A 113,034-nucleotide genomic window follows, 5' to 3' on the forward strand; every position below is an offset into this window, starting at 1 on the left:
CGGCCGTACCGTGAGTTCCCCTATTTGTCGAGGACAGAGCCTTTTTTTATCCCCGCGCCGGCCGTGCCGTTTTCCATTCATCGCGCCTATCTGTCGTTCAATCCGTCATTCCGGCAATTTGTCGCATGCCGCTGGAGGCCTGGATGGCGCGGCGCTACAGTCAAACCTCGCCGTACCACGGCGGTTTTTGCGGGGGACTCCGACCCCCGCATTTTTTTGCCCGGCGTTTCCGTCCATCGTGCCAGCCTGCCGTCCAGGCGCCCTTTTTTGCAGCCTGTCGCACGGCGCTGGAAGGGTCCGCGGGGCCACGCTACCGTACATGCTCCAACAATATCGATAACGAGGCAGCCATGTCCATTTCCCACCGTTTGATCCTCAGCCTGGCCGGTATCCTGATAGGCGGCAGCGCGCTGGCCGTGCAGCCGCCCGAGCCGCCCGTGCCCCCTGCGCCGCCCGCGCCGCCGAGCAAGCAGATCAACATTTCCATGGGCAGCGGCGACGGCTATGCCCTCGTCGATAGCGACCGGGACAGCGTGACCATGAGCGGCAGCGCCATCGATGGCCAGCAGATCAAGCAGTTGAAGGCATCGATCAAGGGACAATTCCTGTGGTTCCGCGACGATGGCAAGAGCTACGTCACGCAGGACCCGGCGCTGCTGGCCCGGGTCAGCGCGGCCTGGAAACCGTCGCAGCAACTGGGCGAGCAGATGGGCAGCCTGGGCAAGCAGATGGGCGCCCACGGCAGGGCGATGGGCGAGCTGGGCAGTAAGATGGGCAGCCACGGCCTGGCGCAGGCGCGGGTCGGCACGCGTGACGCGGAGCAGCTGCAGGCGCTGGGCCGCCAGCAGCGGGAACTGGGCCGCAAGCTGGGCGAGGCGTCGCGCCGCCAGGCACAGGCTGGCTCGGACAGCGCGCGCCGCGCCGCCGAGCGCGATGTGGAACGCCTGCAGCAGCAGATGGAAGATGCGCAGGACGCCATGGAAGAGATCAACGACCGCATCGCCAGCGCGACCGAGCGCGAGATGGCCAAGTCGGACGCGCTGTCGCGCCAGATGGATGAGCGGGGCAAGCCGATGGAAACGCTGGGCAAGCAGATGGGCGAACTGGGCCGTCAGCAGGAACAGGCGTCGAAGGCGGCCGACCGGACCACGCGCCAGGTCATTGCCCAGGCGCTCAGCGAAGGCAAGGCCAGGCTGGTGCGCTGAAACGGCGCTCAGGTGGCATGCCAGGAGGCGGCCACGGCGCGGTATTGCGCCGGCAGCTGCGCCCTGGCCTCGTCCACGCTGGCGTAGCGTTCATCCTGCACGCAGTCCCACTGCGCATCGCAGCTGAAGCGGTAGACGCTGTTTTCGTCCGCATACTGGCACAGGGCCAGGCCATGGATGGCGACGGGGGCCGCGCCCGCGTCGCCGGCAACATGGCCGAAGGGCAGGGCGGACCAGGCCCACGCGAGGACGCGGGCGCCGTCGATATGGCCGGGAGGTGTCATGGATGCCGCTTTCCTCAACAATACGGGAAGGCCGATTGTAGCGTGCGCGCGGCGGATGCGGCGCGACCGCTGGACAAATGCACAGTATTTTTAGCCATGCCGGTATAATCACGGCATGCAAAATCTTCTTCACAACCTCAATCCCGAACAACTGGCCGCCGTCACCCTGCCGGCGCAGAACGCGCTGATCCTGGCGGGCGCCGGCTCGGGCAAGACCCGCGTGCTGACTACCCGCATCGCGTGGCTGATCCAGACCCAGCAGGTATCGCCGGCCGGCATCCTGGCCGTGACCTTTACCAACAAGGCCGCCAAGGAAATGCTCACGCGCCTGTCGGCCATGCTGCCGATCAACACGCGCGGCATGTGGATCGGCACCTTCCACGGCCTGTGCAACCGCCTGCTGCGCACGCATTACCGCGACGCCGCCTTGCCGCAGACCTTCCAGATCCTCGATTCGCAGGACCAGTTGTCGGTGATCAAGCGCTTGTTGAAGGCCAACAACATCGATGATGAAAAATTCCCGCCGAAGACGGTGATGTACTTCATCAACAACGCCAAGGACCAGGGCTTGCGCGCCACGGACGTGGAAGCCTACGACGCGCACGAGCGCAAGATGGTCGAGCTGTACCAGTTGTACGATGACCAGTGCCAGCGCGAAGGCGTCGTCGATTTTGCGGAATTGCTGCTGCGCACGTATGAATTGCTCAGCCGCAACCAACCCTTGCGCGAGCATTACCAGGCCCGTTTCCGTCACATCCTCGTCGACGAGTTCCAGGATACGAACAACCTGCAATACAACTGGCTCAAGTTGCTGGCCGGCCATGGCAGCCGCGCTGGCGGTGCCCTGTTTGCCGTCGGCGACGACGACCAGAGCATCTACGCCTTCCGCGGCGCCAACGTGGGCAACATGAGCGCCTTCGAGCACGAATTCCAGGTGCAGAACTTGATCAAGCTGGAGCAGAACTACCGTTCGCACGGCCACATCCTCGACAGCGCCAACGTCTTGATCGCCAACAACAGCAAGCGCCTGGGCAAGAATTTGCGCACGGACGCGGGCCATGGCGAGCAGGTGCGCGTGTACGAAGCCAGTTCCGACTTGCAGGAAGCGCAATGGATCATCGAGGAGGCGAAAAGCCTCATCGCCGATGGCGCCTCGCGCAGTGAAATTGCGATTCTGTACCGCTCGAACGCGCAGTCGCGCGTGATCGAACACGCGCTGTTCTCGGCCGGCATGCCCTACCACGTGTACGGCGGCCAGCGCTACTTCCAGCGCGCCGAGGTCAAGCACGCAATTGCCTATTTGCAATTGATGGACAATCCGCACAACGATTCGGCCTTCCTGCGCGTGGTCAATTTCCCCACGCGGGGCATCGGCATGCGCTCGATCGAGCAATTGCAGGCCGCGTCGGAGCAGTACGGCATCTCGCTGTACGCGGCCGTGCCCTACGTGGCGGGCAAGGCGGGCAGCGTGCTGGCCGGCTTCGTCAAGCTGGTCGAGGGCGTGCGCTTTGAAACGCAGCAGCTGTCGCTGCCGGAAATGGTGCGCGTGGTGCTGGAAGCGAGTACCTTGCTGCAGCATTATCAGAATGAAAAGGAAGGCGCCGACCGCATCGAGAACCTGGAGCAGATGGTCAGCGCGGCCAGCCAGTTCATTTCCGAGGAAGGATTCGGCCAGGGCGCACCCGCGCATCTGGGGCCAGCCGCCCAGGCGCAGTCGGGCGCACCCGTCGTCAACCAGGATGGCATCGAGATCCTGGACGCGGACGCGCCGCTGCCGGCCGTGATGTCGCCCCTCTCCGCCTTCCTGTCGCACGCGTCGCTGGAAGCGGGCGATAACCAGGCGCAGGCGGGCCAGGATGCGCTGCAGATGATGACGGTGCACTCGGCCAAGGGCCTGGAATTCGACAATGTGTTCATCACGGGCCTGGAAGAGGGCCTGTTCCCGCACGAAAGCAGCTCGAAGGAAGACAACGGCGTGGAAGAGGAACGCCGCCTGATGTACGTGGCCATCACGCGCGCGCGCAAGCGGTTATACATGAGCTTTTCGCAGACGCGCATGCTGCACGGCCAGACGCGCTACAACATGAAGTCGCGCTTCTTCGACGAATTGCCGGAAGAATCGCTGAAATGGCTGTCGCCGAAGGTGCAGGCGAACTGGTTCGGCAACCGCAAGTCGGCCTGGGACGAGGCGCCCAAGGTGGCCAGCCTGGGCTCGGACAATGCGATTGCGCAAAAGATCGCGCAAAAAGCCACGGGCGGCGGCTGGCGCATCGGCGAATCCGTGGCGCATGCCAAGTTCGGCGAAGGCGTGATCGTCAATATCGAAGGCGGCGGCGGCAATGCGCGCGCGCAGATCAACTTCGGCCAGCACGGCATGAAGGTGCTGGACCTGGGCATCGCCAAGCTGGAGCGATTAGGGCGTTGAGACACGAGCGGTCATAAAAAAAGGGCAGCCTGTGCAGGCTGCCCTTTGTTCATGCGGCGTGAAAATCAGTCGTTCGGCTTGTCCAGCGACACGGTCTTGCTGGCATCGGCGGGCACGCCGAAGATCTGGCGGTAGGCGGCGTAGAACGAGCAATGCATGATGATGGTCAGTATCATCGACAGCGGCATCATCAGCTGCATCATCAGGGGGCTGCGGCCAAAGATGATGGCGAGCAACTGGCTGCTGACGACGCTGATGGCGAACCACGTGGCGGCGAAGACGATGAAGGCCGACAGCGAGCGCCAGACGGCGAAAAAGCTGAAGAACAGCGCCTTGCCCAGGCTGATTTGCTGCCAGTAGATCAGCGGCGCGGCAAAGCAGAAGGCCATGGCGGCCGGCACGTACAGGGCGATGGCCGTCAGGATGGCCAGGCCGATGTTGGAATTGAGGATGGCTTCCTTGGCCGCTTCCTGGTCCAGCTGGCCCGTGACCATTTGCCACAGCACGCCGCCGTCGACGAGGGTGGAGGCGCCGATGGCCACGATGGCCATCAGGATGTACAGCACGCCCAGTCCCAGCAGCACGGGGAAGGCGGGCTTGCGGAAGCCCGAGATCAGCAGGCTGGGCAGGACGCGCTTGCCCTGGTCGATGTTCAGGCAGCCTTGCACGAAGGCAACTGAAAAGACGGGAACGAGGATGACAGGGAGCAATTGTCCCAGCAGGGGCACGATGCTGACGGCCAGCATGCAGAACATATAGCCGAGAAACAGCATCGACATGCCGCCGGGTTGCTTGCGAAACAGGCCGAAGCCTTGTTTCACCCAGAGCCAGCCTGTACTTGCAGGTAATTTTTCCATGTTTAAAACAGTTCCGGAGCAGGTGTGGCAATCCGTTCGCGCAAAATGCGTTCGAAATGCGATGGATCGTGCGGCGTCAGCATTTCGGCGGCGCGCGGCTGGTAGTAGTCGTACAGGCGCGACAGCCAGAAGCGCAGGGCGGCGGCGCGCAGCATCGGCTGCCAGGCCGTTTTTTCTTCCGGCGTGAACGGGCGCACGGCCTGGTAGGCGTCGAGCAGGGCGCGCACTCTGGCCGTGTCGAGCACGCCCGTGTCCAGGTCCACGCACCAGTCGTTGACGGTGACGGCCACGTCGAACAGCCAGGTGTCGCAGCCGGCAAAGTAAAAGTCGAAAAAGCCCGTCAGGCGTTCGCCGTCAAACATGACATTGTTGCGGAACAAGTCGGCGTGCACGGGACCGCGCGGGATGGCTTTATATGTCGCGCAGGCAGCAAAGGCGTCCTGGAAATGGATTTCCGCGCGCAGCAGGTGGGCGCGGGCGTCGTCCAGGTGGGGCAGGACGAGCGGCGTGGTGGCGTTCCACCAGTCGAGGCCGCGCAAGTTCGGCTGCTGCAGGGGGAAATCCTGCGCCGCCAGGTGCATCTTCGCCAGCATGGCGCCGACGGCCGCGCAATGCACTGCTTGCGGCGCCATCTGCGAACTGCCGTCGAGTTTGCTGACGATGGCGGCCGGCTTGCCTTGCAGGGCCGTCACCAGTTCGCCGTCGGCATTGGCGATCGGGGCGGGCACGAGCACGCCGCGGTCGGCCAGGTGGCGCATCAGCTGCAGATAGAACGGCAATTGCTCGAAGCTGAGGTTTTCAAAGATCGTCAGCACATACTCGCCGCGCTCCGTGCTCAGGAAGAAATTGCTGTTTTCGATGCCGGACGCGATGCCCTTGAGGGCCAGAGGCTTGCCAAGTGGAAATTGCGTGATCCATTGGCCGATATCGTCCAGGTGTAGCGCGGTAAAAACTGCCATGGGGAAAAAGAATGAAGTCTAAGAGGGTAAAAAGCCGGCTGCCCCGCGTGTGGCCGGGGCAGGGCAGGTGAGGAGCGCTGCTTATTTCGTCGGTGCGGGCGGGGCCGGCACGTCAGCGGCCTCTTCGTCGTGCTGTTTCTGTTTCTTCTTGCCCAGGTCAAATTCCAGCACCTTCCATTGCGGGCCGCGCAAGGTGGCGCTGTTGGCCGGGTCGGCGCCGGCAGCAGGCTTCATGTAATACGTGCTGCCGCCGCTGGTGACTTTCACTTCGGACGTCACGCCCGCTTCGCGTTTCTCGGTAATCTGCTGTCTGGGTGCCGCCGGTGCCACGGTGATGGGCGCTTCGCCCATTTCCTCGATACGCTCCAGCTGCGGCGGCGCGTCGCTGGGCTTGGCCGGCGTCTGGGCGCTGGCAATGGCTGAGCATGCCAGCAACGGCAGGGCGAGGAATGTCCAGAGTGTCGATGTACGCATCATGATGGGTTCGCTTCCATGTGGTGGACTGCAGAAAATGCAGTGGTCATGCCGTCAATTTATCTATAAGGCATTGTAACAAACTGGTAGGCAATGCTGTTTACTATGCGCGGAAATCGGCCGGGGCGCGCGCCTGCGCGGCCACACGGGGCCGCCAGGGTGGTAAAAAAGGCAAGGGCGGCATGCGTCGCGGCCGGTGGCGCGGCCCCAAACTCTGCGATAATTGGACGATATTCCACCCGCCCGCCGCACTCTTCCCAGGCAGGCGCGGTCCACCTTATTTTATTGGCATTATGCAAAACACCCTGCTGTTAGTCGACGGTTCCAGTTACCTTTATCGCGCCTTCCATGCGCTGCCCGACCTGCGCAGCCCGGATGGGTATCCCACGGGCGCCATGCACGGCATGGTCAACATGCTGCGCCGCCTGCGCGCCGATTACCCGGCCGCCTACATCGCCTGCGTCTTCGATGCCAAGGGTAAAACTTTCCGCGATGACATGTATCCCGAATACAAGGCCACGCGCGCCTCGATGCCGGACGACCTGCGCCTGCAGATCGAACCCATCCACGAAGCCGTGCGCGCCATGGGCTGGCCCATCCTCATGGTCGACGGCGTGGAAGCGGACGACGTCATCGGCACCCTGGCCGTGCAGGCGGCCGCCGCCGGCATGAACGTGGTGGTATCGACGGGCGACAAGGACCTGGCGCAGCTGGTCAACAGCCAGGTGACCCTGATCAATACCATGAGCAATGAAAAGCTCGACGAAGCGGCCGTGCTGGCCAAGTTCGGCGTGCCGCCGAACCGCATCATCGATTACCTGTCGCTGATCGGCGATACGGTCGACAACGTGCCGGGCGTGTCGAAATGCGGCCCGAAAACGGCCGTCAAGTGGCTGACGCAGTACGACAGCCTGGAAGGCATCATGGAAAACGCGGCCAATGTGGGCGGCGCCGTGGGCGAAAACCTGCGCACGGCCCTGCCGTGGCTGCCGCAAGCGCGCGCCTTGATCACCGTCAAGACCGACTGCGACCTGTCGGAACACATGGGCAGCATCGCCGATTCGCTGGCGGCGAAACAGGAAGACAAGGAAGCACTGCTGGCCTTCTTCCAGCGCTACGGCTTCAAGGCCCTGCTGCGCGAGCTGGGCGCGGCGCCGCCGCCCATGTCGCCGGTCGGCGCACCCGCCGCCGGTGCTTCCGCCGCCCATACCACGGGCGACATGTTCGCCGATGCGACGCCGGCGCCTGCCGCCGACTATGAAACCGTGCTGACGGACGCGCAGCTGGACAAATGGATCGCCCTCATCGACGCGGCGCCCCTGACGGCCGTCGACACGGAAACCACGTCGCTCGAACCGATGACGGCGCAGATGGTGGGCATTTCCCTGTCCGTTGCCGAACACAGCGCCTGCTACATCCCGCTGGCCCACGACTACGCGGGCGCGCCGGAACAGTTGTCGCGCGAGCACGTGCTGGCGAAGCTGCGCCCATGGCTGGAAGATGAAAACAAGCCCAAGCTGGGGCAGAACCTGAAATACGACAGCCATATCTTCGCCAACCACGGCGTGACCCTGCGCGGCATCGCCCACGATACCCTGCTCGAATCGTATGTGTTCGAATCGCACAAGAAGCACGACATGGACAGCCTGGCCCTGCGCCACCTGAACTACACGACCATCCCCTTCGAGGACGTGTGCGGCAAGGGCGCCAAGCAGATCACCTTCAACCAGGTGGAAGTGGAGCAGGCGGCCAAGTATGCGGCCGAGGATGCGGACGTCACCTTGCGCTTGCACAATGCCATGTGGGGCAACGTGGCCAATGATGAAAAACTCACCTTCATCTATGAAAAGATCGAGATGCCGACGGCCGTCGTGCTGCAAAAGATCGAGCGCAACGGCGTGCTGATCGACGACGAGCTGCTCAACATCCAGTCGGCCGAGCTGGCCGTGAAGATTCTGGAACTGGAAACGAAGGCGTATGAACTGGCCGAGCAGCCGTTCAACCTGGGCTCGCCCAAGCAGATCGGCGAAATCTTCTTTGAGAAGCTGAAATTGCCGGTGGTCAAGAAGACGCCGACGGGCGCGCCTTCGACGGACGAGGAAGTGCTGCAAAAGCTGGCCGAGGATTATCCGCTGCCCAAGGTGCTGCTGGAATACCGCGGCATGGCCAAGCTGAAGTCGACCTACACGGACAAGTTGCCGAAGATGATCAACGTCACGACGGGCCGCGTGCATACGAACTATGCGCAAGCCGTGGCCGTCACGGGCCGCCTGGCGTCGAACGACCCGAACCTGCAGAATATCCCCATCCGCAGCGCGGAAGGGCGCCGCATCCGCGAAGCGTTCATCGCGCCGCCGGGCAGCCACATCGTCTCGGCCGACTATTCGCAGATCGAATTGCGCATCATGGCGCATATCTCGGGCGACGAAGCCATGCTGCGCGCCTTTGCCGACGGCATCGACATTCACCGCGCCACGGCGGCCGAGATCTTCGGCGTGCCGGCCGCGGAAGTGCAGAGCGAGCAGCGCCGTTACGCCAAGGTCATCAACTTCGGTTTGATCTACGGCATGAGCGCCTTCGGCCTGGCGGGTAACCTGGGCGTGGACCGCACGGCCGCGCAAAGCTATATCGACCGTTATTTCGCCCGTTTTTCCGGCGTGAAACAGTACATGGAAGACACGCGCCAGCAGGCGAAGGCGCGCGGCTACGTGGAAACCGTGTTCGGCCGCCGCTTGTGGTTGCCGGAAATCAATTCGCCGAACGGCCCCCGCCGCCAGGGCGCGGAACGGGCGGCGATCAATGCGCCCATGCAGGGCACGGCCGCCGACCTGATCAAGCTGGCCATGATCGCCGTGCAGGGCTGGCTGGAATCGGACAAGCTGCAGACGAAGATGATCATGCAGGTGCACGATGAACTGGTGCTGGAAGTGCCGGATGCCGAGCTGGAGCTGGTCAAGCGCAAGCTGCCGGAACTGATGGCGGGCGTGGCCGCGCTGAAAGTACCGCTGACGGCCGAGGTGGGCGTGGGCAAAAATTGGGACGAAGCGCACTGATGCGGTGTCGGCTTGCGCGGGGCATGCCCCGCCAGGCCGGCCTACGTGCCAATCAGGAGTGACGAGCAATGACAGTAGGTCGGCTTAGCGCAGCGTACGCCGACATTTCCAAACGCAATACCTTCAGGAGAAACGCATGAGCGACATGATCACCGATTGTGAAAGTTTGCTGGGCCAGAGCAGCTTGTCCGGGCCGGATGGCCGGCGTGGCTTCCTGAAGGTGGCGCTGGGAACGGGCTTTGCCGTGGCCGTGCTGCCCGTGGCGGCGCAAAACGTCGTCAAGACGGACACGGCGGGCTTGCTGACGGGCACCATGTCCGTGATGGTCGATGGCCAGGCCGTGCCCGTGTATGCGGCCCAGCCGGAAGGCAAGACGGGCTTGCCCGTGGTGCTGGTCATTTCCGAAATTTTTGGCGTGCACGAGCACATTGCCGACATGGCGCGCCGTTTCGCCAAGCAGGGCTACCTGGCGCTGGCGCCCGATCTGTTCGTGCGCCAGGGCGACCCGACCAAGGTCAGCAGCATTCCCGAGTTAATGAAAGGCATCATCTCCAAGACGCCGGACGCCCAGGTGATGGCGGACCTCGATGCCGTTGTCGCGTGGGCGAAACAGAATGGGGGCGACACGAGCCGCCTGGGCATCACGGGTTTTTGCTGGGGCGGGCGCATCACCTGGCTGTATGCGGCGCACAATCCGGCCGTCAAGGCGGGCGTGGCCTGGTATGGCCGCCTCGTGGGCGAGCCGACTGCCTTGCAGCCTAGCAACCCCATCGATATCGCCGCCACCCTGACGGTGCCCGTGCTGGGCTTGTACGGCGGCAAGGATACGGGCATCACGCAGGAATCGATCGCGAAGATGAAGGCGGCGCTGGCCAAGGGCGGCAACAAATCGGAGTTCGTCGTGTATCCCGATGCGGGCCACGCCTTCAATGCCGATTACCGCCCCAGCTACGTGGCGGCCGATGCGAAGGATGGTTATGCGCGCTGCCTGGCCTGGTTCAAGCAGCATGGCGTGGCGTGAACGCGGGCGTTAAAGGGTGCCAAACAGCGCTAAAAGCATTTATTTTCAGTAATTTTATCCAACAGTAACGCGAAAGGCGCACCGGGCTGTAAAATGCCCGGTTCGCGTCAATGCAGTACAATTGCATCTTCCCTGCGCTACGCCGTCGCCAAGCGCGCAAAAAATTGAATAATAAGCAATACTATAGTCATCAGGCCAGACGCCAGCATAGCGGGCGCCAGTGGGCAGGCGCCATTTTGAGGTAAGAAAATCATCGATCCCGTCCTTATATCCATTTTGCTCGCGACCACGATCGCGGGCGTGTTCAGCATTACCGCGGCGGCGATCTTTTCGTTTGCATTCCTGTCCAAGGTGGTGGAGCGCATGGTCAGCTTGTCCGTCGGCATCATGCTGTCGACGTCCTTGCTGCACGCCTTGCCGGAAGCGTTCGAGTCGCAGGCCGACCCGCGCAGCCTGTTTGCCACCCTGCTGGCGGGCTTGCTGGCCTTTTTCATGCTGGAAAAATTCGCCATCCTGCGCCATTCGCACCACCACGAAGGCGACGGCCACCACCATGCGCACGGCCACGACAAGCACGAGGCGGGCAAGGCCGGCTGGATGATTTTAGTGGGCGACGGCATGCACAATTTTACGGACGGCATTTTGATCGCCGCCGCCTTCCTGGCCGATCCGAAACTGGGCCTGGTCACGGGCCTGGCCATCATCGCGCATGAAATTCCGCAGGAAATCGGCGATTTCATCGTGCTGCTCAACGCCGGTTTCTCGCGCCTGCGCGCCTACATCTTCAATCTGCTGTGCAGCCTGATGGCGGTGGCGGGCGGCCTGCTCGGCTACTTCACCCTGGACCGCGCCAGCAACCTGATTCCTTACGTGCTCGTGTTCGCCTCGTCCGGCTTCATCTATATCGCCTTGAGCGACCTGATGCCGCAGATGCAGCGCCGCTCCACCTTGCGCGAAACCATCCCGCAGGTGCTCCTGATCGCGCTGGGCGTGTGCATCGTGCTGTTCCTGACGCACAAGCGCCACGGCGGTTGATGCACTGATTCGGTGCCGCAGTACCGCCTATGCTATATTGCCTTTCTGACTAACTTGCACAGAAAGGAGGAAAATATCATGGAAGAAAACTTGTTGCTCGCCTTGTGGCGCGCACGCTCTTTAAGCGCCTTTGTCCGCTCTTGCCCACGTTCTATCGCGCTGCGATAACCTGGCCAGAGCAAAGTTACCCTCCTCTACGAGTCCTTTCCTGGTACTCCGTTGTCGTTAGCGCTCCTGTTAACGCGGATGCTTGCATCCCGAACAAAGACAAGAGCCATGACTACCCTGATCTCGACACAAGCATTACAGCTGGATACCCACGACGGTTTCCTGTTCCATGAACTCGCCTTTACCTTGCGCCAGGGCGACCGCATCGGCTTGACCGGCCACAATGGCTGCGGCAAATCCACCTTGCTGGGCCTGCTCGCCGGCACGCGGGAAGCCACCGCCAGCACCATCCACTATGCCCGCGCCTGCCGCCTGCAGCACGTGGAACAGCACTTGCCGGCGGACCTTGCCAGCCTGAGCCTGTACGACGCCTTGCTGGCCCCCGTGCTGGAGCAGCCCGAGCTGCATTGGCGGGTCGACAGCCTGCTGGCCGAACTGGGCTTCGACCTGGAGACGGCGCAAGTGCCCGTGCACTCCCTGTCCGGCGGCCAGCACACGCGGCTGCTGCTGGGGCGTGCCCTGCTGCAGGAGCCGAACGTGCTGCTGCTGGACGAACCGAGCAATCACCTGGATTTGCCATCCTTGCTGTGGCTGGAGCAATTTCTGTTGCGCTGGCGCGGCGCCTTCATCCTCGTCTCGCACGACCAACGCCTGCTCGACAACGTGGCCACGCGCAGCTGGATCCTGCGCGATGGCCGCCTCTACGATTTCGACTTGCCGTGCGGCCCCGCGCTGGCGGCGCTGGCCGAAGCCGATCTTGCCGCCGCCGCCAGGCATGCGGCCGAACAGAAGGAAATCGACCGCCTGTCGGCCAGCAGCGCCCGCCTGGCCCTGTGGGGCCGCACCTACGACAATGAGGACCTGGCGCGCAAGGCCAAGACCATGCAGCGGCGCATCGATAAATTGAAGGATGCGCAAGCATTCGTCAGCGATGGCGCGCCGTGGCGCTTGAGTCTGAGCGGCAAGGCGCTGGCGGCGGACCAGTTGCTGGCGCTGGACGGGCTGGATGTGCGCGCCGTGCCCGCCTCTCCCGTGCTGTTCCAGGTCGGCCAGCTGTGGCTGAAACCGGGCGACCGGGTCGCCTTGCTGGGCGCCAACGGCAGCGGCAAGTCCTCCTTGCTGCGCTTGTGCTGGCAAGCCATCCAGGCGGGGGAAGAACGGGCGGACTTGCGCTACCACAAGGCGGCAAGCATCGGCTATTACGACCAGTCGCTGCGGCAGCTGGCCGACGACGCGGACTTGTCCGACGCCCTGTACCCGTTTGCCGCGCAGAACGAGGCTGCCCGCAGCCAGGTGGTGCGCAGGCAGGCGCTGATCGGGGCCGGTTTCCCGTATGCGCGCCATGGCCAGACGGTGGCCACCCTGAGCGGCGGCGAGCGGGCGCGGCTGCTGTTCCTGGGCCTGTCCCTGGCCAGCTACCACTTGCTGCTGCTCGATGAACCCAGCAACCACCTGGACATGCAGGGCAAGGCGGAGCTGGGGTTGGCCCTGCGCGGCTTCGAAGGGGGCTGCCTGCTGGTGTCGCACGACCGCGACCTGATCGAAACGGCTTGCAACCGTTTCTGGGTGGTGGCCGATGGCCGGCTGGAAGAGTGGCTTGACGCGGCCAGTGCGTATGCGCGGCTGAGTCTTGAGGATGGGCAGGCACCAGCGTGCGCGCCGCGCGTGGAAACGGCTGCGCTTGCGCTGGCGCAAACCGGCGTCGATGTGCAATTGGAGCGTTTGTGCGAGCTGGAGCAATTGCTGGCGCAAGACCTGGCGAGAAAACCGCGCCACCAGAAGCGGGCCAGCCAGCAGGCGTGGCAGGACGAGATCGCGTATTTGAACCGCGCTTTGGGCATCATGCCCTAGTACGGTGCCGGCGCCCGTGGCAGCTTGCCGATGATGGCGTCCACGGGCGGCGGTGGCGCGTTGCAACTGGTGCAGGCCTGCATCAGGACCGCGTTTGCGCCAGGCGCCGCAGTTCAAGCAGTGCGTTGCCGTATTCGGCGTACATCACCATGCCGGTGGCAACCGTCTTTTCAAAAAACTCCCTGGCTTTGAGGCGGTCCTGCTTCAACAGATAGTATTGGCCGACATTAAAATACGCTTCGCACAAGGACAGCAGGCGCTCATCCCCCGTCATTGTGTCGGCTGCCGCCAGCACTTGTTCCGGCGTCGAGATGCCGGTGAACAGGCCGTAGGCGGGGCGCGGCCAAGCGCCTTTGGCGTCGGCGTTCAATTCCTGCCTGAGCGCGTCCGGCAAGGCGAGTCCGGCAGAAGCCAGCGTCCACAGATACCACAGCCTGGCATACGGCTGTGCCTCCATGTTTGCCGCCGAGATGGCCAGCGGTTCCAGGTCGTCGAGCGCGCGCCGGTATTGGCCCATCTGGTAATAAGTCTGGCCGCGCTGGTAAGCGACTTCGTAGGCATCGTAGCCCAGCAGCCGCGCCTGTTCCAGCTGTTCGATGGCAGACTGGAATTGTCCGCGCTGCACCTGGATCGATGCCAGCGTCATATGGTAGACAGCCGTTGACGGTCGCAGCGCCAGCGCCTGCGTCACGTCCGCCCATGCCAGTTCGGTTTGCTGCAGATCCGCATGGGACGAGCCGCGCAACCAATACGCTTCGGCCAGTTGCTGCTTGTCTTCCGGCTTGCGCGCGATGGTCGCGCTGTGATCAGCGATCTCTTTTTCCACGCTGCTGCGCATGCGCTGGCCCGGCGTATTGGCCTCGGTGCCCGGTTTGTTGCTGTTGATCCACATTTCCGGAACACTGAAGGAACCGCCCATCATCTTGCTGATGTGTTGCAGTTGCGCAAGAAATTGGTCCAGGTCGCGCGCCGGCACCGAATCGCCGAGGAAAGTGAGTTCCAGCGCGATGCGCGCCACATTGCCGCGAAATTGCTGGGACTGTTTGTAAGTGAAGAAATCGCCGTCGTAGCGCGTGGTGGTGGGGTCGAGCAAACCGCTGACATTGTCAGGCAGGTTGATCTGAAAGGTGTAGGTCAGCGTCTTGCCCGCGCCTGGCAAGACAAACGGGACGCCGCGCGCGGCTTCGTCCTTGATATGCATTGCTTGAACGAAATTCACCGGCATGAATGCGAAGATCCAGCCTTTTCCCAAGGCGGTCGCGGCATGCTCGATCGTGTAGCGGTCGACCATCGTGATGTGCGCGCCAGGCCGGTAGTCGGCCAATTCTGCGGTCCCAAGGCGTTGCGCGCCCGGATAGCGCGCCTGGGTCATTGCCTGGTCCGCCTGCGCATAGCCGGCCATGCGCGTCGCTGCGCCTTCCTGCACCTTGTCCGCCAGCATGCCATCGTAGCTGTTGCGTTTTTCAAGCAGCACTGGCTGGTCGAATGCCCTGACGGTCATGGTTTCCTTCAGTTCATACGCGGCCAATGGTTTTTGCGCGGCGGCAGGCAGGCTGAATGCCAGGCATAAGCTGGCCAGTACGCTCAAGGCGGATCGTTGCATGAATCATTCCTGATGATGATAGAGTTCAGCGATATGGCGCCGTACGGCGCCGCGTCACCGGCTTATGCCAGGCCAGTCGCCACGGGCCTGGCCGGATCGGCGCACCATTCGCTCCACGAGCCCGGATACAGGGCCGCGCCGGGCAAGCCGGCCACTTCCAGGGCCAGCAGGTTGTGGCATGCCGTCACGCCGGAGCCGCATTGCAGGATGGCCGTTTCCGGCTTGCTGATCAGGCCGGCGAATTCCTTTTCCAGTTCAGCCGCGTGCTTGAAGCGCCCGTCAAGTTGCAGGTTATCCTTGAAGAAACGGTTTTTCGCGCCGGGAATATGGCCGCCGACAGGGTCGATGGTTTCATTTTCGCCGCGGTAACGGTCGGGTGCGCGCGCGTCGAGCACCTGCAGTGCCTGCGTATCCAGGTTGGCGATGACGTCCTGCACGGTGACGGTGCGCGTCAGGCTGGCTTGTTCCGTGAGGTTGCCGGCAGGGCGGGGCGCCACGGGCGTGACCAGGGGCAAGCCTTGCGCCTGCCAGGCGGCCAGGCCGCCGTCGAGCACGGCGACGGCCCCGTGGCCCACCCAGCGCAGCAGCCACCACAGGCGGGCGGCGAACATGCCGCCCTGGCCATCGTAGGCCACCACTTGCGTGTCGTCGCTGATGCCCCAGCCGCGCAAGGTGGCCAGCAGGGCATTGCGCTCGGGCAGGGGGTGGCGTCCCGTGAAGGCGGGGCCGCGCACCGTCTTGGGGCCGGACAGGGCCGTGTCGATATCGGCGAACTGCGCGTTCTGGATATGCCCGGCGGCAAAGGCGTCGCTGCCGGCCGTGGGATTGAGCAAGTCGTGGCGGCAATCGAGGATGACCCAGTTGCTGTCATTCAGGTGGCTGGCCAGTTCGCTGGCCTGGATCAAGGTGGTGTACATCAGGAACGCTCCTTTACACTTCGCTGGCAATCGGATCCGTGCGCGCGATGGCGGCGCCGCGGGCCGTGTTGCGGGTATTGTAATAGGTTGCCGCGATGCCGGAAGCGAGAATGATGCCGATGCCGGCCCAGCCATGCCAGTCGAACAAATCGCCAAAGATCACCACGCCCCAGAAGCTGGAAAAGACGATGCCCGTGTATTGCAAATTCGCAACCACGAGGGTCTTGCCCAGGCGATAGGCGCGCGTCATGGCCATCTGCGCCATGGTGGCGCACAGGCCGATGGCGGCCAGCAAGCCGATGCCGTAGCCGCTCGTGTGCGCATGCCAGACGACGGGACCGCCGCCGGCGCTGGCCACGTGGCCGATCACGCCGGCCAGGAAGTTGACGATGGAAAAATAAAACACGACCCGGTATTCGGGTTCGCCCAGCAAGCCCAGCTTGCGCACCTGCAGGTAGGCGAGGGCGGAGAGCATGCCGGAAATCAAGGCCGTGATGGCGCCGCCCACCTGGTCCGTCTCGAACACGGGCTGCAGCAGCAGGGTCACGCCGACAAAGCTCATGGCGATGGCCGCCACCAGCGGCCATTCCACCTGTTTCATGCCTTTCCACCAGCCGCCGGCCAGCAAAATCACGGCGATCCAGATGGGCGCCATGTAATTGAGCGTCATGGCCGTGGCCAGCGGCAGGATGGCGATGGCGTAAAACCACAGCCACAGGGCGATGACGCCCACCACGCCGCGCCACAGGTGCTGGCCCGGCATGGTCGTCCTGAAACTGCCGCCCTGGTAGAGGATGGTGCAGGTCATGACGGTCATGCCGATGATGCCGCGGTACATGACGATTTCGGACGTCGAATACATGTCCGACGCCAGCTTGACGCACACGCCCATGATGGCGAACATAAAACTTGCAAACAGCATCCAAAGAGATTGCATCTGATTCCTGAAAAACGCGGGGATAAAAAAAGGCCGCACGAGGCGGCCCTTGGGACTACAGTTCGATATTGCTGCGGTACCATTCGTGGAAATGCTGCATGCCGTCTTCCATGGGCGATTGGTAAGGACCCACTTCGTTCACGCCGCGGGCCATCAGGACCTTGCGGCCCGCATCCATGCGCTGGGCGATTTCATCGTCCTCGACGCAGGTTTCCATGTAGGCGGCCCGTTCGGCATCGACGAGTTCGCGCTCGAACAGCACGATTTCTTCCGGGTAATAGAACTCCACCACGTTGCGCGTCTTTTGCGGGCCATCGGGCCACAGGGTCGAGACGACGAGCACGTGCGGATACCATTCCACCATGATGTTCGGATACAGGGTCAGCCAGATGGCGCCGTACGGCGGCGGCTCGCCGCCGCGGAATTGCAGCACCTGTTCCTGCCATTTCTTGTAGGCAGGCGAACCGGCCTGCTGCAGGCCCCGGTGCACGCCTACCGTCTGCACGCTGTAATCCTTGCCGAATTCCCAACGCAGGTCGTCGCAGCTGACGAAGCTGCCCAGGCCCGGGTGGAACGGTTCCACGTGATAGTCCTCGAGGTAGACTTCGATGAAGGTCTTCCAGTTATAGTCGCACTCGTGGATTTCCACGTGGTCGAACATGTAGCCGGAAAAGTCGAGGTCTTTCGAGACGGACAAACTTTTCAGTTTTTCCATCACGTTGTAGCCATTCTGTTCGAACAGCAAGCCATTCCAGCTTTGCAGCGGGGTTTTCGACAGGTTCAGGCATGGCGTCTCGGGGAAATGCGGCGCGCCGATCAGTTCACCCTTGAGGTCGTAGGTCCAGCGGTGCAGCGGGCAGACGATATTGTTCGCATTGCCGCGGCCATTGAACATCAGCGCCTGCCGGTGGCGGCACACGTTGGACAGCACTTCGATGCCATTGGCGTTGCGCACGAGCATGCGCCCTTCGTTCTCAGACGCCAGGGTCGCAAAATCGCCGGTTTCCGGCACCATCAGCTCATGCCCGACATAGCGCGGGCCGGCCTGGAATAATTGCTGCATTTCACGCTGCAACAGCGTTTCGTCAAAATAGACGTGGACCGGAAGTTGCGCGTTTGAACGCGCCAGCTTGGCGTGAGTAGCCAGATCGGACATCCCAACCCCCCATAAATGTACAACGGTCAGCAGTGCCCCAGGCCATTCCCTGGGCAACCGCTACAGAGAGAAAGAATCCGCAAAGACCTGAATTCAAATTTGTTGAAACGGTATTTCGGACAGAACCGGCGATTATAGCGCGGATCGGCCTCGGCATTGCCAAAACCCCCAGCAATTCCGGCACTTTAATGAGAAACGTTGTCATTTACCGTGCAATTTCCGGCAGATGGGGGCGATTCGGCTAAAATCCACTGAGCAACTGGCAACATCACTTTCTTTGAGCGCGCCGATTGCGCTTTAGTTTTCACTTAATAGTGTGGTTTGTTCTAAAATAACGCTTCTATGCTGGCCGGGAGTCCCCGGCGTCTCCCACCAAGCCCCTCGTGCCACGAAGAGATCTGAGTCTATGTCGAAGAAATTAACTGCCGCTGCCGCAGTGCCGGCCTCGTTTGAAGAGGCCATGGCGGAACTGGCGCAGCTGGTAACGCAAATGGAAGCGGGCCAGTTGCCGCTGGAAGCATCGGTCGCGGCCTACCAGCGCGGCTCGGAACTGGTCAAATATTGCGCCACCCAGCTCGATAGCGTGGAAGCGCAGGTGAAAGTACTGGAAGGCGACATGCTCAAACCGTTCACGGATGCCGGCGAGGCCGCCCAATGATGGCCAGCATGCAACAAGACGGCGTGACCTTCGGCGACTGGATGCAAGCCACCCAGTCCGGCGTGGAAGGCCGCCTCGACCAGTTACTGCCCGCCGCCGACGTGGTGCCGCACAAGCTGCACGCCGCCATGCGCTATGCCCTCCTGGGCGGCGGCAAGCGCGTGCGCCCGCTGCTGGTGATGGCGGCCGGCGAATTGTTTGATGCCGATCAAGACACCCTCGCGCGCGCTGCGTGCGCACTGGAAATGATCCACGTGTATTCGCTCGTGCATGACGACATGCCGTGCATGGATGACGATGCCTTGCGTCGTGGCAAGCCTACCGTGCACGTCGCCTACGACGAAGCGACGGCCCTGCTGGTGGGCGACGCGCTGCAGTCGCAAGCCTTCATGCTGCTGGCCGACGGCGCGGCCATTCCCCCCGCGCGGCAGATGGCCATGATCAAGCTGCTGGCGCACGCTTCTGGTTCGGCCGGCATGTGCGGCGGCCAGGCGATCGACCTCGACAGCGTCGGCCTGGCCCTGACCCTGCCGCAGCTGGAACAGATGCATCAGCTCAAAACGGGCGCCTTGCTGCGCGCGGCCGTGATCCTCGGCGCGCTGGCCGGCAAGGACCTGGCGGCCGACGAGATGACGGCGCTGAACGCCTATGCGCGCGCCGTCGGGCTGGCCTTCCAGGTGGTCGACGACGTGCTTGACGCGACGGCCGATTCGGCCACCCTGGGCAAGACGGCCGGCAAGGATGCGGCCGCCAACAAACCCACTTACGTATCGATACTGGGGCTGGAACCATCGAAAGCCCTGGCAGAACAATTGCGGTGCGACGCCCATGCGGCGCTGGCGCCATTCGGGGACAAGGCACGCCGTTTGCGCGAGCTGGCAGACCTGGTCGTGCAGCGGAAGGCTTAAATGAAACTGTTAGAAACCATCAATGAACCAGCGCAAGTGCGCAAGCTGGCCCGCTCGCAGCTGGTGCCGCTGGCGCAGGAACTGCGCAGCTTCCTGCTCGACTCCGTCTCCAAGACGGGCGGCCACCTGTCGTCCAACCTGGGCACGGTCGAGCTGACCGTCGCGCTGCACTACGTGTTCAACACGCCGCACGACCGCATCGTGTGGGACGTGGGCCACCAGACCTACACGCATAAAATTCTCACGGGCCGCCGCGAGCGCATGCATACCCTGCGCCAGAAGGATGGCATTTCCGGCTTCCCCAAGCGCGACGAAAGCGAATACGACACCTTCGGCACGGCCCACTCGTCGACGTCGATCTCGGCCGCCCTGGGCATGGCGCAGGCCGCCAAGATCAAGGGCGACCCGCTGCACGCCATCGCCGTGATCGGCGACGGCTCGATGACGGCCGGCATGGCGTTCGAGGCGATGAACAATGCGGGCGTGCAGGAAGACGTCAACCTGCTGGTCATCCTGAACGACAACGACATGTCGATCTCGCCGCCCGTGGGCGCGCTGAACCGCCACCTGGCGCGGCTGATGTCGGGCCAGTTCTATGCGGCCGCCAAGAATGTGGGCAAGTCCGTCCTGCCCGGCCCCGTGCTGGAACTGGCGAAGCGCTTCGAGGAGCACGCCAAGGGCATGGTCGTGCCCGCCACCATGTTCGAGGAATTCGGTTTCAATTACATCGGTCCCATCGACGGCCACGACCTCGATTCGCTGATCCCGACCTTGCAAAATATCAAGCAATTGAAGGGCCCGCAATTCCTGCATGTGGTGACAAAAAAAGGCCAGGGCTACAAGCTGGCCGAGGCGGAACCGATTTTGTACCACGGCACGGGCAAGTTCAATCCGGCCGAGGGCATCAAGCCGGCCACGGCGCCGGCCAAGATGACGTACACGGAAGTGTTCGGCAACTGGCTGTGCGACATGGCCGCCCACGACAAGCGCCTGGTGGGCATCACGCCGGCCATGCGCGAAGGCTCGGGCATGGTCAAGTTCGAACAGCAATTTCCTGCCCGCTACTTTGACGTGGGCATCGCCGAGCAGCATTCCGTCACGTTCGGCGCCGGTCTCGCCTGCGAAGGCTTGAAACCCGTCGTGGCCATCTATTCCACTTTCCTGCAGCGCGCCTACGATCAATTGATCCACGACGTGGCCCTGCAAAACCTGGACGTGACCTTCGCCCTGGACCGCGCCGGCCTGGTGGGCGCCGATGGCGCCACGCACGCGGGCAATTACGACATGGCGTTTTTGCGCTGCATCCCGAACATGGTCATCATGGCCGCGTCGGACGAAAACGAATGCCGGCAGATGCTTACCACGGGCTACCACTATCCGGGTCCGGCCGCCATCCGCTATCCGCGCGGCGCCGGTGCCGGTGCGGCCATCGTGCCGGAACTGACCAGCATCGAGATCGGCAAGGGCGAGCTCAAGCGCCAAGGCCAGCGCATCGCCATCCTCGCCTTCGGCTCGATGGTGGCACCGAGCGTGGCAGCCGGTACGCAGCTGGACGCGACGGTGGCCAATATGCGCTTCGTCAAGCCGCTCGACGTGGCGCTGGTGAAACAGCTGGCTGCCGAGCACGATTACCTGGTGACGGTGGAAGAGGGCTGCATCATGGGCGGCGCCGGCTCGGCCGTGGCCGAAGCGCTGGCCGCCGAGGGTATCGTCAAGCCCATCCTGATGCTGGGCTTGCCGGACACCTTCATCGACCATGGCGACCCCGTGCAGCTGCTGAAAAGCGTGGGCCTGGACGCCGCCGGCATCGCCGCATCGATCGAGCAGCGTTTCCCGGCAGCCGGCCCGCGCCTGGCGATGGTCAGCTAGGATAGGCTGTGCCCATGAAAGCGACACTGCGGTGTCGCTTTTTTTTCGGCCGCAGCCCATTTACATTGCACTGCAACATTTTTCGCCCGGGAATGCTACGATGACGCTTTGATACCTCTTCAAAGTCGATCTTGTATTTCAGGAAACTTCACCGCCGGGTGCGCGCACTGGCCAGCCGCTGGCTGACGGGCTTGCACGCCTACACGGATACCCTGGCGCAGCGCCGTCCCCTGTGGATGGTCAGCCTGGCCATCGACGAAACGAATCTGTCCGAAGGCTTGCGGGCGGCCTGCGCGTCCAGCGCCATGCTGCTGCTGGGCCTGCTGTTCGACCACCCCGATTTTTCCTGGGCCGCCATCGGCGCCTTCTGGACTTGCCTGGCCGACGCGGCCGGCACGCGGCGCATGCGCTTCGTTTCGATGGTGGGCTTCGGCCTGCTGTCCACCGTGGCCGGCGGCCTGGCCGCGCTGGCGGCCGGCCATGGCCTGGCGACGGCGGCCCTCGCCGTGCTGCTGTTTTCCTGGGCCGGCGCGCTGGCGCGCATCTGGGGCGCGGCCACGGCGCAGGTGGCCATCCTCGCGGCCACGGCCTGCGTCGTCATGGTCACGCATCCGCTGGAGTCGATGACGCAGAGTGCGCCTTTCCTGGGCCTGTACATGTTCGGCTGCCTGTTTGCCACCGTGCTCAGTTTTACCGTGTGGCGCATCCACCCGTTCGGCCCCAGCCGGCGTGCCGTCCGCGCCGCGTATTCGCGCCTGGCCGGCATCGCGCGCGACAATGCGCGCTTCCTGCGGGACGACCCGGCCCAGCCGGCCGGCGGCGCGCATGGCGCCAGCTACCGCTCGCAGGCGCGCGCCGCGCTGGAGGCGGCCCGCGTGGCGCTGGCCGCCGTGCCGCCCGCGCGCGCGGGCCGCAGCGCCCTGTACGACAACCTGCTGCTGGCGCTCAGCGACGCCGAGCGCATCTTCGCCTATTTGATCGCCGTCACGCATACCTGCGAGCGCGAGCAGCAGCGCCTGCGCCAGGACCCGCGCGCGCGGCGCAGCCTGGAAGTGATGGCCGTGCTGCTGCGCCGCCTGGGTCAGGCCGTGCAGCGTCAGCCGGAAACGCCGCCTCTGGCCTTGCAGCGCCGCCTGGCCGCCTGCGGCCGCCGCCTGGAAGCGGCGCTGGGCGCCTTGCTGCCGCTGCGCCTGAACGTGGAATTCATGGAACTGGGCATGCCGCGCGCGACGCAGCTGCCGTGGCGCGAGGCGGCCTTCCTGGCGCTGGGCCAGGCGTGGCAGACCTTGAAAGTCAACGCCACGCCGCAGTCGCTGAGCTGGCGCCACGCGGCGCGCGTGTCGCTGGCAACGACGGCCGGCTTCCTGCTGGTCGAGGCGCTGCACATTCCGTTCGGCTACTGGGCCACCATGGCCACCTTGCTGATCTTGCAGCCGTCCGTGTCGACCACCTGGCCGCGCGGCATCGAACGGGTGGCGGGCAGCGTGCTGGGCGCCGTGCTGGCCGTGCTGATCGGCCTCGTCATCCACACGCCCCTGGGCATCTCGCTGGTGGTGTTTCCCCTGATCGTCGCCACCATGGCCTTGCGCCGCGTCAGCTACAGCCTGCATGTGCTGTTCATGACGCCCGCCTTCGTGCTGGTGGCCGACTATGCGGCGCCGGCCAGCGAAATGGTGTATGCCATGAGCCGGCTGGGCAACAATGTGCTGGGCTGCCTGCTGGCCCTGCTGGCCACCTTCTTCCTGTGGCCCGACCGCGAAGCGGATGACCTGGACCAGCGCCTGGCGAAGGCCGTCTCGGCCAACCTGAAATACCTGCTGGCCGTGCTGGCGGCAGGGGGGCGGTGGGACAGCGCCATCGCCGGCCTGCGCCGCGAGGCGGGGCTGGCCAGCAACAACGCGGAGCAAGTCCTGCAGCGCCTGCGCATCGAGCGGCGCCTGGACCGCAGCAGCGGCGTGGGCCTGGCGGCGCTGCGCACCTTGCCGCTGCTGCGCCGCGTGGCGGGCAGCACGGCGCGTATCAGCCTCAGCCCCCAGGCCGAGCCGGCCACGCCCGAGCTGCAGCAGTGGATCGCCGCCGTCAGCGCGGAGATCGATGCGCTGCTGCGCGGCGGCTCCGGCGTCCCCGCGCCCGGCCCGTGCGCCAGCGACGGCCTGACGCCCCTGCAAGCCGATGCCGTGGCGCAGGTGCAGCTGCTGCGCGGCTTGCTGCGCGACCATCTGCATGCGCAGCCGCAGCCAGCGGGCACGCCGGCGCCGTCCTGAGCGCCAGGCCGTGGTGCCGAAGCAACAGGCTGCCGCGAAATTTTTACGCACGTCAAAAAAACAGCGCCGTCTTGATTTTCAAGCATTGTAACTGCAAATGGTAATCGTTATCATTTGCAATTGGCAGCATGAGAAGGCGACACTGGCAGCATGGGTGAAGGACGGCATCATGAGACTGCCCCTTTCCCATCCGCAGTTGCAAGGTGTCCATGTCTTCCATTCTTACCCTGCGCCAGTCCGTGCTGGCCATCAGCCTGGCCTTTGGCGCCAGCGCCGCCACCCCGTTTGCCTGCGCCGCCGAAGCCGACTCCGAAGAACCCGCGCCGCAGGTGCTGCCCGAAGTGCGCCTGCAGGCCGAGCGCGAGTCCGTGGGCGAGCAGCGCCTGGACAAGCGCCAGATCGAAGCGATGAATGGCATCGACGGCAATATCACCAGTTTGTTGCGCATCAATCCCAGCGTGCAATTTGATAACAAGCAGCAAGCCTCCGCCACCCAGGGCGAGCTGGCGCCGGCCGACATCAGCATCAACGGCGCCAAGTTCTACGACAATCTGTACCAGATGGACGGCATGTCGTTCAACAACGATATCGGCCCCGCCAGCAGCGGTACCAACGTCAACGCCACGCCGCCGTCGGCCAGCCAGGGCTTTGCCGTCGACACCAGCCTGCTGTGCGACGTGACGGTGCTCGATGCAAACATCGGCGCCGAATATGGCCGCTTCATGGGCGGCGTGGTCAAGGCCAATACCTGCGCGCCCACGCGCAAGCTGGCCGGCCAGGTGTCCGTCGAAAGCACGCGCTCGTCGTGGATGCAATACAAGCTCAGCGACAGCCAGAAGGACAGCGCCGCCCAGTCGGCGTCGGCCGCCTTGCAGCCCGAGTTTGAAAAGTGGACCTACCGCGCCGCGCTGCAGGGCAAGGTGACGGAGAATTTCAGCCTGATCGGCAGCTTCATCCGCAAGACGTCGGAAATTCCCCTGAAAGGCTATGCCAACGGTTTGATCAGTGAAGGCGATGCCAACCGCAAGGTGCAACGACGGGGCAACGATAACGTCTTCGTGCGCGCTTTCTGGACCATCAGCCCCGGCGTGCTGGCCGACTTTTCCGTCATGCATGCACCGTCCGATGGCGAATATTTCATCGCCAGCGCCAGGGACAGCAACTTCCATCTGAAGAGCGGCGGCGACGCCTACAACCTGGGCCTGAGCCATCCGCTGGCGCTGCTGGGCAATGCGACGGTGGAACACCGCCTGAGCTGGAAGAAAATGGCCAGCTCGCGCAGCGCGGACGAGAGTAACTGGAAACTGTGGCGCTATTCGAGCGACAAGAACTGGGGCGTCAAGACGGGCACCGGCGCCTCCGGCTGGAACAGCAGCGAAGGCGGCTGGGGCGACGTGGACCAGGAACAGAAAAACGTCGACTATCAAGGCAAGCTGAAGTGGGAACCGGTCGCCTGGCTGGGGGCGACGCATACCGTCCAGGCAGGCCTGGAGCTGGGCACGCAGACGTCCAGCTACCGCCGCAACACCCAGTACGAGCAGTACACGGGGTCGGTCAATACCAACACCTGCAATATGCTGGGCGGCGGGGTGGACACCCAGTTCTGCTCGCTGGCAACGCCATGGAATGCGGCCGCGAACGTGCGCGGCCAGTACCTGGCGTCGCGCATCATTTATTACGCGGGCAGCTACGAGCTGAGCAACAAGACGCGCGGCGCCTTCCTGCAGGACGATATGCGGGCGGGCGACGTGCGCGTGCGCCTGGGCGTGCGCTACGATGCAGACGACCTGGCGCCGAAGTCGAGCATCGCGCCGCGCCTGTCCGCCTTCTGGGACGTGGCCGGCAAGGGCACGACGCAGGTCGAGGTGGGCGCCAACCGCTACTATGGCCGCAATTTCTTCGACTTCTACGCGCAGTCGAAACGCCTGGCGCTGCAGACGAAGGCGCAGACGCGCACCCTGTCGGGCGGGCTGCTGAAGGACTGGGCGGCGCCCGAGATGGCCGCCAACTGGGCCTGGTACCAGCTGGGCGACATGAAGACCCCGTACACGGATGAAAAAATGCTGGGCATCAGCCATCAATGGGGCGGCGTGAAGTGGAGCGCCAAGCGCGTGCTGCGCGCGGGCCGCGACGAAATGGTGCAGCACCTGGCATCGGCAGCCAATTACTATTGGGATAATATCGGCCGCACGGACAGCAAGGTGTGGACGCTGGCAGCCGAAACGGCCCGTCCGCTGCGCTGGGGCGGCAGCAGCACGCAGGTGCAGTTCGGCTATGACCACACGCGCACCAGTTCGTCGCACGCCAGCTACGATGACACCCTGAGCAATCTGGCGGGCGACCTGGACGAGTACATCTATTACCAGGGCAAGTTCGTGCGCTGGATCGACCGCCCGGCGAATAACTACAACCGTCCCTGGACGGCGCGCCTGCTGCTGTCGACCGACGTGCCCGCGTACCGCCTGAAGCTGGATAACTTCTTCCGCATGCGGGGACCGGAAACGGGCATGGTGTTCACGGGCGATGCGCGGCCGTTCGAGGGCGGCGTGGCGAATGTCTATGAGGATGTGTCGGTAGGCAAGTCCTTCACCTGGGACATGCGCGTGCAGTACGCGCTGCCGAAGACGGGGCCGGGCGAAGGGTTTGTGAACCTGGGCATCGAAAATGTCACCAACCGCAGCAATCCGCTGTTCCAGGCCAGCGAGACGGTGTACGAAAAAGGCCGCCAGTTCACGCTGGAACTCGGCTACCGCTTCTAATGAACGTATCGGCAGGCGCATGAATATCGCATCCCACCTGAAAAACACCACCTTCGCCGTGGCCGCCCTGCTGGCGGGCGGCGCGGGCCTGATGATGAGCATGGATGGCCGCGCCAGCGATGCCGTTCCCGCCAGCCTTGCCTGCGCGGCGGACAAGGGCTGGGACATGGCCTGCCTGCGCCAGACGTATGCGGCGCCCCTGGCCAGCTGGCCCCGCCCGCAGGTGGCCGAGGGCGTCACGCCGCAGGAAATGGCGCCCGTGTCGGCGATGCCGCTGCCGTCCGTGGCACCGCAGGTGGCGGCGCTGGGCCAGCGCCTGTTCAACGATCCCCGCTTGTCGCGCTCGAATGCGGTGGCCTGCATCAGCTGCCACAGTCCCGCCCACAGCTTTGCCGACAGCAAGCGCACTTCCACCGGCCACGCAGGACGGCTGGGCCAGCGCAACGCGCCGGGCCTGCTGGGCGTGGGCCAGATCAAGCCGCTGTTCTGGGATGGCCGCGCGGCCACGCTGGAAGAGCAGGCCATGGGACCCTTGCAGCATCCGGACGAGATGGCCATGGACGTGCCGGCCCTGGCGGCCAAGCTGGCGGGCCTCGATGACTACCCGGCGCAGTTCGACGCCGCCTTCGGCCCGGGCGCGGGCGTCACCCTGCCGCGCATCCTGACGGCGCTGGCCGACTACCAGCGCACCCTGCTGCCGCCCGTCACGCGCTTCGACACCTTCCTGGAAGGCCAGCGCACGGCCCTGAACGACCGTGAGCTGCTGGGCCTGCACCTGTTCCGCACCAAGGCGCGCTGCATGACCTGCCACAGCGGCGCCCTGCTGACGGACCAGCAGTTCCACAACCTGGGGCTGACGTATTACGGGCGCAAGAAATACGAAGACCTGGGGCGCTACCTGGTGACGGGCAAGGACGAGGACGTGGGCAAGTTCCGCACGCCGGGCCTGCGCGGCGTGGCGCAGTCGGGGCCGTGGATGCACAACGGCCTGTTCCCGCAGATGGTGGGCTTGCTGAACATGTACAACGCGGGCATGTCGCGCCCCGTGCCGCAGAACGCGCAGCAGGCGGCCGATCCGAAGTTTCCCGTCACGTCGCCCCTGCTGCAGCGATTGCAGCTGACGTCCGAGGAAATCATCGCGCTGAAGAGTTTCCTGGAAGTTCTGTAGCCGCTTGGCCGGTTGCGCCCGCAACCGGCCTTTTTCCTGCATGCGGCGCCATATTGTATAGACGTTTGGCGCCTGTCAATCTCACCAAATTCCACATTCCACGGGCTTTCCATATATATTTTCCAAAATGGAAATATATAAGAAGGAAACGTTGACTCTAAAATAATCGCGCTCTATATTCGATTTTGTAGCAAGCAAATAACGAAATTGCTATGAATTTTTTACGACTGGTCTAACGCGATTGCCTCGGATAATCGCCAACATGGAGAGTAGTAAATGAAAAAGATTGCAGCATTTATTTTTACCCTGGGATTGAGTGCTTCCTATGCCATCGCTTCCGATACCAGCTGCTATAGCTGTGAGGAAGAACTGCGGGAATGCCAGATGATGTATGGCGACCGTCACCCATTCTGCACCAGCAGCTATAAAGGTTGCCTGAGAGCCTGCCTGGCCGACAACTGATTTCCGTTTTTTGCATTGCGAGGCGGCGCTGCAAGCGCATATTGCGCGGGCCGCCTTCGTTCATCGACGCCTCTGATAATACTTATGATGCAGAAAAAACTTAAAACCATCGCCATGTATGGCGTGATCCTGGCCGCCGGCCTGGGCAGCGGTTATGGCCTGTCCATGTTGCCTGGTTTATTCAAATCGAATTACACGGAAGGCAATTACGCGGCGTATTACCCGAATGCCCAGGCGAAAGTCGTGCTGTATGGCACGGACTGGTGCAGTTATTGCGCCAAGACGCGCGCCTATTTCAAGGAAAACAAGATCGAATTCGTCGATCTGGATATCGAAAAATCGCCGGAAGCGAAAAAAGCCCATGCGGAACTGGGTGGCGGCGGCGTGCCGGTGGTGCTGATCGGCAATCGCAAGATCCAGGGTTTCAATACGGGCGCGCTGGAAGCGGCGCTGAAGAAAATCTGACGTTTCCACTTCGTAAGTGGAAAGGCTGACCAGGATCAAAAAGCCTTGCCGCATTCCTGTTCGGCGCCGGCACGGCGCTGTCCTTCCGTGTCCATGCGGGTGGCCCCGACCGCACCTTCGTCTGGGGGCGCAAGCTGCGCGATTGCGTGGAATGCGGGCAGCGGGCCTGCATGGAAAATTACCAGGCTTGCCAGAAGGAATGTTTGCGCCCGCCGCGTAACTGAAGCGCGGATGCTTTAGCTTGTGGATGGCGCGTAAGAGACGGCGCGCCATGGATGTTGTGCATCGTCTGTCAACTCAACGGGAGTGCTTATGTTTAAAAAGCTGGGTTTCTTTTTGTTTGTCATGGGCGTCAGTGCCTCGTATGCGATCGCTGGCGGCGGCGAGCCGGAATGCTATGCGCAGTGCAGCGTGGAATATGACCAATGCGTGGAAAACCGGCCCCAGTCGTCCGCTGTGTGCACGAGGATCATGAGCATTTGCAATAAATCCTGCGAACAAAGCAATATTTAACGGAACAGGGCGACCGTGAATAAGAAATTTGCCTTGTTTGTCTTTGCCCTCGGCCCGGCTTCGGCCGCCGCGGCCGCAGGACGGCTGGAGTGCAAGCGGCTGTGCAGTTCCGGTATGACCGAATGCCTCGACACCGGTGGCGGCTTGACGGAGGTCTGCCACAGAAATTTTGACATTTGCGTCAATGAGTGCATGAGCGCAAAGTAAGCGCATCTCAGCCAGCGCGGCCCTTCCCGCCCTGTGCGGTGGGCCGCGCAGCGGCTGCCATCATCCCCGCGTGCGGTCATGCCGCCACAGCACGTCGCTGCCGCCGGCAAAGCGGTTCAGCACGCGCGACAGGACGAACAGCAGGTCCGACAGCCGGTTCACGTACTGGCGCGGATGTTCATGGATGGGCTCTGCATTGGCCAGCGCGACGATGCTGCGCTCGGCACGGCGGCAGACGGTGCGGCACACATGGGCCAGCGAGGCGGCGCGCGAGCCGGCCGGCAGGATGAATTCGGAGAGGGCCGGCAAGTCAGCATTGTATTTCGTCAATAGTTCGTCGAGGCGCAGCACGTGCTCTTCGTTGATCAGCTGGTAGCCGGGGATGCAGATCTCGCCGCCCAGGTCGAACAAATCGTGCTGGATGGCCACCAGCTCGCCGCGCAAGGCGTCGGGCATGGCTTCGCACAGCAGCAATCCCAGGTTGGAATTGAGTTCGTCGACGTCGCCCATGGCGTGGATGCGCACGCTGTCCTTGCTGGTGCGGCTGCCGTCGCCCAGGCCGGTGCTGCCATTGTCGCCCGTGCGCGTGGCGATTTTCGAAAGTCGGTTGCCCATGATGCTGGTCCTGTGAAAGAAGAATGGGGGCAGCATACGACACCGCGCGCGCCCTGGCAGCGGATTTGCCTGCAAATCGGACAAAAAATGCGGTGCGCGCCACTTTTGTGCTTACAATCGTTGCACGACCAAGCACTTCTGTCCCCATCTTATGCTCAATGCCGCCCCCGAACCCGGATTGACCGCCGCGCGCCAGCAAGCCGTCGTCGCGGCCCTGCTGGCCGTGCTGCCGGCCCGCTGCGTGCTGTCCGACGCGGAAGATACGCGCCCGTATGAATGCGACGGCCTGGCCGCCTACCGCCAGCTGCCGATGGTGGTGACCCTGCCGGACACGGAAGAACAGGTGATCGCCATCCTCCGCGTCTGCCGTGAAATGCAGGTGCCGATCGTGCCGCGCGGCGCCGGCACGGGCTTGTCGGGCGGCGCCTTGCCCATCGCCGACGGCGTGGTGCTGTCGACGGCGCGCCTGAACCGCATCGTGCGCCTCGATGCCTACGCGCGCACGGCCGTGGTGCAGCCGGGCGTGCGCAACCTGGCCATTTCGGAGGCGGCGGCGCCGCACGCCCTGTATTACGCGCCCGACCCGTCCTCGCAGATCGCCTGCAGCATCGGCGGCAACGTGGCGGAAAACTCGGGCGGCGTGCATTGCCTCAAATACGGCTTGACCGTGCACAATGTGCTGCGCGTGCGCGTCGTTACCATCGATGGTGACGTGCTCGAACTGGGCGGCGAATGCCTGGACTCGCCCGGCCTCGACCTGCTGGCCGTCTTCATCGGTTCCGAAGGCATGCTGGGCATCGTCACGGAAGTGACGGTGAAACTGGTGCCGAAACCGGCCACGGCGCGTGTCATCATGGCCTCGTTCGGCGACGTCGTCACGGGCGGCAACGCGGTGGCCAACGTGATTGCCGCCGGCATCATCCCGGCCGGGCTGGAAATGATGGACCAGACGTCCTCGCGCATGGTCGAACCGTTCGTCAAGGCGGGCTACGACACGGACGCGGCGGCCATCCTGCTGTGCGAGGCCGACGGCACGCACGAGGAGGTGGAGGAAGAAATCGCCCGCATGACGGCCGTGCTGGAAGGGGCGGGCGCCATCGCCATCGCCGTCTCGCAGTCGGAAGCGGAGCGCATGAAATTCTGGTCCGGCCGCAAGAACGCGTTTCCCGCCGCGGGCCGCATTTCGCCCGACTATTACTGCATGGACGGCACCATCCCGCGCAAGCGCCTGGCCGAAGTCCTGACGGGCATCGCCGCCATGGAAACGACGCATGGCCTGCGCTGCGCCAACGTGTTCCACGCGGGCGACGGCAATTTGCACCCGCTGATCCTGTTCGACGCCAACATGCCCGGCGAGTTCGAGCGCGCCGAGGCGTTCGGCGCCGACATCCTGGCCCTGTGCGTGGCCGTCGGCGGCACAATCACGGGCGAACATGGCGTGGGCATGGAAAAGATCAACTCCATGTGCGTGCAATTTACGCGCGCCGAACTCGATGCCTTCTTTGCCGTCAAGCGCGCCTTCGATCCCCATGCCTTGCTGAACCCGGACAAGGCGATCCCCACCTTGAACCGCTGCGCCGAATTCGGCAAGATGCACGTGACGGCGGGGCGCCTGCCGTTCGCCAACCTGCCCCGTTTTTAATTTTCCGGAGACCCTTTTGCAAGCGATAGCGGAACAATTCAGGCAGCAGATCCGGGCCGCCAGCGCGGCGGGCAAGCCTTTGCGCCTGCGCGGCGGCGGCACGAAAGACTGGTATGGCCAGCAGCTGGCAGGCGAGGTGCTCGATACGCGCGCGTACGCGGGCATCATCGACTATGAACCGACGGAACTGGTGATCACGGCCCGCTGCGGCACGCCGCTGGCCGAGATCGAGGCGGCGCTGGCCGCGCGCAACCAGATGCTGGCCTTCGAGCCGCCCCATTTCGGTCCTGGCGCCACCGTGGGCGGCGTCGTCGCCTGCGCCCTGTCCGGGCCGCGCCGCGCCAGCGCGGGCGCCGTGCGTGACTTCGTGCTGGGCGCCGTGCTGATGGACGGCCACGGCGAACGGCTGGCCTTTGGCGGGCAAGTCATGAAGAACGTGGCTGGCTATGACGTGTCGCGCCTGCTGGCCGGCTCCCTGGGGACGCTGGGCCTGATCCTGGAAGTGTCGCTGAAGGTGCTGCCTTTGCCGCTGCGCGAAGCGACCTTGCGCCTGGACTGCGCGGAAATCGCCGCCTTGCGCCTGCTCAATGAATGGGCGGGCAAGCCGCTGCCCATTTCCGCCAGTTGCTGGCACGACGGCGTCCTGAGCGTGCGCCTGTCCGGCGCCGAGGCAGCCGTGTCGGCCGCCTTGCAGTCGCTGGGCGGCGCCGTGCTGGCGCCCGACGACGCGGCCGCCTTCTGGCAATCCCTGCGCGAGCAGACGCACGCTTTCTTTGCGGGCGCGGGCAGCCTGTGGCGGCTGTCGCTGCCGCCGCATGCCAGCGCCATGATACTCAAGGGGCGCCAGCTGATCGAGTGGGGCGGGGCGCAGCGCTGGCTCAAGCTCGATGGCGACGCCGACGCGGCAGGCAGCGCGCGCATCCGCCAGGCCGTGGCGGCCGCCGGCGGCCACGCCACCCTGTTCCGCGGCGGCGACAAGGCCGTGGGCGTGTTCCACCCGCTGGCGCCCGCCGTCGCCACCATCCACCAGCGCCTGCGGCAGGCTTTCGACCCGGCCGGCATCTTCAACCCGCACAGAATGACTTGAGCGCATGCAAACCAATCTCGCCGATTTTATCAAGAACACGCCGGCAGGCGACGAAGCGGAAGCCATCCTGCGCGCCTGCGTGCATTGCGGCTTCTGCACGGCCACCTGTCCCACCTACCAGCTGCTGGGCGATGAACTCGATGGCCCCCGTGGCCGCATCTACCTGATCAAGCAGGTACTGGAAGGCGCGCCTGTCACGGCCAGGACGCAGACGCATCTGGACCGCTGCCTGACCTGCCGCAACTGCGAATCGACCTGTCCCTCGGGCGTGCAGTACGGGCGCCTGGTTGACATCGGCCGCAGCGTCGTCGAGCAGCGCGTGCAGCGCCCCTTGCGCGAACGGGCCCTGCGCTTCGTCCTGAAGGAAGCCTTGCCGCGCCGCTGGCTGTTTACACCCGCGTACAAGGCGGGGCAGGCGCTGCGGCCCTTGCTGTCGCAAGGCTTGCAGGACAAATTGCGCCCCGGCGCCAAGGCCGGTGCATGGCCCGCGCGCCGGCATGCGCGCACCATGCTGCTGCTCGACGGCTGCGTGCAGCCGGCCATGTCGCCCAACATCAACGCGGCCACGGCGCGCGTGCTCGATGCGCTGGGCGTGCAGCTGATCGTCGCGCCCAAGGCGGGCTGCTGCGGCGCGCTGCGCCACCACCTGAACGACCAGGACGCGGCGCTGGACGACATGCGCCGCAATATCGACGCCTGGTGGCCTTACGTAGACTGCGTGGACAGCGCCGAAGCCATCGTCATGACGGCCTCCGGCTGCGGCGCCACCGTCAAGGAATACGGCCACCTGCTGGCGCACGACGTGCAGTATGCGGAGAAAGCGCGGCGCATCGCGGCATTGACGCGCGATCTGTCCGAAATCATGCCGGCGTTCGAGGCGGAACTGGTGACGCTGCTGCAAGGGCGCATCGGCAAGAAGGTGGCGTATCACCCGCCGTGCACCCTGCAGCACGGCCAGCAGATCCGCGGCAAGGTGGAGCAGGTGCTGCGCGCCGTCGGCGTCGACGTGCGCCTGTGCGCGGACAGCCATTTGTGCTGCGGTTCGGCCGGCACGTATTCGATCCTGCAGCCGGACCTGTCGCGTCAGCTGCGCGACAACAAGGTGGCGCACCTGGAAGCGTGCGCGCCGGACATGATCGTCTCGGCGAATATCGGCTGCCTCACGCATTTGCAGTCGGGGACGGAAACGCCCGTGCGGCACTGGATCGAGCTGATCGACGCGGCCTTGACGCCCGTCAAATAGGCACTTCGCTGAATTGTGCGATGCGCCACTGCGGCGCCGGCACGAAATGGTCCGCCCATTCCAGCACGGCGTCGGCCGGCATGGGGCGGGCGATGCCGTAGCCTTGCGCCAGGTCGCAGCCCAGCTGGATCAGGCGGGCGCCGTGTTCGATGCTTTCCACGCCTTCGGCGATCACTGTCAGGCTGAAGGAACGTGCCAGGCCGATGACGGCGCGCACCAGGTGCAGGTCGTCGCGGTCGTTGAGCATGTTGCGCACGAAGCTCTGGTCGATCTTGACGATGTTCGCGGGCAGGCGTTTCAGGTACGACATCGAGGAATAGCCCGTGCCGAAATCGTCGAGGGCGAAGGTGATGCCCAGCGCCTGGCAGGCGCGGATGATGCGGCGCACGTGCTCGATGTCGTGCAGGGCCGACGATTCGAGGATTTCCAGTTCCAGCATGCTGGCGCGCACGCCGGGGAACTCGCCGAGGATGGTTTTCAGGCGCGGCACGAAATCGGGCTGCTGGAAGTGGCGCGCCGCGATGTTCACGCTGACGACCCAGTGCTTGCCGGCCGCGCTCCAGCGCTGCATCTGCCACAGGGCCTGGCGCAGCACCCATTCGCCGATGTCGATGATCAGGTCCGTCTGCTCCACCAGGGGCAGGAACTGGGCCGGCGCCAGCACGCCGCGGCGCGGGTGCTGCCAGCGCAGCAACGCTTCCATGCCCACCACCGTGCCGGCGCGCATGTTCACCTTGGGCTGGTAATACAGCCGCAGTTCGCCGTTGATCAGCGCCTGGCGCACTTCCGTGCGCTGGTTGTGGTGCGTGCGCACCTCCTCGTCGAGATTGGTGTCGAAGAAGTGGTATTGGTTGCGCCCCGTCAATTTCGCCTGGTAGACGGCGTGGTCGGCGTGGCGCAGCAGGCTTTCCGTGTTCAGGTCCTTGCCCGCATACACGGCGATGCCGGCGCTGGCCGTCATGTGCAGCGCCTGCTGGTCGCACTGGTAGGGACGGCTCAGTTCGCTCATCAGCTGGGTGACGTTCTGTTCGATGCTGGCGATGCTGGCCTGGCCGCACAGCAGCATGACGAATTCGTCGCCGCCCAGGCGCGCCGCGTAGTGCACCTGGCCCGTAAAGCCGTGCAGGCGGCCCGCCACCTGCTTGAGGATTTCATCGCCCGCCTCGGCGCCGTAGCGGTCGTTGATGGCCTGGAAGTGGTCGAGGTCGAACAGGCACACGGCCAGCAGGCGCTGGCGTTCGCGCGCGAGAAACAGTTCCTGCTCGAAGCGGGCGGCCAGCGCGGCCCGGTTCGGCAAGCCCGTCAGTACGTCGTTGTAATTTTGCCACGACAGTTTTTGCAGGGCCTGCTGCATGTGCACGGTTTCATTGAGCTGTTCGCCCAGCTGGCGCTGGCTGGTCTTCAGCGACGTCAGCAATTCCTCGATGTCGCCGGCCATGCCGTTGAACGAGCGCGATAGGGCTTGCGCCTCGGGCGTGGCGCCGGCCGCCAGGCGCACGGCGAAGTCGCCGCCACGGAAGCGGTCGCTCGCTTGCACCAGCCGCAGCAGCAGCTTGCGGTGCGAGGCGAGGATCAGGCCCAGCAGCAAAAAGATGAGGACGATATTGATGGCGCTCAGCACAGCCTGGTGGCGCACGCTGTGCCACACCTGCGTCAGGGGCAGGCCGGGCGCGTAATGCAGGTCGAGTGTGCCGTCGCCGCCGCCGGGCAGCGCCACCGTCAGGCGGCTGCTGATGGCCGTGATGCCGGACAGGCGCGCAAACCACGCCGGCACGCCCGATGCCAGCTGGTCGGCCAGCTGCCGGTCGGCCAGCACTTCGATATGCTCCGACGCGCTGTCCCAGCGGATGGCGGCCAGGCTGCGGTTCAGCGGCAGGGCGCTGCGCAGCGCCTGTCCCACGCTGTCGCGCATGGGCTGCACGCCCGTGCGCACGGCCAGCGGCAGCACGGTATTGGCCAGGTAGAGGTCGAGCTGGCGCGCATCGCTCTGGTAGCGCGAATTGGCCAGCGCCGTTTCCGTATCGAGCAGGGCGTGATAGCGGACGGCGGAAACGGCAAGTATCAGGAGGAAAATAGGAATGAAGAGGCGGGAATAACTGCCCATCCGCATCCACGAAGATAATATTTTCCCAAAGACTGGCATCGTTTTTTGATCGATATCTGCGAATAATTATGTAAACATTATCACCGAAATTTGCTATTGGAAACACAATATTGATATCAGGCATGAAATAAATCTGCATGGCTTGATTTCAACGCATCTTGTTATAAATCAAAATGTTTTCTGCTTATTCCTGTAGTAATTGCCGTATGTCGTCCGCCAGCGAAGCCGGTTTGCTGGCCGTCGCATAGCGGCGGAACACGCTGCCGTCCTTGCGCACCAGGAATTTGGTGAAATTCCATTTGATCGCCTGCGTGCCCAGAATGCCGGGCGCCGCCCGTTTTAATTGCGCAAATAATGGGTGGGCGTGCGGGCCATTCACGTCGATCTTGGCGAAGAGGGGAAAGGTGACGCCAAAGTTTTTTTCGCAAAAGGCGCCGATGTCGGCATTCGATCCCGGTTCCTGCTGGCGGAATTGATTGCAGGGAAAACCCAGCACGACCAGGCCCTGGTCGTGGAATTCGCGGTACAGCGCTTCGAGGCCCTGGTACTGGGGTGTGAAGCCGCAGGCGCTGGCCGTGTTGACGATGAGCAGTACCTTGCCCTTGTAGCGGGCCAGGTCGACGGGCGTGCCGTCCAGGGCTTCAGCCTGGAAATCGTGGATGCTGGTCATGTCAGAGGAGTCCCAGTTTGGTGGCGCCTGCCTGCGGCACCGCCGCCGGCGCCGTTGTGCCGTTGAGCTTGATCGCCAGGCGCAGGTCGTTGACGGAGTCCGCATTGCGCAGCGCGTCTTCATGGCTGATGGCGCCCGCCTCGTGCAGGTCGAACAGGGCCTGGTCGAAGGTCTGCATGCCCAGTTCGCGCGATTTTTTCATCAATTCCTTGATCTCGTGCACCTGGCCCTTGAAGATCAGGTCGCTCATCAGGGGCGAATTGAGCAGGATTTCCAGCGCCGCCTTGCGCCCGCCGCCCTCCTTGCTGGGGATCAGGCGCTGCGAAATCATGCCCTTCAGGTTCAGCGACAGGTCCATCAGCAGCTGCTGGCGCCGCTCTTCGGGGAAGAAGTTGATGATGCGGTCCAGCGCCTGGTTGGCATTGTTCGCGTGCAGGGTGGCCAGGCACAGGTGGCCCGTCTCGGCAAACGCGATGGCGTGGTCCATCGTCTCGCGGTCGCGGATTTCGCCGATCTGGATCACGTCCGGCGCCTGGCGCAGGGTGTTTTTCAGGGCCGTGGCCCAGTCGTCCGTGTCGACGCCCACTTCGCGCTGGGTGACGATGCAGTTGCCGTGCGGATGGATGAATTCCACGGGGTCTTCGATGGTGATGATGTGGCCATGGCTGTGCGCGTTGCGGTGGCCCACCATGGCCGCCAGCGTCGTCGACTTGCCGCAGCCCGTGGCGCCCACCATGATGACGAGGCCGCGCTTGCTCATCACCACGTCTTGCAGGATGGCGGGCAAGCCCAGCCCATCCAGGGTGGGGATGGCGGTATTGATCGTGCGCAAGACCATGCCCGCCTGGCCCATCTGCACGAAGGCGGAGACGCGGAAGCGTCCCAGGCCGTCCGGGCTGATGGCGAAATTGGCTTCGCGGCTGGACTCGAACTCGGCTGCCTGGCGCGCGTTCATGACGGCGCGCACGTAGCCGGCCGCCTGCTGCGCGGCGAGCGGACCGCCCGCCAGCGGCGTCAGCTTGCCGTCGAGCTTGATGGCGGGCGCAAAGCCGGCCGTGATGAACAGGTCGGAGCCGCCCCGTTCGCGCATCTGCGCCAGCAGCGCGTGCATGGCGCTGTAGGATTCATGGGTGGTCTGCATGGCTTATCCGGGGAAGTTTTCAGGCGACTTGGCGGCCGAGCGGGCCGTTTCCGCCGAGATCGTGCCGCGCCGCACGAGGTCGGAGAGGCACTGGTCCAGGGTCTGCATGCCCACGTTGGCGCCCGTCTGGATGGCCGAATACATCTGCGCCACCTTCGCTTCGCGGATCAGGTTGCGCACGGCCGGCGTGGCCAGCATGATTTCATGCGCGGCCACGCGGCCCATGCCGTCCTTGGTTTTCAGCAAGTTTTGCGAGATCACGGCTTGCAGGGATTCGGACAGCATGGCGCGCACCATTTCCTTTTCCTCGGCGGGGAAGACGTCGATGATGCGGTCGATCGACTTTGCCGCCGACGAGGTGTGCAGGGTGCCGAACACGAGGTGGCCCGTCTCGGCCGCCGTCAGCGCCAGGCGGATGGTTTCCAGGTCGCGCAATTCGCCCACGAGGATGACGTCGGGGTCTTCGCGCAGGGCCGAGCGCAGCGCATTGCTGAAGGAATGCGTGTGCGAACCCACCTCGCGCTGGTTGATCAGGCATTTCTTCGGCTCATGCACGAATTCGATGGGGTCTTCGATGGTCAGGATGTGGTGGTTGAGGCGCTCGTTGACGTGGTTCACCATGGCCGCCAGGGTGGTCGACTTGCCGGAACCCGTCGGCCCCGTCACCAGCACGAGGCCCCGCGGACGCATGGCCAGCTCGCCGAAGATGCGCGGCGCGTTCAATTCATCGAGGGTCAGCACTTTCGACGGGATCGTGCGCAGCACGGCCGAGGCACCCCGTTCCTGGTTGTAGGCGTTGACGCGGAAGCGGGCCAGGCCGGGAATCTCGAACGAGAAATCGCATTCCAGCGCTTCTTCATAGGCCTTGCGCTGGCTGTCGTTCATGATGTCGTAGATCATGCCGTGCACTTCCTTGTGCTCGAGCGGCGCCACGTTCAGGCGGCGCACGTCGCCGTTGACCCGTATCATCGGCGGCAGGCCGGAAGACAGGTGCAAGTCGGAAGCCTTGTTGCTGACGGAGAAAGCGAGTAGTTCGGAGATGTCCATTTATAATCCCTGTGCCTGCATTGACGGGCTGCCCGAAACGGCCGTGCCCCGTATCCATTAGAAAATGATTATGTCCACAATCGAACAGAACTTGCAAGCCGTGCGCGGCGCTATTGCGCAGGCGGCGCTGGAGGCGCAGCGCGCGCCTGCCGACGTGACCCTGCTGGCCGTCTCGAAAACCTTTGGCGCGGATGCCGTGCTGGACGCCGTGCGCGCGGGCCAGGCGGCGTTTGGCGAAAATTACCTGCAGGAAGCGCTCGACAAGATGGCCGCCGTCAAGCTTGCGCTGCCGCAAGGCGGTCCCGCCTGGCATTTTATCGGCCCCATCCAGAGCAACAAGACGCGCCCCATCGCCGAACATTTCGACTGGGTGCATACGGTGGAACGGGAAAAGATCGCCGTGCGCCTGTCCGAACAGCGCCCGGCCGGCTTGCCGGACCTGAATATCTGTCTGCAAGTCAATATCAGCGGCGAGGCCAGCAAGAGCGGCGTGTCGCCGGCCGACTTGCCCGCGCTGGCGCGCGCCGTGGCGCAGCTGCCCCGGCTGCGTCTGCGCGGCCTGATGGCCATCCCCGAACCGGAAACGGATGTCAACCTCCAGCGCCGTGCGTTTGCGCAATTGCGTACGCTGTACGAACAATTGCAGGCGGACGGCCTGGCGCTCGATACCTTGTCGATGGGCATGTCGGCCGACTTGCGCGCCGCCGTGCTGGAAGGCGCCACCATCGTGCGCGTGGGCAGTGCCATCTTCGGTTCCCGCCATTATTCCTAACTGATTAATAGAAAGAATCACCATGACGACAGAATTGAACATCGCCTTCGTGGGCGGCGGCAACATGGCGGCGGCCCTGATCGCCGGCCTGGCAGGCAAGCTGACCCTGGGCGGCAACATCCACGTGATCGACCCGCATGCGCCCGCGCTGGAAAAACTGCAGGCGCAGTTCGGCGTCACCACGGCAGCAGCGGCCAGCGACGCGCTGCGCGGCGTGGACGTGATCGTGCTGGCCGTCAAGCCGCAAAGCATGCGCGACGTGGCGGCCCAGCTGCTGCCTTTCCTCGACGGCGGGCGGGCGCCATTGATCCTGTCGATCGCGGCCGGCATCCGCGCCGCGGACCTGTCGCGCTGGCTCGGCGGTTATGGCGCCATCGTGCGCTGCATGCCGAACACGCCGGCCCTGATCGGCATGGGCATCACGGGCATGGTGGCCAGCAGCGGCGTCAGCGCGGAACAACAGAAAACGGCGGACGCCATCCTGCGCGCCGTCGGCCAGACGGTGTGGCTCGACGATGAAGCGAAGATCGACCCCGTCACGGCCGTCTCCGGCAGCGGTCCCGCCTACGTGTTTTACTTTATCGAAGCCATGCAGCAGGCGGCGGCCGAGCTGGGCCTGACGCCGGAGCAGGGCACGCAGCTGGCGATTGCCACCTTCACGGGTGCGGCGCAGCTGGCGGCGAACTCCAGCGAAGCCGTGTCCTTGCTGCGCGAACGCGTCACGTCGAAGGGCGGCACGACCTATGCGGCCCTGACCAGCATGGAAGAGAGCGGCGTGAAGGCGGCCATCGTCAAGGGCATCAAGGCGGCCGCGCAGCGGGGGCGCGAGCTGGGGGATGAGCTGGGCAAGTAGGTCCCGCCTACATCACCTTCACGGCGCGGCCGATGTAGAGGATCGGCCCCGTCGGCCGGCCCGTGGGCGAGCCTGTCTCCGGCTCCAGGGTGATCTCGAACAATTGATCCGGTTGCAGCGGCGGCAGTTTGTCCAGGGGCAACTTGACGCTCTGGCCCGGCTTGACCAGGCCCAGCGAGACGGGCGCGCCCCAGTCCTTGCCCTTGGTCCAGAATTGCAGGGCTTTCTGCTGCGGCACGCTGGTCGGTCCCAGCGGGATCAGACTCAAATCGCGGCTCTTGCCGCCCCGGCTGCCCGCCTGCACGACCCAGCCCGGCGACTTGTCCTGCGGCGCCACCAGCACCACCAGGTAGCCGGGACCGCCTGGCGCCTGCAGCTGCACGCTCACCAGCACGGCCAGCGCGGCCGATGCCAGCAGGCCGCCGCCGGCCAGTATGCGCCAGAATGCCAGGCTGTTCCACCACGCCTGCCAGCCGCCCGCCTGTGTCACGGCTTGCGGCGTGAACAGGCTGGCGCTGATGCGCGGCCACAGCTGGGCGGAGGGCGCCTCCGGCGGCGCCAGGGCCGTCAGCGGGTGCAGGCGCCGTTCCCACGCATCGACGGCATCGCGCAGGGCCGCGTCGCGCGGCAGGCGCTGCTCCACTTCGACCCGTTCGGCCAGCGCCAATGTGCCCAGCACGTATTCGCTGGCCAGCCTTTGCAATTCGTCGTCTTCGAGGATGTTCATCCCATGCACTCCCGCAAGGCGGCCAGGCCCCGCTTGACCCACGCTTTCACGGTGCCCAGGGGCGCCTGCAGGCGCTGCGCGATTTCGCTGTGGGAACAGCCATCCACATAGGCATACAGGATGGAGTTGCGCTTGGGTTCGTCGAGGTGGCCGAGGCAGTCGTGCAGCCTGCCCATGTCGGCTTGCACGGCGTAGGCGTCGCCCGCGTCATGGCCTTGTCGTTGGTGCAGCAGGGTTTCCACGCTATCCTCGTCGGCCGATACTTCATGGGCGCGGGCGCGCGCCACGTTCAGCGCCTGGTGCCGCACCACCACATAGATCCAGCCCTTGCCCGTGCCGCGCGTGGCGTCGAAACTGCCGGCGCGGCGCCAGATGCTCAGGAAGGCGTCGTGCAGCACGTCTTCGGCCAGCGCCCGCTGGCGCACGATGCGCAGGGCCACGCCCAGCAGATAACGGCTTTCCTGCTGGTACAGGCCATGCAATGCCTGCTGCTCGCCCCTGGCGCAGGCGCGCAGGGCGGCATCGTAATCGTAGGGAGCGGCTGGGGCTGGCAAGGTTGGCGCAATCGTCAGAGATAACGGTTAGCAAGTTTTCAATAGGGAGTATAGGCCAGAAACCCGCTTGCCAACCGTTGCCTCCATGTTTTACAACACCTGACAAAACCATAGCGAGCGGAAGGGAGAGGTGGCTGAGAAGCGCAACCGTACGAAGGTACGGTGAGCAACGCAGGCCGCCTATCCCGACGCGCAGCAGGTTTTGATGGGTGTTTTATGCGGCTTTCCAGAAGATGTAGTCGGCCTGGTAAGGCACCCACTGTCTGGCGCCGATGCTCTCCATGCCGCAGGGGCTGGCTGGCGCCACGCCGCCGCGGGTGGCCACGCGCTGGATGTAGCTGACGCCCTGCATGGCGCCGCTGCCCGTGGCGGGGTTGGCCTTGACCAATTGATAGGGGATATTGCCCGCGCCGGCCGGTGCCACGGCCACTTGCGTCGCCGTCACTTTCGAGCCGTCCAGGCTGGCCCAGGTGGCGGGCGGGCCGACATAGGTGCCGACCTGCATGCCGCTGCGGTCGTTCAAGGCCGCGTCCGGTCCCACGAAGGCCCATTCATGGCCCGTCATGTCCTTTTTCGCCTTGCATTCGTAGGCGATCTTGCCCACGCCCACGGTCTGCATGGCCACCTGGTGGCCATCGGGCACCTTCACGGCGGCGGGGAGCGTTTCTTGTGAGTAACGTGCGCCCATGGGCGCGCAGGCGGCCAGCAGCAGGGCGGCGCCCAGGACGGCGAGCGAGGGGGCGGTATGGTGTGGGGCGGTGGACGAGAACATGGCGGACTCCTGGTAGTTGGCTCAGCCGGCTGGCTGATACCGGTACTACCCGCGAGCGCCACATTTGGATGCAGCCGGGCAAAAATATTTTACGGCGGTGCGTCTTTCCTGCTGAAACGTTGCGCCAGCGCCAGGGCGACGGGTATGGCGGCCGTGGCGTGCTTGAGCAGCGAGGCGCCGGCCCGCAGCAGCGGCAGGACGCGGCGCGGCCGCACCAGCGCCAGGCCCAGCACGGCGCCGCCCAGCATCAGGGGAATTTTGAAACGCGTGGCCAGGGTGTGGCGCAAGTTGCCGCCCGTCAGCGGCTCCAGCAGCTGCCGCGTCTGCACGCCCAGTGCCAGGCGCTGCAGCGCGCATTCGGCCAGCAGGGCATCGCGCCGCTGCGCCAGGCTGGCGGCCGTGTGGACGTGGGACAGTTTGGTGGGATGCGTGGTCATGGCTGCTCCGATCCCCGGCGCGCCAGGTGCTGCAGCTCGTCCAGGTCCTTGTTCAGTTCGCTCATGGTGAAAGACAGCAGTTTCGGCTTGCTGCGGAAACTGGCGCGCACGCCCAGCAGGGTGGCCAGCGCGGCGAGGATGAAGACGGCGGCCGTGACGGCGATGGCGGCGATGCGGTGCGTATCCCAGAACAGCACGATGACGAGAAACACGATCAGCACCAGGCCGACGAACAGGCACAGCAGGGCCAGCATGGCCAGCGCCAGGTAAGACAGGAAGCGCAGCGACTCTTCTTCCATTTCCACGGCCGCCAGGGCCAGACGGGTCTGGACGATGGCGGCGAGGGTCGCTGCGACCTGGGCGACATGATGCACGATAGCCATATGCTGCCTTTCGCGTCAGGGGACGGCCAGGCCGTCGGAGAACCCCGGCGGACGCGCCGCCGCGGCAGTGCGCCCGCCTAGCGGCGCGACGACGACAGCAGCAGGCCGAACAGCACGCCCACGACGGCACCGGCACCCACGGCTTTCCAGGGATTGTCCTGCACGTATTCATCGGTGGCCTTGGCCGCCTTCTTGGTACGGTCGAGCAAGTCCTCTTCCAGCTTGATCAGGTCTTTCTTGGCCGTCTCCAGGGCGGCGATGAACTTGTCCTTGACGGCTTTGACATTCTCGCCCGTCTGGTCCTTGGCACCGTCGAGCCAGTCTTCGGCTTCATTGATGACGGTTTTCAGGTCGCCCACCAGTTTGTCGCGTGCCTTGTCGGCGTCGGCGAGGATGTTGTCGCTGCTGGATTTGCCGGTATGTGTCGAGCTCATGTATTACCTCATGGAAGTGAAACTGCACAGTGAAATACCAGTGTAGGCAGCAGCGGCCAGCTTGTCTTGCGCCGCCTCAAGGGCTGCAGCGGCGCAAGGATCGTTGATTAACGGAAAGCAAAGTCCAGCACCACTCCCGCAAACACCGCCGCTCCTAGCCAGTTATTATGCCGGAATGCCGCAAAACACGGCATACGCTCGCGTGCGCGGATCAGGGTGTAGTGATAAACGGCACAGCCGGCGGCCACCAGCAGCCCCGCCACGTACCAGTAGCGCAAGCCCAGGTGCCAGCCGCAGACCAGCCACAGCAGCAAGAATACGGCGTAGCACAGCATGATGATGGCCACGTCGTAGCGGCCGAAGGTGATGGCCGATGTCTTGATGCCGATCTTCAAGTCGTCGTCGCGGTCGACCATCGCGTATTCCGTGTCGTAGGCCACGGCCCAGAAGACATTGCCCACCAGCAGCAACCACGCGACGACGGGCACGGAACCCGTGATGGCGGCAAAGCCCATGGGAATGCCGAAGCCGAAGGCGATGCCCAGGTAGGCTTGCGGAATGGCAAAGAAGCGCTTGAAGTAGGGGTAGGTGGCGGCGATGATGACGGCTGCCACGGACAGCTGCTTGGTCAGGGTGTTCAGGGGCAGCACCAGGCAGAAGGCCAGCACGGTCAGCACGCCGGCCACGGCCAGCGCTTCCTTGCCGCTGATGCGCCCGCTGGTGATGGGGCGCTCGGCCGTGCGCTTGACGAATTTGTCGATATCCTGGTCGGCGTAGTCGTTGATGGCGCAGCCAGCCGAGCGCATCAGGAAAGTGCCGAGGGTGAAGATGAGCAGCAGCCGCCAGTCCGGCACGCCCTGCTGCGCCAGCCACAGCGCGCACAGGGTCGGCCACAGCAGCAATACGGTACCGATAGGCTTGTCCAGCCGTATCAGGCGGAAATACAGCGCCAGCTTGTTCATGGAAGACTCGATCTTGTTAAACAGAAAGGTCGATTATCGCAAATCGTACGCAAATGTACTATTTTGCGCCTGCCTGCCAGGCCTCGTCTTCGCAGAGGGGAGTGATGCCCGGCAAATCGCAGCTGGCGATGGCCGCGCACAGGGCGTCGATGGCGGCCTTGCGGGTAAAGCTCTTGCGCCACAGCATGACCACCCGGCGCGACGGCACGGGGTCGGCGAAGGGGCGGTATTCCAGCATGCCGTCGGTGGCGTGCATGTTCGCCACGGAAGCGCGCGGCAAGACCGTCAAGCCGATGCCGCTGGCCACCATGTGGCGGATCGTTTCCAGCGAAGAACCTTCAAACGTGCGCTGCATGCCGTTGCCGGGCGAGGAAAAGCGCGCCATTTCGGGGCACACTTCCAGCACCTGGTCGCGGAAACAGTGGCCATTGCCCAAGAGCAGCATGGTTTCCGACTTCAAGTCCTGTGCGGCGATGGTCTCGCGGTCTGTCCATGGATGGTGGCGCGGCATGGCCACGACGAACGGTTCGTCATACAGGTCCTGCATGGCCATGCCGTGTTCGGGCAGGGGCAGGGCCATGATGGCCACGTCCAGTTCGCCCTGGCGCAGCAGTTCGAGCAGGCGGACCGTGAAATTTTCCTGCAAGATCAAGGGCATCTGCGGCACCTGGTCTATCATGGCCTTGACCAGCGGCGGCAGCAGGTAGGGGCCGATCGTGTAGATCACGCCCAGGCGCAGGGGACCGGCCAGCGGGTCCTTGTTCTGCTTGGCAAGTTCCTTGATGGCGGCCGTCTGCTCCAGCACGCGCTCGGCTTGCGCGATGATCTGCGCGCCCAGGGGCGTGACGGAGATTTCCGCGCCGCCCCGCTCGAACAGGACCACGCCCAGTTCGTCTTCGAGTTTCTTGATGGCCACTGACAAGGTGGGCTGGGCAACAAAACAGGCTTCGGCGGCGTGGCCAAAGTGTTTCGCTCGCGCGACTGCAACGATATATTTCAGTTCAGTCAGTGTCATAAGGTGATTGAAACACAGGAAGTGCTTACTTGCAATGAATGAAAGGTGGCGCAAACGGTCAAACTGTGGCGCCGATGGCATATTGTAGCGGATCGCCCCCTATAATGCGGGACGGGCCGATGGCGGGAGGAAACGATGGAACTGCGCATACAGGCGCTGGAAGCGGCGATCAATTACTGGCGTGCCAGGCAACCGGCGCGCGGCAACGAATATGCGCTGTCGCCAGCCGTCAGCCAGCTGGCCGGCGTGTATGCGCGGATGATTTATTTTCGACAGGAAACCATCGCCGAGACCGGCCTGGCGCCATCCATCGTGGCCCTGCTCGACGCCTGGCGCCGCGACGCCGGTGGCATCCAAGGCGATAGCCACGCGCCATGACGACCGTATTAACCCTGACAAGAGAGTGCCATGCCTGACTTTGAAAACAAATTATGCAGCCGCGAAGAGCTGCGCGCCCGCGCGCAGGCGCTGCCGAAACCCGTGGTGGTGACGAATGGCGTATTCGACATCCTGCACCGCGGCCACGTGACCTACCTGGCGCAGGCGCGCGCGCTGGGCGCCTCGCTGGTGGTGGCCGTGAACACGGACGCGTCCGTGAAACGCCTGGGCAAGGGCGACGACCGCCCGCTGAACAGCTGCGAAGACCGCATGGCCGTGCTGGCCGCGCTGGAGGCGGTGAGCCTGGTCGTGCCGTTCTCGGAAGACAGCGCCCTGGAAGTGGTGCAGGAAGTCCAGCCGGAAATCTATGCCAAGGGCGGCGACTACGACATGACGGCCATCCCGGAAGGCCGGGCCGTGCTGGCGTATGGCGGCCAGGCCGTGGCCATCGATTTCGAGCACGACCGCTCGACCACCAAGCTGCTGACGAAAGTGCGGGCGCAGTAGCGGAGCGCCTCGCAAATGTTTCCATACAGATAAAAAGACGTTACTATGAGAACTGCCAGGGCTGCGACTTCGTTTCGACCGCCCCAGCACGTTCTGCCGTCGTCAGCGTCGTTATCTTGCGCATTACGGTTGTAGCACCACGCGACGGTGCTTATTGCTAGTCATAGAAAATACATGGACCTTAAAACTTCTGGGGATTGGCCGCTGCCGTCTGGCGTCTGGCAGTTGGATGACGCCGGTGTCTGGACCTTGCAGCGCAGCGCGGACGGCCAGAACGTCTCGCCCTTGCTGAGCAATGCCGATATCGGCAAGCTGATGCACGCCCGGCGCCTGCCCGGCGCCGCCGGCGCGCCCGTGCGCCAGTTTCCGCCCGAATTCGCCTTCGATCCCGCCTCCGGCGCCGCCCTGCAGGTGCCGCCGGACATGCCGGCGCCGCCCTGGGTGCCGCCCTACGGCGCGCAGCCCGTCAGCGACGTGCCGCCGGCCGGCGCGGCCGGCCTGCGCCAGGCCAGCGTGCCCCTGAAGCTGGCGGACCAGCGTACCCGCGAGGAACATGCGCAGGCGGACGCCTCCCTGCCCATGCCGCCGCCGGGCGAATACGAATTCTTTTCCGCCCAGTTCGGCACCTGCGGCGCCGCGCTGCTGGCCCTCGAGCCGCGCAAGGCAGCCCTGCACGCCTGGCTGCCCGCCTCGAAGCGCTGGCTGGCGCTGGAGCCGGAATACGGCGGCTTGCTGGCCGAATCGGACATCGCCCACGGCGCCTGGCGCGCCGAACTCGTGTCGGAATTTAACAGCGTGCTGGTCTTGCCGACCAGCCACGGCCTGGCCGTCATCCGCCCCGACGTGCCTTCGCTCACCTATGTGGTCGAGCACGTGGGCGGCGCGCCGTGCGTGGCGGCCCCCGTCTGGTTCCAGAACCGCCTGTGGGCGCCCGTGCGCGACGACGATGGCCGCATCCGCTTCGTCAACCTGGATGCGGCGCAACAGCCGGGCAGCGACGTGCTGCTCGACGGCGCCGCGGCACTGGGCACCGTCAGCGCCCCCGTGGCCTACAACCGCATGGCCGTCTGGCCTTGCGCCAACGGCCAGCTGCGCCTGCAGCTGCAGCCCGATGGCAACGTGGCCGCCTCGTTCATGCCCTGGCCCGACGGGCTGGTGCCGCATTTCGAGTTCGGCAGCCCCTACCTGTCGCGCGACGGCGGCCTGTGGCAGCTGTGCTTTGAAAGCCGCCGCGGCACCTATGTGTACGTGAAACTGGGCGGCCAGCCGGAGCAGGCCGACGCGCTGGCGCCGCGCCTGTGTTCGGGCAGCTTCAACTACCGCTTCGCCGCCAAGCTGAAAACGGCGCCGTGGGAAGAGCCGGAACACGGCGACGACGGCGGCAAGAACCAGGCCGTCATGCCGCTGCTCGAATCGGGCACGGGCGGCAGCGTCTTCGGCGTGAAGTTCGCCACCAGCGCCGGCCTGTCCAGCGTGCTGCGCTCGAGCGACCGCCTGGCCGCGCAGCTGGTGCAGGACGACGAGCTGCGTGAAACCGTGTTCCACACCTTCGCCGTCAGCGAGCCGTGGCGTCTGCGCCTGTTCGTGCATGAAGGCATGCTGTGGGCGTATCACCCCTTGCTGTCGCGCATCGATGGCTGGAATCTGCAGGCATGAAGGCGCGCGCCCTGATCGCGGCCTGCGCCGCCTTGCTCAGTGCGGCCAGCGTGCACGCGGCCGGCATCCAGCAAGCCTTCCTGGTGCAGAACTCGGGCTGGATGGAGCCGTTCTACACGGATGAGCACTCGCAGCTGAAAGCCCTCGTGGGCGCCGTGGCGCAGGCCGCCACCAGCCCGTCCGACAAAGTCTATACCTTGGCCTTCAGCCAGAGCAGCGGGGGCAATGTGTCGCCCGCGCTGCTGGGGCAAGGCCAGGGTGGCGCCGGCGTGGCGGGCCAGCTGGCACCGCTGGGCCTGGCGCGCAAGGGGGCCGGCGGCGCGCTGGCCGACACGGACTTCCAGGAAGCCGTCACGAAGACCATCACGGGGCCGTTCCAGTCCGCCTCGGGCATCGTATGGATCTTTACCAACAACAAGAACAGCCCGAACAACGACAGCCAGACGGCCGAGCGCAACCGTGACTTTTACCGCCTGCTGCACCTGGAGCCGTCGATCACCAAGACGGTGGTGTTTCCGCTGCGCATGCCGGTGCAGGGCAAGCTGTACAGCGCCAAGGGCTTGATGGTGTATGCGCTGGCGTACGGCCAGCCGGCGTCCGAGGCATTGAACCGCATCCTGGCCGAAGGGCGGCTGTCGCAAGTGCTGACGCGTCCGCCCGCGCGCCTGAAACCGGTGGACCAGGATGCCGTGCGCATCGTGCCCCAGTCCGTCAAGAACAGCGACAACGTGCACGCCAGCCTGGGCCGCGACGGCCGCACCATCGTGCTCGACGTCGACGCGGCGAAGCTGGTGCCGCAGGTGCAGCTGCAGGCATCCCTGCAAAACATGTTCTTCCCGTATGTCATCGACAGCGCCAGGGTGCATGCCACGCTGGCGGGGCAGGACGCGCCCCTGCATGTTGCGCCAGATCAAATCCATCACTTGCAGCCGGGCGCCAGCCAGTCCGTGCAGGTACAGTTTTCCCTGCCGATGGCGCAGATACCGTCGCCGTGGTCGGCGCAGGCCATCGCCGCCATGGGCAAGCAGGTGCTGCTGCCCATGCGGGCGCAGGTGGGCCTGTCGGAGCAGCGGCTGGCGCTGGCATCGAGCTTCGGCAAGGATTTGCAGGAACTCTTCCCCGGCGACCCCATCTCGGACATGTTCACGCCGCCCGACAGCGTGCGCGCCTCGCAGGCAACGATTCCCTTGCTGGTGCGCATACAGTATCCGCTGCTGCCCGTGCTGGCGATGCTGGGCGGCATCCTGGCATTCGTGCTGGGCCTGCTGGCGCTGGGCTTTGCCGGCACGCGCGCGGCGCGCTACAAGGTGCTGGTCGATGGCGTGCAGCGGCAAGTGCTGCTGAAACCGTTCAAGAGCGTGCAGATCCGCGATGACAACGGCCGCGACATCGGCGAACTCAAGCGTGGCCTGGGCCAGCCGCACGTCGTGCGCGTGGCCGAGGGCCATACGCTGAGCCTTATCTGAGCAAAATTTCTTTTTACACTATTCAAACCCATCAGAGGCATACCATGGCGCAAGACACTCCAAAAGACAACACCGGCTTCACTTTGCCGGCCCCGGTAACGGCCCCGGCGTCGGCACCGCCGGCCGCGGACGCTTCCGCCGCGGCCAGCGCCGCCACGGGCACGACGGAACCGGCACCGGCGTTTGATGCGGCCGGCACGACGGATACCTCGTCGCGCGACACCCTGATCGGCGGCGTCGTGCTGTTGCTGCTGTTCATCGCCTTTTTCTTTGCCAAGAATGCCTACGCGAATGGCCTCGTAGCCAAGCGCGTGCCGCCGAACAAGGCCAACGCCTCGGGCTGGTGGCTGTTCATCTTCCTGGCCAGCCTGGCGACCGGTGTCGTGCTGGCGGCCGTGAACGCGCATAAATTCCTCGCGCCCCTGTTCATGGCGCCGCTGGTGCTGGTGGGCCTCGTCGCCCTGTTGCTGACATTTACCTCGAGCCGCCGCTAAGAACACGCCGTTGCACGCATCATCGAAGGAATCACCATGGCAGAGAACCTGAACCAAACCATCACCGGCGGCGCCAGCGAGCGCAAGCAGGACAAGATCATCGAACTGCGCCCGACCCTGTTCATCGGCATCGGCGGCACGGGCATGCAGGTGCTGATGCGCGTGCGCCGGCGCATCCTCAACACCCTGTGGGGCGGCGCGGGCAACCGCACGCGCATCGAGGGGCTGGCCGATTTTCCCATCGCGCAATTCATCCATTTCGACCTCGACAATGGCGCCGTGATCGAAAGCGGCGAGTCGCAGGCGAAGGACTTGCAGTTCGACCAGGTGAAGTTCACGGACGATGACAAGGTGGTCGAATCTTTCGACATGGACAAGTACAGCCGTGACGAAGATTCCTTGGAGAAATATCCGCACATCAAGGAATGGCTGCCGTTGACGCCGCAGCGCATCCGCGAGCTGCGTTTCGACATGAGCAGCGGCGCGGGCCAGATCCGTGCCGTGTCGCGCCTGTATTTCTTCGACAAGTACGCCAAGATCCGCGACAAGATCCGCCTGAAACTGAAAGCCCTGAAGGCGGGCCTGTCGCACGAGCGCCAGTTGGCCGAACTGGGCTTGCGCATGGAAACGAACCGTTTCCGCATCGTCATCGTCGGTTCCGTGGCCGGCGGCACGGGGTCCGGCTCCTTCCTGGACATGGGCTTGCTGGCACGCTGGCTGGCGCGCAGCGAAGTGGGCGCGGCCGACGTGGAACTCATGCTGTTCTTGCCCACCGGCTACACCAAGGCCAACAAGGACAGGGTCGAGGCGAACGGCTACGCGGCCCTGATGGAGCTGGAATCGGCCATGATGGGCAACAAGGGCTACGTGGGCCGCTGGGACGCATATGACCGCCCGGAACTGACGCGCGAGCCGTACAGCGAGGTGTACCTCATCGATTCGGGCAATCTTGCCCAGCAGCACACCAAGGAGGTCAGCGACGTCTACCACATGGTGGCCGACTCGCTGTTCGAGGATTTCGCCTCGGCCGACTTCGCGCGCGCCAAGCGCTCGATCGCCGTCAACCAGGCGCAGCACAAGAATTCCCTGTACAACGCGCCCGTGCCGCAAGACCGCTTCGGCGACATGCGCCTGTATTTCTCGAAGCGCTTTTCCTCGTTCGGCATGGCCGTGCTCGATACGCGCCAGGAAGCGGCGCGCGACGAGCGGGCCCACCGCTGGGCCGGCGCCATGCTGCAAGCCTTCTTCGGCGTGGGCGGCACGGATGCGGCCGCCAACCGCGCCACGGATACGCAGCGCGATAACTTCCTCGCCGCGAACATGTTCCTCAAGGGCACGCCGTTCAGCGACTTCCCCGAGTTTTCCGACAAGAGCATCGAACTGAAGCGCTCCAGCGGCGATTTCATCGATTTCCGCGTCGTCGACGAGTTGCTGGAAGACCGCCACGGCCACCTGCTGGCCGGCGTGGAAAACCGGGTCAATACGCGCGTCAACGATATCCGCACGGGCTTCGACCGCAGCGAATGGCCGGCCCAGGTGCGCGACGCCATGAAGCACCTGGAGCGCGACGCCGTGCGCGACCAGGATTCCACGGCCGACACGACGGAAGACCGCATCAGCAAGCGCCGCCGCGAAGTGCTCGAGGACGTCAAGAAGGTGGTGCGCGACCAGCTGTATGGCTATCTGGACAATAAGGAGTTCGGCGGCCTGGAATACGTGCTGTCGCTGGTGGAACAGATCAAGGACCGCATCGAGGCGCCCGGCAGCGGCCTGACGGCGCAGATCGGCGCGAATGCCGAGCGCTACCGCGAAATCAAGGAAGCCGTGCGCTCGCGCGAGTACGAGCGCCTGCTGAACAACCTGGAGCAGACGCGCAGCACCTTCGGCTTCCTCAGCAATGGCGAAAAGCAGGCGGGCGTGGTGATGGACCATCTGCGCACGGAAATGGCGAATGCCCTGAAATTCCATTTGCGGGCCAAGGCGGCCGACGAGTCCGTCATCCTGCTGGGCGAACTGTCGCGCTGGCTGGGCAACCGCGTCGGCGTCGATGCGCAGGGCCGCGCCCAGTGGAATGGCCTCGTGGGCGAGCTGCAGGCGGGCCGCGAAGGCGTGCTGGCCATGCTGGCGGAACTCAAAACGGCCAATACCATCCTGCAAAAGGACCTGGACAAGGAACACGCGACCCTGATCGTCATTCCCGTCACGGAAAAAGACATTGCGCTGCCGTCGGCGGCCACCTTGCGCCAGTGGGCCGATGAAGCGTTCAAGGACATGGGCGGCTCGAAAGCCCTGTTCCCCATGCTGGGCGAACCGGCGCAGCGGGGCTTGATCCTAGCCAAGGTGACGCGCATGGCGGAGAACATGATCGCCACGGCGGGCCTGGCCGAAGGGGCGACGAGCACGCCCGATCCCCTGTTCGAGGCATTGGAACAGATGGACGTGTCCGAACGCCTGGACCGCTTCCGCAAGCTGCTGGCCTGCTCCATGCCGTGGATCGACGCCAACATGGCGGGCGATTTCACGGTCGTGTCGGATCAGTTCAAGTGCGTGATCGGCGTGGCCAACGCGGCCGCCTTCAAGGCGAAGTTCGGCGCCGAGCTCGAATCGTGCGTGCCGACCCAGGTGGGCATCACGGTGAGCCAGCTGGAAATCGTCGAGACGGGCATCCGCGGGCGCGCCGTCTGCTACTGCGAGCTGGCCGGCGTGCCGATGACGGTGCTGCGGGGCCTGGAAGGCTGGCGCACGAGCTACCGCAAGGAAGGTGACAACGACAAGGCGCCGACCCACACGCACATTGATCCAACGCAATTCACGCATCCGATCGCGCCGAACACGGACGAGATGAAGCGCCTGGCGGAAGACTTCGGCGAATTCCTGCAAGCCATCATGCTGGGCGTGCTGACGCGCCACACGGGCCGCGTCGTGCCGCCGGGCCAGTACCAGTTCGCCGTCGAGCCGGGCGACTTGCGCCGCATCGGCAATGAACGGGCCATCCGCCAGAACGGCATGCCCGCTTCGTACGAGAAAAATATCGCCCTGCGCATCGAGGAAAAATTGACGGCGCTTGACGCCGTGCAGACGGCGGCCATGGCCGCGCTGGCAAAATACTATGAACGGGGCGTGTATGCGCCCAAGCTGGTGGCGCAGGCCGATGGCTCGCAGCTGCCCTACATCGGCTTTGGCAGTGCCATTGCGGCCGAGGTGGGCGCGCGCCTGCGCGAATCGGCGCGCCGCAAGGGCATGGCCAGCGACGAGCTCGACCGCACGGTGCAAGCCTTGCTGGGCCGCCTGAAGGAATGGGCGAACGTCATCGGCGACTCCGACAGCGATGCCTACGACTGGGAAGTACGCGAGCCGGAAGCGGATGGCCAGCCCCGTCTGAAATACGCGATCAAGCCGGAAATGCTGGAAGCGGGGCGCCTGGAGCATCTGCTGCGTCCGGCCGGCGCACCGGCCGCGGCGGCGCCGTTTGGCGCGGCCGCAGCGGCCTTCGGCATGGCGCCGCCTCCGCTGGGCGGCATGCCGCCGCCGCTGGTGGAACACCAGTATTTCCTGGGCATCAATGGCCAGCAGCAGGGACCGTTCACGGCCCAGCAGATCGTGCAGTACGTGCAGGCAGGGCAGCTTGCACCAGCCACCACCAAGGTGTGGCGCGCCGGCTTGCCGGCCTGGGTTGACCTGGCTCAGTTCGCCGAACTGGCACCGCTGTTCCACAGCGCGCCGCCACCGCTGATGCCGCCACCGTTGTGAACGCTGGAATGACGTTGGAATGAAGGAATAGTTTTGGATATCTGCATCAAATGTAAAACGGGCCTGTGGACCGCCGTCAGCCATTGCCCGTACTGCGGGCAGGCGCAGGCTGGCGCGGTCCAGCCAGCGGTAGCCGTGCCGCCGCCGCTGCCGCCCGCGCCCGTGCCACCGCTGGTCGCGCCCAAGCCGCCGCCCGTGCCGGTGGCGCCAGCACCTGCGCCGCAAGCCCAGCCGGTGCCGAAACCGCCGCCCACGCCCAAGCCGGCGCCGGCAGCGGAACGCGTGAAGGACATCCCGCCGGCCGCCGTGCCGAAGCCCGTGCCCGTGCCGCCGCCAGCTGCGCCGGTGGAAGCGCCGGCGCCTTCGCGCCGCTGGCTGAAATGGCTGGCCGGCATCGCCGCGCTGGGCGCCGTCATCGTCTACATGAACGGCACGCCGGGCGGCAAGAATGACTCGGCGTGCAACGATGCCATCGACAGCGGCCTGAGCCTGGTGGCGAATGGCAGCCTCGATGGCGCGCGGCAGAAGCTGGCGACGGCGAAAAGCGCGTGCACGGGCAAGTCCAGCGCCAAGGCCGACGATCTGCAGGCGGCCATCGCCAAGGCCGGCGCCGCATCGGGCGGCTGCCAGCGCGGCGTGCGCGCCATCGAGCGCGCCATCGACGGACACCGCCTGCAAAGCGCCGCCAAGGCCATTGCCGCCCTCGACGCCGATTGCGCGGGCGCCGCCAGCGTGGAATCGCTGCGCAAGCAGCTGGTGCGCCAGCAGGCGGCCGCCGCGTCCGTGCAGGTGGGCGTGCGCCAGGCGCTCGATGGCAAGGATGTGAACGGGGCGCAGAACGGCATCGCCCGGCTCGAAGCCATCGACCGCGAAGCGCCGGAATTGGCGCAGCTGAAGGCCGACGTGCAAGCGCTGTCGGCGGCTGCGGCGCCCGCGCCCGTGGCTGCCCCGGCCGCGGCGCCGCTGGAAACGGCGCCGGTCCGCGCCGTGCCAGCGGAGCCGGCCCCGGCGCGCATCGCCGAACGTCCGACCGTGGCGGAGCGCCGCGTGCCGGAGACGGCGCCCGCGGACAATGGCGCGGCCATGCGCAACGAGATGGCGCAATCGTTCCTGCGCGATGCCGAGCGTTCCTTGAACGAAGGCAAGTTCGATGCGGCCAAGACTTACCTGGACAGCGCGCGCCGCGCCGATCCCGGCAATGCGCGCATCGACAGCCTGTCGCGCCGCATCCGCGAGCGGGAACGGCAAGTGCTGCAGACGGAAACCACGATTAAATAGTTATTGGGAGTAAACATGATGAATAAAACCACCTTGCGCGCGGCTGCCGCGCTGACCATCGCGGCCATGCTGGCCGGCTGCGCCACGGCGCCGATGAACCCGAACGGCGTGCGCCAGGATTATCCGCAAGGCCCGCAAGGTGGCCAGAACCCGCAGGCTGGCGCGACGGACGAGGACCCGTGCAGCGTGGGCGCGACGGCGGCGGCCGGCGCGGCCGTGGGCGCCTTGCTGGGCGCCCTCGTCAGCGGCAAGAATGGCGCGCTGAAGGGCGCGGCCATCGGCGGCGGCCTGGCGGCGGCCGGCTGCCTGGCCATCAATGTCAATTCGCGCCAGACCAAGACGGCGGCGCAGGCGGACCGCGACTACATCCGCGCCCGCGGCGCGCTGCCGCGCGAGCCGCAGGTGGTGTCGTACACGCCGCAGCTGAGCGCCTCCACCGTCAAGCGCGGCCAGCCGTTCAAGGTCACGTCCGTCGTGGAACTGGTCAATGGCAGCGCGCAAAGCGTCAACGACGTGCGCGAAGAGCTGGTGGTGCTCGATCCGCAAGGCCAGCCGTTCAAGTCCGGCTCGAAAGCCTTGGCTAGCAGCAATAAATCGGGCGGCCGCTTTGAAAATTCGTTCGAGCTGACCTTGCCGGCCGGCGTCTCGCAGGGCGTGTACGGCGTCAAGACGAACCTGTACGTGAACGGCAAGCTGTCCGCCACGCGCGATCTGCGCACGCAGCTGGTGATGCTGGACGACACCAGCGGCGCGGCGCAGCTGGCGCAGCGGTAAAGGGAGATTGCAGGAGTGTCAACATCTCATCGCGTCGTAGCGAGCGGCGATGATTCGTGGCCGGGAAGCGCAGCGCTACTTTGGTAGCGCGGGCATCGCCGGCCGCACAGCGCGCCGCGCAGCAGGCCGGGTGAGGTGTCCGCTACGCGCCGCCGGCGTAGCCGTGCTGGCGCCACGCTTCATACACGACGACGGCCACCGTATTCGACAGGTTCAGGCTGCGGTTGTCCGGGCGCATGGGCAGGCGGATGCGCTGTTCGGCAGGAAAGCCGTCGCGCAGGGCCGGATCGAGGCCTTTCGTCTCGGAACCGAACACGAACACGTCGCCGGGCAGGAAGGCCACGTCGCCGAACGGGCGCGAGCCGCGCGTCGTCATGGCGAACATGCGTGCCGGGTCCGGCTGGGTGTCGGCCAGGAACGCTGCCCAGTTCTTGTGCACCTTCATGCTGGCGTAGTCGTGGTAATCGAGGCCGGCGCGCTTCATCTTGGCATCGTCGAGCGGGAAGCCCAGCGGTTCGACCAGGTGCAGCTGCGCGCCCGTGTTCGCGCACAGGCGGATGACGTTGCCCGTATTGGGCGGGATTTCAGGTTCTACCAAAACGACGTGAAACAAAATGCTCTCCTCATATATATGTCAGTAATCTAATCTGTCGGCAAGCTGGCGTGGCGGCGTGCGCGCCGCCACCAATATGCTCACCCTGGCCGCGCCGGCGCGCTTGCAGGCCGCCGCCAGCGCGTTGACCGTGTGGCCGCTGCTCATCACGTCGTCGACGATGCCCACGTGGCAGCCGGGCAGCAGCGGCGCGTGTTCTGGCGCGATGGCAAACGCCTGCGCCAGGTTGGCTTGCCGCTCCTGCGGCGCCACGCTGCTTTGCGCCCGGGTGTCGCGCAGCCGCTGCGCCAGGCGCGGCTGTAATGGGATTTGCAGCAGGCGCGCCAGCGGGCGGGCGATTTCCAGCGCCTGGTTGAAGCCCCGTTCGGCCAGGCGGGCCGGACCCAGCGGCACGGGACACAGCAGCTGCGGCCGCTCCCAGTCCGGCTGCTGCCGGACGGCCTCGCAGAGCAGTTGCGCAAACAGGGGCGCCAGCGCCAGGCGCGCGCCGAATTTCAGCTGCAGCAGCAACTGGTCGACGGGCGCCGCATAATCAAACGCCGTGACGGTGGCGTCATACGCGGGCCGCCGGCGCAGGCAGCGGCCGCACAGCAGCGCCACCTCCGTGTCGGCGAGCGGATTGGCGCACTGGCGGCAGCGCCCGCGCCGGTGCCCCAGGTATTGCGCGCGGCAGGGCGGGCACAGCACTTCCGGGCAACCCATGCCGCACAGCGCGCATTGCGCCGGCAGCACGGCCGCGCCCAGCCACAGGCGCAGCGACTGCCAGGCGGCGTCAAGGCGGTGTCGGGTGGCGGTCCGCATCGCGATGGCGTCGTTCCATGTACACTGCCGACATTATCTCACCTCACCCGATTCAACATGCCAGTTCCCACCACTCCGCCCAAAATGAGTGCGCCCATCGATGCGGTGCAAGTACGCGATTTCTTTTCCCGTCCCGCGCGCGTCGCGCCGTCGGACTTCCTGCGCCGCGAAGTGTCGGCACGCATGCACGAACGCCTGGAGCTGGTGAAGATCACGCCGCACCGGGTGCTCGACGCGGGCTGCGGCCCCGGCGCGGACCTGGCGCAGCTGCAAAAGGATTATCCCGCCGCGCAGATTATCGGTCTCGACGCAGCGCAAGCGATGATGCAGGCGGCGCGCGCGCCGGCGTCGAAACTGGCCAGCCTGAACCAGTTCCTCAGCAAGTTGCTGCCAGCCAAGGCCGGCGTGGACTTGCTGTGCGGCGACCTGGGCGACCTGCCGCTGGCGCCGAACAGCATCGACCTCGTGTGGTCGAACCTGGCCCTGCACTGGCATGCCCAGCCCGACCGCGTGTTTGCCGAATGGCGCCGCGCGCTGCGCCTGGACGGCCTGCTGATGTTTTCCTGCTTCGGCCCCGACACCTTCCGCGAAGTGCGCGATGCCTTTGCCGAGGCGGACCTGTATCCGCACGCCCTGCCTTTCGTGGACATGCATGACTTTGGCGACATGCTGGTCGAGACGGGCTTTTCCACGCCCGTGCTGGACATGGAAATCATCACCGTCACGTATGACACGGCGGAAAAGCTGCTGGCGGACGTGCGCGCCTTCGGAGGCAATCCCCTGACGACGCGCCGGCGCGGCCTGATGGGCAAGGCGGCATGGCAGCGCATGCTGGCCGCGCTGGAAAAGATGCGCCGCCCGGACGGCAAGCTGGGCCTGAGTTTCGAAATCATTTACGGCCACGCCTTCCGTCCGGCGCCGCGCGTGACGCGCGATGGCGAGGCCATCATCCGCTTCGACCTGCCGCGCAAGCCCAAATAAAAGCCGCGCAAAAGCGGCAAAAAAGCCGAAAGAAACCGACACTTGGTCGCCATGCGCATGTTGATGTTGCAGCAAGCGTTGCAAAGCGCACGGCGGCCAGGGGAAGGGCGCGCACAATGCCGATTATTGCTTGATGGATTCAAGTTTACTTGATTATAATCGTTGATTGTTTGTCAGCTTGTTAAGTAGAAAAAACAAGGGCTGCATACAAAATAAAAAAAACAAAGCAAGACTTATTGGAAGTTACTGCATTAGTATAGTAACCATCTTCCACACAAGGCCATTTCAATGTGGGGAAGAAAAAACAGGGTTCCAGCATGGTTGGGCGCCGCCGTTTCTGGCGCGGCAGCCAGCATGGAATTCGCTGGTGCTTGACGCCCGTGGCCATGTTTTGGCCGCGGTGCTTTCATGGAGGAGCGGCAGCGGTCCAGTACGGAGAAGTCCGCAGCCGTTTAAAATATCATTATTTTTGGGTGGTTGGGGAAAACATGACACATGCAAAGCGACTTCAATCGTTGCTGCTCGGGCTGTCTTTGACAGCGTTTGGCATCGGGCGATGGGCCACGGCGGCACCGGCTGCCAGCACCTATCCCGGCACCGGCGGTCCCGTACCGCTGGAAATGAATCTGCAGCCGCCGGCGACACAGATCGCCCATGAAATCTACGATTTGCACACCCTGATGATGATCATCTGCCTGGTGATCTTCGTGGCCGTGTTCGGCGTCATGTTCTATTCCATCTTGAAGCACCGCAAGTCCCTGGGCCACAAACCGGCCACCTTCCACGAAAGCACCACCGTCGAGATCGCCTGGACCGTTGTGCCTTTCCTGATCGTCATCGGCATGGCCCTGCCTGCCACGCGCACCGTGGTCGGCATGAAGGATACGTCGAACGCCGACATCACCATCAAGGCCACCGGCATGCAGTGGAAATGGGGCTATGACTACCTGAAAGGCGAGGGCGAAGGCATTTCCTTCCTCTCCAACCTGGCCACGCCACGCTCGCAAGTGGGCGCGCCCGGCATGCCGCCGACGGAAAAACGCGGTGAAAACTACCTGATCGAAGTCGATAACGAAGTTGTCGTGCCGGTTCACAAGAAGATCCGCATGGTGCTGACGGCCAACGACGTCATCCACGCCTGGTCCGTGCCCGCCTTTGGCGTGAAGCAGGATGCGATTCCCGGTTTCGTGCGCGACACCTGGTTCAAGGCCGACCATATCGGCACCTTCCGCGGCAATTGCGCCGAGCTGTGCGGCAAGGAACACGCCTTCATGCCCATCGTCGTCAAGGTCGTCTCAGCCGATGATTACAAGGCCTGGGTTGATGTAAAACAAAAGGAAATGGCCGCATTGGCTGATGATCCAAGCAAGGTGTGGACCATCGACGAGCTGAAGGTCAAGGGCGAGAAAGTGTATGCGGCCAACTGCGTCGTCTGCCACCAGGCGACGGGCAAGGGCGTGCCGGGGGCGTTCGCCGCGCTGGACGGCTCTGCCGTGGTGAACGGTCCGAAGGCGGCACAGATCCATGTCTTGTTGAACGGACAAAAGAGCGGCAAGTTCCCCGCTGAAATGCCGGCGTGGAAACAGCTGTCCGACACGGAAATCGCCGCAGTGATCACTTACACGCGCAATTCGTGGTCGAACAAGGCCGAAGAGAACATCGTTCAACCAGCCGAAATCGTGGCTGCACGCAAGTAATTAGGAGCCGTACATGAGCACTAGCACTAGCACCTTGGACCACGCCGGTCACGACCACGACCACGCCCACGACCACCCGACAGGCCTGCGCCGCTGGCTGTTTGCCACCAACCACAAGGATATCGGCACCCTGTACCTGTGGTTCTCGTTCATCATGCTGCTGTCGGGCGGCGTGCTGGCCCTGATGATACGCACGGAACTGTTCCATCCAGGCCTGCAATTCTTCCACCCAGAATTTTTTAATCAACTGACCACCATGCACGGCCTGGTGATGGTGTTCGGCGCCATCATGCCGGCCTTCGTCGGCTACGCCAACTGGATGATCCCGCTGCAGGTGGGCGCCTCCGACATGGCGTTTGCGCGCATGAACAACTTCTCGTTCTGGCTGCTGCCGCCGGCCGCCATCCTGCTGGCCACGTCCTTCCTCGTGCCCGGTGGCGCCACGGCCGCCGGCTGGACCCTGTACGCGCCGCTGTCGACGCAGATGGGCCCCGGCATGGACATGGCGATCTTCGCCATGCACCTGATGGGCGCCTCGTCCATCATGGGCTCGATCAACATCATCGTCACCATCCTCAACATGCGCGCGCCCGGCATGACCCTGATGAAAATGCCGATGTTCTGCTGGACCTGGCTCATTACCGCGTATCTGTTGATCGCCGTCATGCCCGTGCTGGCTGGCGCCATTACCATGACCCTGACGGACCGCCATTTCGGCACATCCTTCTTCAATGCGGCGGGCGGCGGCGACCCCGTCATGTACCAGCACATCTTCTGGTTCTTCGGCCACCCCGAGGTCTACATCATGATCTTGCCGGCCTTCGGCATCGTCTCGCAGATCCTGCCCGCCTTTGCCCGCAAGCCCCTGTTCGGCTATGCGTCGATGGTGTATGCCACGGCGTCCATCGCCATCCTGTCCTTCATCGTCTGGGCGCACCACATGTTTACCACCGGCATGCCGGTGACGAGCCAGCTGTTCTTCATGTACGCCACCATGCTGATCGCCGTGCCGACGGGCGTGAAAGTGTTCAACTGGATCGCCACCATGTGGAAGGGCTCCATGACGTTCGAGACGCCGATGCTGTTCTCGGTGGGCTTCATCTTCGTCTTCACCATGGGCGGCTTCACGGGCCTGATCCTGGCCGTCACGCCGATCGACATCCAGCTGCAGGACACCTATTACGTGGTGGCGCACTTCCACTACGTGCTGGTGGCCGGTTCCCTGTTCGCCCTGTTCGCCGGCTTCTACTACTGGTCGCCGAAATGGACGGGCCATATGTACAACGAGACGCGCGGCAAGATCCACTTCTGGCTGTCGCTGATCACTTTCAACGTGACCTTCTTCCCCATGCACTTCCTGGGCCTGGCCGGCATGCCGCGCCGCTACGCCGACTATCCGGCGCAGTTCACGGACTTCAACATGATCGCTTCCATCGGCGCCTTCGGTTTCGGCCTGATGCAGGTGTACTTCCTGTTCTTCGTTGTCTTGCCGACCATCCGCGGCGGCAAGGCGGCCCCGGCGAAACCCTGGGAAGGCGCGGAAGGCCTGGAATGGACCGTGCCGAGCCCGGCCCCGTTCCACACGTTTGAAACGCCGCCGACCGTGAAATGAGGTATCCCGGGCCGGCGTGTGCGCCGGCCCGTCTTGAATAGAGTGCCTGCCATGACCGAACGTAAGAAACCGAACAACCTGCGTACCGGGCTGATACTGGCCGCCCTGGCGGCCTTCTTCTTCCTGTCCGTGTTCGCCAAGCGGCTGTGGCTGTCGTGACGACGCCCCACCAACAGGAAACACGCGGCCTGAACCGCAAGATGCTGGGCAAGTTGCTCGTCATTGCCGTGCTGATGTTCGGCTTTGGCTACGCCCTGATTCCCGTCTACAAGCAGATTTGCGAAGTGATGGGCATCAATGTGCTGACGCAGAAGGATGGCACGGTGGCCTACGACAACAATACCCAGGTCGACACGACGCGCAGCATCACCGTCGAATTCGACGGCAATGCGCAGGGGCCGTGGCGCTTCCGTCCGGTTGTTTCCAGCATGCAAGTGCATCCGGGCGAACTGGTCACCGTCATGTACGAAGTGGTCAACACGCAAAACCGCGTAGTGAACGCGCAAGCCATTCCCAGCTACGCACCGCAGAGTGCGACGCCGCATTTCAAGAAGGTCGAGTGCTTCTGCTTCAAGCAGCAGACCTTGAAGGCGCACGAGGCGCGGCAGATGCCGGTGGTGTTCTTCCTCGATCCGGCCCTGCCGAAAGAGGTGAAGACCATCACCTTGTCGTACACGTTTTTCGAGATTGCCGGTCTGAGCCAGGCTCAAACCCCGGCCGTCCAATAGGAGGGCACCATGGGCGAATCCAAACCAGTTGAAAAAGCGTCGTTCCTGTATTCGCTGCGGGCCGTCGTGTGGTCGTTTACGGGCTTGCGCCGCAAGAGCGATTTCGATACGGATTCGGCCAAGCTCAATCCCGTGCACATCGTCATCGCCGGCTTGCTGGTGGTCGCGTGCCTGATCGGCATCCTGTTGTCCCTGGTCAAATTCGCTGTCTCATGAGTTTTTGCTGCATCGATATCTATAACGTATAAAAACCACCCTACAAGTTTTTTGAGGAGATGATGATGAGTTCCAACCACGCCGCCGCACCCTATTACTTTGTGCCGGGGCCGTCGCGCTGGCCCCTGCTGGGCGGCGCCAGCCTGCTGCTGACCATGGTCGGCGCATCCGCCTGGGTCAACGACGTCTCCTGGGGACCGTACGCGAACTTCATCGGCATCGCCGGCATCCTGCTGGTGCTGTACTTCTGGTTCGGCGACGCCATCGGCGAGTCGGAACAGGGCCTGTACAGCGAGCGCATCGACCACTCCTTCCGCTGGAGCATGAGCTGGTTCATCTTCTCGGAAGTCATGTTCTTCGCCGCCTTCTTCGGCGCCCTGTTCTATGCGCGCAGCATCTCGATGCCGTGGCTGGCCGACCTCGACCACAAGGTCATCTGGCCCGATTTCGCCGCCCACTGGGGCAATACGGGCCCGGCCGGCACGGTGCAGGAATTCACCACCATGACGCCGTTCTGGATTCCGACCATCAATACGGCCCTGCTGCTGATGTCCGGCGTGACCCTGACGATTTCCCACCACGCGCTGCGCGCCGGCCACCGCGGCATGACGGCCCTGTTCCTGTTCGCCACCATCGCGCTGGGCGCCGTCTTCATGGGCTTCCAGGTCTACGAATACGTGCACGCCTACAGCGAACTGAACCTGAAATTGACGTCCGGCATCTACGGCGCCACCTTCTTCATGCTGACGGGCTTCCACGGTTTCCACGTGACTCTGGGCGCCATCATGCTGTCCGTCATCCTGTACCGCGTCCTGAAAGGCCACTTCACGCCCGAGCACCACTTCGGCTTCGAAGGCGCCGCCTGGTACTGGCACTTTGTCGACGTCGTCTGGCTGGGCCTGTACGTGGTCGTGTATTGGTTATAATGACGGGGCAGGGCGCGCGTGCTTGACACGGGCGCCGGCACCATAAAAAAAGCCGTACCGGGAGATCCTGGGTACGGCTTTTTTCTTAGTGTGAAGAATTTGCCAATCAGGCAAGAAGAAGCTTAATGTATGCCCGTCGGCTGGATGTAACCGAGATGATGCGCCAGCAGGATCAGCAGGAACAGGGTGATCGACAGCCCCACGCGCAGGGCCAGCGCCTGCACGGTGCGGTTGCTCTTGCCCTTGTCGCGCATCAGGAAAAACAGGGCCGAGCCCAGGCTGCCCAGGATCAGGATGAAGGCGATGGCAACGAGGATTTTCATGGATGGTAGCGCCAAGCTTGAGGAGGTTTCATTGTAATGCGTATCCGCTTCCATTTTAGATGGATTCCGTTTGTTGTAATGCTGCTACTGGTGGCGCTGGGGGTTTCTTTGGCGCAATGGCAGCAGCGCCGCGGCGATGAAAAGGTCGCCCGCGCCGCCCGGCTGGCGGCGGGCAACGCGGCCGCGCCCCTGGCCTTGACGGCAGCGCCCCTGCTGCCGGCCGATGCGCAAGCCATCGAATACCGCCGCGTCACCGTCACGGGCCATTTCGTGCCCGCCTGGACCGTGTACCTGGACAACCGCCCTTACCAGGGCCAGGCGGGTTTCCACGTGCTCACGCCGTTCCAGATCGACGGCTCGCCCATGCACGTGCTGGTGGCGCAGGGCTGGCTGCCGCGCAACAATGCCGAGCGCACGCGCATCCCCGACTACGCCACGCCGGCCGGCACCGTCACCATCACCGGCATCGCGCGCCTGAACGCGGGTCACGTGATGGAACTGGGCACGGCGCCGCCCCTGGCGCCGCACGCCATCGTGCAAAATGCCGATATCGTCCAGCTGGCCACGGCCAGCGGCCTGGCCCTGCAACCCCTGCTCATCGAACAAACAGTTGATCCCGCAGCGGCGCCAGCGTCCGGCCAGCTTCCCGTGCGCGACTGGCCGGCGCCCGACCTGGGGGCCGACAAGCACCGCGGCTATGCATTCCAGTGGTATGCACTGGCACTGATGGCTTTTTTATTTTTTGTCTTTACAGGATTTCGACGTGCAAACAAACAACCCTGAAGCAATGCAAGACAGCACCGGCAAACAGACGCAGAACAGCGGACGCTGGAAACTGCTGGCCGTGGTGGCCGTGTGCGCCTTTCCCATCATCGCCTCGTATTTCACGTATTACATCATCAAGCCCACGGGCCGCAACAATTACGGCGCCCTGATCGACCCCCGCTTGCACCCGATCCCCGAGGCGCAGCTGCACGTGACGGAACTGGACGGCAAGGCGTCGCCGCTGGCGCAATTCAAAGGCAAGTGGATCATGCTGCAGACGGGGCCGTCCGACTGTCAGGAAGCGTGCAAGAAAAGCCTGTTTGAAATGCAACAATTGCGCTTGATGCAGGGCAAGGAACGCGAACGCATCGAGCGCGTCTGGCTGGTGACGGACGCGCAGCCGCTCGACACCCTGGTGATGCGCGAATTCGACGGCACCAGCATGCTGCGCGTCAACGCCGACGCTCTGAAGGCGTGGCTGCCCGTGGAGCCGGGCGGCAAGGCCGACGAGCACCTGTACCTGATCGATCCGCTGGGCAACCTGATGATGCGCTTCCCGAAAGACGCGGACCCGAGCAAGGTCAAGAAAGACATCGCCAAGCTGCTCAAAGCTTCGGCCATCGGTTAAGGGGGACGCATGCCGACGATGCACCTTTCCGCGCTGGCCCAGCTGGGCTTGACGGGCTTGCTGGTGGCGCTGCTGCCCTTGACCATGGTCTGGGTGTCCGCAGACGCCAATAAATACCGCAAGCTCGTGTGGATCGCCGTCTTTTTGACGGTGGACCTGATCATGTTCGGCGGCTTCACGCGCCTGTCCGATTCCGGCCTGGGCTGCCCTGACTGGCCCGGTTGTTATGGTTCTGCCAATCCTTTCCTTGCGCACGAGCACATCGTGGCGGCCGAGACCCTGATGCCGACGGGCCCCGTCACGGTGGTGAAGGCGTGGATCGAGATGACGCACCGCTACCTGGCCATGGCCATCGGCGTCCTGATCGTGGCGATGATGGTGCAGGCGTGGCGCCAGTGGCGCAAACATCGCCGCGAGGAGTTTGCTCCCGCGCTGCCGACGGCGCTGTTCCTGTTCGTCTGCCTGCAGGGCGCGTTCGGCGCCTGGACCGTCACCCTGAAGCTGCAGCCGGTGATCGTCACCATCCACTTGCTGCTGGGCATGGGCTTGCTGGCCATGCTGACGTGGCTGGGCGGGCGCCAGGATAACGCCGTCTCTCCCCTGCGACGCGCCGATGCGGCCGCGTCCGTCCTGCGCCCCGTGCGCGCGCTGGCCGTCATGTCGCTCGTGCTCCTGACCGTGCAGATCGCGCTGGGCGGCTGGGTGAGCACCAACTACGCCACCCTGGCCTGCACGGATTTCCCCTTGTGCGGCGGCAAGGTGATTCCGGAGATGGACTTCGAGCATGGTTTCCATTTGTGGCGCGAACTGGGCAAGACGGCCGCCGGCCATTACCTGCCGTTTTCCGCGCTGACGGCCATCCACTGGGTGCACCGCAACTTCGCCTTCGTCGTGCTGGCCGGCGTCGGCTACACGGTGTGGCGCGCCTGGCGCCTGCCGTCCCTGCGCGGCACGGCGCGGGCGATTGCCGTGGTGCTGGCCCTGCAGGCGGCCACGGGCCTGGCGACGATCTACCTGAGCTGGCCATTGTCGATTGCCGTGCTGCATAACGGCGGGGCGGCGCTGCTCGTGTTGTTGCTGACCATGTTAAACTACAAGGCTAAATTCCAGCTCGATGTTGCGCGGACCTCCGCTTCCGCCTCCGCGACAGTGCCCCCGGCACCAGCCAGCTCTTCCCGTACCGCATAAATGACTACTCAGACCATCAGCCGTAAACCATCCCCCCGCATCGCCCAGTACTGGGCGCTGACCAAGCCCCGCGTGACGCAGCTGGCCGTGTTTTGTGCCGTCATCGGCATGTTCCTGGCCAGCGAGGAGTTGCCGGACTGGCATGCGGTGGTGTTCGGCACCGTCGGCATCTGGCTGCTGGCCGGCGCCGCCTTCGCCGTCAACTGCCTGGCCGAGCGCGAAATCGATGCGCGCATGGCCCGCACGGCGCGCCGCCCGATGGCCATGGGCGACATCACCGTCAAGCAGACGGTGGTGTTCGCGCTGGTGATCGGCGGCCTGGGCATGGCGATCCTGTACCACCTCGTCAATCCGCTGACCATGTGGCTGACCTTTGTCACCTTCGTCGGCTATGCCCTGATCTACACCATGGTGCTGAAACCGGCCACGCCGCAAAACATCGTCATCGGCGGCCTGTCCGGCGCCATGCCGCCCGCGCTGGGCTGGGCCGCCGTCGCCAACGACGTGCCCATGCAGGCGTGGCTGCTGGTCCTGATCATTTTCGTCTGGACGCCGCCCCATTTCTGGGCCCTGGCCATGTACCGCCGCGACGACTACGCGCGCTCGGGCCTGCCCATGCTGCCCGTCACGCACGGCTTGAAATTCACGCAATTCCATGTGTGGCTGTACTCGATCGCGCTGGCCGCCACCACCTTGCTGCCGTACGCCGTGCGCATGAGCGGCCTGATCTACCTGGTCTCGGCCGTCGTGCTCAACGCCGGTTTCCTGTATTACGCGTGGAAGATGTACCGCCACTACACGGACTTGATCGCGCGCAAGGCATTTACGTTTTCCATCATTTACCTGGCCCTGCTGTTCGCGGCACTGCTGGTCGACCACTACATTCCCCTCGGATCATGAAAAAAACCCTGACCCTGTTGCTGGCGGCCGCGCTGGTCGCCGTCCTGGCCGGCTGCGGCAAGCCTGCCGCGCCCAAGCTGGAATTCAAGAACACGGACGTGACGGGCCTGGGCTACGCGCGCGAGTTCGCCCTGACGGACCATACGGGCCATCCGCGCACCCTGGCCGACTACAAGGGCAAACTGGTGCTGATGTTCTTCGGCTACACGCAATGCCCGGACGTGTGTCCCACCACCATGGCCGACATGGCCCAGGTGATGCAGGAAATGGGACCGCAGGCGGACCAGGTGCAGGTGCTGTTCGTCACCGTCGACCCCGAGCGCGACACGCCGGAGCTGCTGGCGCAATACGTGCCGGCCTTCGACAAGCGCTTCGTGGGCCTGTATGGCAGCCTGGAACAGACGGCCAAGGTGGCCAAGGAATTCAAGGTGTATTACGCCAAGGTCGAGGGCGAGACGGACAGCAGCTACACGGTGGACCACACGGCCGGCACCTATGTGTTCGACCGCGACGGCAAGATCCGCCTGTTCGTGCGCCACGGCGAAAAACCGGCCACCATCGCGCACGATCTTAAACTTCTGCTATCCTGACCCGGTCGCGCCCCCGGGGCGCCATCTTCAGGATCAGCGGTACATGGAAAAACGTTTCGAGCCTTACGCCCGCCTGGCGGCCATCATCTTCCTGCTGATCGGCTGCTTCTTCGTCCTGCGGCCTTTCCTTGCCGCCATGCTGTTTGCCGCCTGCGTGGGCATTTCCAGCTGGCCCCTGTACCTCCTCCTGCTCGAACGCCTGAAGGGCCGCCGCAACTGGGCGGCCGCCATCATGACCCTGTCCCTGATCCTGGTCATCGTCCTGCCCCTGGCCCTCGTCACCTACAACCTGGCCGACAATGTGTCGCGCATCTACGAGCAGATCCGCGCCGCGCTGGAAGCGGGCGGCCTGCATCCGCCCGCCTGGCTGGCCAGCATTCCCGTCGTGGGCGAAACCATCGATGGCTACGTGCGGCGATTGCTGGACGACCGCGAGGAGTTATTGAATTTAGGCAAGACGATGCTGGAGCCGGCGCGCCATTTCCTCGCCTCGGGTGGCATCGTGCTGGGCACGGGCCTGGCGCAGACCAGCCTGGCCGTGTTCGTCAGCTTCTTCCTCTACCGAGACGGCCAGCAGCTGAGTCGCGTGCTGATGACGGGCGCCGGGCGCATCATCGGCGACAGCGCGCCGGGCGTGGCCCTGACCGTCAGCCGCACCGTGCGTGGCGTCATGTATGGCTTGCTGGGCACGGCGCTGGCGCAGGCGCTGGTGGCCGTGGTGGGCTTCCTGATCGCCGGCGTGCCGGCCGTGGCGCTGCTGGGCGTGGCCACCTTCCTCTTTTCGCTGATCCCCGTGGGCCCGCCCCTGATCTGGGGCGGCGCCGCCATCTGGCTGTTTTCCGACGGCCAGACGGGCTGGGGCATCTTCATGCTGGTGTGGGGCGCGCTGCTGATCAGCGGCGTGGATAACGTGGTCAAACCCATGCTGATCAGCCGCGGCAGCAGCCTGCCGTTTTTACTCGTGCTGCTGGGCGTGCTGGGCGGCGTGCTGGCCTTCGGCTTCGTCGGCATCTTCATCGGCCCGACCCTGCTGGCAGTGCTGTACAGCCTGCTGCAAACGTGGACGGTGGGCGAGACCACCGTGCCGCAGGGCAAAGATACAATTACCTTGAAAAAAGATTAATCGCGTAAATCGGCATCGAGGTCGCGTTCCTGTTTCGGGATCACCTTGATGAGCACGATGCGGGGCCCGTTCATCTTCTTGACGACGATGTCGAAGTCGACGAAGGTGATGCGCTGGCCCTGCTTGGGAATGTCGCCCAGCTTGACCATGATCAAGCCGCCCACCGATTCCACGTCGTCCAGCCCCAGTTCCTCGTTTTCGATATCGATGCCGAGGATGCGTTCGAGCGAGAAGATGGGCAGGCTGGCCTTGCCGATCAGGGTGCCGTCGCTCTGCTTGAGCCAGTCGTTTTCATTGCGGCGGAATTCATCGCGGATTTCGCCGACCATGGCGCCGAGCAGGTTATCCAGGGTGATGAACCCCAGCGGGCGCTTGCCTTTTTCGCCGATCAGGGCGAAGTGGGGCGCGCCGTCGCGGAAGCGGCGGAACAGTTCCAGCGCGGGTGTGCGGGCGGAAATGATGTCCACGGGACGTAAAAACGGCGTGAGCGAGGTGATGGGCTTGCCCGCCTGCTGGGCAAAGAACAGGTCCTTCAGGTGCACCACGCCCAGCACGTCGTCGCCGTTGGTGTCGAAATACGGGTAGCGGCTGAAACGGTTGCGCAGCACCGTGTCGAGGTTTTCTTCCAGGGTGCTGGACGCATGCAGGGCGATCACTTCATTGATCGGGCGCATCAGGTCCGACACCGTCATCTGTTCGAAATCAAGCGACTGGGCCAGGATGTTGCGCTCGTCGCGCGTGAATTTCTCGCCCGGCTGGCTGGTGCGCAGGATCAGTTTCAGTTCTTCGGACGAATAATGGGCATCGTGGCCGCCCTTGCCGGACAGGCCAGCCAGGCGCAGCACCCAGTTGGCGCTGGCGTTGAGCAGGTAGATGGCCGGGTACATGGTCCAGTAAAAGCCGTACAGGGGGATTGCGCTCCACAGGCCGACGGCTTCCGGGTTGCGGATGGCCATCGACTTGGGCGCCAGTTCGCCCACGACGATGTGCAGGAAGGAAATCACGCTGAAGGCGACGACGAAGGACACGCCGTGGATCAGCTCCTGCGAGGTGACGCCGATGGCGCCGAACAGCGGCTCCAGCAGTCCGGCGAAGGCCGGTTCGCCCACCCAGCCCAGGCCCAGCGACGCCAGGGTGATGCCCAGCTGGCAGGCGGACAGGTAGGCGTCCAGCTGGCCGTGCACCTTGGCCAGGATGCGGCCCCGCATGCCCTGTGTCTTGGCGATGGCGCGGATGCGCGTGCGCCGCAAGGTGACGATGCCAAACTCGGCGGCAACAAAAAAACCGTTCAGCGCGACCAGGAAGAGGGCGAGCAGGACTAGCAGGACATTGTGCATGGGGGCGCAAAAGATGGGCTGTAAAAACGTCATCTTAAACGACGAAGGGCGCCATAGCCTAATTTAGCCGCGCGCGCCGCCCGTGCAGGCGGGCGGGCGCGGCCGGGTTTTCCCGTTGGCGGCCGTTTGCGGCCCGCCGCGCATGGCAAAGACCATGGCGGCCGAGACCACCGCCGGGATGGCGACGACGAGGAAGATCGTGCTGTTGGGCCAGTTCAGGCGGATCAGCTCGCCGCCGAGCACGGGGCCGATGATGGAGCCGATGCGGCCCACGCCCAGGCTCCAGCCTATGCCCGTCGAGCGCAGGGTGGTGGGATAGTAGCTGGCCGCCAGGGCATTGACGGCCGGCTGGCCGCCCACCACGCAGAAGCCGGCGATGAAGATCGTGATGAAGAGGAAGGCCAGCGACACGTCCGGGCGGCCGATCAGGGCGATGGCCACGGCGGCCACGAGGAAGCAGGGCAGCAGGATGCGGCGGAAGCTGGAGCGGTCGATCAGCTGGCCCATGACGAGGGTGCCGATGGTGCCGCCCACTTGCAGGGCCGTGCCCGCCAGCACGGCGTTGGCCGTGGACAGGCCCGCTTCCTTGGCAATCGTCGGCAGCCAGTTCGACAGGAAATACAGGTTCAGCAAGTTCATGAAGTTGATGACCCACAACAAAATCGTCATCTTCGCGCGGCCGCCCGTAAACAATTGCAGCACGGGCGCGCCCTTGTGTTCCTTTTCATGTACGACGTATTGCGTCTCGGCCGTGATGTTCACGGTCGGGTCGATGCGCTTGAGCCATTGGGCGACTTTCTCCAGCTTGCGTTGCTTGAGCACCAGGAACTGCATGGATTCCGGCAGCAGGAAGAACATCAATACGCCGATGACGAGCGGCACCATGCCGCCCACGTAAAACACGGATTGCCAGCCGAAGGCGGGAATCAGTGCGGCGGACAACAAGCCGCCCAGCACGGCGCCCAGGGTAAAGCCGCAGGACACCAGCATCATCAGGGTGACTTTCTTGCGCAGGGGGCTGTATTCGCCCGCCAGCGCCATGGCGTTCGGCATCACGGCGCCCAGGCCCAGGCCCGTGATGAAGCGGATCAGCTGCAATTGTTCGATGCTCGTGGCCAGCGGCGTGACGAGCATGCACAGGGCGAAGAAGATGGTCGAGCCGATCAGCACGGGGCGGCGGCCGAACTTGTCGGCCGTGATGCTGAAGACGAGGGAGCCGACCAGCATGCCCAGCAGGCCCGCGCCAAAGACGGGGCCCAGGTTGGCCTTGCTCACATGCCAGTCAGCAATGATGGCGGGCGCCACATAGCCCATGGCCTGCACGTCGAAGCCATCCATGATGACGCACAGCCCGCACAGGATCAGCATGCCGATCTGGAAGGAGCCGATCCGGTTGTTATTGATGAGATCGGGAATATCGATCGTCTTGCCTGCCGTGGACATGGTGCCGCTCCTGTCTTTTTATGGTGGTCGCCCCCTGCCGGCAAGGGAGGGGGACGCGTTTGTCTCAGGCTTCATTACAATCGCTTTTGATTGATTATTCAAACGTTATTTTCGAATGGATTTATCGGATAAGCTAATGAATATGATATCAAAGTAATCTTGTCTACATGATAAGATCGCGCCATGAACAATCTTGTTGCCCATTTTCTTGCCCTGCAAGCCGGCATGCCGGCGCAGGGCCCCGGTTTCAGCGCGCTGATCCTGCGCGACGGCGTGACGCTGCTGGAACTGCATCACGGCCTGGCGTGCCTGGAGCTGGGCGTGCCCCTGACGGGGCAGTCGCGCTACTACCTGGCCTCGGAATCGAAGCAATTCACGGCCGCCTGCGTGCTGGACCTCGTGCGCCAGGGCGTGATCGGCCTCGACGATGACGTGGCGCCCCACCTGGCCGAAGTGCGGCAGTTCGGCGCCGCCATCACGGTGCGCCAGCTGCTCAACCACACGAGCGGCATTCCCGATTATTTTGACTACCTGGCGTGCCAGCTGGGTCGCCACGACAGCGATTATTTTGACAATGCGCTGCTGCTGCGCCTGATCGCCCGCATGGAAGACCTGACGGCGCCGCCCGGCAGCGCGCATGCCTACAGCAACTGCAATTACATCCTGCTGGCAAAACTGGTGGAAGTGCTGGCGGGCCAGCCGCTGGCGGCGCAGGCACGACAGCGCCTGTTCGCGCCGCTGGGCATGCATGCGACGGCTTTCGATACCGACCGGCAGACGATCCTGCCGCAGCGCGTGCGCAGCTACACGCCTGATCCCGCGCAGGCGGGCCGCTACCGCCAGCACCTGGGCAATGCGAACACGGTGGGCGACGGCGGCGTGTATGCCAGCCTGCACGACCTGGCCCTGTGGGAGCGCGACTGGCAGCGCCAGTACCGCGACCCGGACAGCCTGGTGCGCGCGCTGCTGGCGGAAACGCCGGGTCCCGATGGACACAGCTGGTCGTATCGCTTTGGCCTGGAGCAAATCGAGCATGGCGGACGCGCGGTGGTGTTCCATGACGGCGGACTGTGGGGCTTTCGCGCCTTGCTGCTGCGCTTGCCCGAGGCGGGCCTGTCCGTCATCCAGCTGGCCAACGTGGACAGCTGCGAGCCGGACCAGGCAGCCTGGCTGGCGGCCATCGCCGCCGACCTGGACGGCTGATCCGTGCAGGGTCAGTGCACGGCGCGGCCGGGCACGGCCGCCAGGATCACGTCCAGCGCCGGGTGCATGATCTTGCGTTCGTTCGAGATGACGTAGAACTGCTCGCGCAGGGACGAGGCGTCGCCCACCAGCACGGCGCCGAACTGCTCCTCGATGTCGGCCGCCAGGCTGGCCGAGGCGAAGAACAGGCCCAGGCCCTTGCGGCCGAAGGCGTTGAGCATGGCGTTGTCCTCGAATTCACCCACCACGTCAGGGCGCACGCCTTGCTGCACCATCCATTCGTCGATGCGTCCGCGCAGGGCGTTATTGCGCGCAGGCAGCAAAAATGGCGCGCCGCTGAGGCGATGGGGGAAATCGTCGCGGTAGCGCTCGGCCAGCGCGGGGATGGCGAACAGCTTCATGGCGCTTTCTCCCCATAGATGGCTGGACACGCGCAGGCTGGCGCCGGCCGGCACGGCGCGGTCGGTCAAGACCAGGTCCAGCTTGTGCAGGGCCAGGTCGGCCAGCAGGGACTCGAATTCATCTTCCAGGCAGACCAGTTTCACGGGCCGCTCCAGGCTGCGCGTGGCGTCGAGCATGCGGTAGGCCATCAGTTTCGGCAGGGAATCGGAAATGCCCACCGTCAGGCGCATCTTTTCCGCGTCGGCGTCGGCCAGCGCATCCTGCATCTGCTCGCCCAGCAGGAAGATCTGGTCCGCGTAGCCGAGCGCCAGGCGGCCCGCCTCCGTCGGCACCAGTCGCCGTCCCTGCGGCTGCAGCAGCGACTTGCCCAGTTCCTTTTCCAGCAGGGCCAGCTGGGTGCTGATGGTTTGCACGGCCAGGCCCAGGCGTTCGGCCGCGCGCGTCACGCCGCCTTCCTTGGCGACGACCCAAAAGAAGTACAAATGGCGGTAATTGAAACCCGTGGTTTTCATCGCGACGTCCAATCTTCTGTTTTTACGAAGTAATGCTTCCATTATCTTCTATTTTTAAATGTGTCACACGTGCCTATACTAGCCTCCATTGAATTTGGATAAAGGGGAACTATCGATGAAACATTTCAGAGTGTCATTTTTAGTGACATTTATCTGCCTGGGCATTTCCGCCTGGTGGGGTTACACGCACGGTGGCGTGCAGACGATGCTGGCGGCGCTCGGCATCGCGGTGATCCTGGGCGTGATGGAAGTGTCGCTGTCCTTCGACAACGCGGTGGTCAACGCCTCGGTGCTGAAGAACTGGGACAAGTTCTGGCAGGGTCTGTTCCTGGGCGTGGGCATCATCATTGCCGTTTTCGGCATGCGGCTGGTGTTTCCGCTGGTCATCGTGGCGCAAGCGGCGGACCTGGGACTGATGGAAGTGTGGAATCTGGCGCTGAGCAATCCGGAACAGTATTCGATGCACCTGACGAACCACCACGCGGAAGTGGCGGCCTTCGGCGGCATCTTCCTGCTGCTGGTGTTCCTGAACTTCCTGCTGGACTCGGAGAAGGAAACGCACTGGCTGGGCCGCATTGAAGAAAAGCTGGGCGCGCTGGGCAAGATCTCGTCGATTTCCGTGATGATCGCCCTGGGCACCCTGATGGCCAGCCTGAGCATGATCGCCGAAGGCCAGAAACTGGTGGTGCTGACGGCCGGCCTGTGGGGCATCCTGACCTACGTGGGCGTCGATGTGGTCAGCGGCTTGCTGGAAGGCGATAACGGCGACGGCAACGTGGGCGACATCGTCAAGCGCGGCGGCATTGGCGGCTTCCTGTACCTGGAAGTGCTCGACGCCTCGTTCAGCTTTGACGGCGTGATCGGCGCGTTTGCCATCACCAAGGATGTCGTGATCATCATGCTGGGCCTGGCCATCGGCGCGATGTTCGTGCGCTCGATGACGGTGTTCCTGGTGCGCAAGGGTACGCTGGACGAGTTCGTTTATCTGGAGCACGGCGCGCACTATGCGATCGGTATCCTGGCCGTGATCATGCTGGTCAGCATGAAGTACCACATTCCCGAGATCTTCACGGGTCTGATCGGCGTGGCCTTCATTCTCGCCTCGCTGTGGTCGTCGATCCGCTACAAGCGCAGGATGGCTTTGCTGGAAGGCGAGGAAGATAAACAGCCGGCGCTGGAAGCGGCAGCGAAGGCATAAGGAATGCGCGGCAAACGACTGCACCCGTTTGCCGGCTAGTTGTAGCAAGCGTCGCCGCCGGCCTGGGGAGTCAGGCCGGTGGAGGGCGCCAGGTGTCAGTACTACATACGCTGAACTTTTATTTCACATAGGAGAAATACATCATGGCAATCAGTCTGCAAAAAGGCGGCAACGTCAACCTGAGCAAGGAAGCTCCCGGCATCTCGAAGATGATCATCGGCCTGGGCTGGGATGCCCGCGCCACCGATGGCGCCGCATTCGACATCGACGGCTCCGTCTTCCTGCTGAAGGCCGACGGCAAGGTACGCGCCGACGTCGACATGATTTTCTACAACAACCTGAAGTCGAGCGACGGTTCCGTCACCCACTCGGGCGACAACACCACGGGCGCAGGCGATGGCGACGATGAAACCGTCGTCGTCGACCTGGCCAAGGTGCCGGCCGACATCGACAAGATCGCCGTCTGCGTGACGATCCACGACGCCGAAGCGCGCAAGCAGAACTTTGGCATGGTATCGAAGGCGTATGTGCGCTGCGTCAATGCCAACGGCAACACGGAAATCGCCCGCTTCGACCTGTCGGAAGACGGTTCGGCGGAAACGGCCATGGTCTTCGGCGAAATCTACCGCAACGGCGGCGATTGGAAATTCAAGGCCATCGGCCAGGGCTATAAAGGCGGTTTAGGCCCACTCGCTGCCTCGTTCGGCGTCGGCGTCTAAGGTCGCCACACCAAACCTGCTGCGCGGTGCGCCTTGCGGCCGGCGATGCTCACCGGCTCGGCGCCCCCGTACTAAAGTACGGGTGCGCTTCTCGGCCACAAATCACATCCGCTCGCTACGGTTTTGTGCGGCACCGTTACTCTGCAATAAAGGCGATCTACTGTGTGGAGCGCCCCATCATTATCTAGTTGAGGAAGGAACAGTTGAATGCCGGTTTTTAATGTGACTGGGGACGTCGATCCGTTCCTGCATGTGTCGCTTGCCAGGGGCGAGAAGATTTATTGCGAATCCGATGCGATGGTGATGATGGAAACCAATCTTGAGCTGAAAGGCAAGATGACCGGCGGCATCGGTGCGGCGCTGATGCGCACCTTTGCCAACGGCGAATCGTTCTTCCAGCAGCATATCGAGGCCGTGCGGGGCGACGGCGACTGTCTGCTGTCGCCCACCTTGCCCGGCGCCATGCGGGTGCTTGAGGTTGGCGCCCAGCAATACATGATCAGCGACGGCGCCTTCGTGGCGGCCACGTCTGGCGTGGAATTGAAGGTGCGCACGCAAAGCCTTGGCAATGCGCTGTTTGCCCAGAGCGGTGGTTTTTTCATCACCGAGACGGCAGGCAGCGGCCAGTTGGCGGTGTCCGGTTTTGGCGCCATGTCGGAACTGGACGTGACGCCCGGCAAGGACGTGGTGATCGATAACTCGCACGTCGTGTGCTGGGACAACCGCCTGCAATACGAAATTTCCATGACGACCGGCAGCAGCGGCGGCTTTCTGGGTAACCTGATCAACAGCCAGACCAGCGGCGAGGGCATGGTGCTGAAGTTCACGGGCACGGGAAAAGTCCTCGTCTGCTCGCGCAACCGCGCGGCCTTCCTCGCCTGGACCCAAAGCAAGCCGGCGTAATCAAGCAGTAATTCACCCAACAGGAGCTATGCGTATGTCTGTCAATTTGAGCAAGGGCCAGAAGATTTCTCTGGACAAGGAAGCTGGTACCAGCCTGACCCGTATCACCATGGGCCTGGGCTGGGATGCGGCCAAGACCAAGGGTTTCCTCGGTTTTGGTTCGAAGACGGAAGCCGTCGACCTGGACGCCTCGTGCGTCATGTTCGATGACAACAAGAGCACGTCCGATATCGTCTGGTTCCGCCAGCTGAAAAGCAAGGACGGCAGCATCGTCCACACGGGCGACAACCGCACGGGCGCGGGCGATGGCGACGACGAGCAGATCAATGTCGATCTGTCGAAAGTGCCGGCGCACGTGAAAAGCCTCGTCTTCACCGTCAACAGCTTTACTGGCCAGAACTTCTCGCAGGTGGAAAACGCCTATTGCCGTATCGTCAATGCGAGCAATAACCAGGAAGTGGCGCGTTTCAACCTGTCTGTGCAAGGTAGCCACACGGCACAGATCATGGCCAAGCTGTACCGCCATAACGGCGAATGGAAGATGCACGCCATCGGAGAAAACGGCAACGGTCGCACCTTTGACGACCTGATGCCCCAGATCTCCGTGCATCTATAAAGGTCTGGCCAAATCTGCTGCGCGCCGCGATTTGCGGCCTGTGATGCTCACTGTGCATTCGCACAGCTGCGCTTCTCGGCCGCAACTCGCATTCGCTCGCGACGATTTTGCCAGACTTTATTAAGGAGCAGTACGCAGCGGGCGGGGGACGGACCGGATACCGGCCCTTGTCCGCTGCTCTATATTGAAGGAGAGTATGTCGTGATGCGATTGCTGATAGCCTTGCTACTTCCGTGTCTCACGTTTTTCATGCTGGGGCGCCCGCTGGCCGGTGCCGCCGCCTTGATCTTGCAGTGCACTGTGATCGGCTGGGCGCCGGCGGCCCTGTGGGCCCTGTACACGGTGAACCAGCATAAGACGGAGCAGGAACTGGAAGGTGCGTTAAGCCGCAGCTACATGCGCAGGCGTAGTCGGTTGATCTAAATCAACCGGGCGCCAGGTATCCTTGCGCTAAAGCCCGCACGAGCGATCGTGCGGGCTTTTTTGTGGGCGCTCACTTCTTGCAGCGGATCGGCACGTTCACGGAATTGCCGTCCGAGCTCAGGTTGCGGTACTGCAAGTCTTCGCTTTCGATGGCAAAGCTGGGCGTGGCGTGCACGAAGCGCTGCTTGCAGACGGTGTCGTTGTTGATCAGTCCGCCTGACAGCATGTAGTCGCACAGGGCGAAGCGCGATTCCTCGTCGTCGAGGATCAGCACGCGCGCCGCGCTGTACAGGGCCGATTGCAGCACTTCCGGGCTGCAGTTTTCCGGGCCCGTCAGTTTCAGATGGGTCTTCGTCTGCGTGGCCAGGCGCTGCAGCTTGACGAGGGCGGCGCGTTCCTGCTTGCGGGCAAAGTTCACCTGCGCATCGTCGCTGGCCAGGCGCAGGGCCAGCGAGGCGATTTCATCGATGGAAATGTGCCAGGCAAAGCCTTCCAGCGTGGTGCGGATCTGGCCCGGCAGGGGATCGGCCGCATCGACTTCGCAGCGGTACTGCCCCAGGTGGGGCCGGCACAGCACGGGGATGGCAAAGGCCGAGGTGCGCTTGCCCTTGACGAATTTCTGGCTCAGGTCGCCAAAGTTCTCGTGCGTGATGGTGTCGAAGCGGGCCTGGCCAAAGCCCATCTTGACGAGGTTTTCCTTGCGCTGGCGCGAAAACAGGGCGTCGACGGCGTCGTAGATATTCTTGTTGAAGATGCGGTCCAGCGCCTGGCGCTCGTCCGGCACCTTTTCAAACACGGCGCTGGAATTGGGTGCGTTGGCGTCGATGGAAATGAGGATGAAGGGCTTGCTGTCCAGGCGCGGCGGCACGGTGGCCATGTCATTGCCGTACAGCTGCGTCAGGGCCACGTCCCACAGGGTTTCCACGCCCAGGTTGTCTGCCGCGCCGCCGTCGAACAGGTGCACGTAGGATGGCGATTCGCGCGATTCGGAACCGAGTTCCGGCACGAAACTGTTCTTCGGCCGGAAGCGCTCGAAGGTGACGGAATCGAACACCCCGGGAAAGGCGGCCGAAGTGGAGACGGCCGTGGCCAGGCGGATATCCTGGATCGGCGAATGCAGGGTGTTGTAAAAATACTCGTAAGAAAACACCACGCGCTTGCCGCCATCGGTGGCGTCCGTCGCGTTGGCGAGGAAGATGGGGCCGTCGTGGGGCAAGTCCGCATAGGTTTTCTTGTCGTACAGCACGTCGTCAAACACGTCGGACAGGAAGGAGGTGCGTGTCTTGTTGGTCAACAGCATCGTCGTCAGGTTGGCCGGCTTGAGGATGGTCTGGCCGAAGAAATCCGTTTTCAGCTTGCTGCGAAGCAAGGGCCAGTCCGTCTGCCGGCCGTGCAGCGCATAGTAGCCGCCCGCGATGGCGCCGCCCGAGACGCCGGAGATGGCCGAGGCGCCGCTGACGAGGCCGAACTGCTCCAGTTGTTCCAGCGACGCGGCCGAGAAATTGGCCGCCCGGCTGCCGCCGCCGGACAGGGCGATGCCGATGAAATGTTCGCTGGGCATGGGGTTCTGGATGCGCGCCTTGGGGGCGTCGATGCGCAGGCGCGGCGATTCCTGCACGGCAAATGTGCGGTTTTCGACGCCCCGGTTGGGCTGCAGGGCCAGCACGGTGCAGCCGCCCAGCATGGCGGCACAGCACAGCAGGGCGGGCACGGCGTGGAAGATGCGTGATCGGTGTGTAGTCATTGGTTGGGAATACAGACACAAGGCGTGTGCGATTCTAGCAAAAACGCGTCACCTGCCCAGATGGAATGCCAGGATGGCGGCGTTGTAGCCCGCGTGCACCAGCATGGGCGCCAGCAGCGATCCGCTGCGCTCGTACGCCAGACCCGTGCACAGGCCCAGCACGAAGACGGGCAGCATCGACGCGGGCGGATGCACGATGGCAAAGAAGGCGGCGGCGACGGTAATGGCTTGCCAGGCGGGCAGGGAACGGCGCAAGCCGCCCTGCAGCAGGCCGCGGAAGATGAATTCCTCGCACAGGGGCGCGGCCAGTACCGTCAGGCCCAGCAGCCACAGGCTGTTCCAGGGGCTGCCGGCCCAGGGCGGGGCGGCGGGCAGTTGCAGCAGGAGCATGTAGCCGATGCCGAAGAGGGCCGTCACCGCCGCGCCCGCAGCGCCCCAGCGCCACGGCTGCCGTCCCTGGGCGATGCGCGGCACGCCGGCCGTCCTGCTGCGCCAGAATACCAGGCGCACCAGCGCATACGTGAGGGCGCCGGCGGCGCCAAAGGCGATGCTCACTTGCGCCATCGGCGAGGCCACGTTGCCCTTGAGCAGGAGCAAGGCCAGGGTTTGCAGGGTGAAAAACAGCATGGCGGCGATCAGGCCGTCCGAGGCGGAAACCCTGGCCGGCGGCGAGGCGGCCGGGTCGAGCAGATACGGCATCTCGTCGCGCGCCTTTTGCCACAGCGCCGCGGCCAGCGCCGCCGTCAGCACGACGAACACCAGCTGCTGCACCAAGCTGCCGGCCGCCAGCGCGGCGATGTACAGGCTGGTGAGCAGCAGATACAGATACATATAGGTGGGACGCACCTTGGTCGTCGCCTCGGTGGCCAGCGGGTCGCTGGCAAACACGCCCAGCGCCACGGCGATGATCGAATACAGGGGAATGCCGGCCAGGGCCAGCAGCATCAGCCCCGCCATCGGCCACTGCCAGGCGGACTGCCAGGCCAGCGCCACGCCGAACAGCAGCGTGGGGTACACCATGGCCAGCACGGCCCACAGCTGCGCCTTTTGCCGCAGCGCCCGCTCGACGGAAACGGGAAAGGTGTACAGCAGCCACAGCGCGGCACCTTCCTTGTTGAGGGTCTGGAAGGCCGACATCATCAGCACATAGCTGCCGAGGAAAAAGCCCGTCGAGGCCAGCAGGGCGGGACTGGCCAGCAGCGCATGCACGTCGCGCGCCTGGCCCGAGAACAGGGCCTGGCCGCCGAGGATCAGCAACGGCAGCAGCAGGGTTTGCACGAGAAAATTGCGGTCGCGCAAGAGCAAGGTCAGTTCGCGGCGCTGGATCACCGTGCCGATGCCGGCGCGCCACTTGCCAGCAGGCTGGGCCGCCGGAGAGCGCTTGCGGCTGGCTTCGCGCTGGCCCGCGCCCACCACGCCGTGGCGCAGCTGGCGGCGCAGGATGGCCATGCCCAGCAGCATCAACAGCAGTACTTGCGCCAGCAGCAGGGCGGCCGGCAGCGCGGCTGCCGCACCGTGGGCATTGAGCATGGTGACCAGCAGGCCGGGCGGCGTCCAGGCGCTCCAGGCGGGCATGGATGCCGCCCACGCGTGGGCAAGGCCGCCCGTGCCCATGCCGAAGGACATACCTATGTACATGGGAAATATGCCGGCCACGGAGACCAGCGCCTGCAGGTTGCCCAGCTGGGCGGGGCTGAGCGACAGGCGCAAGCCCGTGTCGACCAGGGTGCGCAGCATGGCCGCCAGGGCCAGCAGGAGCAGGCAGGCGAGCAGGCCCGACAGCGGTGCAAGCCAGCCCTGGCCCGAGTACCAGGCGATCATGCTGGTGCTGGGCCACAGCACCAGCAAGCCGACCGGGTTGACCAGCGTGCGTTCCAGCACGCGCGCCCACAGCAGCGTGCCTTTCTCCACCGGCAAGGTGACCAGCCACTCCAGGTCCCAGTCCGGCTTCGACAGTTCGCCCATGCCCAGCGGCAGCAACAGGCTCACCAGCCACAGCAGCGCCAATTGCAGGGTCAGGGCGCCGGCCAGCGCCGTACTGAATGGCTGCTCGATCAGGTGGGCGATGACGGGCGCCAGCACGCGCTCGCCCGCCTGCATGCTGCCTTCCGCCTGGCAGGCGGCCACCTGGTCGAGCTGGCAATGCATGTTCAGCAGGTTGTGGCGGGCGATGTTGCCGGAGGAGAGCAGCATGGGCAAGAGCAGCAGCGCGCCCAGCAGCCAGCGTCCCCGTTTCTTGCCGGGCGTGGCGGCGCGGCTGGAGCTGCCTTTCTTGAAAGACAGTCCCTTGCCGCTGACGTTGAGCAGGCGCTGCAGGCGCAAACGGGTCAGCAGCCAGACGGCGCGCCAGGTGGCGGGCGGATGCGGCATCATGCGGCCGCATCCGCTGCGGGGGCCGCTTCATCGGTGAGCTGCAGGAAGATGTCTTCCAGGCTGCCATTGCTGGACAGGCGCTGCCGGATATCGTCCAGGCTGCCCGTGGCGGCCAGTGCGCCCCGGTGGATGATGGCCACGCGGCTGCACAGCTTTTGCGCCATGTCGAGCAAATGCGTGGAAACGAAGATGGTGGTGCCGGCGGCGGCGATGCGCAGCAGCCGTTCCTGCACGTCGCGCGAGGCGCGCGGGTCGAGGCCGTTGATCGGTTCATCGAGGATCAGCACGGCCGGGTCGTGGATCAGGGCGCAGGCCAGGCCCAGCTTTTTCTTCATGCCCAGCGAGTAATTCACGGCGAAATCCTCGCTCGCGTCGTCCAGGCCAAATTCCGTCAGCAGGCGCGCCGCGCGGGCGACCGCTTCCGTCCGTGCATAGCCATGCATTTCGGCCACGAACTGCAGGATTTCGCGGCCCCGCAAATAATCGTAGAAGATGGGATTGTCCGGCAGATAGCCCACCTTGCGCTTGACGGCGGCGCCATCGCGGTGGCAATCGAGGCCATCGATGAGCACGCGGCCGCCGCTGGGCACGAGGATGCCCATCAGCATGCGGATGGTGGTGGTCTTGCCCGCCCCGTTCGGCCCCAGGAAGCCGAAGACTTCGCCCTTGCCCACTTGCAAGGTGAGCGGCTTGACGGCCTCGAAACTGCCGTACTGTTTGGATAGACCTTCAAAGGCGATCATCGTGCATCCTGAAAAATTAACAAGTTGCAAGATGATAGCGTGCCCGTCAGGGAGTGCCAAATGCGGCCAGCAGGCGCCGCTCGCCGGTCTGTGTGATGCGCAGGGCACGGCTGTCGAGTTCGCGCTCGGCCCAGCCCTGGCGCAGGGCCAGCTGCAGGATGGCGGCCCCCAGCGCGCCTCCCAGGTGCGCGCGCCGCTCGCTCCAGTCCAGGCAGGGACAGGCGAAGCGGCGCCGCTGGCGCTGCAGTTGCTGCACGTCGATGCCCAGCGCCGCCATGCCTGCGGCTCCCGCAGCGGTCACGCGGTAGTCGCCGCCTGCATCCTGCAGCCAGCCGTGCGCATGCAACTGGTCGTGCAGGGTCACCGCCACCGTGCCGGCCATGTGGTCGTAACAGGTGCGCGCGTGGCGCAAACGGTCCGGCGTGGAGGGCGAGAAGGGTTGCCGGGGCACGCCGGCCACCACCAGCAGCGCTTCCAGGGCTTGCCCGACCTCGGCGCTGGCCAGGCGGTAATAGCGGTGCTTGCCTTGCGCCAGCATGCTCAGCAATCCATCCTCGCGCAGGCGGGCTAGGTGCGCGCTGGCCGTCGAGGCGCCCACTTCGGCCAGGGCCGCCAATTCCGTCGCCGTGCGCGCATGGCCGTCGAGCAGGCTGCACAGCATGCGCGCGCGGGCCGGTTCGGCGATGGCGCCGGCCAGCTGCGCCAGGCTCATGTCGGCGGTGGTTGGGGGAAGGGTGTCATCCATGATTCGTCCGCTGGCGAAGTGTTGTGGTGGAGGAGGCAGCATACTCGCCTCCCTTGATCACCGCAATGGAAGCGCCATGTTCCCCAACGATCCCGTCGACGCGCTCGCCGCCGTCTCCCACGCCGCACCCTATGCTTACTATCGCCGCCTGGCGGCCGGTCCGCCCTTGTACTTCGATGCGCCCCTGAACTGCTGGCTGGCGGCGGGCGCGGCGGGTGTGCATGCCGTGCTGGCGCATCCGGATTGCCGCGTGCGCCCGCCTGGCATGGCCGTGCCGCCCACCCTGGCGGGCACGCCGTGCGGAGCGATTTTTGCCGAACTGGTGCGCATGAACGAGGGCGAGCGCCATGCCGCGCCGAAGCGGGCGCTGGCGGCAGCGCTGGGCCAGGTGGACTTGCCGCGCCTGCATGCGCGCACGCTGCGCATGGCACGGGAGCGGCCGCCCGCCAGCGCCACGGCGCTGAACGCCTCGCTCTTTGAGTTGCCCTTGTTTGCCATGGCCGATGTGTTGGGCTTTGCGCCCGCGCACTGGCCGGCCCTGGCCGCATGGACGCGCGATTTCGTCGCCTGTCTATCGCCGCTGAGTAGTAGCGCCCAGCTGGCCGGCGCGCAGGAAGCGGCCGCAGCGCTGTTGCAACGTTTTACTATCTTGCTCAATGAGGGCCCGGCGCGGCCCGGCAGTTTGCTGGCCGCCGTGCTGGCGCACGCGCGGGCAGCGGGCTGGCACGCGGCGGGCGGCATACTGGTCAATCTGGTGGGCTTGTTGTCGCAGACCTGCGACGCCACGGCGGGCTTGCTGGGCAATGCCGTGATTGCCTTGCGCACGCAGCCTGGACTGCACGCGCAACTGCGCGCGGCGCCGCAGCTGTGGCCAGCCATGCTGCGCGAAGTGAGCCGGCACGATCCGTCCATCCACAACACGCGCCGCTACACGGCTTGCTCGGTGGAAATCAATGGCGTGACGGTGCCGCAGGACCAGATGATGCTCGTCGTGCTGGCCAGCGCCTGTCACGATGCCAGGATGCATGCCGAGCCGGAGCGTTTTCTGCTGCGGCGGACCGCGCTGGTGCTCGATGGATTTGGCCACGGGCGCCATGCCTGTCCGGGTACGGCCCTGGCGCAGGCCATCGCCGGCGCCTGCGCCCAGGCATGGGCCGAGCTGCTGCACGGCATGCCGCTGGCATGGACTTACCAGGCGTCGCCGAATGCGCGCATCCCCGTCTTTAAGCGAGGAGAAATAGCATGATTGCCGTGATCTTTGAAGTGTGGCCCAGCGCCGATGGGCGCCAGGAGTACCTGGACCTGGCCGCGTCCCTGCGCCCCTTGCTCGACAACATCGAAGGTTTCATTTCCATCGAGCGCTTCAGCAGCCTGAGCGCGCCGGGCAAAGTGCTGTCGCTTTCCTTTTTCCGCGACGAGGCGGCGCTGGCGCAGTGGCGGCAGCTGGAGGCGCACCGCGCGGCGCAGTCGGCGGGCCGGCAGGGCCTGTTTGACGATTACCGCCTGCGCATCGCGAGCGTGGTGCGCGATTACGGCATGCTGGAGCGGCATGAGGCGCCAGCCGACAGCCGGCTGCGCCACGAGTCCTAGCCGTTAGCGGTCAGCGCTCAGCGGGGCAGGGCGGCCTGCGTGATCTTCACTTTCACGCGGTAGACAGGTTCGGCCGCGTTCAGCGCGGGCGGCGTGGCCGGGTCGACGTCGAGCAGGGTAAATGTCAGGTGCTGGACGGTGACGGAACTGGCGCCGCCGGGCATGGAGTCGGACAGGACGATATCGGTGGCGCCTGCGCTGTTGAGCAAGCTGAAACTGTAGCTGACGTAGCCTTTCCACACGCACACGGCGCCCTTGCGGCAGCGGCTGTCGTTGACGCGCTCCAGTTTCAAGGTGTCGGTGGCCGTGATGGCCACCTGCTGGCCCGGCGAGAGCACGTGGGTGACGCTGCGCGGCGTGTTTTCCGCGTCGCCGGCGCTGCCGGCCGCGCCGCAGCCGGCCAGCACGGCCAGGCAGGCGATGAGCAGGGGGAGCAGCAGGGTTCGATAAGAGCGGTTCAGGTAATGCATGCTTTTCCTTTCAGATGGAGCGTCCTCGGCGTGGCGTGCACGCAAGAGATGAAAATGATAATAACAAAATGATATTTTTCCGGCGCACTCCTGGCGCGCTGCGGATGAATTGATGCGCCAGCCACGCGGCACACCGATTACTGCGTAGAATGGCTGTTTTGAAAATCAGGAAACAACCATGAAAAAAACCGACCTGGCCAAAAGCGATGCCAAGAAATTGATGGGAAAGATGCACGTTCCCGGCGCCGGTGCATTCGGTAAGGAAGCGGTGGTCATCGACCGCCGCGAACAGCGCAAGCGCGACCAGGCCCTGGGCCTGGTGCCATTCGCCGTCAAGCTCAACAGCGATCTGGTCTTGCAATTGCAGACCATCGCCAAGGAGCGCGGCGCGGATCTGAATGAAGTCGTTGCCGAACTGATCACCAAGGGCTTGGCTGCAGCTTAACGGCCGACAATGTTTATCTGTTGATAAACATCAAGGTTCAAAACTAAAAGGCGCCTTGCGGCGCCTTTTACATTACGGCATTGCTTGGATTACACGTAGGCCGCCAGGGCGCCCTTCATTTTTTTCAGCGCCGCCACTTCGATCTGGCGGATGCGCTCGGCCGATACGCCGAACTCTTCGGCCAGTGCGTGCAGGGTGGCGCCGGAACCGTCGTCGTTGGCCAGCCAGCGCGCTTCGATGATGCGGCGCGAACGGGCGTCCAGCTTGGACAGTGCCGTTTCCAGGCCTTCCGATTGCAAACGCGTCACTTGCTCCGCTTCCAGCACCTTGGTCGGCTCGCTCTGCTCCGACGACAGGTAGGCGATCGGCGAAAACTTGTCGTCTTCATCGTCGGTCGGCGATTCCAGGGCGATGTCGCGGCCGCTCAGGCGCGTTTCCATCTCGATCACTTCCTCGCGCTTCACATCGAGCAGCTTGGCCAGCGCATCGATCTGTTTCGGCGTCATCGCATCCAGACCCGTCTTGTGGCTGCGCAGGTTGAAGAACAGCTTGCGCTGTGCCTTCGTCGTCGCCACCTTGACCAGGCGCCAGTTTTTCAGGATGTACTCGTGCATCTCGGCTTTCACCCAGTGCATGGCGTACGATACCAGGCGCACGCCCTGGTCCGGATCGAAGCGTTTCACGGCTTTCATCAAGCCGATATTGCCTTCCTGAATCAGGTCGGCGTGCGGCAAGCCATAGCCCAGGTAGCCGCGGGCAATCGAGACCACCAGGCGCAGGTGCGACAGCACCAGCTCTTGCGCGGCGGCCAGGTCATTTTTCTCACGCAGGCGTTTCGCCAGCGAAATTTCTTCGTCGTGGGTCAACATGGGCAGACGATTCACGGCCGAGATATAGGCGTCGATATTGCCCAGATTGCCAGTGAACCCGAGGCCCAGCGCGTTATTTTTGGTCGGAACCAATGCGGACGTTGCGGACATCATAGTCATGTTTTCTCCCTCGTAGTCTTGCTTTGTTCCAGTTGGCCCTGTCACGCGACAGGGTCCATTTTTCATTCGTTTTTGCGTATTCGGTCTTGCACTTCGCAGATCGCGGCACCATCTTCATCTGGCGTCCATGGCGGTTCTGCCTTGGTATGTCCCTATATTAGCACTCTCTGCTTGAGAGTGCCAATCGGCACATTTAATCGTCCTGATAGCCTAAATACTATGGCGATTTACTAGTTGATACTTTATCTGAAATGCGCCGCCAGGGCGCATGGTGACTGCAGTGTGCACCGCTTTGCGCTTGCCCGAAAGGGCCACACCCTTCTTCATGACAACAGGCATAGTCTACGGCCGCAAGCTGAAGCGAACCTTAAGAATACTTGCTTAATATCAAGATAACAGCAGTATGGGGCGAATAGTAAAAAAACAAGAGGCGGTCAGCATGGCGGCACTGCGGGCGCCGCCATGTGGGGGAAGGTCAGTTCAGGCGCGCCAGGTGGCGCTGCACGCAGAGGAAGGCGCCGATCAGGCCCAGGCCGGCGCTCAGGGCCAGCAAGCCGGCCATCGGCAGGGGCGCCAGCGGCACCAGCTGGAATTCGGACGCATACAGGCGGGCAAACTCGGCGATCGCCGTATTGAGCGGCTGCAAGGCCAGCGCCACGGCACCGAGGGCCAGCGCGCCGGCGCACAGGCCCAGCAGGGCGCCCGTGTAATAGAAGGGGCGGTGGATGAAGGTATCCGTCGCGCCGATCAGTTTCGAGATGCTGATTTCATCGCGCTGCTGCATCACCTGCAGGCGGATGGTGTTGAAGACCACGGCGATGACCGCCACGCCCAGGGTAATGGCCAGCAGCAGCAGTACCAAGCGCAGCACGCCCAGCAGGGCCGCCAGGCGCTTGACCCAGGCCGAATCGACTTGCGCCGATTCCACGCCGGGCAGGTGGCGCAGCTGTTCCGCCACGGCATCGACGTCCTGCGCCTCGCTGGCGCTGTTGAAGGCATCGAGTTTCAGCACATAGCTGTCGGGCAGGGGATTGTCGCCCAGGGTGCTGAGCACGTCGGCCAGGCCGTTCTTGTTCTTCAGGGTATCGAGTGCCTGTTCGCGCGGGATGAAGACGATCTTCGCCTTCTGGTCGTGCACGATCTTGCGCATCTCGCCGGCCAGCGCCACGGCCTGCTCGCGCGGCGTGTCGATCTTCAGGAAGACGCTGATTTCCGGGTCGACGGACATCTGTTCCGACATGGGGCGCACATTGTCGAGCATGGTCAAGCCGGCGAACGGCAGCGACAGGGCGATGGCGACGACGACGACGTTGAGCAGGAAGCCGCCCGGCGACTTGCGCAGGTGGATCAGCGCCGAACCGAGCGCGAAGCGGTGTTGACGGAACCAGCCCCTCATGCGCGTTCTCCTTCGCCATCATCCAGGCCGGGCGCGAAATCGGGGTCGGGCGGGGCGAACACGGGCGCCTGCGTGGCCTTGTCGATGGCCACCAGCTGGCCGTTTTTCAGGTGGATCACGCGGGCGGCGGCATCGAGCATCTGTTCGTCATGGCTGGAAATGAGGCAGGTCACGCCCACGGAATGGAAGGCCTTCAGGGCGTCGAGCACCTTGTCGGCGCTGGCGCGGTCCAAGTTGGCCGTCGGTTCGTCGGCCAGGATGATCTGCGGCCGGTTGACGATGGCGCGCGCGATCGACACGCGCTGCTGCTCGCCGCCCGACAGCGACAGGGGACGGGCGAGGGCGCGGTCGAGCAGGCCGACTTTATCCAGCGCGGCGCGCGCGCGCTGCTCGGCGGCGGTCTTGTGGGCGCCGACGACGAGCAGCGGCAGCATGACGTTGGCCAGGATGGAGCGGTCGTTGAGCAGTTTCTGCTGCTGGAAGATCAGTCCCATGTTACGGCGCAGGAAGGGCACGCCGGCCGGCTTGAGCTTGGCCATGTCCTGCCCATTGACGATCAGCTTGCCCGACGTGGGGCGTTCCATGGCGGCGATCATTTTCAGCAGGGTGGATTTGCCGGCGCCGGACGGGCCGGCCAGGAAGACCAGCTCGCCCTTGGCAATATTCAGCGAAATGTCGCTGAGCGCCACTGCGTCGGAGGTGTATTGCTTGGAGACGTGCTGAAATTCAATCATGTAGGGGCTTATCCGAGCAGCGCTTCGACAAATTCGGCAGCCACGAAGGGCTGCAAGTCTTCAATTTTCTCACCGATACCGATGAAATACACGGGCACGGGGCGCACGCGGGCGATGGCCGCCAGCACGCCGCCCTTGGCGGTACCGTCCAGCTTGGTGATCACCAGGCCGCTCAGCTGCAGGGCATCGTCGAAGGCCTTGACCTGGGTCAAGGCGTTCTGGCCCGTGTTGCCGTCGATGACGAGCAGGGTTTCATGCGGCGCGCCATCCATGCCCTTGCCGATCACGCGCTTGATTTTCTTCAATTCTTCCATCAGGTGCAACTGCGTCGGCAGGCGGCCCGCCGTGTCGACCATCACCACGTCGATGCCGCGCGCCTTGGCCGACTGCACCGAGTCGTAGGCCACGGCGGCCGGGTCGCCCGATTCCTGGGAAATCACGGTGACGTTGTTGCGTTCGCCCCACACCATCAGCTGCTCGCGCGCGGCGGCGCGGAAGGTGTCGCCGGCGGCCAGCAGCACGGACTGGTTATTCGACTGCATGTGCTTGGCCAGCTTGCCGATGGTGGTGGTCTTGCCGGCGCCATTCACGCCGGAAATCATCATCACCAGCGGCTTGTGGCGGCCCAGCTCGAAGCGTTTTTCCAGCGGCAGCAAGAGTTCGATGAGCAGCACTTTCAGGGCGGCCTTGACGGCGGCGGCGTCGAGCAGCTTGTCTTCCTTGACCTTTTTCTTCAGTTCCGTCAGCAGGAACTCGGTGGCGTCGATGCCCGCGTCGGACATCAGCAGCGCCGCTTCCAGCTCCTCGTACAGGGCCTCGTCGATCTTCGCGCCGACGAACAGCACGGACAGGGTGTTCGAGGTCTTCGACAGGCCCGCCTTCAGGCGCGTCATCCACGATCTTTTCTCGGGTTCGGCGGCCACGATCACGGGCACGACTTCGGCCGGCGCGCCAGTCAATGGCGCGGCCGGCGCAGCGGATGCTGGCGCGGCAGGCGGCGTGGCGGCGGGAGGGACGAGGGGCTCGGCTGGCGCGGCCTCGGGGGCGACGGGTTTTTTCTTGAAGAAACTAAACATGGATGTGTGGTGGCGGGTGCTGACCTTAGGCCCGGCGGCGCCGGACACTGTTGATCCGGCTATTCTACCAGAGCGCGCCCGGCCCTTCATGCTTTACTGTTCGATTGGCAACATTGCGCGGGTATCCACGGAGATCGCCGCAGTTCCCTCGCGTTTAATGGGTTTGCAGGGCGTCGGCCTGGTGGCGGCGGCGCCAGTCGGCGATGCTTTCCTCGACCTGGCGCAAGTCCAGCACGTGCAGGAAGGGCGGCGGGCGGCGCGACAGGGCAGGGCTGCGTCCGCCGGCCCACACTTCCACCGCGGCCGGCAGGCTCGCCTGCAGCTGGCGCAGGCTGTCGCGCGTCTGGCGTTCCTTGCTGGCGCTGGAAAACGACAGCGCCACGATGTCGGCCCGCTGCGCGCGGGCGGCCGCGACGATGTCCGTCAGCGGGGTTTCGACGCCCAGCGACATGCAGTGCGCGCCCGCCGCCACGCACAGCGCCTCGGCCATCAGCAGCCCCAGGCCATGGCGCTCCTGCGGCAGGGTACTGAGGACGATGCGCGGCGTGCGCGTGCTGGGGCTGCTTTGCTGCGGCAATGAAAAAATCGCGTGGCGCATCACCGTCTGCAGGGTTTCGCTATACAGGTGTTCTTCGTACACGGCCAGCTCGCCGCAGGCCCACGCCTCGCCCACCATGCCGGTGAGGGGGGCGATGACGTCGATGGTGAAGGCCCTTAAGCCCAGCACGGCCAGGGCCTGGCGCAGGGCGTCGCCCAATTCCGCCATCTGGTGGCCGCGGCACAGGGCCAGGTAATGCCCCAGCTGCGCCGGTGGCGCGGCCGGGGCAGGCGTGCCCGCACTGGCCAGCTGCTGCAGCTGAAGGGTGCTGTGCTGCATGATTTTACCCGGACGAAAACCCAGGTCCAGCAGGCGCTTGACCATGCGCAGTTTTTGCACCTGATCGGCTGGATAGCTGCGTTCGCCAAAGGCATCGCGCTGCGGTTGGGGGAAGGCGTAGCGGCGCTCCCAGACGCGCAAGGTTTCCTTGGCCAGCCCGGTGTCGCGCTCGACATCGCTGATGCTGAAGGCAGGAGAGAGTTGCAGGTCAGTATCCATACCAGGGGGCGTGCTCGCATGCCGAAAGATCGTGTCTGGCATTTTACGCCTTCCCTTGCCCCGGACCAAATAGCTGAATCCGATTGGAAATTGCCAGCGTATAAGTTTTTGAACGGATTCGCTGCCTCATTGACATAGCTCAATATTTCACTGACTATCGATGAAGCGCATTTTGTCCAGGACAAAACTCTATACAGGTGCACTCATGAAAATCGCCGTCGTCGGTGCGGGAATTGCAGGACTGTCGTGTGCTTATCGCCTGGCGCAAGCGGGCCAGGATGTCACCCTGTATGAAGCGGGGGCGTATTTTGGCGGCCACAGCCATACGGTGGATGTCACGCTCGACGGCGTCACGCATGGCGTCGACACGGGTTTTCTCGTGTTTAACCACGCCACCTATCCCAACCTGGTGCAGTTGTTCGATGAACTCGGTGTCGAAGCGGCCGACAGCGACATGTCGTTTTCCGTGAAGATGCCCATGGGAGCGTCGCCCGATGCCCGCGTGCTGGAATGGGCGGGCGCCAGCCTCGATACGGTGTTTGCCCAGCGCAGCAACCTGCTGCGCCCCGCCTTCCTGCGCATGTTGCGCGACATCCTGCGTTTCAACGGGCAGGCCAGCGCCATCGCCACGGCCGCCTTGCCCGCGCCGGCCCTGTCGCTGGGGGAATTTCTCGACCTGCACGGCTATGGCGAGGAATTCCGCCACTGGTATCTGCTGCCGATGGCGGCCTGCATCTGGTCGTGCCCGGCGCGCCAGATGCTGGCCTTTCCTCTCGCCACCTTCATCCGCTTCTGCCACAACCACGGTTTGCTGCAGGTCAATGACCGGCCACAGTGGCGCACGGTGCGGGGCGGCTCGCGCGTGTACGTGGAGAAATTGCTGGCGGGCATCCCGCAACAGCGCCTGGCCTGTCCCGTGCTGGCCGTACGGCGCCAGCCGCAGGGCGGCGCGCGCATGATCGAGCTGCACACGGCGGCCGGCGTCGAGCACGCCGACCATGTCGTGCTGGCCTGCCACAGCGATCAGGCGCTGGCCCTGCTGGGCGACCTGCGCGACGAAGAGCGGCAAGTGCTCGCCGCCGTGCGCTACCAGCCCAACCGCGCCGTGCTGCACACGGATGCCTCCTGCCTGCCGCGACGCCGCAAGGCGTGGTCGGCCTGGAATTACCAGGGCCGCGCGGCGCAGGACGGCGAGGCGCCGCAAGTGTGCGTGCATTATTTGCTGAACCAGCTGCAGCCGCTGCCGTTCAGCACCCCCGTCCTCGTGTCGCTCAACCCCCTCGACGAACCGGACCCGGCGGCCATCATCGACGAGTTTTCCTATGCCCACCCCGTGTTCGACGGGGCCGCCATCGCCGCCCAGGCGCGCCTGGCCGGCTTCCAGGGCACGCAGCACACGTGGTTTGCGGGCGCCTGGACGGGCTACGGCTTCCATGAAGACGGCTTGAAGTCGGGCCTGGGCGTGGCCGCCGCGCTGAACGCCATGGCGGCGGCGGAGCACTATCATGCCGCGTGATGCCCACCCGCCCACGGTGCCGCAGCCGCAGCTGTGCCTGGGGCTGGTGCGCCATGCGCGCCTGCGGCCCCGCCCGCACGCCTTCAGCTACGGCATGTTTTACCTGCGCCTGCCCCTGCGCAGCATGGGGCTGCAGGATTTTCCTGCCCGTTTGATCTCGCGCAACCGCGCCAACGTGCTGTCCTTCCGCGACAGCGACCATGGCGACGGCACGACGCCGCTGCTGGCGTGGATCGATGGCCTGCTGCGCCAGCATGGCGTGGACGATGCGGCAGGGGAAATCTGGCTGCAGACCATGCCGCGCATGTTCGGCTATGTCTTCAATCCCGTCAGTTTCTGGTTTTGCCACCGTGCCGACGGGGCGCTGCGCGCCGTGCTCTGCGATGTGCGCAATACCTTTGGCGAGCGCCACCTGTACCTGCTCGACCAGGGCGGCCCCATCGCATATGGCAGCGAATTGCGCGCCAGCAAGATTTTCCACGTCTCGCCATTTTGCAAGGTGGAAGGGCAGTACCGCTTCCGCTTCCTGCGCAACAGCGAACAGGGCGGCGAGCGGCACCTGGCGCGGGTCGATTACGACGACCTGGACGGCCCGCTGCTGCAGACGAGCCTGTCCGGCACGGCGCGGCCCCTGCGCGACGCCGCCATCGCACACGCCCTGCTGCGCTATCCCCTGATGACCCTGGGCGTGATGGCCCGCATCCACTGGCAGGCGCTGCGCCTGTGGCTGCGCCGCGTGCCGTTTTTCAGCAAACCCCTTCCCCCACAAGAAAAGGTGTCCCGATGAGCTCCGATTCCCTGCCGACCGGCCTGCATGCACGCAGCAGCGCGGCTGCTGATCACCCGCAAGCCCACCTGGACGCGCCCGCGTCCGCCCGCGTGATCCTGCGCCTGCTCGACAAACTGCAATGGGGCGCCTTGCGCCTGCGCACGCCCGATGGCAGCGTCCTGCTGTACGGCGATGGCGGCCATCCCGTCACCCTGGACCTGCACAACTGGCGCCTGTGTTCGGCCGTGCTGCGCTCGGGCGACATCGGCTTTGCCGAAACGTTTATCGCGGGCGACTGGCGCACGGATAATTTGCCGGGCTTGATCGAGTTGATGATACGCAACCGCGCGCAAGTCGAGTCTTTGATCTACGGCAACTGGTGGGGCAATCTCGTCTACAAGGTGCGGCATTTGCTCAACCGCAATTCGCGCGCCGGCAGCAGGAAGAATATCCACGCCCATTACGACATCGGCAACGCCTTCTATCAGCTGTGGCTGGACCCGTCGATGACGTATTCCAGCGCCCTGTTTAGCGAAGGCGCCAGCCTGGAGGCGGCGCAGGAGGCGAAATACCGCCGCATCGCGGACCAGCTGCGGCTGCCGCCGGGCGCCCGCGTGCTGGAAATCGGCTGCGGCTGGGGCGGCTTTGCAGAAACGGCGGCGCGCAGCTACGGCGCCCACGTGACGGGTCTGACCCTGTCCACCGAGCAACTGGCGTATGCGCGCCAGCGCCTGCAGGCGGCGGGGCTGGCAGCCCAGGCCGACCTGCAGCTGTGCGATTACCGCGACAGCGCCGGCCAGTACGATGCCATCGCCTCGATCGAAATGTTCGAGGCCGTGGGTCAAAGCTACTGGCCCGGCTATTTCGAATGCGTGGCGCGCAACCTGAAGCAGGGCGGCCGCGCCTGCATCCAGACCATCGTCATCGCCGACGAGCTGTTCGAGCGCTACAGCAAGAGCACGGATTTTATTCAACAGTACATCTTCCCGGGCGGCATGTTGCCATCGCCTGCCGAATTTCGCCGCGCCGCCGAAGCCCAGGGCCTGCGCGTGGAAGACGCCTTCAGCTTCGGCCTCGATTACGCGGAAACCCTGCGCCAGTGGCGCGCCAGTTTCCTGGCCCAGCGCGTGGCGCTGGAAAAGCAGGGCTTCGACGGGTGTTTCCTGCTGACCTGGGAGTTTTACCTGGCGTACTGCGAGGCCGCCTTCCAGGCGCACAACACGGATGTGATGCAATTTACCCTGATCAAGGAGTGACCATGCGCCAGCTGCTAGCCGCCGCCGTCCTGTCGTTGACCGCGCTCGCCGCCCTGGCCGCCCCGCCGGCCTTTGTCACGGCGGACGTGCCCGAAGCCCGCCTGGCGGGCGAAGGCGAGTACACCTGGTTCGGCATGCGTATTTATCAGGCGCAATTGTGGGTGGGACCGCAAGGCTACCAGGGCGCGGCGTCGGCAACGGCGCCCTTCGTGCTGGAATTGCGCTATGCGCGCGCGCTCGACGGCAGGAAGATCGCCGAAGCGAGCTACGAGCAGATGCAAAAGCTGGGCGTGGGCACGCCGCCGCAGCGCCTGGCCTGGCTCGATACCATGCAGCGCATCTTTCCCGACGTCCGGCAAGGGCAGCGCATCGCGGGCGCCTACCGGGCCGGCATCGCGCCCGGCGTGCGTTTTTATCTCGACGGCAACGTCCTGGCCGACGTGCCCGACGGCGAGTTCGCGCGCGCCTTCTTCGCCATCTGGCTGTCGCCCGAGTCGACGGCGCCGAAGCTGCGCACGGCGCTGCTGCAGGGTGCGGCGCCGCTGCCATGAATGCCGGCGCCAGCGCCTTGACCTTGCCGGCCTTGTTCCGCTACGGCCTGTTCGGCCTGCCGTTGGCCATGCTGGCGCTCCCCATCTATATATATGTGGCGCCGTTCTATGCGCAGCGCAGCAGCCTGGGCCTGGCGCAGATCGGTGCCGTGCTGCTGGCGGCCCGCATCGCCGCCGCCTTCATCGACCCGGCCCTGGGCGCGTGGATGGCGCGCGGCGCTGGCGCCTATGCCGCCTGCATCGGCGCATCGCTGCCCTTGCTGTTGCTGGGCTTTGGCGCCCTGTTTCATCCGCCCGTCCTGTCCGAGGCCGCCACCCTGGCGTGGTTCCTGGCCGCCTTGCTGCTCGTCTACACCGCCTACGGCCTGGCCAGCATCGCCCACCAGAGCTGGGGCGCCGCGCTCACCCAGGCGCGGGGGCTGCGCGCCCGCGTGACGGCCGTGCGCGAGGCGTGCGGCCTGGCGGGCGTGATCCTGGCGGCGGGCCTGACATCGCTGCTGGGCTATGAAGGCTTGTCGCTGGCCTTTGCCGTCTGCCTGTCGATGACGGGGGCGCTGCTGCTGGCGCGCGCCCCGCGTCCGGCCGCGCATGGCGCCGCCCGGGCGCATGCCCCGGGCGGCTGGCGCGTGCCGTTTCGCCAGCGCCCGTTCCGCTGGCTGTTTGCCGTGCTGCTCGTCAATGGCGTGGCGGCTGCCATACCGGCCACCCTGTTCCTGTTCTTTGCCACGGATTACTTGCAATTGGGACACTACGCGGGGCCGTTCCTGATCCTGTATTTCTGTGCGGCGGCCGCCTCCATGCCCGCGTGGGTGGCCCTGGCGCGCCGCTTTGGCGAGGCGCGCGCCTGGGGTGGCGCCATGCTGCTGGCCGCCTGCGTGTTCGTCTGGGCGTATGGCCTCGGCGCAGGGGCCGCCGGCGGGTTTGCGGCCATCTGCCTGCTGTCGGGCCTGGCGCTGGGCGCCGACCTGGCCTTGCCGCCCGCGCTGCTGGCGGGCCTGATCGGCGCGGCCGGCCATGCGGGCCGTCACGAGGCGGCGTATTTCGGCTGGTGGAACTGGGGCGTGCAGATGAGCCTGGCATTCGCGGCCGGCCTCGCCTTGCCCTGGCTGGCCTGGCTCGGCTATGTGCCGGGCAGCAGCCAGGGCTTGCCGGCCCTGTCCGCCGCCTACGCCCTGCTGCCGTGCGCCCTGAAACTGCTGGCGGCCCTGCTGCTGTGGCGCGCCCCCCTGCAACATATATATAGCGCTCACCGGGAGAAGCACGCATGCGCCTCATGACTTTTTCTCCACGCGGCATGGCCGCCGCGCTCCTGGTGCTGGCGCTGGCCGCCTGCACCACGCCGCCCACGCCAGCCACGTACGCGCAGGAAACACCGATACTCGACGTGCAGCAGTACTTCAATGGCACGCTGGACGCGCACGGCATCTTCCAGGACCGCGCCGGCAAGGTCGTGAAACGTTTTACCGTTGTCATGCACGCCAGCTGGCAGGGCGACACGGGCACCCTGGACGAGGATTTCACCTACTCGGACGGCAGCCGGCAACGGCGCGTGTGGACCTTGCGCAAGACGGCGCCCGGGCGTTTCACCGGCACGGCGCCCGACGTGATCGGGGTAGCCGTCGGCGAGGCGGCGGGCAATGCCTTGCGCTGGCAGTATGTGCTGGCGCTGCCCGTCGATGGCACGGTCTACCACGTCGATTTCGAAGACTGGATGTTCCTGATGGATGATAAGGTCATGCTCAACCGCGCCGCCATGAGCAAGTTCGGCGTCAGCCTGGGTGCCGTAACCCTGTCGTTCAGCAAGCGCGCGCAGGTGGCGCCATGAACCGCAAGATCAGCAGCTGGGCCGGCAGGCGCGTGTGGATCATCGGCGCGTCCAGCGGCATCGGCGCCGCCTGCGCCACCTTGCTGCTGCAGCAGGGCGCCAGCGTGGCCTTGTCTGCCCGCCACCGCGCCAGCCTGGAGCGGCTGTGCGAAGGGCAGCCGTTGGCGCTGGCCTTGCCGCTCGACATCACCCAGCATGCGCAGGTGCGGGCCGCGTGCGGGGAGCTGGCGCGGCAGTGGCCGCATATCGACCTGATCCTCGTCGTGGCCGGCGGCTACCAGGCCATGCGCGCCGACGCTTTCGACCTGGAAGGGGCGCAGGGCTTGCTGGCCCTGAACGTCGGCGGCGTCTTCAACTGCCTGGAGCAGGCGCTGCCATGGCTGCTGCGCCAGGGCAGCGGCGGCATCGGCATCGTCGCCTCGGTGGCCGGCTATGGCGGCTTGCCGAAGGCGCTCGCGTATGGCGCCAGCAAGGCGGCGCTGATCAACCTGACGGAGTCGCTGTACCTGGACCTGCATCCACGCGGGATTGATGTGTATCAAATCAACCCGGGATTTGTCGACACGCCGCTCACGGCCGGCAACGATTTCACCATGCCGGCCCTGATGACGGCACAGGACGCGGCTGCGGCCATGCTCGACGGCATCGAGCGGGGGCAGTTTCACATCCACTTTCCCCGGCGCTTTACGAATTTCCTGCGGCTGGCGCGGCTCTTGCCGTACCGCGTCTATTTCTGGCTGATCCGCAAGGTGACGGGACTATGAAGGGAGCAAGCGGCATGCCGCAGATGACGGACGTGGAATGCGCGCTGGCGCGCCTGGTGGCATTCTATGAGCACCTGAGCCTGGAGAGCCTGGCCCAGCTGGGGGCCGTGTACGCGCCGGACGCCCGCTTCAAGGACCCGTTCAACGAGGTGCAGGGCCATGCCGCCATCCTGGCCATCTTCGAGCACATGTTCGTGCAAGTCGATGCGCCCCGTTTCATTGTGCTCGACAGGATGGCGCAGGGCGGGCAGGCCTTCCTGACGTGGGAGTTTCGTTTCCGCATGAAGCGACGGGTGGCTGGCGAACAATGCATCCGTGGCGCCACGCACGTGCGCTTCGATGCGCAGGGCAGGGTGGCCGAGCACCGCGATTACTGGGATGTGGCCGAGGAATTGTATGAAAAGCTGCCGCTGCTGGGCGGTTTCATGCGCCTGCTCAAGCGCGCAGGGCGCCGCTAGCGCCCGTATTACATGCTTTTAAGCAAAAAATGAGCAAAAGAAAAAGAAAAGATTGAGGAATTGACCAAGGATAAACTTGATTTTGATCAATATGTCGTTTTTTTGACACAAATATATCCACATATTGAGAAAACAACATTGTAAGAAATTGTTTCAATTGATGCGGAATTTGCAAGCAAGAGTCGTCCCCGGCAGTGCCGAACCGGGGCCGGCAAACGACAGCAAAAAGCATGGAAAACATTTCTATGTGAGCAATTTAAATTACCGATGAGTCAGTAATTCCATTGTTACTCTGGCCATTTTCCTGCCGCCGCCAACGACCTCGAAATGCGGCCCTACGCCCCTGAATAATGCGGCAACGCACCAAAACAGGGCGCGGAATATCCCGTTTTTGGGCGCTGCGCAGCAAACATCGGCGATGCGGTGTATGCTTCGTCCCGTTTATCCATTATCACCTTACAAACTGTGCGCTTTGTCGCGTAAGTCGTGAACGGTGAATGATGGGTGAAGCATGTTGATGTTTTAATCATGCGCCTGATACTGTTGCACTAATACAACGGGTGCCCACAAGGCATGCGCTATGATGGAATGGTCAATCAGGCCAATGCATTGGTTGGCAAGGGGCACTGGCTCTGTCGCGTAGTACGGTTGGCGATGGTCGGGATGCCTGAAAAAGCCCTCGGCCTGGTACCGGAAGTAACATGTTGGAACTTGATGGAATGTGAAACGGTCGTTATAGTGCCGCTTCCGGTGCCCTTTGAGCACCGAACCGGCGCACGAAAATACGGTCGTCATGCAGCCTTCAAGCTTATCGGTGCAATAGCGTGCCGATACCGATATGACTGTTCCCCTGACCGGAACAGCAATGTGGCAGGTGGAGACCTTGCCCTCACTCATAAAAAGCGCTCTGTTAGAGCGCAGCTCGAGATGCATAGGCTGTATTACTTTTTGCTTCAAAAATTAAAGGAAATTGCAATGAAAAAAACTCTGATCACCCTGGCAGTCCTGGCAGCAGCCACTGGCGTAGCCCAAGCTCAATCGAGCGTTGTTATCTACGGTACCGTTGACGCTGGTTTCGTCAGCGAGCGCGGCGGTGTTAACGGCAACGTCAACAAACTGGACAGCGGCATTGCTTCGGCATCGCGTCTGGGCTTCAAAGGCACCGAAGATCTGGGCAGCGGCCTGTCGGCTCTGTTCGTTCTGGAATCGGGCTTCAGCGTTGACAACGGTCAGCAAGACGTTTCGGGCACCTTGTTCAACCGTCAAGCTTACGTTGGTCTGAGCAGCAAAACGACCGGTACCCTGACCCTGGGTCGTCAATACACCCCTTGGTACAACACCCTGTCGAAAGTTGCTGATCCATTCGCAGCTGGCTACGCTGGTTCCGCTAAGAACTTGTTCCCATCGAACACCCGCACCAGCAACACCGTGCTGTACACCTCGCCAAACTTCAACGGCTTTGACGCTGACGTGGCTTACACCTTCGGCGAAAACGCTGATTCGAACAAAATCGGCCGCAAAATCGGCGCGTCGGCTGGCTACTCGAACGGTCCTCTGAACGCACGTCTGGCTTACAACAACACCAGCAACGACACCGCGACCATCGAACAAGGTAGCGGCAGCAACTGGTTGGCTGCAGCTAACTACGACTTCGCAGTTGCTAAAGGCTACATCGCTTACGGCGTGAACAAAGGCAACAACAGTGCTAACCGTAACAACGGCACCGTCAACGCCTTCAACTACACCTCGGCAGCTGCTAGCACCGACAGCAACAACATCCTGGTTGGCGCAACCGTACCTGTCGGCCCAGCTGGCACCGTAATGGCTTCGTTCATCCGCACGAACGACAAGACTTCGGCTAACGCTGATGCTGATCAATGGGCACTGGGTTACTCCTACGCTCTGTCGAAGCGCACGAGCACCTACGCTTCGTACGCCAAGATCAAGAACAAAAACTTCGCTGGCTACACTGTTGGCAACAACAGCAACGTCGGTACGGGCGACAAAGCCTTCAACGTTGGCGTTCGTCACTCGTTCTAATATTCGCGCAAGCGAAGCTTAGTACCGCTGCAGGCATCCCTCCGGGGATGTCTTAAAGCAAAGAAACGCGTCTCCAGGCTAGTCCTGGCGGCGCGTTTTTGCATGGGCGCGCCAGTTATAATGTTGCCGTTACTAAAGTAAAGGAATGCCATGAATTCATTGAAATCGCCGCGCCTGGCCGCCATGCTGGCCGCGCTGCTGCTCGCCGGCGCCACGGGTGGCGCCATTGCCGCCGCCAAGGGCAAGAAGCCTGCCGGCCTGGAGCGCTATGGCGTGGCCGTGTACTCGGACCTGTGCCTGCAGAAGGACAGCGGCGAGATCGGCGGCCAGCGCGTGACCCTGCATCGCTTTGCCGAGGCCGATTCCGTCATCTATGAATTCACGGCCGGCGCCCTGAGCTGGCCCATCGTGGCCAACGACGTCAACCTGGATGCGGCCACGGGCGCCTTCGACTTCACCATCGCCGGCGCCGACAACGAAGAGCGCACCATCGTCGGCAAGTTTTCCAAGGATGGGCAGACCCTGACCCTGGAAGGCGATTACTGCGGCGGCAATGTGCGCATGCCCATGAAACTGAGCCGCGTGCGTGACTTTGGCCGCCCCTTGAAGACGTGCACCCCATGTCCGCCCATGCCCGAGGCGCCCGCGCCGCTGCCTGCGCAGGACGGCGCGGAGACGCCCGCCGCGTAGTCAATGTTGTTGTCGTGATATGAAAAAGGCCCGGTATCGACCGGGCCTTTGTATTTTCTCGCCTTGACGCGGGATTACTTTGCCGCCTGCGCTTTTTCCGCCGTCGCGCGGATGGTGGCCAGCGTCGCGTTCGGCGTGATCAGGTTGCCGTCATAGCGCAGCTCGATCAAGGCCGGCAAGTTGTGCGTTTTCGCGTGCGCCAGGGCGCGCTGCAGGGCAGGAGCGAACTCTTGCGTCGCATTCACCACTTCGCCATGGGCGCCATACGCTTGCGCCAGCGCCGCAAAGTCCGGGTTGTGCAGGGTCGTTCCCGACACGCGGCCCGGGTAGTCGCGCTCCTGGTGCATGCGGATGGTGCCGAACATCTGGTTATTGAAGACGATGATGACCACGCCCGCCTGGTATTGCACGGCCGTGGCCAGCTCCTGGCCATTCATCATGTATTCGCCGTCGCCGGCAAAGGTGATCACGGTGCGCTCCGGGTGCACGATCTTCGCCGCCACGCCGGACGGCACGCCGTAGCCCATGGCGCCATTCGTCGGCGCCAGCTGCGTGCGCATGCCGCCGTAGCGGTAGAAGCGGTGCGCCCACGAGGCGTAGTTGCCGGCGCCGTTCGTCAGGATGGTGTCAGGCGGTACCTGCGCCATGATGTCCTGCGTCACCTGCCACAGGTCCAGCGGCGCCTCGCCATCCTGGAAGATGGGCGGCTGCCCCTGGTAGGCGGCCAGCTCGGCCTTGGCGGCGGCCGGCGTGTGTTTCCATGCGGAAGCGTCGACGGGAGCCATGGCGGCCAGCAGCGCGCACGCCTGCGGCATGCCGCTGTTGATCATCAGCTCGGCCTGGTAGACGCTGCCCAGCTCCTCGGCATCCGTGTGGATGTGCACGAGGCGCTGGCGCGGCACGGGCGACTCGAACAGGGTGTAGCCGCCCGTCGTCATTTCGCCCAGGCGCGGACCGATGGCGATGACCAGGTCGGCCTCCTTGACGCGCGCGGCCAGTTTCGGGTTGATGCCGATGCCGACATCGCCGATGTAGTTCGGGTGGGCATTGTCGAGCAAGTCCTGGAAGCGGAAGGCGCAGGCGACGGGCAAGTGGTTGCTTTCCGCGAACTGCTGCAGGTGGGCGCATGCCTGCGGCGTCCAGGTGGTGCCGCCGAGCAACACCAGCGGCTGCTTCGCGGCCGCCAGCATGGCGCGCAGCTGCTGCAGCTGCGCGTCCGATGGCGCCGCCTGCACGGGCCGGTAGGCGCGCGTGTCGGCCACCGTGGCCAGCGAGATGAGCATGTCTTCCGGCAGGGCCAGCACGACGGGGCCGGGGCGGCCGCTGGTGGCCACCTGGAAGGCGCGCGCCAGGTATTCGGGGATGCGCTCGGCGCGGTCGATCTGCGCCACCCACTTGGCCATCTGGCCGTACATGCGGCGGTAGTCGATTTCCTGGAACGCTTCGCGGTCGACGAAATCATTGCCCACCTGGCCGATGAACAAAATCATCGGCGTGGAATCCTGGTAGGCCGTGTGCACGCCGATCGAGGCGTTGGTGGCGCCCGGTCCCCGCGTGACGAAGCAGATGCCCGGCTTGCCGGTCAGCTTGCCGTAGGCTTCGGCCATGAAGGCGGCGCCGCCCTCCTGGCGGTTGATGATGAAGCGGATGCCCGAGTCGTGCAGGGCGTCGAGCACGTCGAGGTAGCTTTCGCCAGGCACGCCAAAGGCGGTGTCGACACCGTGGATCTGCAGGGCATCGACCAGGATCTGGCCGCCGGTACGGGGTTGTTGCGTCATGTTCGGCTCTTTATGTTCTAGTTGAATGGCAAAGAAAAATCGGGCAAACGGAGCGCATGCGCCGCATCGGGATGCGCGCAGCTTGCGTCATTCTATGTGAGCCGATTTGGCCCGGCTTTTGAAATGGCGACACCGAATTACACAATCCCCCGGGCGGGGGGCGGCGAGGGCGTCCGGCACCCGGCACCGCGCCCGCACGGGCCTTTTGCAGAAACATACTGCGGCGCGGTACAATGGCGGGTGAAGCAGGCCAGACAGTCGCTGGCCGGCGCAGCAATGCGCTGGCGGGAGGAAGGTCCGGACTCCATAGAGCGGGGTGACGGTTAACGGCCGTCCGCTGAAAGCCGACCCGGCGTACTTGTATGTCGGGGGAGTATAAGGCGAGGAATAGGGCCACAGAGACGAGCGTATTAAGTTACGGTGAAACGCGGTAACCTCCACCTGGTGCAATTTCAAATAGGCACGCGATGATGCTGCTCGCGGAGCGTGCGGGTAGAAAGCTTGAGCGCCCGAGTAATCTGGCGCCTAGAGGAATGACTGTCATAGCGCCGACCGCAAGGAAGGCGCCGTAACAAAATCCGGCCTACCGGCCTGCTTCACTTGAATTCTAGGCTTCCCGGCTTGCCGGGGAGCGTACCGGCCGCGGCGCTTTCCTGCTGCGCACCGTCCCAAAGCCCCCGCAAAGGGGCTTTTTTTGTTTCTAAAAATATAGCGTTTAAGATAAAGTTGTATATACAACTAAAAATGAACAATTGGTTAAAGTTTCTTGATTCCAATTAATTGCTGCAATGCAAAAAAAATTTTCGCTGGCGATGCCAGGCCCGGAAAATGGCGGCAGCGGCTGCCATCCGCGGTAATTTTTTGCCGAAAACCAAGTGTTTCTTGGGTGTAAATTGCCGTTGTGCTCGCACGACGAAACTATTGTCGTGTGTCAACTAACTGTAAAAAATTCAATTTTTCGATTTCGTCTTTTTCGATGTTTACGGTAGGAAAACACATGTGTGCAGATGAGGTACCACATTCACTATGTTCCATAAGTATCTAATTTATCGATATATTTTTATTTGAGACTCCTTCAACGATATGCGCTAAGTCCTTAATTTCATTAATAAAATTCCTGTTTTGCCAATCGGAAACCGCTTGACCACTATCTTTGCTTACTCTAAAGTGGGCAACTGTGTGAAAAAGTGTATTTTTGTGGGAAATTTCCCCATATCGGCGTGATGCCAAGGCATCGCAACCCAAGCTCAAAAAGGTCTTCCGTGTTTCAAGGCGCGTCCGCAATCAATCTCGATGCCAAAGGCAGGATGTCTATCCCTGCCAAGCACCGTGACGCGCTGGCGATTCAATGCGAAGGCCGCTTGACCCTGACCAAACACCCTGACGGCTGCCTGCTGTTTTTCCCCCGCCCCGTGTGGGAAAGCCACCGCCAGCAAATCGCCACCTGGCCCATGTCGGCGCGCGCCTGGCAGCGCATCTTCCTCGGCAACGCCGTTGACGTGGAACTCGACTCGGCCGGCCGCGTGCTGATCTCGCCCGAATTGCGCAACGCCGTGGGGCTGTCGCGCGAAGTGATGATGATCGGCATGGGCAGCCACTTTGAAATATGGGATGCCGCCAAACTGGCCGAACAAGAACAGCAGGCGATCGATGCCGGCACTCCCGATGTACTTTCCAATTTTTCTTTCTAAGGCTCCGTAATGACACTACTCACGGTGCCGGAATTTCAGCATCGCACGGTGCTGCTTGATGAAGCGGTCGATGCGCTCGACCTGTCGGGCGACCGCGCGCATGGCATTTACGTCGACGGCACGTTTGGCCGCGGCGGGCATAGCCGTCTGATCCTGTCGCGCCTGGCGTCCGATGCGCGCCTGATCGGTTTCGACAAGGACTTGCAGGCCATCGCCACGGCCGAACAGATCGGCGACCCCCGTTTTGAAATTGTCCATGACAGCTTTGCCACCATGACGGCCAGCCTGGCCGACCGCGGCGTGCAGCAGGTGGACGGCATCTTGCTCGACCTGGGCATCTCGTCGCCGCAAGTCGACGACGCGGCGCGCGGTTTCAGCTTCCGCAACGACGGACCGCTGGACATGCGCATGGATACGACGCGCGGCATCTCCGCGGCCGAATGGCTGGCGGTGGAAACCGAGCAGAATTTAGAGAAAGTGATACGCGATTATGGGGAAGAACGGTTTGCTTTTCAGATTGCAAAGGCGATTGTTGCTGGCCGGGCAGTCCAGCCAATTTCAAGCACACGACAGCTTGCCGGCATCGTGGCAGGCGCCGTCAAGACCCGCGAGAAGGGTAAGGACCCCGCTACCCGCACCTTTCAGGCCATACGCATTTTCATTAACAAAGAGCTCGAGGATCTCGAGATCGGCCTGAACCAGGCGTACGCCTGCCTGGCGCCCGGCGCGCGCATGGCCGTGATCAGCTTCCACTCGCTGGAAGACCGCATGGTCAAGCGCTTCTTCGCCTCGAAGGCGAACGTGGAGCAGCCTGACCGCCGTCTGCCGATCCGCGCCGTCGACTTGCCGCAGCCGGAAATGAAGCTGATTGCGAAGATGAAGCCGTCCGATGCCGAGATCGAGGCGAACCCGCGCTCGCGTTCGGCCGTGATGCGCGTGGCGCAGCGTCTGCCGCTGGCTGCCCCTGCATATGGCGGCGCCCGATGACTGGCAAGCTGTGTGTCGTGCTGTCGGCCCTGCTGGTGTGCTGCGGCCTGTCGCTGGTGAACGCGCAGTACCAGTCGCGCCACCTGCTGATCGACCTGGAACGCGCACAGGCGCTGTCGCGCCAGCTCGACATCGACTGGGCGCAGCTGCAGTTGGACCAGTCGACCCTGGGCAAGCATGAACGCATCGAAGCCATCGCACGGCGTGACCTGAGCATGACGCCGCTGACGGCGGCACGTACGCAATACCTGACGGAGGGTGAATAATGAAGTTGGGCGGTAACAGCAACGGCCGGGTGGCAGCATCGAAAGGCGTGCCATTCTCGAAGAACCCCGTACTGGCGGTGCGTCTGCCCGTCTGGCGTTCGCGCGTCGTGCTGTTCCTGCTGTTCTTCGCCTTCGCCGGCCTGGGCGCGCGCGCCCTGTGGCTGCAGGGCGTGTCGACGCAGTTCCTGCAAAAGCAGGGCAAGGCGCGCTATGAGCGCACCCTGGAATTGCCGGCCACGCGCGGCAAGATCACCGACCGCAATGGCCAGGTGCTGGCCTCGTCCGTGCCCGTGAAAGCCATCTGGGCGATTCCGGACGACGTGCTGCAGGCGCCGCCCGAGAAAATCAATGCGCTGGCGGGCCTGCTGGAAATGAACGTCAACGAATTGCGCAAGAAGCTCGATTCGGACCGCAGCTTTGTTTACCTGAAGCGCCAGGTCGAGATGGACGTGGCCGACAAGATTTCCAAACTGGGCATCGACGGCATCGACGAGCGCAAGGAATACAAGCGCTTTTATCCACAGGGCGAAGTGATGACCCACGTGGTGGGCTTTACCAACGTGGAAGACGTGGGCCAGGAAAGCATGGAGCTGGCGCAGCAGAAAACCCTCGTCGGCACCACCGGCAGCCGCCGCGTGATCAAGGACCGCCTGGGCCACATCGTCGAAGACATCGGCTTCATCCACGAACCGCATGACGGCAAGGACCTGACCCTGTCCGTCGACAGCAAGATCCAGTACATCGCCTTCACGCAGCTGAAGGAAGCGGTGGAAAAATTCAATGCCAAGGCCGGCGGCGCCGTCGTGCTCGACGTGCACACGGGCGAAGTGCTGGCCCTGGCCAACTACCCCAGCTACGACCCGAACGACCGCCGCAAGCTCACGGGCCAGCAGCTGCGCAACCGCGTCATGACCGATACCTTCGAACCCGGCTCCACGCTGAAACCGATCACCGTCTCGCTGGCGCTCGACACGGGCCGGGTCAAGCCGACCACCCTGATCGACACGGGACCGGGCCGCTACACCATCGCCGACCGCACGATCACCGACACCAAGCCGCACGGCGTCATCAATGTCTCCGAGATCATCGAAATGTCGTCGAACATCGGCACCTCGAAAATCGCGCTGGGCATGCCGTCGCAGGAAATGTGGGAAATGTTTACCAAGGTGGGCTTCGGCCAGCAGCCGAAATGGGGCTTCCCCGGCGCCGTGGCCGGCCGTGTGCGTCCGTATAAATCGTGGCGCCCGGTGGAGCAGGCGACCATGAGCTACGGTAACGGCATTTCCGTCTCGCTGATCCAGCTGGCGCGCTCGTACATGATGTTCGCGCGCGATGGCGACACGATTCCACTGTCGTTCCAGAAGGTCACGGAACTGCCCGTGGGCCAGCAGGTGATCAAGCCCAAGACGGCCGCCGAAATGCGCGCCATGCTGGAACTGGTGGTCTCCGGCGCGCACGGCTCGGCCAAGCGCGCCCAGGTCGCCGGCTACCGCGTGGGCGGCAAGACGGGTACCGCCTACAAGGTTGAAAACGGCCGCTACGCGATGCCGCGCAAATACATCGGCTCTTTCGTGGGCATGGTGCCGATGTCGGCGCCGCGCTTCATCATTGCCGTGATGATCGATGAACCGACCGGCCCGGCCCACTATGGTGGCCAGGTTGCCGCTCCCGCTTTCGCGGCGATTGCGACCAACGCGCTGCGCGCGATGAACGTACCGCCCGACTCCTCCGTTACAGAAATCGTGGTCCCGGCCAATGCCGGCCCGGAGGCCATGTGAAGTCACTCATGACCATACAAGACATCAGTTTGTGGATCAAAGCGGCTGCCCCGTCCGGGCAGCTGACGTCCGATTCGCGCCGCGTGCAGCGCGGCGACGTGTTTTTCGCCTATGCGGGCGCCACCCATTTCATCGCCGCGGCCATCGAGCAGGGCGCCGCTGCCATCGTGTTCGACGATACCGGCTTTTCCTGGGACGCGGCCTGGAACGTGCCGCACCTGGCCGTCGCCGAGCTGAAACGCCTGGCCGGCCCTGTCGCCCACGCGTTCTACGGCATGCCGGACAGCGCCATGTTCAGCGCCGGCGTGACGGGCACCAACGGCAAGACCTCGTGCGCCCTGTGGCTGGCGCAGGCGCTGGCGCGCCTCGGTGTCACTTCCTCCGTGATCGGCACGCTGGGCGTGGGCCTGTGCCGGCCACGCGGCGGAATCGACTTTGACGTCACTGGCTACACCACGCCCGATGCCGTGCTGCTGGCGCGCAAACTGGCCGCCATGCGCGATGCCGGCGCGCAGGCCGTCGCCATCGAAGTGTCGTCGATCGGCCTGGACCAGGAACGCGCGGCAGGCATGCATTTCGACGTCGCCATGTTTACCAACCTGACGCGCGACCATCTCGATTATCACGGCGACATGGCTGCCTATGAGGCGGCCAAGGTCAAGCTGTTCGACTGGCCCGGCTTGAAAACGGCCGTCATCAACCTGGACGACGCCATGGGCCTGCGCCTGGCGCGCCACGTGGACGGCAAGCTGGCCGGCGAGTATCCCGTCATCGGCTACACCTTGCAGGATGCGGCGGCCTTGCCGGACCTGCCCGGCGTGCTGATGTTGCGCGCCAGCCAGTTCCGCAGCCGCAATGCCGGCACCGACTTCCACCTTGAGTGCCCGCTCGGCGTGGCGCTGGTCAAGACGCAGCTGGTGGGCCACTTCAATATCAGCAATGCGCTGGCCGTACTGGGCGCCTTGCTGGCGCACGGCACCGGCCTGCGCGCCGCCATCGACGGCATCGAATCGCTGCAGCCGGCCCCGGGCCGCATGCAGCAGGTCGGCGGCCAGGAAGCGCCGATGGTCGTCATCGACTACGCGCATACGCCGGACGCGCTGGAAAAGACCCTGAGCGCCTTGCGCCAGGTGGCGCAGGAGCGGGGCGGCGACTTGTGGTGCGTGTTCGGCTGCGGCGGCGACCGCGATCCGGGCAAGCGCCCGCAGATGGGCGCCATCGCGCAGCTGGCCGATCACGTGCTGGTCACCAGCGACAATCCGCGCAGCGAGGATCCGCACGCCATCATCGCGCAGATCGTCGCCGGCATGCGTGCCGACGGCCCGCAGCCGCAGGCCATCGAAGACCGCGCCGCGGCCATCCTGTCGGCCATCAAGCACGCTGCCAAGCCGGACGTGATCCTGTTGGCGGGCAAGGGCCATGAGCCATACCAGGAAATCAAGGGCAAGAAACTGCCGTTCTCGGATGCCGACCATGCGCAGCTGGCCCTGTCCGCGCGCCTGACGATGATGAGGACGAATTGATGGATCGCCTCATGCACGCAACCCTGACGGAACTGATGCCATCGCTGCACGGCGCGCAGCGGACGGGCGACGCCAGTTTTTCCGGCGTATCCACGGACAGCCGCAGCGCCCAAGCCGGTTCGCTGTTCGTCGCCCTGCGCGGCGAGAGCTTCGACGCCCATGACTTCCTCGGCCAGGTGGCCGCCAGCGGCGTCGCCGCCGTGGTGGTCGAGCGCCTGCCTGCCGGCTGGGACAGCGCCAAGGTACCGGCCATCGTGGTGCCCGATAGCCTGGTGGCGCTGGGCCGCATTGCCCATTACTGGCGTAGCCGTTTCAGCCTGCCCGTCATTGGCGTCACCGGCAGCAACGGCAAGACCACCGTCAAGGAGATGATTTCGTCCATCCTGGCAGCGGCCTTTGGCGACGAGGAACGGCTGGCCACGCGCGGCAACCTGAATAATGAAATCGGCGTGCCCCTGACCCTGTTCCGCCTGCACGGGGAACACAAGGCGGCTGTCATCGAGATGGGCATGAACCATCCGGGAGAAATTGCGCGCCTGGCGGCGATTGCCGCACCGACGCTGGCGATGGTCAACAACGCGCAGCGCGAACACCAGGAATTCATGCATACGGTGGAAGCTGTAGCGCGCGAGAACGGCGCCGCGCTGGCTGCCCTGGGAGACGATGGCGTGGCTGTCTTCCCGCACGGCGACGAATTCACGCCCCTGTGGCGCGAACTGGCCGGCGCGCGCACCGTCATCACCTTCGGCTTGTCGAAAGAGGCGGACGTGAGCTGCACGCACCGCGCGGCCGAGGATTTTGGCAGCGACATGTTCGTCAGCGTGCGCGCGCAGGACGGCGGCTTGCGCCAGTTCTTCGTCGGCTTGCAGGCGGCGGGAGAACACAATGTGCGCAATGCGCTGGCAGCGGTGGCATGCACCGTGGGCGCCGGCATCGCCATCGAGCATGTCAAGCAGGGCCTGGAAGCGTTTGCTCCCGTGAATGGCCGCCTGCAGAAAAAGCGCGCCGCCAATGGCGCCACCATCATCGACGACACGTATAACGCCAATCCGGACTCGGCGCGCGCGGCCATCGACGTGCTGGCGCAAGCGGCCGCGCCGCGCATCCTGGTGCTGGGCGAGATGGGTGAAGTCGGTACGCAGGGACAGCAGTTCCACGAAGAGATCGGCGCCTACGCCGCCGCCAAAGGCATTGAATACGTGCTGGCGACGGGCGGCCTGGCGCGCCATCTGGTCAATCCGGCGCAGGCTGCCGCGAGCCAGGAATCAGGCACGGTCGTGGAGTATTTCGAACAGTTCGACGGTTTGCTGGCGGCGCTCGATGCGCGTTTGTCCGGCCGTTCGGATGCAACAGTATTAATCAAGGGCTCCCGCTTCATGAAAATGGAACGGGCCGTGCAGCATTTGATTGGTTCAAACAACAAAAACAAGGAAGCTCACTAATCATGCTGCTCTGGCTCGCTCATTATTTCCAGGACGACATTGGCCCACTGCGGGTCTTTAACTTCATCACTTTCCGCGCCGTCTTCGCCACGTTGACGGCGATTCTGATCGGCCTGTGCGCCGGTCCCGCCGTGATCCGCATGCTCACGCGCATGAAGGTCGGCCAGGCCGTGCGCACGGACGGTCCGCAAACGCACCTGAAAAAACACGGCACCCCCACCATGGGCGGCGTGCTGATCCTGATCGCCATCGGCATTTCCACCTTGCTGTGGGCCGACCTGTCGAACCGCTTCATCTGGCCCGTGCTGATCGTCACGCTGGGCTTTGGCGCAGTCGGCTGGGCCGATGACTACCGCAAGGTGGTGCACCAGGACCCGGAAGGCATGCGTTCGCGCGAAAAATACTTCTGGCAGTCGCTGATCGGCATCGTCGCCGCCTTCTACCTGGCGTTCTCCGTCTCCGTGTCGGAACCGGACGCCGGCCACGTGTGGAACCTGATCTACGCCTGGGTGCAGTCGGGCTTTGCCATGAATCTGCCGCCGAAGGCCGACCTGATCGTCCCGTTCTTCAAGACCATCAGCTATCCGCTGGGCGTATGGGGCTTCATCGCGCTGACCTACTGCGTTATCGTCGGCACCAGCAACGCCGTCAACTTCACGGATGGCCTGGACGGCCTGGCCATCATGCCGACCGTGATGGTGGGCACGGCCCTGGGCCTGTTCGCCTACCTGACGGGCAACGCCACGTATGCGCGCTACCTGTTCATCCCGCACATTCCGGGCGCCGGCGAGCTGGTGATCTTCTGCGGCGCGCTGGCCGGTTCCGGCCTGGCCTTCCTCTGGTATAACACGCATCCCGCCAAGGTCTTCATGGGCGACGTGGGCGCGCTGGCACTGGGCGGCGCACTGGGCACCATCGCCGTCATCGTGCGCCAGGAAATCGTCCTGTTCATCATGGGCGGCATCTTCGTCGTCGAAACGCTGTCCGTGATCATCCAGGTCGTCTGGTTCAAATACACCAAGAAACGCTATGGTGCAGGCCGCCGCGTCTTCCTGATGGCGCCACTGCATCACCATTTTGAACAAAAAGGCTGGAAAGAGACGCAGGTTGTCGTGCGTTTCTGGATCATCACCATGATGCTGGTGCTGCTCGGCCTGACCACCTTGAAGCTGCGCTGATGATGTACCTCAATCAAACCGCACTGGTACTGGGCCTCGGGGAGTCGGGCCTGGCTATGGCCCTGTGGCTGGCACGCGGCGGCGCAGCCGTGCGCGTGGCCGATACGCGGGAAGCGCCCGAGCGCCTGGCGGCCCTGCAGGCCGCCGTGCCGCAGGCGCAGTTCATCGCCGGCGCCTTCACGGCGGATTTGCTCGATGGCGTCGATTTCGTCGCCGTCAGCCCCGGCCTGGCACCGCACCGTGAACTGGCTGCTATCGCGCCGGCCGCCGCCGCGAAAAACATCCCCGTGTGGGGCGAGATCGAACTGTTCGCGCAAGCGCTGGCCGCCTTGAAGGCGGAACGCGGCTATGCGCCGAAAGTCGTCGCCATCACGGGCACTAATGGCAAGACCACCGTCACCAGCCTGGTCGGGCTGCTGTGCGAACGCGCCGGCCTGGCCACGCGCGTGGCCGGCAATATCAGCCCGGCGGCGCTCGACGTGCTGCGCGAAGTGCTGGATGCCGAGCCCGCGCCGCAGCCTGCTGTCGCAGAAGCAGAAGCAGAAGCAGAAGCAGAAGCAGAAGCGGGCGAGGCAGCGGCGGAACCTGTCGCCAGCACCTTGCCGCAGGCGTGGATACTGGAGCTGTCCAGCTTCCAGCTCCACACGACCTTCAGCCTGCAGGCCGATGCGGCCACGGTGCTGAACCTGTCGCAGGACCACCTGGACTGGCATGGCGACATGGCTGCCTACGCTGCCGACAAGGCGCGCATCTTCGGCGACGAGACCGTGCGCATCTTGAACCGCGATGACGCGCTGGTCATGCACATGGCCGATCCGCTGCGCGAGACCGTCACCTTCGGCACGGGCGAACCGGCGGAAGTGGACAGCTTTGGCCTGGTCAATGAACGGGGCATCTTCTGGCTGGCGCAAGCCGTGCCCAGCGAAGAAGTGATCGAGAAGAAGCGCAGGAAGAATGATCCGGCGCCGGAGCCGGTGCCGACGATGGCGAAAAAACTGATGCCGGCCGATGCGCTGAAGATCCGTGGCCAGCACAATGCGGCGAATGCGCTGGCGGCGCTGGCCCTGTGCCGTGCCATCGGCCTGCCGTTTGCGCCGCTGCTGCATGGCTTGCGCGAATACCAGGGCGAGCCGCACCGGGTGGAACTGATCACCGCCGTCAACGACGTCGAGTATTACGACGACAGCAAGGGCACGAATGTGGGCGCGACCGTCGCGGCCCTGTCCGGCCTGGGCAAGGCCTTCGGCGGCGCCGAGCAGCGCCTGGTGCTGATCGCCGGCGGCGATGGCAAGGGG

General features: G+C 64.3%; 105 protein-coding genes and 1 other RNA gene (1 of these 106 only partly in view). 68 read left to right on the forward strand and 38 right to left on the reverse strand.

The window, feature by feature from the left end; genetic code table 11:
- Nucleotides 1-350: 350 nt before the first annotated feature.
- Nucleotides 351-1,205: a hypothetical protein gene (locus EBS11_RS05235; RefSeq protein WP_290601056.1), complete on the forward strand. Its 855-nt coding sequence runs from the start codon at nt 351-353 to the stop codon at nt 1,203-1,205.
- A gap of 8 nt (nt 1,206-1,213) precedes the next feature.
- Here EBS11_RS05235 and EBS11_RS05240 read toward each other — a convergent pair whose 3' ends face one another.
- Nucleotides 1,214-1,489 carry a hypothetical protein gene (locus EBS11_RS05240; RefSeq protein WP_290601058.1) on the reverse strand — a complete coding sequence of 92 codons (276 nt, stop codon included), beginning with the start codon at nt 1,487-1,489 and terminating at the stop codon, nt 1,214-1,216.
- 115 nt (nt 1,490-1,604) lie between these two features.
- On the opposite strand from EBS11_RS05240, the gene EBS11_RS05245 reads away from it, so the two are divergent.
- Nucleotides 1,605-3,914: a UvrD-helicase domain-containing protein gene (locus EBS11_RS05245; protein ID WP_290601060.1), complete on the forward strand. Its 2,310-nt coding sequence runs from the start codon at nt 1,605-1,607 to the stop codon at nt 3,912-3,914.
- A gap of 65 nt (nt 3,915-3,979) precedes the next feature.
- On the opposite strand, the gene EBS11_RS05250 is transcribed toward EBS11_RS05245, so the two are convergent.
- From EBS11_RS05250 to EBS11_RS05260, 3 genes are all read right to left on the reverse strand, one after another.
- Nucleotides 3,980-4,771 (reverse strand): BPSS1780 family membrane protein, encoded by a 792-nt coding sequence (locus EBS11_RS05250; RefSeq protein WP_290601062.1) that lies wholly within the window; start codon nt 4,769-4,771, stop codon nt 3,980-3,982.
- A gap of 2 nt (nt 4,772-4,773) precedes the next feature.
- Nucleotides 4,774-5,730 (reverse strand): homoserine kinase, encoded by a 957-nt coding sequence (locus EBS11_RS05255; protein WP_290601064.1) that lies wholly within the window; start codon nt 5,728-5,730, stop codon nt 4,774-4,776.
- An 81-nt stretch (nt 5,731-5,811) separates the two neighbouring features.
- Nucleotides 5,812-6,207 (reverse strand): hypothetical protein, encoded by a 396-nt coding sequence (locus EBS11_RS05260; RefSeq protein ID WP_290601066.1) that lies wholly within the window; start codon nt 6,205-6,207, stop codon nt 5,812-5,814.
- 290 nt (nt 6,208-6,497) lie between these two features.
- On the opposite strand from EBS11_RS05260, the gene polA reads away from it, so the two are divergent.
- The 4 genes from polA to EBS11_RS05280 all read left to right on the forward strand — a co-directional run bounded on the left by polA (nt 6,498) and on the right by EBS11_RS05280 (nt 13,332).
- Nucleotides 6,498-9,257 (forward strand): DNA polymerase I, encoded by a 2,760-nt coding sequence (gene polA / locus EBS11_RS05265; protein WP_290601068.1) that lies wholly within the window; start codon nt 6,498-6,500, stop codon nt 9,255-9,257.
- Between the two features lie 136 nt (nt 9,258-9,393).
- Nucleotides 9,394-10,278, forward strand: a complete 885-nt coding sequence (locus tag EBS11_RS05270; RefSeq protein ID WP_290601069.1) for a dienelactone hydrolase family protein — start codon at nt 9,394-9,396, stop codon at nt 10,276-10,278.
- A gap of 276 nt (nt 10,279-10,554) precedes the next feature.
- Nucleotides 10,555-11,313, forward strand: coding sequence for a ZIP family metal transporter (locus EBS11_RS05275; RefSeq protein WP_092803150.1), 759 nt, complete (start codon nt 10,555-10,557; stop codon nt 11,311-11,313).
- Between the two features lie 276 nt (nt 11,314-11,589).
- Nucleotides 11,590-13,332: an ATP-binding cassette domain-containing protein gene (locus tag EBS11_RS05280; protein ID WP_290601071.1), complete on the forward strand. Its 1,743-nt coding sequence runs from the start codon at nt 11,590-11,592 to the stop codon at nt 13,330-13,332.
- A gap of 82 nt (nt 13,333-13,414) precedes the next feature.
- Here EBS11_RS05280 and EBS11_RS05285 read toward each other — a convergent pair whose 3' ends face one another.
- The 4 genes from EBS11_RS05285 to EBS11_RS05300 form a co-directional block, all read right to left on the reverse strand.
- Nucleotides 13,415-14,920, reverse strand: coding sequence for a hypothetical protein (locus tag EBS11_RS05285; RefSeq protein ID WP_290601072.1), 1,506 nt, complete (start codon nt 14,918-14,920; stop codon nt 13,415-13,417).
- 77 nt (nt 14,921-14,997) lie between these two features.
- The gene (locus EBS11_RS05290; RefSeq protein ID WP_290601074.1) at nt 14,998-15,852 is read right to left on the reverse strand and encodes a sulfurtransferase; all 855 of its coding nucleotides are present in this window, start codon (nt 15,850-15,852) and stop codon (nt 14,998-15,000) included.
- Between the two features lie 13 nt (nt 15,853-15,865).
- Entirely contained in the window at nt 15,866-16,789 is a 924-nt protein-coding gene (locus tag EBS11_RS05295; protein WP_290601075.1) for a DMT family transporter, read from the reverse strand.
- A gap of 55 nt (nt 16,790-16,844) precedes the next feature.
- Nucleotides 16,845-17,945 carry an aromatic ring-hydroxylating dioxygenase subunit alpha gene (locus EBS11_RS05300; RefSeq protein ID WP_290601076.1) on the reverse strand — a complete coding sequence of 367 codons (1,101 nt, stop codon included), beginning with the start codon at nt 17,943-17,945 and terminating at the stop codon, nt 16,845-16,847.
- 406 nt (nt 17,946-18,351) lie between these two features.
- Between EBS11_RS05300 and EBS11_RS05305 the strand changes: the two genes are divergently transcribed.
- The 8 genes from EBS11_RS05305 to EBS11_RS05340 all read left to right on the forward strand — a co-directional run bounded on the left by EBS11_RS05305 (nt 18,352) and on the right by EBS11_RS05340 (nt 28,498).
- Nucleotides 18,352-18,603: an exodeoxyribonuclease VII small subunit gene (locus EBS11_RS05305; RefSeq protein ID WP_251351026.1), complete on the forward strand. Its 252-nt coding sequence runs from the start codon at nt 18,352-18,354 to the stop codon at nt 18,601-18,603.
- Nucleotides 18,604-18,611: 8 nt separating this feature from the next.
- A complete protein-coding gene (locus EBS11_RS05310) occupies nt 18,612-19,511 on the forward strand; it encodes a polyprenyl synthetase family protein (RefSeq protein WP_290601078.1) in 900 nt (299 codons plus the stop codon).
- Nucleotides 19,512-21,380 carry a 1-deoxy-D-xylulose-5-phosphate synthase gene (gene dxs / locus EBS11_RS05315; protein ID WP_290601080.1) on the forward strand — a complete coding sequence of 623 codons (1,869 nt, stop codon included), beginning with the start codon at nt 19,512-19,514 and terminating at the stop codon, nt 21,378-21,380. It begins immediately after the preceding gene.
- Between the two features lie 158 nt (nt 21,381-21,538).
- Nucleotides 21,539-23,644: an FUSC family protein gene (locus tag EBS11_RS05320; RefSeq protein WP_290601082.1), complete on the forward strand. Its 2,106-nt coding sequence runs from the start codon at nt 21,539-21,541 to the stop codon at nt 23,642-23,644.
- Nucleotides 23,645-23,853: 209 nt separating this feature from the next.
- Nucleotides 23,854-26,403 (forward strand): TonB-dependent receptor plug domain-containing protein, encoded by a 2,550-nt coding sequence (locus EBS11_RS05325; protein WP_290601083.1) that lies wholly within the window; start codon nt 23,854-23,856, stop codon nt 26,401-26,403.
- 19 nt (nt 26,404-26,422) lie between these two features.
- Nucleotides 26,423-27,571 carry a cytochrome c peroxidase gene (locus EBS11_RS05330; protein WP_290601085.1) on the forward strand — a complete coding sequence of 383 codons (1,149 nt, stop codon included), beginning with the start codon at nt 26,423-26,425 and terminating at the stop codon, nt 27,569-27,571.
- 276 nt (nt 27,572-27,847) lie between these two features.
- A complete protein-coding gene (locus EBS11_RS05335) occupies nt 27,848-28,033 on the forward strand; it encodes a hypothetical protein (RefSeq protein ID WP_290601087.1) in 186 nt (61 codons plus the stop codon).
- Nucleotides 28,034-28,117: 84 nt separating this feature from the next.
- Nucleotides 28,118-28,498 (forward strand): glutaredoxin family protein, encoded by a 381-nt coding sequence (locus EBS11_RS05340; protein ID WP_290601088.1) that lies wholly within the window; start codon nt 28,118-28,120, stop codon nt 28,496-28,498.
- A gap of 780 nt (nt 28,499-29,278) precedes the next feature.
- On the opposite strand, the gene EBS11_RS05345 is transcribed toward EBS11_RS05340, so the two are convergent.
- Nucleotides 29,279-29,833, reverse strand: a complete 555-nt coding sequence (locus tag EBS11_RS05345; protein ID WP_290601090.1) for a cob(I)yrinic acid a,c-diamide adenosyltransferase — start codon at nt 29,831-29,833, stop codon at nt 29,279-29,281.
- 151 nt (nt 29,834-29,984) lie between these two features.
- Between EBS11_RS05345 and EBS11_RS05350 the strand changes: the two genes are divergently transcribed.
- From EBS11_RS05350 to glcF, 3 genes are read left to right on the forward strand one after another with little or no spacing between them, the layout of a single operon-like run.
- Nucleotides 29,985-31,475 (forward strand): FAD-linked oxidase C-terminal domain-containing protein, encoded by a 1,491-nt coding sequence (locus EBS11_RS05350; RefSeq protein WP_290601092.1) that lies wholly within the window; start codon nt 29,985-29,987, stop codon nt 31,473-31,475.
- A gap of 16 nt (nt 31,476-31,491) precedes the next feature.
- Complete coding sequence (gene glcE / locus EBS11_RS05355) at nt 31,492-32,562, forward strand: glycolate oxidase subunit GlcE (RefSeq protein ID WP_290601094.1); 1,071 nt, start codon at nt 31,492-31,494, stop codon at nt 32,560-32,562.
- Nucleotides 32,563-32,566: 4 nt separating this feature from the next.
- Nucleotides 32,567-33,805: a glycolate oxidase subunit GlcF gene (glcF, locus tag EBS11_RS05360; protein ID WP_290601096.1), complete on the forward strand. Its 1,239-nt coding sequence runs from the start codon at nt 32,567-32,569 to the stop codon at nt 33,803-33,805.
- Here glcF and EBS11_RS05365 read toward each other — a convergent pair.
- The 4 genes from EBS11_RS05365 to EBS11_RS05380 form a co-directional block, all read right to left on the reverse strand.
- Nucleotides 33,798-35,909 (reverse strand): EAL domain-containing protein, encoded by a 2,112-nt coding sequence (locus EBS11_RS05365; protein ID WP_290601098.1) that lies wholly within the window; start codon nt 35,907-35,909, stop codon nt 33,798-33,800. The genes glcF and EBS11_RS05365 overlap by 8 nt on opposite strands.
- 184 nt (nt 35,910-36,093) lie before the next feature.
- Entirely contained in the window at nt 36,094-36,579 is a 486-nt protein-coding gene (locus EBS11_RS05370) for a glutathione peroxidase (RefSeq protein ID WP_290601100.1), read from the reverse strand.
- A 1-nt stretch (nt 36,580) separates the two neighbouring features.
- On the reverse strand, nt 36,581-37,720 hold the full coding sequence (locus tag EBS11_RS05375; protein WP_290601101.1) for a PilT/PilU family type 4a pilus ATPase: 1,140 nt from the start codon (nt 37,718-37,720) through the stop codon (nt 36,581-36,583).
- A 3-nt stretch (nt 37,721-37,723) separates the two neighbouring features.
- Nucleotides 37,724-38,767, reverse strand: a complete 1,044-nt coding sequence (locus EBS11_RS05380) for a type IV pilus twitching motility protein PilT (RefSeq protein ID WP_290601103.1) — start codon at nt 38,765-38,767, stop codon at nt 37,724-37,726.
- A 70-nt stretch (nt 38,768-38,837) separates the two neighbouring features.
- Between EBS11_RS05380 and EBS11_RS05385 the strand changes: the two genes are divergently transcribed.
- A complete protein-coding gene (locus EBS11_RS05385) occupies nt 38,838-39,539 on the forward strand; it encodes a YggS family pyridoxal phosphate-dependent enzyme (RefSeq protein WP_290601105.1) in 702 nt (233 codons plus the stop codon).
- 22 nt (nt 39,540-39,561) lie between these two features.
- Nucleotides 39,562-40,392, forward strand: coding sequence for a pyrroline-5-carboxylate reductase (proC, locus tag EBS11_RS05390; RefSeq protein ID WP_290601107.1), 831 nt, complete (start codon nt 39,562-39,564; stop codon nt 40,390-40,392).
- A 7-nt stretch (nt 40,393-40,399) separates the two neighbouring features.
- Here the strand turns inward: proC and EBS11_RS05395 are convergent, their stop codons facing one another.
- The 8 genes from EBS11_RS05395 to EBS11_RS05430 form a co-directional block, all read right to left on the reverse strand.
- Complete coding sequence (locus EBS11_RS05395; protein WP_290601108.1) at nt 40,400-41,119, reverse strand: anti-sigma factor; 720 nt, start codon at nt 41,117-41,119, stop codon at nt 40,400-40,402.
- Nucleotides 41,116-41,673, reverse strand: a complete 558-nt coding sequence (locus EBS11_RS05400) for a sigma-70 family RNA polymerase sigma factor (protein ID WP_290601109.1) — start codon at nt 41,671-41,673, stop codon at nt 41,116-41,118. The genes EBS11_RS05395 and EBS11_RS05400 overlap by 4 nt, the downstream gene beginning before the upstream one ends.
- Before the next feature lie 214 nt (nt 41,674-41,887).
- Nucleotides 41,888-42,445: a DUF3455 domain-containing protein gene (locus EBS11_RS05405; protein WP_290601111.1), complete on the reverse strand. Its 558-nt coding sequence runs from the start codon at nt 42,443-42,445 to the stop codon at nt 41,888-41,890.
- Nucleotides 42,446-42,534: 89 nt separating this feature from the next.
- On the reverse strand, nt 42,535-42,882 hold the full coding sequence (locus EBS11_RS05410; protein WP_290601113.1) for a hypothetical protein: 348 nt from the start codon (nt 42,880-42,882) through the stop codon (nt 42,535-42,537).
- Nucleotides 42,879-43,265 (reverse strand): phage holin family protein, encoded by a 387-nt coding sequence (locus tag EBS11_RS05415; protein ID WP_290601114.1) that lies wholly within the window; start codon nt 43,263-43,265, stop codon nt 42,879-42,881. Before EBS11_RS05415 ends, EBS11_RS05410 begins: the two co-directional genes overlap by 4 nt.
- 77 nt (nt 43,266-43,342) lie before the next feature.
- Nucleotides 43,343-43,699: a DUF883 domain-containing protein gene (locus tag EBS11_RS05420; RefSeq protein ID WP_290601116.1), complete on the reverse strand. Its 357-nt coding sequence runs from the start codon at nt 43,697-43,699 to the stop codon at nt 43,343-43,345.
- 107 nt (nt 43,700-43,806) lie between these two features.
- Nucleotides 43,807-44,661: a 4-hydroxybenzoate octaprenyltransferase gene (gene ubiA / locus EBS11_RS05425; RefSeq protein ID WP_290601117.1), complete on the reverse strand. Its 855-nt coding sequence runs from the start codon at nt 44,659-44,661 to the stop codon at nt 43,807-43,809.
- A gap of 58 nt (nt 44,662-44,719) precedes the next feature.
- Nucleotides 44,720-45,676 carry a hydrogen peroxide-inducible genes activator gene (locus EBS11_RS05430; protein ID WP_290601118.1) on the reverse strand — a complete coding sequence of 319 codons (957 nt, stop codon included), beginning with the start codon at nt 45,674-45,676 and terminating at the stop codon, nt 44,720-44,722.
- Between the two features lie 135 nt (nt 45,677-45,811).
- Between EBS11_RS05430 and EBS11_RS05435 the strand changes: the two genes are divergently transcribed.
- The 8 genes from EBS11_RS05435 (at nt 45,812) to EBS11_RS05470 (ending at nt 55,979) form a co-directional block, all read left to right on the forward strand.
- On the forward strand, nt 45,812-46,054 hold the full coding sequence (locus EBS11_RS05435) for a DUF3717 domain-containing protein (protein ID WP_290601119.1): 243 nt from the start codon (nt 45,812-45,814) through the stop codon (nt 46,052-46,054).
- 30 nt (nt 46,055-46,084) lie between these two features.
- On the forward strand, nt 46,085-46,561 hold the full coding sequence (gene rfaE2, locus EBS11_RS05440; RefSeq protein ID WP_290601121.1) for a D-glycero-beta-D-manno-heptose 1-phosphate adenylyltransferase: 477 nt from the start codon (nt 46,085-46,087) through the stop codon (nt 46,559-46,561).
- 225 nt (nt 46,562-46,786) lie between these two features.
- A complete protein-coding gene (locus EBS11_RS05445) occupies nt 46,787-48,217 on the forward strand; it encodes a hypothetical protein (protein WP_290601123.1) in 1,431 nt (476 codons plus the stop codon).
- On the forward strand, nt 48,214-49,683 hold the full coding sequence (locus EBS11_RS05450; RefSeq protein WP_290601125.1) for a hypothetical protein: 1,470 nt from the start codon (nt 48,214-48,216) through the stop codon (nt 49,681-49,683). Before EBS11_RS05445 ends, EBS11_RS05450 begins: the two co-directional genes overlap by 4 nt.
- Before the next feature lie 44 nt (nt 49,684-49,727).
- Nucleotides 49,728-50,177 carry a hypothetical protein gene (locus EBS11_RS05455; protein ID WP_290601126.1) on the forward strand — a complete coding sequence of 150 codons (450 nt, stop codon included), beginning with the start codon at nt 49,728-49,730 and terminating at the stop codon, nt 50,175-50,177.
- A 36-nt stretch (nt 50,178-50,213) separates the two neighbouring features.
- Nucleotides 50,214-53,927 carry a tubulin-like doman-containing protein gene (locus tag EBS11_RS05460; protein WP_290601128.1) on the forward strand — a complete coding sequence of 1,238 codons (3,714 nt, stop codon included), beginning with the start codon at nt 50,214-50,216 and terminating at the stop codon, nt 53,925-53,927.
- Nucleotides 53,928-53,960: 33 nt separating this feature from the next.
- Entirely contained in the window at nt 53,961-55,205 is a 1,245-nt protein-coding gene (locus EBS11_RS05465; RefSeq protein ID WP_290601129.1) for a hypothetical protein, read from the forward strand.
- A gap of 15 nt (nt 55,206-55,220) precedes the next feature.
- Complete coding sequence (locus tag EBS11_RS05470) at nt 55,221-55,979, forward strand: hypothetical protein (RefSeq protein ID WP_290601130.1); 759 nt, start codon at nt 55,221-55,223, stop codon at nt 55,977-55,979.
- 142 nt (nt 55,980-56,121) lie between these two features.
- Here EBS11_RS05470 and trmL read toward each other — a convergent pair whose 3' ends face one another.
- On the reverse strand, nt 56,122-56,592 hold the full coding sequence (gene trmL / locus EBS11_RS05475; RefSeq protein WP_290601131.1) for a tRNA (uridine(34)/cytosine(34)/5-carboxymethylaminomethyluridine(34)-2'-O)-methyltransferase TrmL: 471 nt from the start codon (nt 56,590-56,592) through the stop codon (nt 56,122-56,124).
- A 21-nt stretch (nt 56,593-56,613) separates the two neighbouring features.
- Nucleotides 56,614-57,393 (reverse strand): ComF family protein, encoded by a 780-nt coding sequence (locus tag EBS11_RS05480; RefSeq protein ID WP_290601132.1) that lies wholly within the window; start codon nt 57,391-57,393, stop codon nt 56,614-56,616.
- Nucleotides 57,394-57,477: 84 nt separating this feature from the next.
- Here EBS11_RS05480 and EBS11_RS05485 point away from each other — a divergent pair, with 84 nt between their 5' ends.
- The 7 genes from EBS11_RS05485 (at nt 57,478) to EBS11_RS05515 (ending at nt 63,553) form a co-directional block, all read left to right on the forward strand.
- The gene (locus EBS11_RS05485) at nt 57,478-58,374 is read left to right on the forward strand and encodes a methyltransferase domain-containing protein (RefSeq protein WP_290601133.1); all 897 of its coding nucleotides are present in this window, start codon (nt 57,478-57,480) and stop codon (nt 58,372-58,374) included.
- 488 nt (nt 58,375-58,862) lie between these two features.
- A complete protein-coding gene (gene coxB, locus EBS11_RS05490) occupies nt 58,863-60,071 on the forward strand; it encodes a cytochrome c oxidase subunit II (RefSeq protein ID WP_290601134.1) in 1,209 nt (402 codons plus the stop codon).
- A 13-nt stretch (nt 60,072-60,084) separates the two neighbouring features.
- On the forward strand, nt 60,085-61,683 hold the full coding sequence (gene ctaD, locus EBS11_RS05495; RefSeq protein WP_290601135.1) for a cytochrome c oxidase subunit I: 1,599 nt from the start codon (nt 60,085-60,087) through the stop codon (nt 61,681-61,683).
- A 51-nt stretch (nt 61,684-61,734) separates the two neighbouring features.
- Nucleotides 61,735-61,842, forward strand: a complete 108-nt coding sequence (locus tag EBS11_RS05500) for a cytochrome oxidase small assembly protein (protein ID WP_217635101.1) — start codon at nt 61,735-61,737, stop codon at nt 61,840-61,842.
- Entirely contained in the window at nt 61,839-62,411 is a 573-nt protein-coding gene (locus tag EBS11_RS05505; protein WP_290601137.1) for a cytochrome c oxidase assembly protein, read from the forward strand. Before EBS11_RS05500 ends, EBS11_RS05505 begins: the two co-directional genes overlap by 4 nt.
- Before the next feature lie 9 nt (nt 62,412-62,420).
- Nucleotides 62,421-62,627 (forward strand): DUF2970 domain-containing protein, encoded by a 207-nt coding sequence (locus EBS11_RS05510; RefSeq protein ID WP_290601138.1) that lies wholly within the window; start codon nt 62,421-62,423, stop codon nt 62,625-62,627.
- 65 nt (nt 62,628-62,692) lie between these two features.
- The gene (locus EBS11_RS05515; RefSeq protein ID WP_290601139.1) at nt 62,693-63,553 is read left to right on the forward strand and encodes a cytochrome c oxidase subunit 3; all 861 of its coding nucleotides are present in this window, start codon (nt 62,693-62,695) and stop codon (nt 63,551-63,553) included.
- 122 nt (nt 63,554-63,675) lie between these two features.
- Here EBS11_RS05515 and EBS11_RS05520 read toward each other — a convergent pair whose 3' ends face one another.
- The gene (locus EBS11_RS05520; RefSeq protein WP_046683386.1) at nt 63,676-63,876 is read right to left on the reverse strand and encodes a twin transmembrane helix small protein; all 201 of its coding nucleotides are present in this window, start codon (nt 63,874-63,876) and stop codon (nt 63,676-63,678) included.
- A gap of 36 nt (nt 63,877-63,912) precedes the next feature.
- Here EBS11_RS05520 and EBS11_RS05525 point away from each other — a divergent pair, with 36 nt between their 5' ends.
- Genes EBS11_RS05525 through EBS11_RS05550 form a run of 6 tightly spaced genes read left to right on the forward strand, consistent with a single transcriptional unit; the run spans nt 63,913 to nt 69,070 of the window.
- Complete coding sequence (locus tag EBS11_RS05525; RefSeq protein WP_290601146.1) at nt 63,913-64,659, forward strand: SURF1 family protein; 747 nt, start codon at nt 63,913-63,915, stop codon at nt 64,657-64,659.
- A gap of 4 nt (nt 64,660-64,663) precedes the next feature.
- Nucleotides 64,664-65,269 (forward strand): cytochrome C oxidase subunit I, encoded by a 606-nt coding sequence (locus EBS11_RS05530; protein ID WP_290601148.1) that lies wholly within the window; start codon nt 64,664-64,666, stop codon nt 65,267-65,269.
- Nucleotides 65,270-65,287: 18 nt separating this feature from the next.
- The gene (locus EBS11_RS05535) at nt 65,288-66,457 is read left to right on the forward strand and encodes a COX15/CtaA family protein (protein WP_290601271.1); all 1,170 of its coding nucleotides are present in this window, start codon (nt 65,288-65,290) and stop codon (nt 66,455-66,457) included.
- Nucleotides 66,458-67,357 (forward strand): heme o synthase, encoded by a 900-nt coding sequence (cyoE, locus tag EBS11_RS05540; RefSeq protein ID WP_290601150.1) that lies wholly within the window; start codon nt 66,458-66,460, stop codon nt 67,355-67,357. It abuts the gene before it with no gap.
- Complete coding sequence (locus EBS11_RS05545; RefSeq protein ID WP_290601152.1) at nt 67,354-67,947, forward strand: SCO family protein; 594 nt, start codon at nt 67,354-67,356, stop codon at nt 67,945-67,947. Before cyoE ends, EBS11_RS05545 begins: the two co-directional genes overlap by 4 nt.
- A 43-nt stretch (nt 67,948-67,990) precedes the next feature.
- Nucleotides 67,991-69,070 carry an AI-2E family transporter gene (locus EBS11_RS05550; RefSeq protein ID WP_290601153.1) on the forward strand — a complete coding sequence of 360 codons (1,080 nt, stop codon included), beginning with the start codon at nt 67,991-67,993 and terminating at the stop codon, nt 69,068-69,070.
- Here the strand turns inward: EBS11_RS05550 and EBS11_RS05555 are convergent.
- Together EBS11_RS05555 and EBS11_RS05560 are read right to left on the reverse strand one after the other, a co-directional pair.
- On the reverse strand, nt 69,067-70,407 hold the full coding sequence (locus tag EBS11_RS05555; RefSeq protein WP_290601155.1) for a hemolysin family protein: 1,341 nt from the start codon (nt 70,405-70,407) through the stop codon (nt 69,067-69,069). The genes EBS11_RS05550 and EBS11_RS05555 overlap by 4 nt on opposite strands.
- 63 nt (nt 70,408-70,470) lie before the next feature.
- The gene (locus tag EBS11_RS05560) at nt 70,471-71,850 is read right to left on the reverse strand and encodes an MFS transporter (protein ID WP_290601156.1); all 1,380 of its coding nucleotides are present in this window, start codon (nt 71,848-71,850) and stop codon (nt 70,471-70,473) included.
- Nucleotides 71,851-72,033: 183 nt separating this feature from the next.
- Here EBS11_RS05560 and EBS11_RS05565 point away from each other — a divergent pair, with 183 nt between their 5' ends.
- Nucleotides 72,034-73,053 carry a serine hydrolase domain-containing protein gene (locus EBS11_RS05565; RefSeq protein ID WP_290601157.1) on the forward strand — a complete coding sequence of 340 codons (1,020 nt, stop codon included), beginning with the start codon at nt 72,034-72,036 and terminating at the stop codon, nt 73,051-73,053.
- Nucleotides 73,054-73,064: 11 nt separating this feature from the next.
- Here the strand turns inward: EBS11_RS05565 and nhaR are convergent, their stop codons facing one another.
- Complete coding sequence (nhaR, locus tag EBS11_RS05570) at nt 73,065-73,967, reverse strand: transcriptional activator NhaR (protein WP_290601159.1); 903 nt, start codon at nt 73,965-73,967, stop codon at nt 73,065-73,067.
- Nucleotides 73,968-74,082: 115 nt separating this feature from the next.
- Here nhaR and EBS11_RS05575 point away from each other — a divergent pair, with 115 nt between their 5' ends.
- From EBS11_RS05575 to EBS11_RS05595, 5 genes are all read left to right on the forward strand, one after another.
- Nucleotides 74,083-75,165, forward strand: a complete 1,083-nt coding sequence (locus tag EBS11_RS05575; protein WP_290601161.1) for a DUF475 domain-containing protein — start codon at nt 74,083-74,085, stop codon at nt 75,163-75,165.
- A 143-nt stretch (nt 75,166-75,308) separates the two neighbouring features.
- Nucleotides 75,309-75,884, forward strand: coding sequence for a TerD family protein (locus EBS11_RS05580; RefSeq protein ID WP_290601163.1), 576 nt, complete (start codon nt 75,309-75,311; stop codon nt 75,882-75,884).
- A gap of 207 nt (nt 75,885-76,091) precedes the next feature.
- Entirely contained in the window at nt 76,092-76,787 is a 696-nt protein-coding gene (locus EBS11_RS05585; RefSeq protein ID WP_290601165.1) for a TIGR00266 family protein, read from the forward strand.
- Between the two features lie 34 nt (nt 76,788-76,821).
- Complete coding sequence (locus EBS11_RS05590) at nt 76,822-77,403, forward strand: TerD family protein (RefSeq protein ID WP_290601167.1); 582 nt, start codon at nt 76,822-76,824, stop codon at nt 77,401-77,403.
- 204 nt (nt 77,404-77,607) lie between these two features.
- Entirely contained in the window at nt 77,608-77,826 is a 219-nt protein-coding gene (locus EBS11_RS05595) for a hypothetical protein (RefSeq protein WP_034784905.1), read from the forward strand.
- A 70-nt stretch (nt 77,827-77,896) separates the two neighbouring features.
- On the opposite strand, the gene EBS11_RS05600 is transcribed toward EBS11_RS05595, so the two are convergent.
- Genes EBS11_RS05600 through EBS11_RS05615 form a run of 4 tightly spaced genes read right to left on the reverse strand, consistent with a single transcriptional unit; the run spans nt 77,897 to nt 83,431 of the window.
- Nucleotides 77,897-79,570 carry a patatin-like phospholipase family protein gene (locus EBS11_RS05600; RefSeq protein WP_290601168.1) on the reverse strand — a complete coding sequence of 558 codons (1,674 nt, stop codon included), beginning with the start codon at nt 79,568-79,570 and terminating at the stop codon, nt 77,897-77,899.
- Between the two features lie 48 nt (nt 79,571-79,618).
- Nucleotides 79,619-81,943, reverse strand: a complete 2,325-nt coding sequence (locus EBS11_RS05605; RefSeq protein ID WP_290601170.1) for a type II CAAX endopeptidase family protein — start codon at nt 81,941-81,943, stop codon at nt 79,619-79,621.
- Nucleotides 81,940-82,686, reverse strand: coding sequence for an ABC transporter ATP-binding protein (locus EBS11_RS05610; protein WP_290601172.1), 747 nt, complete (start codon nt 82,684-82,686; stop codon nt 81,940-81,942). The genes EBS11_RS05605 and EBS11_RS05610 overlap by 4 nt, the downstream gene beginning before the upstream one ends.
- 46 nt (nt 82,687-82,732) lie before the next feature.
- Entirely contained in the window at nt 82,733-83,431 is a 699-nt protein-coding gene (locus tag EBS11_RS05615; protein WP_290601174.1) for a helix-turn-helix transcriptional regulator, read from the reverse strand.
- Between the two features lie 76 nt (nt 83,432-83,507).
- On the opposite strand from EBS11_RS05615, the gene EBS11_RS05620 reads away from it, so the two are divergent.
- Together EBS11_RS05620 and EBS11_RS05625 are read left to right on the forward strand one after the other, a co-directional pair.
- Nucleotides 83,508-84,677, forward strand: a complete 1,170-nt coding sequence (locus tag EBS11_RS05620; protein ID WP_290601176.1) for a cytochrome P450 — start codon at nt 83,508-83,510, stop codon at nt 84,675-84,677.
- On the forward strand, nt 84,674-85,021 hold the full coding sequence (locus EBS11_RS05625) for an antibiotic biosynthesis monooxygenase (protein WP_290601178.1): 348 nt from the start codon (nt 84,674-84,676) through the stop codon (nt 85,019-85,021). The genes EBS11_RS05620 and EBS11_RS05625 overlap by 4 nt, the downstream gene beginning before the upstream one ends.
- A 17-nt stretch (nt 85,022-85,038) precedes the next feature.
- Here EBS11_RS05625 and EBS11_RS05630 read toward each other — a convergent pair whose 3' ends face one another.
- A complete protein-coding gene (locus EBS11_RS05630; RefSeq protein WP_290601180.1) occupies nt 85,039-85,491 on the reverse strand; it encodes a hypothetical protein in 453 nt (150 codons plus the stop codon).
- A 178-nt stretch (nt 85,492-85,669) separates the two neighbouring features.
- Between EBS11_RS05630 and EBS11_RS05635 the strand changes: the two genes are divergently transcribed.
- Complete coding sequence (locus EBS11_RS05635; RefSeq protein WP_290601182.1) at nt 85,670-85,936, forward strand: hypothetical protein; 267 nt, start codon at nt 85,670-85,672, stop codon at nt 85,934-85,936.
- Between the two features lie 89 nt (nt 85,937-86,025).
- Here the strand turns inward: EBS11_RS05635 and rpoH are convergent, their stop codons facing one another.
- The 5 genes from rpoH to EBS11_RS05660 form a co-directional block, all read right to left on the reverse strand.
- Entirely contained in the window at nt 86,026-86,925 is a 900-nt protein-coding gene (rpoH, locus tag EBS11_RS05640) for an RNA polymerase sigma factor RpoH (protein ID WP_175533181.1), read from the reverse strand.
- Between the two features lie 475 nt (nt 86,926-87,400).
- On the reverse strand, nt 87,401-88,321 hold the full coding sequence (gene ftsX / locus EBS11_RS05645) for a permease-like cell division protein FtsX (protein ID WP_290601183.1): 921 nt from the start codon (nt 88,319-88,321) through the stop codon (nt 87,401-87,403).
- Nucleotides 88,318-89,055 (reverse strand): ATP-binding cassette domain-containing protein, encoded by a 738-nt coding sequence (locus EBS11_RS05650; protein ID WP_092717020.1) that lies wholly within the window; start codon nt 89,053-89,055, stop codon nt 88,318-88,320. Before EBS11_RS05650 ends, ftsX begins: the two co-directional genes overlap by 4 nt.
- Nucleotides 89,056-89,063: 8 nt before the next feature.
- Entirely contained in the window at nt 89,064-90,131 is a 1,068-nt protein-coding gene (gene ftsY / locus EBS11_RS05655) for a signal recognition particle-docking protein FtsY (protein WP_092717024.1), read from the reverse strand.
- A 154-nt stretch (nt 90,132-90,285) separates the two neighbouring features.
- On the reverse strand, nt 90,286-91,227 hold the full coding sequence (locus tag EBS11_RS05660) for a MerR family transcriptional regulator (protein ID WP_290601187.1): 942 nt from the start codon (nt 91,225-91,227) through the stop codon (nt 90,286-90,288).
- 205 nt (nt 91,228-91,432) lie between these two features.
- On the opposite strand from EBS11_RS05660, the gene EBS11_RS05665 reads away from it, so the two are divergent.
- From EBS11_RS05665 to EBS11_RS05710, 10 genes are all read left to right on the forward strand, one after another.
- The gene (locus tag EBS11_RS05665) at nt 91,433-92,743 is read left to right on the forward strand and encodes an FAD-dependent oxidoreductase (RefSeq protein WP_290601189.1); all 1,311 of its coding nucleotides are present in this window, start codon (nt 91,433-91,435) and stop codon (nt 92,741-92,743) included.
- Nucleotides 92,733-93,530, forward strand: a complete 798-nt coding sequence (locus EBS11_RS05670; RefSeq protein ID WP_290601190.1) for a DUF1365 domain-containing protein — start codon at nt 92,733-92,735, stop codon at nt 93,528-93,530. The genes EBS11_RS05665 and EBS11_RS05670 overlap by 11 nt, the downstream gene beginning before the upstream one ends.
- Entirely contained in the window at nt 93,527-94,768 is a 1,242-nt protein-coding gene (locus EBS11_RS05675; RefSeq protein ID WP_290601192.1) for a cyclopropane-fatty-acyl-phospholipid synthase family protein, read from the forward strand. Before EBS11_RS05670 ends, EBS11_RS05675 begins: the two co-directional genes overlap by 4 nt.
- Before the next feature lie 2 nt (nt 94,769-94,770).
- Nucleotides 94,771-95,319: a chalcone isomerase family protein gene (locus EBS11_RS05680; protein WP_290601194.1), complete on the forward strand. Its 549-nt coding sequence runs from the start codon at nt 94,771-94,773 to the stop codon at nt 95,317-95,319.
- Nucleotides 95,316-96,596, forward strand: a complete 1,281-nt coding sequence (locus EBS11_RS05685) for an MFS transporter (protein WP_290601196.1) — start codon at nt 95,316-95,318, stop codon at nt 96,594-96,596. Before EBS11_RS05680 ends, EBS11_RS05685 begins: the two co-directional genes overlap by 4 nt.
- Nucleotides 96,584-97,144 carry a DUF3833 domain-containing protein gene (locus EBS11_RS05690; RefSeq protein WP_290601198.1) on the forward strand — a complete coding sequence of 187 codons (561 nt, stop codon included), beginning with the start codon at nt 96,584-96,586 and terminating at the stop codon, nt 97,142-97,144. The genes EBS11_RS05685 and EBS11_RS05690 overlap by 13 nt, the downstream gene beginning before the upstream one ends.
- Nucleotides 97,141-97,908: an SDR family NAD(P)-dependent oxidoreductase gene (locus EBS11_RS05695; protein WP_290601199.1), complete on the forward strand. Its 768-nt coding sequence runs from the start codon at nt 97,141-97,143 to the stop codon at nt 97,906-97,908. The genes EBS11_RS05690 and EBS11_RS05695 overlap by 4 nt, the downstream gene beginning before the upstream one ends.
- Complete coding sequence (locus tag EBS11_RS05700) at nt 97,905-98,366, forward strand: nuclear transport factor 2 family protein (RefSeq protein ID WP_290601201.1); 462 nt, start codon at nt 97,905-97,907, stop codon at nt 98,364-98,366. The genes EBS11_RS05695 and EBS11_RS05700 overlap by 4 nt, the downstream gene beginning before the upstream one ends.
- Before the next feature lie 573 nt (nt 98,367-98,939).
- On the forward strand, nt 98,940-100,406 hold the full coding sequence (locus EBS11_RS05705; protein WP_365954890.1) for a porin: 1,467 nt from the start codon (nt 98,940-98,942) through the stop codon (nt 100,404-100,406).
- A gap of 150 nt (nt 100,407-100,556) precedes the next feature.
- Nucleotides 100,557-101,096, forward strand: coding sequence for a hypothetical protein (locus EBS11_RS05710; RefSeq protein WP_290601202.1), 540 nt, complete (start codon nt 100,557-100,559; stop codon nt 101,094-101,096).
- 74 nt (nt 101,097-101,170) lie between these two features.
- Here EBS11_RS05710 and EBS11_RS05715 read toward each other — a convergent pair whose 3' ends face one another.
- The gene (locus tag EBS11_RS05715; protein WP_290601204.1) at nt 101,171-102,874 is read right to left on the reverse strand and encodes a thiamine pyrophosphate-binding protein; all 1,704 of its coding nucleotides are present in this window, start codon (nt 102,872-102,874) and stop codon (nt 101,171-101,173) included.
- Between the two features lie 242 nt (nt 102,875-103,116).
- On the opposite strand from EBS11_RS05715, the gene rnpB reads away from it, so the two are divergent.
- From rnpB to murD, 9 genes are all read left to right on the forward strand, one after another.
- An RNA gene (rnpB, locus tag EBS11_RS05720) (RNase P RNA component class A) lies at nt 103,117-103,476 on the forward strand.
- A gap of 660 nt (nt 103,477-104,136) precedes the next feature.
- Complete coding sequence (mraZ, locus tag EBS11_RS05725) at nt 104,137-104,565, forward strand: division/cell wall cluster transcriptional repressor MraZ (RefSeq protein ID WP_290601205.1); 429 nt, start codon at nt 104,137-104,139, stop codon at nt 104,563-104,565.
- 9 nt (nt 104,566-104,574) lie between these two features.
- On the forward strand, nt 104,575-105,552 hold the full coding sequence (gene rsmH, locus EBS11_RS05730; protein ID WP_290601206.1) for a 16S rRNA (cytosine(1402)-N(4))-methyltransferase RsmH: 978 nt from the start codon (nt 104,575-104,577) through the stop codon (nt 105,550-105,552).
- On the forward strand, nt 105,549-105,818 hold the full coding sequence (ftsL, locus tag EBS11_RS05735; protein ID WP_010394930.1) for a cell division protein FtsL: 270 nt from the start codon (nt 105,549-105,551) through the stop codon (nt 105,816-105,818). The genes rsmH and ftsL overlap by 4 nt, the downstream gene beginning before the upstream one ends.
- Nucleotides 105,818-107,596 (forward strand): penicillin-binding protein 2, encoded by a 1,779-nt coding sequence (locus EBS11_RS05740; protein ID WP_290601211.1) that lies wholly within the window; start codon nt 105,818-105,820, stop codon nt 107,594-107,596. Before ftsL ends, EBS11_RS05740 begins: the two co-directional genes overlap by 1 nt.
- Nucleotides 107,597-107,604: 8 nt before the next feature.
- On the forward strand, nt 107,605-109,119 hold the full coding sequence (locus EBS11_RS05745; RefSeq protein WP_290601212.1) for a UDP-N-acetylmuramoyl-L-alanyl-D-glutamate--2,6-diaminopimelate ligase: 1,515 nt from the start codon (nt 107,605-107,607) through the stop codon (nt 109,117-109,119).
- 11 nt (nt 109,120-109,130) lie between these two features.
- Nucleotides 109,131-110,561, forward strand: a complete 1,431-nt coding sequence (murF, locus tag EBS11_RS05750) for a UDP-N-acetylmuramoyl-tripeptide--D-alanyl-D-alanine ligase (RefSeq protein ID WP_290601213.1) — start codon at nt 109,131-109,133, stop codon at nt 110,559-110,561.
- A 2-nt stretch (nt 110,562-110,563) separates the two neighbouring features.
- The gene (gene mraY, locus EBS11_RS05755) at nt 110,564-111,739 is read left to right on the forward strand and encodes a phospho-N-acetylmuramoyl-pentapeptide-transferase (protein WP_290601214.1); all 1,176 of its coding nucleotides are present in this window, start codon (nt 110,564-110,566) and stop codon (nt 111,737-111,739) included.
- Nucleotides 111,739-113,034 carry the 5' portion of a UDP-N-acetylmuramoyl-L-alanine--D-glutamate ligase gene (gene murD, locus EBS11_RS05760; RefSeq protein WP_290601215.1) on the forward strand. Its footprint extends 297 nt past the window's final position, so 1,296 of the gene's 1,593 nt are visible here — the first part of the coding sequence; it begins with the start codon at nt 111,739-111,741; its stop codon lies off the right edge, out of view. The genes mraY and murD overlap by 1 nt, the downstream gene beginning before the upstream one ends.

It is taken from the genome of Janthinobacterium sp. (assembly GCF_009923995.1).
Classification (GTDB): Bacteria; Pseudomonadota; Gammaproteobacteria; order Burkholderiales; family Burkholderiaceae_D; genus Janthinobacterium.

What these genes read in the sequence shown, in the direction of transcription:
- EBS11_RS05235 (WP_290601056.1), top strand. Translation starts at nt 351, where the DNA reads ATGTCCATTTCCCACCGTTTGATCCTCAGCCTGGCCGGTATCCTGATA.
- EBS11_RS05240 (WP_290601058.1), bottom strand. Translation starts at nt 1,489, where the DNA reads ATGACACCTCCCGGCCATATCGACGGCGCCCGCGTCCTCGCGTGGGCC.
- EBS11_RS05245 (WP_290601060.1), top strand. Translation starts at nt 1,605, where the DNA reads ATGCAAAATCTTCTTCACAACCTCAATCCCGAACAACTGGCCGCCGTC.
- EBS11_RS05250 (WP_290601062.1), bottom strand. Translation starts at nt 4,771, where the DNA reads ATGGAAAAATTACCTGCAAGTACAGGCTGGCTCTGGGTGAAACAAGGC.
- EBS11_RS05255 (WP_290601064.1), bottom strand. Translation starts at nt 5,730, where the DNA reads ATGGCAGTTTTTACCGCGCTACACCTGGACGATATCGGCCAATGGATC.
- EBS11_RS05260 (WP_290601066.1), bottom strand. Translation starts at nt 6,207, where the DNA reads ATGATGCGTACATCGACACTCTGGACATTCCTCGCCCTGCCGTTGCTG.
- polA (WP_290601068.1), top strand. Translation starts at nt 6,498, where the DNA reads ATGCAAAACACCCTGCTGTTAGTCGACGGTTCCAGTTACCTTTATCGC.
- EBS11_RS05270 (WP_290601069.1), top strand. Translation starts at nt 9,394, where the DNA reads ATGAGCGACATGATCACCGATTGTGAAAGTTTGCTGGGCCAGAGCAGC.
- EBS11_RS05280 (WP_290601071.1), top strand. Translation starts at nt 11,590, where the DNA reads ATGACTACCCTGATCTCGACACAAGCATTACAGCTGGATACCCACGAC.
- EBS11_RS05290 (WP_290601074.1), bottom strand. Translation starts at nt 15,852, where the DNA reads ATGTACACCACCTTGATCCAGGCCAGCGAACTGGCCAGCCACCTGAAT.
- EBS11_RS05295 (WP_290601075.1), bottom strand. Translation starts at nt 16,789, where the DNA reads ATGCAATCTCTTTGGATGCTGTTTGCAAGTTTTATGTTCGCCATCATG.
- EBS11_RS05300 (WP_290601076.1), bottom strand. Translation starts at nt 17,945, where the DNA reads ATGTCCGATCTGGCTACTCACGCCAAGCTGGCGCGTTCAAACGCGCAA.
- EBS11_RS05305 (WP_251351026.1), top strand. Translation starts at nt 18,352, where the DNA reads ATGTCGAAGAAATTAACTGCCGCTGCCGCAGTGCCGGCCTCGTTTGAA.
- EBS11_RS05310 (WP_290601078.1), top strand. Translation starts at nt 18,612, where the DNA reads ATGCAACAAGACGGCGTGACCTTCGGCGACTGGATGCAAGCCACCCAG.
- dxs (WP_290601080.1), top strand. Translation starts at nt 19,512, where the DNA reads ATGAAACTGTTAGAAACCATCAATGAACCAGCGCAAGTGCGCAAGCTG.
- EBS11_RS05325 (WP_290601083.1), top strand. Translation starts at nt 23,854, where the DNA reads ATGTCTTCCATTCTTACCCTGCGCCAGTCCGTGCTGGCCATCAGCCTG.
- EBS11_RS05330 (WP_290601085.1), top strand. Translation starts at nt 26,423, where the DNA reads ATGAATATCGCATCCCACCTGAAAAACACCACCTTCGCCGTGGCCGCC.
- EBS11_RS05335 (WP_290601087.1), top strand. Translation starts at nt 27,848, where the DNA reads ATGAAAAAGATTGCAGCATTTATTTTTACCCTGGGATTGAGTGCTTCC.
- EBS11_RS05340 (WP_290601088.1), top strand. Translation starts at nt 28,118, where the DNA reads ATGATGCAGAAAAAACTTAAAACCATCGCCATGTATGGCGTGATCCTG.
- EBS11_RS05345 (WP_290601090.1), bottom strand. Translation starts at nt 29,833, where the DNA reads ATGGGCAACCGACTTTCGAAAATCGCCACGCGCACGGGCGACAATGGC.
- EBS11_RS05350 (WP_290601092.1), top strand. Translation starts at nt 29,985, where the DNA reads ATGCTCAATGCCGCCCCCGAACCCGGATTGACCGCCGCGCGCCAGCAA.
- glcF (WP_290601096.1), top strand. Translation starts at nt 32,567, where the DNA reads ATGCAAACCAATCTCGCCGATTTTATCAAGAACACGCCGGCAGGCGAC.
- EBS11_RS05365 (WP_290601098.1), bottom strand. Translation starts at nt 35,909, where the DNA reads ATGGGCAGTTATTCCCGCCTCTTCATTCCTATTTTCCTCCTGATACTT.
- EBS11_RS05370 (WP_290601100.1), bottom strand. Translation starts at nt 36,579, where the DNA reads ATGACCAGCATCCACGATTTCCAGGCTGAAGCCCTGGACGGCACGCCC.
- EBS11_RS05375 (WP_290601101.1), bottom strand. Translation starts at nt 37,720, where the DNA reads ATGCAGACCACCCATGAATCCTACAGCGCCATGCACGCGCTGCTGGCG.
- EBS11_RS05380 (WP_290601103.1), bottom strand. Translation starts at nt 38,767, where the DNA reads ATGGACATCTCCGAACTACTCGCTTTCTCCGTCAGCAACAAGGCTTCC.
- EBS11_RS05385 (WP_290601105.1), top strand. Translation starts at nt 38,838, where the DNA reads ATGTCCACAATCGAACAGAACTTGCAAGCCGTGCGCGGCGCTATTGCG.
- proC (WP_290601107.1), top strand. Translation starts at nt 39,562, where the DNA reads ATGACGACAGAATTGAACATCGCCTTCGTGGGCGGCGGCAACATGGCG.
- EBS11_RS05395 (WP_290601108.1), bottom strand. Translation starts at nt 41,119, where the DNA reads ATGAACATCCTCGAAGACGACGAATTGCAAAGGCTGGCCAGCGAATAC.
- EBS11_RS05405 (WP_290601111.1), bottom strand. Translation starts at nt 42,445, where the DNA reads ATGTTCTCGTCCACCGCCCCACACCATACCGCCCCCTCGCTCGCCGTC.
- EBS11_RS05410 (WP_290601113.1), bottom strand. Translation starts at nt 42,882, where the DNA reads ATGACCACGCATCCCACCAAACTGTCCCACGTCCACACGGCCGCCAGC.
- EBS11_RS05415 (WP_290601114.1), bottom strand. Translation starts at nt 43,265, where the DNA reads ATGGCTATCGTGCATCATGTCGCCCAGGTCGCAGCGACCCTCGCCGCC.
- EBS11_RS05420 (WP_290601116.1), bottom strand. Translation starts at nt 43,699, where the DNA reads ATGAGCTCGACACATACCGGCAAATCCAGCAGCGACAACATCCTCGCC.
- ubiA (WP_290601117.1), bottom strand. Translation starts at nt 44,661, where the DNA reads ATGAACAAGCTGGCGCTGTATTTCCGCCTGATACGGCTGGACAAGCCT.
- EBS11_RS05430 (WP_290601118.1), bottom strand. Translation starts at nt 45,676, where the DNA reads ATGACACTGACTGAACTGAAATATATCGTTGCAGTCGCGCGAGCGAAA.
- EBS11_RS05435 (WP_290601119.1), top strand. Translation starts at nt 45,812, where the DNA reads ATGGAACTGCGCATACAGGCGCTGGAAGCGGCGATCAATTACTGGCGT.
- rfaE2 (WP_290601121.1), top strand. Translation starts at nt 46,085, where the DNA reads ATGCCTGACTTTGAAAACAAATTATGCAGCCGCGAAGAGCTGCGCGCC.
- EBS11_RS05450 (WP_290601125.1), top strand. Translation starts at nt 48,214, where the DNA reads ATGAAGGCGCGCGCCCTGATCGCGGCCTGCGCCGCCTTGCTCAGTGCG.
- EBS11_RS05455 (WP_290601126.1), top strand. Translation starts at nt 49,728, where the DNA reads ATGGCGCAAGACACTCCAAAAGACAACACCGGCTTCACTTTGCCGGCC.
- EBS11_RS05460 (WP_290601128.1), top strand. Translation starts at nt 50,214, where the DNA reads ATGGCAGAGAACCTGAACCAAACCATCACCGGCGGCGCCAGCGAGCGC.
- EBS11_RS05470 (WP_290601130.1), top strand. Translation starts at nt 55,221, where the DNA reads ATGATGAATAAAACCACCTTGCGCGCGGCTGCCGCGCTGACCATCGCG.
- EBS11_RS05480 (WP_290601132.1), bottom strand. Translation starts at nt 57,393, where the DNA reads ATGCGGACCGCCACCCGACACCGCCTTGACGCCGCCTGGCAGTCGCTG.
- EBS11_RS05485 (WP_290601133.1), top strand. Translation starts at nt 57,478, where the DNA reads ATGAGTGCGCCCATCGATGCGGTGCAAGTACGCGATTTCTTTTCCCGT.
- coxB (WP_290601134.1), top strand. Translation starts at nt 58,863, where the DNA reads ATGACACATGCAAAGCGACTTCAATCGTTGCTGCTCGGGCTGTCTTTG.
- ctaD (WP_290601135.1), top strand. Translation starts at nt 60,085, where the DNA reads ATGAGCACTAGCACTAGCACCTTGGACCACGCCGGTCACGACCACGAC.
- EBS11_RS05500 (WP_217635101.1), top strand. Translation starts at nt 61,735, where the DNA reads ATGACCGAACGTAAGAAACCGAACAACCTGCGTACCGGGCTGATACTG.
- EBS11_RS05510 (WP_290601138.1), top strand. Translation starts at nt 62,421, where the DNA reads ATGGGCGAATCCAAACCAGTTGAAAAAGCGTCGTTCCTGTATTCGCTG.
- EBS11_RS05515 (WP_290601139.1), top strand. Translation starts at nt 62,693, where the DNA reads ATGAGTTCCAACCACGCCGCCGCACCCTATTACTTTGTGCCGGGGCCG.
- EBS11_RS05520 (WP_046683386.1), bottom strand. Translation starts at nt 63,876, where the DNA reads ATGAAAATCCTCGTTGCCATCGCCTTCATCCTGATCCTGGGCAGCCTG.
- EBS11_RS05525 (WP_290601146.1), top strand. Translation starts at nt 63,913, where the DNA reads ATGCGTATCCGCTTCCATTTTAGATGGATTCCGTTTGTTGTAATGCTG.
- EBS11_RS05530 (WP_290601148.1), top strand. Translation starts at nt 64,664, where the DNA reads ATGCAAGACAGCACCGGCAAACAGACGCAGAACAGCGGACGCTGGAAA.
- EBS11_RS05535 (WP_290601271.1), top strand. Translation starts at nt 65,288, where the DNA reads ATGCACCTTTCCGCGCTGGCCCAGCTGGGCTTGACGGGCTTGCTGGTG.
- cyoE (WP_290601150.1), top strand. Translation starts at nt 66,458, where the DNA reads ATGACTACTCAGACCATCAGCCGTAAACCATCCCCCCGCATCGCCCAG.
- EBS11_RS05545 (WP_290601152.1), top strand. Translation starts at nt 67,354, where the DNA reads ATGAAAAAAACCCTGACCCTGTTGCTGGCGGCCGCGCTGGTCGCCGTC.
- EBS11_RS05550 (WP_290601153.1), top strand. Translation starts at nt 67,991, where the DNA reads ATGGAAAAACGTTTCGAGCCTTACGCCCGCCTGGCGGCCATCATCTTC.
- EBS11_RS05555 (WP_290601155.1), bottom strand. Translation starts at nt 70,407, where the DNA reads ATGCACAATGTCCTGCTAGTCCTGCTCGCCCTCTTCCTGGTCGCGCTG.
- EBS11_RS05560 (WP_290601156.1), bottom strand. Translation starts at nt 71,850, where the DNA reads ATGTCCACGGCAGGCAAGACGATCGATATTCCCGATCTCATCAATAAC.
- EBS11_RS05565 (WP_290601157.1), top strand. Translation starts at nt 72,034, where the DNA reads ATGAACAATCTTGTTGCCCATTTTCTTGCCCTGCAAGCCGGCATGCCG.
- nhaR (WP_290601159.1), bottom strand. Translation starts at nt 73,967, where the DNA reads ATGAAAACCACGGGTTTCAATTACCGCCATTTGTACTTCTTTTGGGTC.
- EBS11_RS05575 (WP_290601161.1), top strand. Translation starts at nt 74,083, where the DNA reads ATGAAACATTTCAGAGTGTCATTTTTAGTGACATTTATCTGCCTGGGC.
- EBS11_RS05580 (WP_290601163.1), top strand. Translation starts at nt 75,309, where the DNA reads ATGGCAATCAGTCTGCAAAAAGGCGGCAACGTCAACCTGAGCAAGGAA.
- EBS11_RS05585 (WP_290601165.1), top strand. Translation starts at nt 76,092, where the DNA reads ATGCCGGTTTTTAATGTGACTGGGGACGTCGATCCGTTCCTGCATGTG.
- EBS11_RS05590 (WP_290601167.1), top strand. Translation starts at nt 76,822, where the DNA reads ATGTCTGTCAATTTGAGCAAGGGCCAGAAGATTTCTCTGGACAAGGAA.
- EBS11_RS05595 (WP_034784905.1), top strand. Translation starts at nt 77,608, where the DNA reads ATGCGATTGCTGATAGCCTTGCTACTTCCGTGTCTCACGTTTTTCATG.
- EBS11_RS05600 (WP_290601168.1), bottom strand. Translation starts at nt 79,570, where the DNA reads ATGACTACACACCGATCACGCATCTTCCACGCCGTGCCCGCCCTGCTG.
- EBS11_RS05605 (WP_290601170.1), bottom strand. Translation starts at nt 81,943, where the DNA reads ATGATGCCGCATCCGCCCGCCACCTGGCGCGCCGTCTGGCTGCTGACC.
- EBS11_RS05610 (WP_290601172.1), bottom strand. Translation starts at nt 82,686, where the DNA reads ATGATCGCCTTTGAAGGTCTATCCAAACAGTACGGCAGTTTCGAGGCC.
- EBS11_RS05615 (WP_290601174.1), bottom strand. Translation starts at nt 83,431, where the DNA reads ATGGATGACACCCTTCCCCCAACCACCGCCGACATGAGCCTGGCGCAG.
- EBS11_RS05620 (WP_290601176.1), top strand. Translation starts at nt 83,508, where the DNA reads ATGTTCCCCAACGATCCCGTCGACGCGCTCGCCGCCGTCTCCCACGCC.
- EBS11_RS05625 (WP_290601178.1), top strand. Translation starts at nt 84,674, where the DNA reads ATGATTGCCGTGATCTTTGAAGTGTGGCCCAGCGCCGATGGGCGCCAG.
- EBS11_RS05630 (WP_290601180.1), bottom strand. Translation starts at nt 85,491, where the DNA reads ATGCATTACCTGAACCGCTCTTATCGAACCCTGCTGCTCCCCCTGCTC.
- EBS11_RS05635 (WP_290601182.1), top strand. Translation starts at nt 85,670, where the DNA reads ATGAAAAAAACCGACCTGGCCAAAAGCGATGCCAAGAAATTGATGGGA.
- rpoH (WP_175533181.1), bottom strand. Translation starts at nt 86,925, where the DNA reads ATGACTATGATGTCCGCAACGTCCGCATTGGTTCCGACCAAAAATAAC.
- ftsX (WP_290601183.1), bottom strand. Translation starts at nt 88,321, where the DNA reads ATGAGGGGCTGGTTCCGTCAACACCGCTTCGCGCTCGGTTCGGCGCTG.
- EBS11_RS05650 (WP_092717020.1), bottom strand. Translation starts at nt 89,055, where the DNA reads ATGATTGAATTTCAGCACGTCTCCAAGCAATACACCTCCGACGCAGTG.
- ftsY (WP_092717024.1), bottom strand. Translation starts at nt 90,131, where the DNA reads ATGTTTAGTTTCTTCAAGAAAAAACCCGTCGCCCCCGAGGCCGCGCCA.
- EBS11_RS05660 (WP_290601187.1), bottom strand. Translation starts at nt 91,227, where the DNA reads ATGGATACTGACCTGCAACTCTCTCCTGCCTTCAGCATCAGCGATGTC.
- EBS11_RS05665 (WP_290601189.1), top strand. Translation starts at nt 91,433, where the DNA reads ATGAAAATCGCCGTCGTCGGTGCGGGAATTGCAGGACTGTCGTGTGCT.
- EBS11_RS05670 (WP_290601190.1), top strand. Translation starts at nt 92,733, where the DNA reads ATGCCGCGTGATGCCCACCCGCCCACGGTGCCGCAGCCGCAGCTGTGC.
- EBS11_RS05675 (WP_290601192.1), top strand. Translation starts at nt 93,527, where the DNA reads ATGAGCTCCGATTCCCTGCCGACCGGCCTGCATGCACGCAGCAGCGCG.
- EBS11_RS05680 (WP_290601194.1), top strand. Translation starts at nt 94,771, where the DNA reads ATGCGCCAGCTGCTAGCCGCCGCCGTCCTGTCGTTGACCGCGCTCGCC.
- EBS11_RS05685 (WP_290601196.1), top strand. Translation starts at nt 95,316, where the DNA reads ATGAATGCCGGCGCCAGCGCCTTGACCTTGCCGGCCTTGTTCCGCTAC.
- EBS11_RS05690 (WP_290601198.1), top strand. Translation starts at nt 96,584, where the DNA reads ATGCGCCTCATGACTTTTTCTCCACGCGGCATGGCCGCCGCGCTCCTG.
- EBS11_RS05695 (WP_290601199.1), top strand. Translation starts at nt 97,141, where the DNA reads ATGAACCGCAAGATCAGCAGCTGGGCCGGCAGGCGCGTGTGGATCATC.
- EBS11_RS05700 (WP_290601201.1), top strand. Translation starts at nt 97,905, where the DNA reads ATGAAGGGAGCAAGCGGCATGCCGCAGATGACGGACGTGGAATGCGCG.
- EBS11_RS05705 (WP_365954890.1), top strand. Translation starts at nt 98,940, where the DNA reads ATGCGCTATGATGGAATGGTCAATCAGGCCAATGCATTGGTTGGCAAG.
- EBS11_RS05710 (WP_290601202.1), top strand. Translation starts at nt 100,557, where the DNA reads ATGAATTCATTGAAATCGCCGCGCCTGGCCGCCATGCTGGCCGCGCTG.
- EBS11_RS05715 (WP_290601204.1), bottom strand. Translation starts at nt 102,874, where the DNA reads ATGACGCAACAACCCCGTACCGGCGGCCAGATCCTGGTCGATGCCCTG.
- rsmH (WP_290601206.1), top strand. Translation starts at nt 104,575, where the DNA reads ATGACACTACTCACGGTGCCGGAATTTCAGCATCGCACGGTGCTGCTT.
- ftsL (WP_010394930.1), top strand. Translation starts at nt 105,549, where the DNA reads ATGACTGGCAAGCTGTGTGTCGTGCTGTCGGCCCTGCTGGTGTGCTGC.
- EBS11_RS05740 (WP_290601211.1), top strand. Translation starts at nt 105,818, where the DNA reads ATGAAGTTGGGCGGTAACAGCAACGGCCGGGTGGCAGCATCGAAAGGC.
- EBS11_RS05745 (WP_290601212.1), top strand. Translation starts at nt 107,605, where the DNA reads ATGACCATACAAGACATCAGTTTGTGGATCAAAGCGGCTGCCCCGTCC.
- murF (WP_290601213.1), top strand. Translation starts at nt 109,131, where the DNA reads ATGCACGCAACCCTGACGGAACTGATGCCATCGCTGCACGGCGCGCAG.
- mraY (WP_290601214.1), top strand. Translation starts at nt 110,564, where the DNA reads ATGCTGCTCTGGCTCGCTCATTATTTCCAGGACGACATTGGCCCACTG.